Annotated in this window: 112 protein-coding genes, 1 tRNA gene and 1 pseudogene (1 of these 114 only partly in view); 52 read left to right on the forward strand and 62 right to left on the reverse strand. The window is 62.2% G+C overall.

The window, feature by feature from the left end:
• The 26 genes and pseudogenes from CRO18_RS13750 to CRO18_RS19240 all read right to left on the reverse strand — a co-directional run.
• Positions 1 to 1311 (reverse strand): annotated as a pseudogene (locus CRO18_RS13750) (hypothetical protein); the annotation flags it as partial.
• Positions 1312 to 1313: 2 nt separating this feature from the next.
• On the reverse strand, positions 1314 to 1733 hold the full coding sequence (locus tag CRO18_RS13755) for a DUF6950 family protein (RefSeq protein WP_097082564.1): 420 nt from the start codon (positions 1731 to 1733) through the stop codon (positions 1314 to 1316).
• On the reverse strand, positions 1718 to 2344 hold the full coding sequence (locus tag CRO18_RS13760) for a hypothetical protein (RefSeq protein WP_097082565.1): 627 nt from the start codon (positions 2342 to 2344) through the stop codon (positions 1718 to 1720). Before CRO18_RS13760 ends, CRO18_RS13755 begins: the two co-directional genes overlap by 16 nt.
• Position 2345: 1 nt before the next feature.
• Positions 2346 to 2975 (reverse strand): hypothetical protein, encoded by a 630-nt coding sequence (locus tag CRO18_RS13765; protein ID WP_097082566.1) that lies wholly within the window; start codon positions 2973 to 2975, stop codon positions 2346 to 2348.
• Positions 2975 to 5179 carry a phage tail tape measure protein gene (locus CRO18_RS13770; protein ID WP_143128651.1) on the reverse strand — a complete coding sequence of 735 codons (2205 nt, stop codon included), beginning with the start codon at positions 5177 to 5179 and terminating at the stop codon, positions 2975 to 2977. The genes CRO18_RS13765 and CRO18_RS13770 overlap by 1 nt, the downstream gene beginning before the upstream one ends.
• A gap of 5 nt (positions 5180 to 5184) precedes the next feature.
• Positions 5185 to 5535, reverse strand: a complete 351-nt coding sequence (locus tag CRO18_RS13775) for a hypothetical protein (protein WP_097082568.1) — start codon at positions 5533 to 5535, stop codon at positions 5185 to 5187.
• A gap of 35 nt (positions 5536 to 5570) precedes the next feature.
• On the reverse strand, positions 5571 to 5912 hold the full coding sequence (locus CRO18_RS13780; RefSeq protein WP_097082569.1) for a hypothetical protein: 342 nt from the start codon (positions 5910 to 5912) through the stop codon (positions 5571 to 5573).
• On the reverse strand, positions 5909 to 6331 hold the full coding sequence (locus CRO18_RS13785; protein WP_097082570.1) for a phage tail tube protein: 423 nt from the start codon (positions 6329 to 6331) through the stop codon (positions 5909 to 5911). Before CRO18_RS13785 ends, CRO18_RS13780 begins: the two co-directional genes overlap by 4 nt.
• A 38-nt stretch (positions 6332 to 6369) precedes the next feature.
• Complete coding sequence (locus CRO18_RS13790; RefSeq protein WP_097082571.1) at positions 6370 to 6783, reverse strand: hypothetical protein; 414 nt, start codon at positions 6781 to 6783, stop codon at positions 6370 to 6372.
• Entirely contained in the window at positions 6780 to 7103 is a 324-nt protein-coding gene (locus CRO18_RS13795; RefSeq protein ID WP_097082572.1) for a hypothetical protein, read from the reverse strand. The genes CRO18_RS13790 and CRO18_RS13795 overlap by 4 nt, the downstream gene beginning before the upstream one ends.
• The gene (locus CRO18_RS13800; protein WP_076484692.1) at positions 7103 to 7435 is read right to left on the reverse strand and encodes a DUF2190 family protein; all 333 of its coding nucleotides are present in this window, start codon (positions 7433 to 7435) and stop codon (positions 7103 to 7105) included. Before CRO18_RS13800 ends, CRO18_RS13795 begins: the two co-directional genes overlap by 1 nt.
• Positions 7436 to 7523: 88 nt before the next feature.
• Complete coding sequence (locus CRO18_RS13805) at positions 7524 to 9683, reverse strand: head maturation protease, ClpP-related (protein WP_097082573.1); 2160 nt, start codon at positions 9681 to 9683, stop codon at positions 7524 to 7526.
• A complete protein-coding gene (locus CRO18_RS13810) occupies positions 9664 to 11124 on the reverse strand; it encodes a phage portal protein (RefSeq protein WP_097082574.1) in 1461 nt (486 codons plus the stop codon). The genes CRO18_RS13805 and CRO18_RS13810 overlap by 20 nt, the downstream gene beginning before the upstream one ends.
• Positions 11124 to 11330 carry a phage head-tail joining protein gene (locus tag CRO18_RS13815; RefSeq protein ID WP_076484689.1) on the reverse strand — a complete coding sequence of 69 codons (207 nt, stop codon included), beginning with the start codon at positions 11328 to 11330 and terminating at the stop codon, positions 11124 to 11126. The genes CRO18_RS13810 and CRO18_RS13815 overlap by 1 nt, the downstream gene beginning before the upstream one ends.
• A 4-nt stretch (positions 11331 to 11334) precedes the next feature.
• A complete protein-coding gene (locus CRO18_RS13820) occupies positions 11335 to 13386 on the reverse strand; it encodes a phage terminase large subunit family protein (RefSeq protein WP_097082575.1) in 2052 nt (683 codons plus the stop codon).
• Complete coding sequence (locus CRO18_RS13825; protein WP_097082576.1) at positions 13386 to 14021, reverse strand: hypothetical protein; 636 nt, start codon at positions 14019 to 14021, stop codon at positions 13386 to 13388. Before CRO18_RS13825 ends, CRO18_RS13820 begins: the two co-directional genes overlap by 1 nt.
• A gap of 140 nt (positions 14022 to 14161) precedes the next feature.
• A complete protein-coding gene (locus tag CRO18_RS13830) occupies positions 14162 to 14863 on the reverse strand; it encodes a hypothetical protein (RefSeq protein WP_249276070.1) in 702 nt (233 codons plus the stop codon).
• Between the two features lie 108 nt (positions 14864 to 14971).
• A complete protein-coding gene (locus CRO18_RS13835) occupies positions 14972 to 15742 on the reverse strand; it encodes a hypothetical protein (protein WP_097082577.1) in 771 nt (256 codons plus the stop codon).
• Positions 15742 to 16326: a hypothetical protein gene (locus CRO18_RS13840; RefSeq protein WP_097082578.1), complete on the reverse strand. Its 585-nt coding sequence runs from the start codon at positions 16324 to 16326 to the stop codon at positions 15742 to 15744. The genes CRO18_RS13835 and CRO18_RS13840 overlap by 1 nt, the downstream gene beginning before the upstream one ends.
• Positions 16327 to 16505: 179 nt before the next feature.
• Positions 16506 to 17111: a hypothetical protein gene (locus CRO18_RS13845; protein ID WP_076484684.1), complete on the reverse strand. Its 606-nt coding sequence runs from the start codon at positions 17109 to 17111 to the stop codon at positions 16506 to 16508.
• Positions 17102 to 17581, reverse strand: coding sequence for a helix-turn-helix domain-containing protein (locus CRO18_RS13850; RefSeq protein ID WP_097082579.1), 480 nt, complete (start codon positions 17579 to 17581; stop codon positions 17102 to 17104). Before CRO18_RS13850 ends, CRO18_RS13845 begins: the two co-directional genes overlap by 10 nt.
• Positions 17578 to 18072 carry a DUF1937 family protein gene (locus CRO18_RS13855; protein ID WP_097082580.1) on the reverse strand — a complete coding sequence of 165 codons (495 nt, stop codon included), beginning with the start codon at positions 18070 to 18072 and terminating at the stop codon, positions 17578 to 17580. The genes CRO18_RS13850 and CRO18_RS13855 overlap by 4 nt, the downstream gene beginning before the upstream one ends.
• Before the next feature lie 12 nt (positions 18073 to 18084).
• Positions 18085 to 19215: a hypothetical protein gene (locus CRO18_RS13860; protein WP_097082581.1), complete on the reverse strand. Its 1131-nt coding sequence runs from the start codon at positions 19213 to 19215 to the stop codon at positions 18085 to 18087.
• Entirely contained in the window at positions 19215 to 19457 is a 243-nt protein-coding gene (locus CRO18_RS13865) for a hypothetical protein (protein WP_097082582.1), read from the reverse strand. Before CRO18_RS13865 ends, CRO18_RS13860 begins: the two co-directional genes overlap by 1 nt.
• Positions 19457 to 19930, reverse strand: coding sequence for a hypothetical protein (locus CRO18_RS13870; RefSeq protein WP_097082583.1), 474 nt, complete (start codon positions 19928 to 19930; stop codon positions 19457 to 19459). The genes CRO18_RS13865 and CRO18_RS13870 overlap by 1 nt, the downstream gene beginning before the upstream one ends.
• 98 nt (positions 19931 to 20028) lie before the next feature.
• A complete protein-coding gene (locus CRO18_RS19240) occupies positions 20029 to 20280 on the reverse strand; it encodes a helix-turn-helix transcriptional regulator (RefSeq protein ID WP_097082584.1) in 252 nt (83 codons plus the stop codon).
• 77 nt (positions 20281 to 20357) lie between these two features.
• On the opposite strand from CRO18_RS19240, the gene CRO18_RS13880 reads away from it, so the two are divergent.
• The 6 genes from CRO18_RS13880 to CRO18_RS13905 all read left to right on the forward strand — a co-directional run bounded on the left by CRO18_RS13880 (position 20358) and on the right by CRO18_RS13905 (position 23121).
• On the forward strand, positions 20358 to 20696 hold the full coding sequence (locus CRO18_RS13880) for a helix-turn-helix domain-containing protein (protein WP_097082585.1): 339 nt from the start codon (positions 20358 to 20360) through the stop codon (positions 20694 to 20696).
• A gap of 381 nt (positions 20697 to 21077) precedes the next feature.
• Positions 21078 to 21296, forward strand: a complete 219-nt coding sequence (locus CRO18_RS13885) for a hypothetical protein (protein ID WP_097082586.1) — start codon at positions 21078 to 21080, stop codon at positions 21294 to 21296.
• An 83-nt stretch (positions 21297 to 21379) separates the two neighbouring features.
• Positions 21380 to 21661, forward strand: coding sequence for a DUF2312 domain-containing protein (locus CRO18_RS13890; protein ID WP_249276071.1), 282 nt, complete (start codon positions 21380 to 21382; stop codon positions 21659 to 21661).
• Positions 21661 to 21861: a hypothetical protein gene (locus CRO18_RS13895; RefSeq protein WP_097082588.1), complete on the forward strand. Its 201-nt coding sequence runs from the start codon at positions 21661 to 21663 to the stop codon at positions 21859 to 21861. Before CRO18_RS13890 ends, CRO18_RS13895 begins: the two co-directional genes overlap by 1 nt.
• A 13-nt stretch (positions 21862 to 21874) precedes the next feature.
• Positions 21875 to 22087 carry a hypothetical protein gene (locus CRO18_RS13900; protein ID WP_097082589.1) on the forward strand — a complete coding sequence of 71 codons (213 nt, stop codon included), beginning with the start codon at positions 21875 to 21877 and terminating at the stop codon, positions 22085 to 22087.
• Entirely contained in the window at positions 22084 to 23121 is a 1038-nt protein-coding gene (locus CRO18_RS13905; RefSeq protein ID WP_097082590.1) for a tyrosine-type recombinase/integrase, read from the forward strand. The genes CRO18_RS13900 and CRO18_RS13905 overlap by 4 nt, the downstream gene beginning before the upstream one ends.
• A gap of 83 nt (positions 23122 to 23204) precedes the next feature.
• Here the strand turns inward: CRO18_RS13905 and CRO18_RS13910 are convergent.
• Positions 23205 to 23288: transfer RNA gene (locus CRO18_RS13910), tRNA-Leu, on the reverse strand.
• A 123-nt stretch (positions 23289 to 23411) separates the two neighbouring features.
• Here CRO18_RS13910 and CRO18_RS13915 point away from each other — a divergent pair.
• From CRO18_RS13915 to gluQRS, 6 genes are all read left to right on the forward strand, one after another.
• Positions 23412 to 23990 carry a YqaA family protein gene (locus tag CRO18_RS13915; protein WP_076484671.1) on the forward strand — a complete coding sequence of 193 codons (579 nt, stop codon included), beginning with the start codon at positions 23412 to 23414 and terminating at the stop codon, positions 23988 to 23990.
• The gene (locus CRO18_RS13920) at positions 23990 to 24472 is read left to right on the forward strand and encodes a disulfide bond formation protein B (RefSeq protein WP_097082591.1); all 483 of its coding nucleotides are present in this window, start codon (positions 23990 to 23992) and stop codon (positions 24470 to 24472) included. Before CRO18_RS13915 ends, CRO18_RS13920 begins: the two co-directional genes overlap by 1 nt.
• A 219-nt stretch (positions 24473 to 24691) precedes the next feature.
• The gene (gene gyrA, locus CRO18_RS13925; RefSeq protein ID WP_097082690.1) at positions 24692 to 27403 is read left to right on the forward strand and encodes a DNA gyrase subunit A; all 2712 of its coding nucleotides are present in this window, start codon (positions 24692 to 24694) and stop codon (positions 27401 to 27403) included.
• A gap of 111 nt (positions 27404 to 27514) precedes the next feature.
• Positions 27515 to 27865 (forward strand): DUF6614 family protein, encoded by a 351-nt coding sequence (locus CRO18_RS13930; RefSeq protein WP_076484669.1) that lies wholly within the window; start codon positions 27515 to 27517, stop codon positions 27863 to 27865.
• Positions 27866 to 27906: 41 nt separating this feature from the next.
• Positions 27907 to 29250 (forward strand): methylenetetrahydrofolate--tRNA-(uracil(54)-C(5))-methyltransferase (FADH(2)-oxidizing) TrmFO, encoded by a 1344-nt coding sequence (trmFO, locus tag CRO18_RS13935; RefSeq protein ID WP_097082592.1) that lies wholly within the window; start codon positions 27907 to 27909, stop codon positions 29248 to 29250.
• Positions 29247 to 30083 carry a tRNA glutamyl-Q(34) synthetase GluQRS gene (gene gluQRS / locus CRO18_RS13940; RefSeq protein WP_097082593.1) on the forward strand — a complete coding sequence of 279 codons (837 nt, stop codon included), beginning with the start codon at positions 29247 to 29249 and terminating at the stop codon, positions 30081 to 30083. Before trmFO ends, gluQRS begins: the two co-directional genes overlap by 4 nt.
• A gap of 78 nt (positions 30084 to 30161) precedes the next feature.
• Here the strand turns inward: gluQRS and hisI are convergent, their stop codons facing one another.
• Positions 30162 to 30518 carry a phosphoribosyl-AMP cyclohydrolase gene (gene hisI, locus CRO18_RS13945; RefSeq protein ID WP_097082594.1) on the reverse strand — a complete coding sequence of 119 codons (357 nt, stop codon included), beginning with the start codon at positions 30516 to 30518 and terminating at the stop codon, positions 30162 to 30164.
• A gap of 68 nt (positions 30519 to 30586) precedes the next feature.
• On the opposite strand from hisI, the gene CRO18_RS13950 reads away from it, so the two are divergent.
• Positions 30587 to 31018, forward strand: a complete 432-nt coding sequence (locus CRO18_RS13950) for an iron-sulfur cluster assembly scaffold protein (protein ID WP_097082595.1) — start codon at positions 30587 to 30589, stop codon at positions 31016 to 31018.
• A 62-nt stretch (positions 31019 to 31080) separates the two neighbouring features.
• The gene (locus tag CRO18_RS13955) at positions 31081 to 32490 is read left to right on the forward strand and encodes a methyl-accepting chemotaxis protein (protein ID WP_097082596.1); all 1410 of its coding nucleotides are present in this window, start codon (positions 31081 to 31083) and stop codon (positions 32488 to 32490) included.
• A 188-nt stretch (positions 32491 to 32678) separates the two neighbouring features.
• On the opposite strand, the gene CRO18_RS19170 is transcribed toward CRO18_RS13955, so the two are convergent.
• The 5 genes from CRO18_RS19170 to CRO18_RS13975 all read right to left on the reverse strand — a co-directional run bounded on the left by CRO18_RS19170 (position 32679) and on the right by CRO18_RS13975 (position 38263).
• Entirely contained in the window at positions 32679 to 32801 is a 123-nt protein-coding gene (locus CRO18_RS19170; RefSeq protein WP_258223571.1) for a hypothetical protein, read from the reverse strand.
• 72 nt (positions 32802 to 32873) lie between these two features.
• The gene (recG, locus tag CRO18_RS13960) at positions 32874 to 34967 is read right to left on the reverse strand and encodes an ATP-dependent DNA helicase RecG (RefSeq protein ID WP_097082691.1); all 2094 of its coding nucleotides are present in this window, start codon (positions 34965 to 34967) and stop codon (positions 32874 to 32876) included.
• Positions 34964 to 37087, reverse strand: a complete 2124-nt coding sequence (gene ligA, locus CRO18_RS13965; protein WP_097082597.1) for an NAD-dependent DNA ligase LigA — start codon at positions 37085 to 37087, stop codon at positions 34964 to 34966. Before ligA ends, recG begins: the two co-directional genes overlap by 4 nt.
• Before the next feature lie 88 nt (positions 37088 to 37175).
• Positions 37176 to 37889 carry a response regulator transcription factor CtrA gene (ctrA, locus tag CRO18_RS13970; RefSeq protein ID WP_076484662.1) on the reverse strand — a complete coding sequence of 238 codons (714 nt, stop codon included), beginning with the start codon at positions 37887 to 37889 and terminating at the stop codon, positions 37176 to 37178.
• Positions 37890 to 37984: 95 nt separating this feature from the next.
• Positions 37985 to 38263, reverse strand: a complete 279-nt coding sequence (locus CRO18_RS13975; RefSeq protein ID WP_076484661.1) for a DUF1153 domain-containing protein — start codon at positions 38261 to 38263, stop codon at positions 37985 to 37987.
• 128 nt (positions 38264 to 38391) lie between these two features.
• Here CRO18_RS13975 and mnmA point away from each other — a divergent pair, with 128 nt between their 5' ends.
• Both mnmA and CRO18_RS13985 read left to right on the forward strand, forming a co-directional pair.
• Positions 38392 to 39552 carry a tRNA 2-thiouridine(34) synthase MnmA gene (gene mnmA, locus CRO18_RS13980; RefSeq protein ID WP_097082598.1) on the forward strand — a complete coding sequence of 387 codons (1161 nt, stop codon included), beginning with the start codon at positions 38392 to 38394 and terminating at the stop codon, positions 39550 to 39552.
• Positions 39519 to 40091, forward strand: coding sequence for an SH3 domain-containing protein (locus tag CRO18_RS13985; RefSeq protein WP_143128653.1), 573 nt, complete (start codon positions 39519 to 39521; stop codon positions 40089 to 40091). Before mnmA ends, CRO18_RS13985 begins: the two co-directional genes overlap by 34 nt.
• Before the next feature lie 49 nt (positions 40092 to 40140).
• Here the strand turns inward: CRO18_RS13985 and CRO18_RS13990 are convergent, their stop codons facing one another.
• The gene (locus CRO18_RS13990; RefSeq protein ID WP_076484658.1) at positions 40141 to 40593 is read right to left on the reverse strand and encodes a DNA polymerase III subunit chi; all 453 of its coding nucleotides are present in this window, start codon (positions 40591 to 40593) and stop codon (positions 40141 to 40143) included.
• 1 nt (position 40594) lies between these two features.
• Positions 40595 to 42061, reverse strand: a complete 1467-nt coding sequence (locus CRO18_RS13995) for a leucyl aminopeptidase (RefSeq protein WP_076484657.1) — start codon at positions 42059 to 42061, stop codon at positions 40595 to 40597.
• 162 nt (positions 42062 to 42223) lie between these two features.
• Here CRO18_RS13995 and lptF point away from each other — a divergent pair, with 162 nt between their 5' ends.
• The 7 genes from lptF to CRO18_RS14030 are packed head-to-tail and all read left to right on the forward strand — an operon-like array spanning position 42224 to position 50485.
• Complete coding sequence (gene lptF / locus CRO18_RS14000) at positions 42224 to 43360, forward strand: LPS export ABC transporter permease LptF (RefSeq protein WP_076484803.1); 1137 nt, start codon at positions 42224 to 42226, stop codon at positions 43358 to 43360.
• A complete protein-coding gene (gene lptG, locus CRO18_RS14005) occupies positions 43357 to 44457 on the forward strand; it encodes an LPS export ABC transporter permease LptG (RefSeq protein ID WP_076484656.1) in 1101 nt (366 codons plus the stop codon). The genes lptF and lptG overlap by 4 nt, the downstream gene beginning before the upstream one ends.
• Positions 44457 to 46652, forward strand: a complete 2196-nt coding sequence (locus CRO18_RS14010; RefSeq protein WP_249276072.1) for an LPS-assembly protein LptD — start codon at positions 44457 to 44459, stop codon at positions 46650 to 46652. Before lptG ends, CRO18_RS14010 begins: the two co-directional genes overlap by 1 nt.
• A gap of 43 nt (positions 46653 to 46695) precedes the next feature.
• Positions 46696 to 47937 (forward strand): peptidylprolyl isomerase, encoded by a 1242-nt coding sequence (locus tag CRO18_RS14015; RefSeq protein ID WP_170952684.1) that lies wholly within the window; start codon positions 46696 to 46698, stop codon positions 47935 to 47937.
• A complete protein-coding gene (pdxA, locus tag CRO18_RS14020) occupies positions 47934 to 48932 on the forward strand; it encodes a 4-hydroxythreonine-4-phosphate dehydrogenase PdxA (protein ID WP_097082601.1) in 999 nt (332 codons plus the stop codon). Before CRO18_RS14015 ends, pdxA begins: the two co-directional genes overlap by 4 nt.
• A gap of 39 nt (positions 48933 to 48971) precedes the next feature.
• On the forward strand, positions 48972 to 49814 hold the full coding sequence (rsmA, locus tag CRO18_RS14025) for a 16S rRNA (adenine(1518)-N(6)/adenine(1519)-N(6))-dimethyltransferase RsmA (RefSeq protein ID WP_076484653.1): 843 nt from the start codon (positions 48972 to 48974) through the stop codon (positions 49812 to 49814).
• The gene (locus tag CRO18_RS14030; protein WP_097082602.1) at positions 49814 to 50485 is read left to right on the forward strand and encodes a glutathione S-transferase family protein; all 672 of its coding nucleotides are present in this window, start codon (positions 49814 to 49816) and stop codon (positions 50483 to 50485) included. Before rsmA ends, CRO18_RS14030 begins: the two co-directional genes overlap by 1 nt.
• A 54-nt stretch (positions 50486 to 50539) precedes the next feature.
• Here CRO18_RS14030 and CRO18_RS14035 read toward each other — a convergent pair whose 3' ends face one another.
• The 5 genes from CRO18_RS14035 to CRO18_RS14055 all read right to left on the reverse strand — a co-directional run bounded on the left by CRO18_RS14035 (position 50540) and on the right by CRO18_RS14055 (position 55847).
• Positions 50540 to 51367: a DUF4167 domain-containing protein gene (locus CRO18_RS14035; RefSeq protein WP_097082603.1), complete on the reverse strand. Its 828-nt coding sequence runs from the start codon at positions 51365 to 51367 to the stop codon at positions 50540 to 50542.
• 289 nt (positions 51368 to 51656) lie between these two features.
• Positions 51657 to 52487 carry a peptide chain release factor N(5)-glutamine methyltransferase gene (prmC, locus tag CRO18_RS14040; protein ID WP_170952685.1) on the reverse strand — a complete coding sequence of 277 codons (831 nt, stop codon included), beginning with the start codon at positions 52485 to 52487 and terminating at the stop codon, positions 51657 to 51659.
• Positions 52484 to 53539, reverse strand: coding sequence for a peptide chain release factor 1 (prfA, locus tag CRO18_RS14045; RefSeq protein WP_097082604.1), 1056 nt, complete (start codon positions 53537 to 53539; stop codon positions 52484 to 52486). The genes prmC and prfA overlap by 4 nt, the downstream gene beginning before the upstream one ends.
• A 90-nt stretch (positions 53540 to 53629) precedes the next feature.
• A complete protein-coding gene (locus CRO18_RS14050; protein ID WP_097082605.1) occupies positions 53630 to 55000 on the reverse strand; it encodes a hypothetical protein in 1371 nt (456 codons plus the stop codon).
• Between the two features lies 1 nt (position 55001).
• Positions 55002 to 55847, reverse strand: a complete 846-nt coding sequence (locus tag CRO18_RS14055) for a hypothetical protein (protein ID WP_097082606.1) — start codon at positions 55845 to 55847, stop codon at positions 55002 to 55004.
• A 149-nt stretch (positions 55848 to 55996) separates the two neighbouring features.
• Here CRO18_RS14055 and CRO18_RS14060 point away from each other — a divergent pair, with 149 nt between their 5' ends.
• From CRO18_RS14060 to CRO18_RS14075, 4 genes are all read left to right on the forward strand, one after another.
• Entirely contained in the window at positions 55997 to 58321 is a 2325-nt protein-coding gene (locus CRO18_RS14060; RefSeq protein WP_097082607.1) for a glycosyltransferase family 2 protein, read from the forward strand.
• A 14-nt stretch (positions 58322 to 58335) separates the two neighbouring features.
• Positions 58336 to 59397 carry a glycosyltransferase family 2 protein gene (locus tag CRO18_RS14065; RefSeq protein ID WP_097082608.1) on the forward strand — a complete coding sequence of 354 codons (1062 nt, stop codon included), beginning with the start codon at positions 58336 to 58338 and terminating at the stop codon, positions 59395 to 59397.
• 199 nt (positions 59398 to 59596) lie between these two features.
• Complete coding sequence (locus CRO18_RS14070; protein ID WP_076484800.1) at positions 59597 to 60532, forward strand: hypothetical protein; 936 nt, start codon at positions 59597 to 59599, stop codon at positions 60530 to 60532.
• Between the two features lie 126 nt (positions 60533 to 60658).
• Positions 60659 to 61522 (forward strand): hypothetical protein, encoded by an 864-nt coding sequence (locus CRO18_RS14075; RefSeq protein ID WP_097082609.1) that lies wholly within the window; start codon positions 60659 to 60661, stop codon positions 61520 to 61522.
• 70 nt (positions 61523 to 61592) lie between these two features.
• On the opposite strand, the gene CRO18_RS14080 is transcribed toward CRO18_RS14075, so the two are convergent.
• Entirely contained in the window at positions 61593 to 61997 is a 405-nt protein-coding gene (locus CRO18_RS14080; RefSeq protein WP_076484644.1) for a cell division protein ZapA, read from the reverse strand.
• Positions 61990 to 62607, reverse strand: a complete 618-nt coding sequence (locus CRO18_RS14085; protein ID WP_076484643.1) for a hypothetical protein — start codon at positions 62605 to 62607, stop codon at positions 61990 to 61992. The genes CRO18_RS14080 and CRO18_RS14085 overlap by 8 nt, the downstream gene beginning before the upstream one ends.
• Before the next feature lie 244 nt (positions 62608 to 62851).
• Here CRO18_RS14085 and tkt point away from each other — a divergent pair, with 244 nt between their 5' ends.
• Together tkt and CRO18_RS14100 are read left to right on the forward strand one after the other, a co-directional pair.
• Positions 62852 to 64870, forward strand: a complete 2019-nt coding sequence (gene tkt, locus CRO18_RS14095; RefSeq protein WP_097082610.1) for a transketolase — start codon at positions 62852 to 62854, stop codon at positions 64868 to 64870.
• An 89-nt stretch (positions 64871 to 64959) separates the two neighbouring features.
• Entirely contained in the window at positions 64960 to 65856 is an 897-nt protein-coding gene (locus tag CRO18_RS14100; protein WP_097082611.1) for a DMT family transporter, read from the forward strand.
• Here CRO18_RS14100 and CRO18_RS14105 read toward each other — a convergent pair.
• Positions 65837 to 66751, reverse strand: a complete 915-nt coding sequence (locus CRO18_RS14105; protein WP_249276073.1) for a thioredoxin family protein — start codon at positions 66749 to 66751, stop codon at positions 65837 to 65839. The genes CRO18_RS14100 and CRO18_RS14105 overlap by 20 nt on opposite strands.
• A 229-nt stretch (positions 66752 to 66980) precedes the next feature.
• Between CRO18_RS14105 and acnA the strand changes: the two genes are divergently transcribed.
• Positions 66981 to 69734: an aconitate hydratase AcnA gene (gene acnA / locus CRO18_RS14110; RefSeq protein ID WP_097082612.1), complete on the forward strand. Its 2754-nt coding sequence runs from the start codon at positions 66981 to 66983 to the stop codon at positions 69732 to 69734.
• A 114-nt stretch (positions 69735 to 69848) separates the two neighbouring features.
• Complete coding sequence (locus CRO18_RS14115) at positions 69849 to 70157, forward strand: TM2 domain-containing protein (protein ID WP_076484639.1); 309 nt, start codon at positions 69849 to 69851, stop codon at positions 70155 to 70157.
• Here CRO18_RS14115 and CRO18_RS14120 read toward each other — a convergent pair whose 3' ends face one another.
• The 3 genes from CRO18_RS14120 to CRO18_RS14130 all read right to left on the reverse strand — a co-directional run bounded on the left by CRO18_RS14120 (position 70158) and on the right by CRO18_RS14130 (position 73885).
• Positions 70158 to 70592, reverse strand: coding sequence for an EamA family transporter (locus tag CRO18_RS14120; RefSeq protein ID WP_097082613.1), 435 nt, complete (start codon positions 70590 to 70592; stop codon positions 70158 to 70160).
• Positions 70593 to 70618: 26 nt separating this feature from the next.
• A complete protein-coding gene (gene mprF / locus CRO18_RS14125) occupies positions 70619 to 73219 on the reverse strand; it encodes a bifunctional lysylphosphatidylglycerol flippase/synthetase MprF (RefSeq protein ID WP_097082614.1) in 2601 nt (866 codons plus the stop codon).
• A 249-nt stretch (positions 73220 to 73468) separates the two neighbouring features.
• Positions 73469 to 73885, reverse strand: coding sequence for a DUF6314 family protein (locus CRO18_RS14130; RefSeq protein WP_097082615.1), 417 nt, complete (start codon positions 73883 to 73885; stop codon positions 73469 to 73471).
• Between the two features lie 87 nt (positions 73886 to 73972).
• On the opposite strand from CRO18_RS14130, the gene purB reads away from it, so the two are divergent.
• The 5 genes from purB (at position 73973) to CRO18_RS18535 (ending at position 78403) form a co-directional block, all read left to right on the forward strand.
• Complete coding sequence (gene purB, locus CRO18_RS14135) at positions 73973 to 75277, forward strand: adenylosuccinate lyase (protein ID WP_097082616.1); 1305 nt, start codon at positions 73973 to 73975, stop codon at positions 75275 to 75277.
• A 315-nt stretch (positions 75278 to 75592) separates the two neighbouring features.
• Complete coding sequence (locus CRO18_RS14140; protein ID WP_076484634.1) at positions 75593 to 76648, forward strand: flagellar motor switch protein FliG; 1056 nt, start codon at positions 75593 to 75595, stop codon at positions 76646 to 76648.
• An 87-nt stretch (positions 76649 to 76735) separates the two neighbouring features.
• On the forward strand, positions 76736 to 76879 hold the full coding sequence (locus CRO18_RS18870) for a hypothetical protein (protein WP_170952686.1): 144 nt from the start codon (positions 76736 to 76738) through the stop codon (positions 76877 to 76879).
• A 145-nt stretch (positions 76880 to 77024) separates the two neighbouring features.
• Entirely contained in the window at positions 77025 to 78029 is a 1005-nt protein-coding gene (gap, locus tag CRO18_RS14145) for a type I glyceraldehyde-3-phosphate dehydrogenase (protein WP_076484797.1), read from the forward strand.
• A 209-nt stretch (positions 78030 to 78238) separates the two neighbouring features.
• Entirely contained in the window at positions 78239 to 78403 is a 165-nt protein-coding gene (locus CRO18_RS18535; protein WP_212710138.1) for a DUF1127 domain-containing protein, read from the forward strand.
• A 148-nt stretch (positions 78404 to 78551) separates the two neighbouring features.
• On the opposite strand, the gene CRO18_RS14150 is transcribed toward CRO18_RS18535, so the two are convergent.
• Positions 78552 to 79544 carry an SLAC1 anion channel family protein gene (locus tag CRO18_RS14150; protein ID WP_076484632.1) on the reverse strand — a complete coding sequence of 331 codons (993 nt, stop codon included), beginning with the start codon at positions 79542 to 79544 and terminating at the stop codon, positions 78552 to 78554.
• Positions 79545 to 79869: 325 nt separating this feature from the next.
• On the opposite strand from CRO18_RS14150, the gene CRO18_RS14155 reads away from it, so the two are divergent.
• Positions 79870 to 80391, forward strand: coding sequence for an Rrf2 family transcriptional regulator (locus CRO18_RS14155; RefSeq protein ID WP_076484631.1), 522 nt, complete (start codon positions 79870 to 79872; stop codon positions 80389 to 80391).
• A gap of 243 nt (positions 80392 to 80634) precedes the next feature.
• Positions 80635 to 80796, forward strand: coding sequence for a hypothetical protein (locus tag CRO18_RS18875; protein ID WP_170952687.1), 162 nt, complete (start codon positions 80635 to 80637; stop codon positions 80794 to 80796).
• A gap of 262 nt (positions 80797 to 81058) precedes the next feature.
• Here the strand turns inward: CRO18_RS18875 and ndk are convergent, their stop codons facing one another.
• On the reverse strand, positions 81059 to 81481 hold the full coding sequence (gene ndk, locus CRO18_RS14160; protein WP_076484630.1) for a nucleoside-diphosphate kinase: 423 nt from the start codon (positions 81479 to 81481) through the stop codon (positions 81059 to 81061).
• Positions 81482 to 81739: 258 nt separating this feature from the next.
• Here ndk and CRO18_RS14165 point away from each other — a divergent pair, with 258 nt between their 5' ends.
• Entirely contained in the window at positions 81740 to 83605 is a 1866-nt protein-coding gene (locus CRO18_RS14165; protein ID WP_097082694.1) for an ABC-F family ATP-binding cassette domain-containing protein, read from the forward strand.
• Between the two features lie 15 nt (positions 83606 to 83620).
• Here the strand turns inward: CRO18_RS14165 and CRO18_RS14170 are convergent, their stop codons facing one another.
• Positions 83621 to 84364, reverse strand: a complete 744-nt coding sequence (locus CRO18_RS14170) for a hypothetical protein (RefSeq protein WP_170952688.1) — start codon at positions 84362 to 84364, stop codon at positions 83621 to 83623.
• 228 nt (positions 84365 to 84592) lie between these two features.
• Between CRO18_RS14170 and CRO18_RS14175 the strand changes: the two genes are divergently transcribed.
• The 5 genes from CRO18_RS14175 to CRO18_RS14195 all read left to right on the forward strand — a co-directional run bounded on the left by CRO18_RS14175 (position 84593) and on the right by CRO18_RS14195 (position 89873).
• Positions 84593 to 85528 carry a nucleoside hydrolase gene (locus tag CRO18_RS14175; protein ID WP_097082618.1) on the forward strand — a complete coding sequence of 312 codons (936 nt, stop codon included), beginning with the start codon at positions 84593 to 84595 and terminating at the stop codon, positions 85526 to 85528.
• A gap of 36 nt (positions 85529 to 85564) precedes the next feature.
• Positions 85565 to 86986 (forward strand): YdiU family protein, encoded by a 1422-nt coding sequence (locus tag CRO18_RS14180; RefSeq protein ID WP_097082619.1) that lies wholly within the window; start codon positions 85565 to 85567, stop codon positions 86984 to 86986.
• A gap of 69 nt (positions 86987 to 87055) precedes the next feature.
• The gene (locus tag CRO18_RS14185; RefSeq protein WP_097082620.1) at positions 87056 to 87952 is read left to right on the forward strand and encodes a DMT family transporter; all 897 of its coding nucleotides are present in this window, start codon (positions 87056 to 87058) and stop codon (positions 87950 to 87952) included.
• A 108-nt stretch (positions 87953 to 88060) separates the two neighbouring features.
• Positions 88061 to 89335: a phosphopyruvate hydratase gene (gene eno, locus CRO18_RS14190; RefSeq protein ID WP_097082621.1), complete on the forward strand. Its 1275-nt coding sequence runs from the start codon at positions 88061 to 88063 to the stop codon at positions 89333 to 89335.
• A gap of 97 nt (positions 89336 to 89432) precedes the next feature.
• On the forward strand, positions 89433 to 89873 hold the full coding sequence (locus CRO18_RS14195) for a cupin domain-containing protein (protein ID WP_097082622.1): 441 nt from the start codon (positions 89433 to 89435) through the stop codon (positions 89871 to 89873).
• On the opposite strand, the gene CRO18_RS14200 is transcribed toward CRO18_RS14195, so the two are convergent.
• From CRO18_RS14200 to CRO18_RS14210, 3 genes are all read right to left on the reverse strand, one after another.
• Complete coding sequence (locus tag CRO18_RS14200) at positions 89874 to 90143, reverse strand: DUF2798 domain-containing protein (RefSeq protein ID WP_076484623.1); 270 nt, start codon at positions 90141 to 90143, stop codon at positions 89874 to 89876. It lies immediately after the preceding gene.
• A 105-nt stretch (positions 90144 to 90248) separates the two neighbouring features.
• The gene (locus CRO18_RS14205) at positions 90249 to 90710 is read right to left on the reverse strand and encodes a DUF4405 domain-containing protein (protein WP_076484622.1); all 462 of its coding nucleotides are present in this window, start codon (positions 90708 to 90710) and stop codon (positions 90249 to 90251) included.
• 51 nt (positions 90711 to 90761) lie between these two features.
• A complete protein-coding gene (locus CRO18_RS14210) occupies positions 90762 to 91889 on the reverse strand; it encodes an anhydro-N-acetylmuramic acid kinase (protein ID WP_097082623.1) in 1128 nt (375 codons plus the stop codon).
• A gap of 59 nt (positions 91890 to 91948) precedes the next feature.
• On the opposite strand from CRO18_RS14210, the gene tyrS reads away from it, so the two are divergent.
• The gene (gene tyrS / locus CRO18_RS14215) at positions 91949 to 93199 is read left to right on the forward strand and encodes a tyrosine--tRNA ligase (protein ID WP_097082624.1); all 1251 of its coding nucleotides are present in this window, start codon (positions 91949 to 91951) and stop codon (positions 93197 to 93199) included.
• A 145-nt stretch (positions 93200 to 93344) separates the two neighbouring features.
• Here the strand turns inward: tyrS and CRO18_RS14220 are convergent, their stop codons facing one another.
• The gene (locus CRO18_RS14220; protein WP_097082625.1) at positions 93345 to 93926 is read right to left on the reverse strand and encodes a peptidylprolyl isomerase; all 582 of its coding nucleotides are present in this window, start codon (positions 93924 to 93926) and stop codon (positions 93345 to 93347) included.
• A complete protein-coding gene (locus CRO18_RS14225; protein ID WP_076484618.1) occupies positions 93919 to 94425 on the reverse strand; it encodes a peptidylprolyl isomerase in 507 nt (168 codons plus the stop codon). Before CRO18_RS14225 ends, CRO18_RS14220 begins: the two co-directional genes overlap by 8 nt.
• A 197-nt stretch (positions 94426 to 94622) precedes the next feature.
• Between CRO18_RS14225 and CRO18_RS14230 the strand changes: the two genes are divergently transcribed.
• Positions 94623 to 95813, forward strand: coding sequence for a phosphoglycerate kinase (locus tag CRO18_RS14230; protein WP_097082626.1), 1191 nt, complete (start codon positions 94623 to 94625; stop codon positions 95811 to 95813).
• Between the two features lie 68 nt (positions 95814 to 95881).
• Here the strand turns inward: CRO18_RS14230 and CRO18_RS14235 are convergent, their stop codons facing one another.
• Together CRO18_RS14235 and CRO18_RS14240 are read right to left on the reverse strand one after the other, a co-directional pair.
• Entirely contained in the window at positions 95882 to 97633 is a 1752-nt protein-coding gene (locus CRO18_RS14235; RefSeq protein WP_097082627.1) for an alpha/beta hydrolase, read from the reverse strand.
• 104 nt (positions 97634 to 97737) lie between these two features.
• Positions 97738 to 98094 carry a phasin family protein gene (locus CRO18_RS14240; protein ID WP_170952689.1) on the reverse strand — a complete coding sequence of 119 codons (357 nt, stop codon included), beginning with the start codon at positions 98092 to 98094 and terminating at the stop codon, positions 97738 to 97740.
• A gap of 212 nt (positions 98095 to 98306) precedes the next feature.
• Between CRO18_RS14240 and CRO18_RS14245 the strand changes: the two genes are divergently transcribed.
• The 6 genes from CRO18_RS14245 to CRO18_RS14270 are packed head-to-tail and all read left to right on the forward strand — an operon-like array spanning position 98307 to position 107533.
• Positions 98307 to 101750, forward strand: a complete 3444-nt coding sequence (locus CRO18_RS14245; protein WP_097082629.1) for a DUF2126 domain-containing protein — start codon at positions 98307 to 98309, stop codon at positions 101748 to 101750.
• A gap of 18 nt (positions 101751 to 101768) precedes the next feature.
• Positions 101769 to 104180, forward strand: coding sequence for a circularly permuted type 2 ATP-grasp protein (locus CRO18_RS14250; protein ID WP_097082630.1), 2412 nt, complete (start codon positions 101769 to 101771; stop codon positions 104178 to 104180).
• A gap of 5 nt (positions 104181 to 104185) precedes the next feature.
• Complete coding sequence (locus CRO18_RS14255) at positions 104186 to 105067, forward strand: transglutaminase family protein (RefSeq protein ID WP_076484613.1); 882 nt, start codon at positions 104186 to 104188, stop codon at positions 105065 to 105067.
• Positions 105067 to 105789: an allophanate hydrolase subunit 1 gene (locus CRO18_RS14260; protein ID WP_097082631.1), complete on the forward strand. Its 723-nt coding sequence runs from the start codon at positions 105067 to 105069 to the stop codon at positions 105787 to 105789. Before CRO18_RS14255 ends, CRO18_RS14260 begins: the two co-directional genes overlap by 1 nt.
• A complete protein-coding gene (locus tag CRO18_RS14265) occupies positions 105786 to 106799 on the forward strand; it encodes a biotin-dependent carboxyltransferase family protein (protein ID WP_097082632.1) in 1014 nt (337 codons plus the stop codon). Before CRO18_RS14260 ends, CRO18_RS14265 begins: the two co-directional genes overlap by 4 nt.
• Positions 106796 to 107533 carry a LamB/YcsF family protein gene (locus CRO18_RS14270; protein WP_097082633.1) on the forward strand — a complete coding sequence of 246 codons (738 nt, stop codon included), beginning with the start codon at positions 106796 to 106798 and terminating at the stop codon, positions 107531 to 107533. The genes CRO18_RS14265 and CRO18_RS14270 overlap by 4 nt, the downstream gene beginning before the upstream one ends.
• Here CRO18_RS14270 and lpxB read toward each other — a convergent pair.
• The 6 genes from lpxB to bamA form a co-directional block, all read right to left on the reverse strand.
• Positions 107530 to 108678 carry a lipid-A-disaccharide synthase gene (gene lpxB, locus CRO18_RS14275; protein WP_097082634.1) on the reverse strand — a complete coding sequence of 383 codons (1149 nt, stop codon included), beginning with the start codon at positions 108676 to 108678 and terminating at the stop codon, positions 107530 to 107532. The genes CRO18_RS14270 and lpxB overlap by 4 nt on opposite strands.
• A complete protein-coding gene (locus CRO18_RS14280; protein WP_097082635.1) occupies positions 108675 to 109499 on the reverse strand; it encodes an LpxI family protein in 825 nt (274 codons plus the stop codon). Before CRO18_RS14280 ends, lpxB begins: the two co-directional genes overlap by 4 nt.
• The gene (gene lpxA / locus CRO18_RS14285) at positions 109496 to 110290 is read right to left on the reverse strand and encodes an acyl-ACP--UDP-N-acetylglucosamine O-acyltransferase (protein ID WP_097082636.1); all 795 of its coding nucleotides are present in this window, start codon (positions 110288 to 110290) and stop codon (positions 109496 to 109498) included. The genes CRO18_RS14280 and lpxA overlap by 4 nt, the downstream gene beginning before the upstream one ends.
• Before the next feature lie 2 nt (positions 110291 to 110292).
• Entirely contained in the window at positions 110293 to 110754 is a 462-nt protein-coding gene (gene fabZ / locus CRO18_RS14290; RefSeq protein ID WP_097082637.1) for a 3-hydroxyacyl-ACP dehydratase FabZ, read from the reverse strand.
• An 82-nt stretch (positions 110755 to 110836) separates the two neighbouring features.
• The gene (locus tag CRO18_RS14295) at positions 110837 to 111427 is read right to left on the reverse strand and encodes an OmpH family outer membrane protein (protein WP_212710140.1); all 591 of its coding nucleotides are present in this window, start codon (positions 111425 to 111427) and stop codon (positions 110837 to 110839) included.
• Positions 111428 to 111533: 106 nt separating this feature from the next.
• On the reverse strand, positions 111534 to 111951 hold the 3' end of the coding sequence (gene bamA, locus CRO18_RS14300) for an outer membrane protein assembly factor BamA (RefSeq protein ID WP_097082639.1). Its footprint extends 1979 nt past the window's final position; 418 of the gene's 2397 nt are visible here — the last part of the coding sequence; its start codon lies off the right edge, out of view; it ends in the stop codon at positions 111534 to 111536.

Below are 111951 nucleotides of genomic sequence, written 5' to 3' on the forward strand. Positions count from 1 at the left end.
GAAGGGGCGCGTGCTTTGCCCCGCGGTGATGACGATATCCTCATCCGTGATTGCCAAAATCGCCGCCCCGGGCAGATCGACCAAGGGCTTCAGCAGGCCGCCCACCTCGGCAAAGCGCATATTGGCCGCGCGCCCGATTTCCTCGAGCACCCCCAGCGGTTCCATATCGACCGTGATCTCGGCCCCAACCCGATAGGCAGGCTCGGTGCCGCCATCTTCGCGCGCCACCGCCGCATCGCAAGCCGCCATCGCCGCCGCCCATTCGGCAAAGGGCAGCCGCCAGGGCGCCAGATTGCGCCCGCCGAAGATCCATTCGGAACCGTAATAAATCCCGCGCGCGATGTTATAGGCGATCACCGCCGCATTGCTGGTGGGCGCATAGGTGGACCGATCCCCCCAGCGATGCGCGCCAGTTCCCCCCGCCGTGCTGTCAAGACGCGGGTCATAAAGCGGCAGCGGCGCAAGCTCCCACAAAAAGGCGGGGTAAGAGCCGCGGCTGTCATCGTCATAGCGCGTCACCACCACGGCATAAGATTTGCCCGTGCCAATGTGATCTTCGGTCCAAGGGTAATCCGGGTCAGATCCAAAGAGATGCACCAGGAACGGATCGGCCGCGCTTTGGGTGCCATCATAAAACCGCACACAAATCCGGTTGCCGGGCGCGTAAAAGCCAAATTCGCTCGTATACCCGTCATCGGCCGCGTTCGTGAGCCATCGGCCCACATAGATAAACTGCGCCGTGTCGGTATCGGGCGCGGGCCCCTCAGGCCCCGGCCCGCCCGCCAATTCTCCCACCGAGCCCGGATCGAGAGCGACCCAGGCCCCGTAAGTGACCGCGCCGGTCGAACTATTGGTGGTCTTGGACCGTTTGCGCACCGGCAGCCAGGCATGGCCGGTTTCCTCATCCCATGCGCCCACCTCATCATCGACCCAAAGCCCGGCCAAATCCTGCGGCAGGCAAGAGACCTCGATCACCTCGGCGATGAAGCGCGTGTCCTTGCCCCAGTTCGCGATATATTTGCGTTTGCCGCCGGTGGCATAATCGCCCAGCACAAAGCCAAGCGGCTTGTCATCGCCAAGCTGCACCTCGAAGGTGACATCGATCTCCTGGCGCGGGGTTTTCATCAGCGCCTTTTGCAGCGCACCCGCCAAGAGATTAAGCCCAAGCCCAACCGTGATCTGCGCCAAAGCCGCCGAGGCCGTAAACGCCCCAAACACATGGACCGCAAGCCAACCGGTCACCACATCCGCGCGTGCAGGACCGGCCCCGAACGCGATCAGCGCCGTGGAGAGAAAGAGGAGTTTCCGCATCTTCAGCCGACCCGATACGCCCGCGTGGCCGCCGCGCGCTCGCGCACGCCAAGCCCCGTTTCCGTCAACACCAGAAGCGTGCCGCCATTCACCACCGCCAGCGCGCCGATCGGGCCTTCCTCAATGAGGGCAATATCGCCCAGCTGCGCCGCGGAGGGATGGATTTCGGGCAGCAGATCGGCCACCGCATCGCCCAAGCAGGCATAACCCGCCCGGCGCAGCGCCAAAGCCGCCCCCGCCGCCGTGCGATAGCCGCCCCAATCGCCGCGCAGATCGACCCCGGTGATCGCCTCAACGACACCCGCAGCAAGCCCGAGCGCACAATCGCGCTGCCCCCAGGCAAAGGGCTCGGCGCGGTGGCGCTCGATCTCGGCCGACATCCGCGCGCGCCACCCGCGTGGCCGGGTCAGGTTTTGTACCATTGAATCGTCCTTGCCCCGATGAGCGCCGCCGCCTCGCAAAACCGATCCCGCGCCGCGCGCCGCTTTTGATGCGCATCCGAAGATTTTGCGGGCGAGCTCATGCCAAGCTGCGTCATGATTTCTGAGCGGATAGAGAGCGCGATCCCGCCCTCACCGCCCGCCGCCGGCGTCGAGATCGGGCCATCATCGACAATCCCCACCCATTGCAATTGCGGCGCCGAGGTAAAAGCCCCGCCCGTCATCGTCGTCGCGTGGATCTCGACATAGGCGAGCCGCAGATCGAGACCCTGCCCCGACCCGCACACAAGATCGCGCACCGGATCGGCAATGGCGCTCAGCGCCACCGAGACCGCATTATCGGTGAGATCGGCCACATAGCGCAGCCCCTCGACGGTGAGACCGCAGCCACCGATATAATCGCGCCGCTGCGCCGCCCCACCCGGATGGGCCACCTCGATCGAGATCTCTTCGGCCCCCGACCAAAGCCCGATCGGCACGGCCGCGCCGGTTTCACGATCGCGCCCGACGATCCAGACAAAATGCACCGGCGCAAGTCCGCCCTCAGGCGCCGCCGCAAGGCTCGCCGCAAAAGACGCATCGAGGAATTGCATCTCAGACCTTTTGCAAAAGCGTCAGGCTCGCGCTGCGCGCAAGCCGCCCGGGCGCCACGGTGAAGGGCGTGTAACTTTCGACCATCATCTTGAGATGCGGCACCGCCATCTCAACCGCGGCCCCCGGGCCCACGCCAAAAGGCACATAGGGATAGACCGCCAGAGGGGCGAGCGTTCCAGAGGCATCGGCCGCGCCCTCTTCGACAAAGCTCGCAAACCAGATCCGATCCGCGCCATGGGCCACAGAAAGACGATCCCCCACCGCCACCGGATAGCCAGGCGGCAGGCCTTGCAAAGCGATCGCGGTGCGATCTGCCGAGACCCCCGCCACCGTGACCGCGCCCCCGGGGACACCCCCAGAGGCCGGATGATAGGAGGGATCGGCCCAAAGAAAGCTTTTCGCCATCCCAGAAAGCGCATGGATCTTGGCATCGACCGCCCGCGCTTCAGGGGCAAGCCGAGTGACGAGCGGCACCGTCGCGGTCCAAAGCGGCGGGGCAAGCTGGCTGGACCACACCTGCCCGCGCGCCGTGCCCGAGGTTTCGTCAAAACGGCGCAGCGTGAGCGCGATCGGCCCCGCGCGCAGTTTTGCGCTCAGATCTTCAAGAGGATAAGGGACACTCAACGCCATCAGGACCGCTTTCTTGGATTGATCGAGATCGCCTGCACCCGGTCCGGCAAGCCTTTGTCATAAGCCGCAATCCCCGAAGCCGCCTCGCGCTGCGCCACTTGCTTGACGTAAAGATTGCCACTCTCATCAAAGCCCACAGTGACATGCATCTGCACATCCCCCCCACCGCCGCCGCCAAGCCCCTGCGCGGCGACCCCAAGCTTGCCATCAGAGCCGCGCACCAAGGGCATGATCGCCTCAGGCCCCGCCTCGCCCATCACCCCAAGGCCCGAGCGCAGCCCAAAGACCGTCGCGCGGTCAATCACCCCGCCGGTGGCGAACTTCTTCACCCCGCCCGCAAAGACCCCGCCCTTGGCATTTGCCGAAAGCCCCGAGCCAATCATCCCCAAAAGCCCGCCGCCCCAAGAGGTCATGCCCAAAAGCCCCATCATCCCCTTGGAGAATTGCACCTTGGCGATCTCCAGAAGGAGGTTCGCAAGCGCTGCCTTCGCCGCATCGGCACCCTCAAGGATCGCGCCAAAGAAGTCCGACATCGCGTCTTCGCCGCGCTTGGCGTTGCTTTGCATCGTCTTTAGTTCGTCATTGGCATCGACATAGGCCGCAACCAACGTGTTGATATGGGCCACCATCTCGGGCGTGACCTCGATGCCGGCCTTTTGCGCGGCGTTCAAGATTTTCTGGCGCTCCGCGATGATCTTCAATGCGCGGCCCAAATCGCGGCCCGCCCCGGTGATCTCTTCAATCGCCGCAATCTGCTGGCGCGCGGCATCGGTGCCGCCGATCAGACTATCGATTGCCGCCTCATAGGCATTCGCCCGCCCCTTGCTGCCGCCCCCTTTGGCTGCCCGCGCCGCCTCGGCCTCTTCCTTGCGCCAGGCAAGAAGCCGCTGGCGATATTCCTCAGTGGCCACCGCCGCGCCCACAAAGGCCCGCCGCTGCGCCTCGATCTGCGCGGTCACCTCGGGCGGGGCCTCGATCGGCAGGCCCGTCTCTTTGTCGATCGGCAGCTTGATGGTGGCATCGAACTGTTCGCGCGCTAGCGCCGCCGCGCCCCCCATCGGATCATCGCGGAAGTCGTAATTGATCTGCGCCTGGCGCAGGCTCGAGATCCCCTGCATCGCAAGGTTCATCGCATTGGTGACCGCGCGGCCAAGTTCATCGGCAAGCCGACGCGCTTCATTCGCCGCAGGCGCAATCGCGCCCGCAATATCCGCAGCCGCCGCGCGCAAAGCCGCGTCTTCGACATTCAAAAGCTGCTCGACAAGTTTTAGGGCCTCTTCATTGGCCCCATCCATATTGCCCAGCACCTCCGAGAGCCGATCGCGCAACGCGGCCGCAGCCGCCGCCTGATCGCGCGGGCCCTCGGCATCGCGCAGCCGCAGCATCGCGGCGATGAGCTGGCCCGCCGCCTCTTCGGTCGCGCCAAACATCTTTTGCACGGCGTTGAGATCGGCTTGATAGTTTTGCGAGCGTGCCATGAACTCATCGAGCGCCAGCGCACGAGCCTGCATCGCCTCGGTCATATTGCCCGACATTTCGGCCTTGGCGAGCGCCTCGATCTCGGCGCGCGCCGCGCGCAGCTGCACCCCGAAGGCTTCCCAGTCTTCCGCCGATTTGCCGGCCAAATCGCCAAGCTGCACCTTGCCGATCATATCGGCGGCCGCGGTTAGTTCGCGCGCGAGGTTCACCCGGGCAAGCTCGCGCTGGATCTCGAGCATCTGCCGCGCTTGGGCGACCTGTTCGGGGCCAAATTGCTCCATCAGATCAAAGCGCGATTGCTGCGCGGCTTTGGTGGCCGATTGCAATTCGTCGAGCGCTTTTGAGAGCTTTTTCATCTGCTCTTCAGCGGCTTTCGCATCCTCGGCCGCGCCCAAAAACGCCGCCCCAATGCCAATAAAGAGCGGCGCCAAAACCCCGGCCGCCACGCCCACCAGACCCAAGCCCCCCAGCAATTGCGGCAGCTGCATCGAGAGCGCGCGCGTCATGCTGGTGCCCCCCGAGACCTGGGTGATGATATCTTGTACCTGGAAGCCGACATTGGCGAGCGCGGCCTTGGTGCTGTTCGACATCGCCAACGCCGCACTGCCAGAGCTTCGAAACGATCCATTCAGATCATTGAGGCTGCCGCGCGAAGCCGTAACGCCCTTTTTGAACTCGCTCACATCAAGGCGCATTTTTGCTGTGAGGTCTTGTAGTTGCGCCACGTTCTTCACTCCAATTCTGCGATCCTAGGCGCCTCTGCCGGCGCCCCCATTTTGCCAAGCGCCTCAGCAAGGCTGATCTGTTCGATCTGCGCGCCCGCCCGCGCCAGGACGCCGCCCAAAGCCTCTTCGGGCAAGCGGGTCTCGGCCCCATGCACCGCCGCAACCCAGCTGCGATAATCCTCTTCGCCAAGAAGCGATCCGGCGCGCATGGCCTCGGCGTGGTGCAAAAGCACCTGCCGGCGGCGCTCTCGCGCCCCGCGCATCCAGCGCCGGTACGCGCGCAAGGTGAGGCGCCAAAACTGCGCCTCCTCAAAGCCTGCGGCGACAAACGCCACCGCCAGGCGCTCGATCGTCAAAGCCTTGCCCGGGCGCGCGGCCGCACCCGGGGCGGTTACTTTCCCCCGCCGCTCTGCTCCTCGCCCTCTTCCTCTTCGCCCGTTTCCGGCTCGGCCAGAAAGCTTGCAAGCGCCGCGCGGAAGGCGAGGCGCCCCGCCTTCACCATCTTGCCGGCCCCGCGCAGATCGATCTGCGGATGCTGATCGCGCAAGGCCGCCCAGAGAAAGGCGCGCTGCTCAACCGCCGTGAGCGGCACCTCACTGCTGCGATCGAGCCGCGCAAAGGCGTTTTCGCCGATCTGATCTTCAAAATCGGCCAAAGCATTGAAGTCGATGACCAAGCGATAGGCCGCGCCTTTGAAGGTGAAGCTGGCCTCGCCCTCCCCGCGCCGGCTCATGCCACGACCTCCGCCATCACCCGGATCGTGAGCTCGCCCTGCATCGGGCCTTTCACCGGCATCGAGCCCACCCATTTCTTGACATAACCCTGCCAGATCCGGGGCGTCGCCGCGCCTTTGGGGGTGATTTCCACCAAGATCAGCTCACCCCGCGCGCGGTAAAGATCGGTGAGCAGCACATCTTCGGCGTCTTCGGGCACATAGTCCTTGGTGAGCGTAAAATCGGCCGCCGGAAAGAGGCCGGGGATGTTTTCTTCGGTATTGCCGGGGCTATCATGGCCCGTCACATCCTCATCGGGCGGGGATTGATCGGGGTGGCTAAAATCCTTCAGCCCGCTCAATTGCGTCCAAGTAGGCGTGGCGCCCCGGCCAATACGCACCTTGGAGCCATGCCCCAGCTTCACGCCAGTGCTTGCCATCTCGTGTTCTCCTTATGGGTGGGGTGTCGCGGCCGGCGTTAAACGTCGGCCCAATAAGTGACGGTGAAGGTCAAAGTGAGCGTGCCGACGCGCTTGCCGCCATCGCCCTCTGCGCGGGTCTCTGTCTGGGCCAAAAGGCAGGAGCGGTTTTCCGCCGCGACGGCTGCAATCACCAAGGGCGCAATCAGATCCCCATGATCATCGAGCACATCCTCGATCTCCGCGCCGCCCAAGAGCTTCAGCACGACCACAAGCGTCGGATCGCATTGATCGAGATCGTGCCCGATCCGGTCTTGGCGCTCGATGGGCGTCGCCACCCCATAGGCGGGCAGGCTCTCGGCATCGACGCTTTGCACCCAGGCCGAGATCTGCGTCGCATCCGCAAGGCCAGGCGCCGCCGCGAGCGCCGCTTTTGCCGCCGCGCGGATCTCTTTGCGCTCTGCCCCGCTCATGAGACGGGCTCCAACTCGTAAAGCACAAAGGCGTCCGAGGCAGGTGAGCCTGTGCCGATTTGCGCGAGCACCTGAAAGACCCGCCCATCGGCGAGCGCGATCTGATCGCCGCGCTTCACGCCCGAGAGCAGATCGCGCGGCACGCGCCAGCTCGGTGCCTCGATCAGCACATCTTGGCCCTGCTCGCCGGTGATCGTGATCGGTTCCTCGCGGAAGATCGATTGCACCACCACCGCTGCGCCGGATTTGGGCTGATAGGTGACGGGAGCGCCAAAGACATCGCCCAGCATTCCCGCCACCCCGTCAAAAATCGAGCTCATCAGCGCGCAGCCCCATCGAGGAGCACCACGCCCGTGGCTGAAGGGTTTTCGGCGGCGGCAAGCGCCACGCCAATAAGCGTGTTGCTCGTCGCGGTCGAGGTCACAGCCCCCGTCGCCGTGTCGTGATAGAGCTTTTGCCCGACCGTCCAGGCCTGCGCCGAGACTTTGGGCAGCGTGAAGACACCGCGGCGCACCAGCACCACCTCTTCCCCGCTCGCCGCATCGCCTTGTGCCACCCCCACAAGCCCGCCGATTTTGACCAGGCTGCCCGAGGTCAGATTGGCCGCGGCCGTCACCGTCACATGCTCGCCCGGTTGAATGTAATTTTGCATCGTCTCTCTCCTAAAGGGTCCAAAACGACGAAGGGCGCCCCAAGGCGCCCTTTCGTCAGATCATCTCAGGTTTCGTCATTGGCCCAGATTACTGGCCCGCGTTTTTGTAAGCCCCGCGGAATTCAACCGCCGCCGCGCCGAAGATGTGGCGCGCATCCATCACCACCGCATCCGGGTTCATCCCCTCGCGGGTTTGCACCGTCGGCGCGTTATAGCCCTCAAGATAGGCGTGCTGGATCGGCGGCAGATCCGACGAGATCAGATACCAAGCCGTGTCCGAGCCCCCAGCCGAGGCGCCGAGGTTGCCCACGACAATCGGGTCCAGCGAGGCTTTGAACGGGTTCACCGAGCCATCGGCCGTGGGCGCGGTCGCCGCTTTGAACTGCAGCGCAACAAGCTCGAGGGCGGGCGGCACGAGCAGCCGGTTCGGTTCGATCTGCAAAAAGTCGTCTTTGTCGATCGAGCCAAAGGCGCGCTGTTCCCACATCGCCTTGCGCCCCGCCGCGATGCTGGTGACATTGATCGCCGCCGCCGCGCCGGCAAGGTTGCCGTGATCGGCATGGAAGAGCGCCTTGCCGTCGGATTTGAGTTTCGCATTGGTGCGGAAGAGCGACCACACCATCGAGGCTTCCATCGTGCGCGCCGCCATCGCAAATTCGCCCGGAATGCGCTGGAATGCCCCCATATCGTCATTCACAATCGCCTCAAAGGTGATGGTGATCGTGCGGCCGCGGCGTTCGACCTTCAGACCTTCGGCCTCATCCTTCAGCGTCGCGGCTTGGTATTCGCCGTTTTCCTGCACTTTCTTCAGCGAGAAGTCCCCGCCAAAGCGCGCCGCATGGATCTCGCGGAAGTCGCTCGCCGAGATCGGCGCGCCGCAGACGCTTTGCCAATTGGCCGCGCGGCGATTGTAAGCGGCCAGAAGCGAGCGGTTCATCACCTCGGTGGTGATATAGGCAAAATCCGAGATGCCATAAGCCCCGCCCATCATCGTCGTCGCCCGCATCCCCGCCCGGATCGCCTCGGCATCGTTATAGCCACGCTGCGGCCCCGCCAGATCCATCGCAAGGCGGCGCATCCGCAGCCCCGCATAGTCCCGCGCCGGCCCCTCGCTTTGCCCCATCAGCGCACCGATCATCCCTTCCATGCGGGTTTCGGTTTCATCACGGGTGATGCTGACGCTCGACCCCGCCCCGCCAGACCGCCCCGCAGGCTCGGCCGCCGCCATCACCGCCATAAAACGCGCGCCCGCCGCCTGCGCCGAGGTGCCATCATCAATCAGCGCATCGACCTCGGCTTGCGTGAGCCGCCCAGAAGCCACAAAAGGCGCGGCCATATCGCGAATGCCGCGCACCCGCGCGCGCTCTTGCGCAATCGCCTCCGCCGGGTTTGCCGCCATCACGGGCGGCGCGCCCGGATCGGCCTGCATCGCAGGCGGGCCCGCCACAGGGGTTGGCGTCGCGGCCGGGTTTGCCGCCGGGGTCTGGGCCGGGGCGGCCGGGGTGTCGTCTTCCATCTTCGTCTCCTTCATATCGGCCGCCTTGGCCAGGGTGCCGCGCGCGGCGGCGATTGCGGAACGGGGCTCAGAGCCCGGTTCCGGTTTTTGCGTCAATCTCATGCGCAGATGCTGACCCGCCGCGGCAAAGGCGGCTTTCGCCCCCGCCAGCGTGGCGATCATGCTTTGAGAGCCAGAGGGTTCTTCCTCAATCACCGCATCGGCAAAGCCCGCGGCCACCGCCTCTTCGGGCCCGTACCAGGTCTCGGTTTTCATAAGCGCGCGGGCCTCATCGGGGGTGATGCCGGCCGCCGCCGCGTAAACCGTGGCCACCACCGAGGCGAGCGCGCCCGTCGCATCGGCCTGCCGGCGCATGTCTTCCTCAGTGCCCCAGCACGAGCCTGAAGGATCATGGATCATCAGCATCGAGCCCGCCGACATCAGCCGCTCCGCCCCCGCCATGAACAAAAACGAGGCCGCAGAAGCCGCGATCCCCTCAACGATGATCCGACACCCGCCCGGATGCCCCGCCAGCATCGTGCGGATCTGCTCGCCCGCATACACATGCCCGCCCATCGAATTGAGCCGGATCGTCACACGGCCTTCGCCGAGTTCATTCAAGGCATCGCGCACCATGCGCGGGGTGAAGAACACGTCTTCATCAAACATGTAGACCGCCCATTCGTCGGAAAGCACATCCCCATTCAGGATGATCTCGCCTTGGACGATCAGATCACGGCCGGTCTTCGGCATTGTCTTTCTCCTCTTTTGTGCTGCCCGTCGCGCCTTGGGGGGATTTCGGCAGGATCGGCGCGAGATTGGCCGCGGCGTCTTTTTCTTGATCCTCCGCGCGCTCGGCGCGGATGCGATCGGGATCACGGCCCAATTCGCGCTGCGTGTTCTGGCGGCTGTTCAGCCCGGCCTCGATCTCCTCAATCATCGCCGGAACCTCTTTCGTCGGATCGATCAAGATGCGCCGCGGCGGCGTCCAATGCAGGCTAAAGGCGAGATGCCCAAGACCGATGAGCCGCAGCCCGTCGCGGAACCAGCGCTCCAGCCCCACCCCCAGCTGGCCAATCATCATGCTGCGCTGCCACATGCGGATCAGCCGATCCATCTCATTGCGGCCCATCCGCCCCGAGGAGAAGTTGACATTCTTCAAATCGCCCGCGAGCGATTCATAGGTCACCCCCAAGCCCACCGCGACCGCCTGCAAGCCGCGCCGCATGAACTCGTCATAGCCATCGACCACGGGCGGGTTCGTAAACTGCGCCTTTGCCCCTTCGGGCAGTTCCACCATTGCGCCTGGCGCCAGTTCCTCAAGCCCGGCCCCGGCCTGCGCCGGGCGCGTCACCCCATCGGGATATTCGATCACCGCCGCCATCAGCGCGGCCATCTTTTGTTTCAGGATCTGGCCTTCTTGGTAATCGCTGAGCTCGCCAAGCGTCATCATCACCGGCGCAAGCCAGGGCACCCCGCGCAGCTGGCCCGGGCGATCAAAGCGGCGCACATGGATGATATCGCTCCAATGCACCCGCGTCGTCGTGGGCGCTTTACGATTGCGCACAGCACCCGGGTGCTCGGAGAGGATGTGATAGGCCTCGATCGCGCCGGTGGGCCCGTATTCAATCCCCTCCTCAACCAGGTTCTGGCCCCAGCTTTGCACCGTCGTATCGAGCAAATCGACCTCGATGAGCTCGACCTGATAGGGCAGCGGAAGCCCGGCATTAAAGCGCGTGTTGCGCATGCGCCGGCGCAGCAGCACCTCGCCATCGCTAAAGACCGCCGACATCACGATCTGCTGCAGCTCGAGCAAATCATATTCCCCAAGCGCATCCATCGCGGGCGTCAAAAGATGCGCGCGCAAAATCTCCTCGATCTGCGCTTTCGCCCCCTCTTCAGCCACGATCGAGGGCATGATCCCCTCGCCCACCACATTCGCCACCACGACATCGCGCCCGCGCATCGCATAAGGCCGGTTGCGGATCATATCGCGGCTCAAATTGCGCAGCCGCGCCCGCGCTCCAAAAGCCGCCGCATCCGCCGCCGTGCCTGGGCTTTTCCAGCCATAGCTGCGCCGCCCGCGCGAGGCCGCGTCATAGTTCATCACCGTCGCCGTGCGCGCCCGCGCCATCACCCGGCGCGCCCCGGCCACCGGGTTGAAGTAGTTCACCACCGCATCGATCGGGTTCATCAAAGCCCCCGCGTGCTGCGCGGATAAGACACCCGCGCCACACCCGCCGCGAGGCCCGCAAGCTCCGCTTCCATGATCCGGATCCGCTTGAGCATGTCATTGCCGCTCGCAAAGCCGATCTCCTCGCCGCTTGCGAGCCGCAGCTTCAGCGCGCCCTTGGCGTAATTCGCCTTGGCTTTGTCGATGTCGGATTGCGTCCAAGCCATCGCCCTATCTCCTCAGATATTTGATCCCGCGCCCGCCAAGGCCCTTCGTCGGTCGATCCGCTTCCAAAGGCGGCGCCTGTTCGGCGGGCGCCGCAGCTTCGGTCGCAGCTGCCACCGCCTCTTCGGGCACCACCGCCACCGCGGCTGCGAACAAATCGCCCTGCGGTTCTTCGGCCGGGCTGCCGCGCTCGAGATCGAGCACATCCCAAGCCGCCTCGGGCATATAGGTCCATGTTTTGAACCGCGCGCCCGCCTCGGCATAAAGCATCGTATCGAGCGCCTCGTTGCGCCGCCCGGCCTCGGCAATGATCCACCGGCTCGTCATCGCGCCCGAGCTCGAACGTTTCAGAACCCGCACCTCAGAGGTCACCTGACGGTAATATTCATCGCCAAGACCCGCCGCGAAGGCGCAATGTCCGCGCTCAGCTGGATCGGTTTTCTCAAGCCAGCCATAAAAATCCGCCTTCAGCTGGCTCACCCCAACAATGAAGCCCTGCTTGCGCTTGCGCCGCGCCATCCGGTCCGAGCGCTTGTCAAACTCCATGCGCTTGAGCGCCGGGGCCACCCCGCTGGTCGCCCCCTTGATCACGATCACCCGCGTGTAAGGATGGCGCAACGCCCAGTCCCAGACATCTTCCGTATAAGCCCCGCCATCGATCGCCAGCACATCAAGCCCGATCCGCAGCCCCGCCGTGGTGCGCCAGCTGGCTTTGAGCAGTTGATCGAGCGCGCGCCGCCCCTCATCGGTGCTGATGTGATGCGGGATCACCTGGTAATCGATCACCCGGCGCCGGTAATTGCGCCCAAAGGCCACGATATGCACCTCGAGCCGGTCGCCCTGACAATCGACGCCCGCCGACAAGATCAGCCCCTCAGCGGGCAAGATGCCGCGCTGCAAGGGCGCCGCCTCCGCCTCGGCGCGCTCCACCCGGTCGCGCAGCTTTTCCCAATCGGGGCCCTTGCTTGCCTGTTCATAGGGCAGACCCAGCACATCGTTGAAGAAGGTCTGCTCGGTCTGGGCGTCAATCACGCCCTCGCCCATCTTCTCTTCGCCGTCGTGGCTCAGCTCCAGCCCGCCGGTCCAGCCCATCACCTGCGCATATTCGACCGCAATCGAGGCCCAATCGCGTTGCGGCACATAGGCCCGCCACAGATGGAACCCCGGATGATCGCCCGCGGGGTTATGCGCCACCCAATCCCCCGCCGCGACCATCGCGAGCTTGTCCTTATGCTCGATCCGGCACCCGCAGGCTTCGCAGACAAAATGCGCCGCGTGCAGCTGCTCCGGGTCGAGCTGCTTTTTGAAGTTCTCCCAAGTGAGTGGCGCGCGGTTTCCGCAATGCGGGCACGGCACATGGTAGTAATTCTGCGTCGAGCGCCCAAAGGCCCGGCTCACCCGGCAGGTGCCGAGGATCTGCGGCGTTGAGACCCGCACGATCTTGGCATCTTCAAAGCTCGACGCCCGGCTCACCGCCAGCATTTCCGGATCGCCCTTCGGCGTCATCTCGAATTTCGAGACATCGTCCATTAGGACCAATTTGCGCGTCGTGCCGGCCAAATCATCGGGCGAGCCCGCGCTCACCACCTTCAGCGTGCCATCGCGGCGCACCGTTTCTTGGTTGTGCAGCGTGTCGGTCTGCTCGCCCCGCCCATCGCCAAAGATCGAGACAAGCGAGGGCGCTTGGCGGCGCAGCGGCATCCATTTGGTGCGCACCCATTCGGTCGCGGCCGAGGTCGTCGGATGCACCACCAAACTGTCGAGCGGGCCATATTCATGCCAGGCCGCCACCGTCGGATTGACGATCGAGACCGTCTTGCCCCATTGCGCCGAGCCCCGGATCGTCACTTCCCGCGCCGGATGCTCGGGCGAGAGCACCTCATGGATCTTGCGCAAAAACGGAAACCGCTCGATCCGGAACGGCCCCGGAAAGGCCGAGCGCTCATCAAACTCGATATTCTCCTCGCACCAGCGCGTGATATCGGGCGGCGGCGGCGGCACCATCGCTTGGGCGATGCCCCGCAGGATCGCCGCTTGCGCCGAGCTTAAAAACCCCATCAGACGCTCGCGTCACGCTCGGCTTCGGTCATCGGCACGCCCTCGGCTTCCGCCGCAAGCGCCTCGGCGCGATCGCCGCGATGCCTGCGCCACTGGGTCAAGAGTAAGCGGCGCACCTCCCGGGCATCGAGGCTGAACGCATCGGCCAAAGCCCGCGCCGCATCGCGCAGCGCCACTTCAAACTGGCCCACCTCGCGCGCGAGAAGCCGCGCCGCCTCCCGCTCCGCCGCCTCCGCCAAAACCCATTTGCCCTCATCGCGTTCATTGTCGCGCCGCTTGCGCCGTGCATCTTGTTCGGCGCTTTCAATCTTCGCGAGCTCATAGCGGTCTGGATCATTTGGCGGCAAAACCCCGTCCCGCACCGGCCCCGCGGCTTTGCGTGGTGCGGGCGCATCAAAGTCGAGCTCGGCCTCAGGTTCTGCGCGCAGCGCTTTCTTCGTCGCCGCGCCATTGCCGAGCATCTGCCCCGGATCGAGACGCTGGCGCAGCGCGATCTTCGCCTTCGTCAGATCAAACCGCCGATCGCGCCCCGCGCCGGTAAAGCAACCATCGAGCTTGCCTTCCGAGACAAGCTGCGACACCCGCGCCCGCGACAGGCCAAGTTCGGCCGCAAGTTGCGCCCCGCTCAAATGCATCGCCACCCCTTCCGTTAAGCCCCCTTTCAGAGGTGTGTTAAGCCGCCCTTGTTAAGGCTTCCCCCGATGTTAAGCGGCACAAAACCATCGGGGTGCGAATTACCCGTGCGGCCCGGGCGCCCAGGAAGGACCCAAAACCCCTACCGGGCGGTCCGAACCGCCTCGGCAAGCCGCCGATCGAGATGCACCGGCAGCCGGTACCGCCAGATCTCCGCCACGCCCTCATAAAAGCCAAGCTGCGGCGTGTAACTCGGCAGCGCATCGAGGATATGCAGCACGCGATTGACCTCGCCATCCGCCTTGCGCCGATAGATGCCCCGGCCCTCCACGAAGTAGCTCGCCCGCGCCTTCGCCCGCTTCCCGGACGCCTTCGTCGTGTTCGCGGTCCTGTCGCGTTGCGCCGAAAGCGCAGAAAGCACTTGGTTGCGCTCACCGCTCGACCAGTTGCCATAGCTGTCCAGCCGCGCCTTCGCCGCCGGCACGACCGCCGCAATGATCCCATCATAGGCCAGATGCGTTTTCAAAAGCCCCTCGACGCCCGTGCTCGGGCGCTGCCCACCGGCCTCTTGCACCTTGAGATAGTGACGCCGCCCCATCGAGGGACGCTCTTTCACCTGTGCCTCAAGGTTTGACTTCTTCGCCCGCCAGACCATGAACGCGTTCTTGGTCCAGCGCGTCGGGCGATCAAACACCACCTCCATGCGGTCTTGCATGTGCTTGAGCGCATCCGCCGCCGTGTCATTGAGCGCCCGCGCCCCCGCAAAGGGCAGCTGTGCGCGCTCCAGATTGGTCAGCTGTCGAAACAGCGCCTGATCGTCGAGGGTGAACGCGTTCTTCGCCACCTGTCCCCCCAAACGCAAAGTGCCCCGGGTTTCCCCGAGGCACAGCTATAGATGATGCTAAGGACTGTGCATCCGGACGACTTAAGCGTCAAGCCCCTTTCTGCACCCTCATGCCATCCGGTCGAGTGCAGCACACAAGGCCTTGTGCAGAGCGCCCCGCGCGATGGGGCTTGCAGCCCACCTACGGGCTTGCAAACATTGAGAGATTGTCATCCCGCGCAGGGTCACCAGCTGCACCAGATCGAGGCAGGTAATCACCCGCCCCTTGGCCGAGGCACGCTTGGGTGCCAGCGCCACCCCTGCCCCAATCGCCCGTTCCATCGCCGCAATCACCCGCCCCTCGTGAATCACCGCATCGAGGTAGTCACCGCTGCCCGATCCCGCACCCGATCCGCCTCCCGATCCGGCCGCCAGCGCCTCAACCGAGGCACAGCGCATCCCCACCGCGCCATGCCGTTCCACCAGATCCGCATAGCGCCGCCCCGCCGCCACCTGCCGCGCGGTAAAAAGCGGGCGATACGCCTCGCCGCGCTTGCGCTTGGCTTGCCGTTCCATCACGTCAAACGCATCCGCCGCCCGCGCCGCATCGCGCCCCCGGTAGCCCACATGCGTGACCTCGAACCCCTCCGCCCCCTTGGGCGTCACCGCAATCGGCGCAAAGCGCACCGTTGCCCCACGTGCGGGCGCTGCGATGATCTCAGGCCCACAGCTTGCCGGCACCGCGGCCGCCGCCTTGCGCCGTGCCACCCGATCTTCATCCGTGGTGAAGGGCTCGGGCAGGCCAAAGATCCGCGCGAGCTGCGTGACCGTCGCCCGCTTTGCCGCCACCGCCCGCGCCACCGCCGCCTCAAATTCCACCCCATTCGTCTCGATCGCCATCACGCCGCCCCTTCATGGCGCGCCAAGGCGGCGATATCGCGGCACTTCGCCTCCGCCATCTTGCGCAACTCCCGCCAGCGCAGCGCCTCAGGCGGTTGCTCCCGCCCCGTCGCCATCCGCTCTTCCAAAATCGTCAGCCGCCGCAGTGCCTCCGCCCCGGCCTCGCGCAGCCCCTTCACCACAAAGGGCGTCGGCCAGCGCCGGTTCTTGCGCAGATCCGCCAACAGTTCCGGCCCCCAGCCCTCGGCAATCGCCCCAAGCCCCAAAGCATGCGAGAAGACCGCCCGCATCAAGGGCGAGGCACTGTCTTCGGGCGGCTGGATCTGTGCCGCCCATTCCAAGATCATATTCGCAATCGGCAGCCGGTCCTTGTCCTTGCCCGCTGGCGCCGCCGCCACCTGCTCTTCGAGCGCCGCCAAGCTTTGCGGGCTCATATAAGCCAGCCGCTCGCACAGATCCTCAACCATCGCCTCATATTGCGCCCGCGTCAGGCTCACAGGCTTTGCCAGCCCGCGCCGCTCAAGCGGCGCGATCAGCAATTCCTTCACACGGCGTGCCCCCGCCAACTGCTCTGCGCTATCCATTTTGCCTCCTTTCTCAGCATCCCACGGCACCGCTTGGCCCGCCCTGCGTCACGTAAGCGTCTGTCTTGTCTTATCTTCTCTTGTCTTCTCTACTCTGTGCAGAACTGTCACAAACTGTCCGTGACAGTCACAAACTGTCACGCGTGACACTCGCGGACAGTCACAGGACAGTCACAGCCTCAAAGCCAGCGCTCCTTCTTGGCATGCAGCAAAGCCGCCGCATAAGAATGCGCCGCCCGCCGCCCGCGCACATTGGCGAGCATCCAGGCATCCATCCGCTCGATCAGCAGATCATCCGACACCACCCCTTCTGTAAGACCCAGATCCATCAGCCCCTGGCGCAGCCGCTCGCGCCGCTTGCGCTCCGCCGCCGCCTCCCGCGAGAGCTCGCGCGCATCGCGCCGCGCCAGCGCATCGCGCACCTGTTCAAGCACCACCGGATGCATCAGCCGCACTTCATCGTCGCACAGGCACAGCTGCCAGCCCCGCAGCGGGCCAAATTCCTGCGTGCGCAGCTCCTGCACGCGCCGGCGATCCACCCGCAGCATCACCGCCAATTCGTCATCATCATTGGGCAATGTGCCAATCGGGCTTTCGGTCTGGCACATGTCAAAAAGCGCCCGCATCATGCCCTGCGCTTCCCAGCTGGCCAGCCGGAAGCTGCGCGAGGAAAGCCAGCGATGGTAATGCCACTTCACAAAAGCATGCGCATCCAGCCGCTCTTCCCGGCCAATCGGATAGTGCTCCAGCTGGACCTCTTTGCCCGCCACCGCCGTCAACCGCATCGCACCACCTCACGATCACCAGAGGGGCCCGTCAGATCCTGCGCGCCGCGCTGAAGAAGATGGCTCACCGTGCTGCGGTCGCGGCGCAAAAACCGCGCGATCCGCGCCACGTCATAGCCTGCCGCGCGCATGCGCCCCGCCACCTCGGCGCGGGCATCGACCAGCGCCGCGTCCCGGCACGTCCCCCAAAGCGCCTCAAGCGTCAGCCCGCGCCGCGTTGCCACCCGCAGCGCAATCGCGCGCATCGAGCCCGCGCCGCGCTCGGCATGGATAAACGTCACAATGGTGATCGGCGCCGGCCGCGCCCCCGTCATCGCAAGATAGCCCCCAAAGGCCTTAACCGCCTCACCCGCCGTGCAATCGCACGCCGACAAAGCCGCCTCCCAAAGCGCCACATCCTCCGCGCTGACAGGGCCACACATCGCCAAAAACGACTGGATCACCGCCCTCAGACCCGGATCTGGGCTCATGTCTTCCCCCCATAGATAAAGACAGGCATGTTGCGGCCTACCGCCTCCGCCACTTCGGCAAAGACGCCCTCGGACTCGTCCCAGCCCGGGATCGCCGGCACCACCACCAGGCGGGCCGCCGCAAACATCGGCCGGCACCACGCCGTCCAAAACACACGATCGAGCGGATTGACCTTCGGACCAGGCGCCCCCGCCTGTGCATGCAGCCCTTCCGCCGCCTGCACGATCGGCGAGACCGCTGTCACGCCAACCCGCGCCAAACGCAGCCCCTCGCGCGCGGCAAGCAGCGACAGCGTCACCGATTTATCGTAATTCCACCGCCCATTGAGCATCACCTTGCGCGTGTAGGGCGTTGCCAGATAGGCAAGCCCCGCCGCGTGCTGCGCCACCACCTCAGGCGTCGCGCGCAGATGCACCAAGGGCGAGAACGGCCCGTTCGGCGTCAAGATCTCGGCCCAATCAAGCGGAGGACGCGGGCAAGCGAGGTGCATGTCTACCCCGCCCTATTCCGCGCCGTCTTCGGCCCGCGCGCGCAGCACCTGCAAAAGCTGCGCTTGCATCTCCGGCGTGACGCGGCGGTTCCCCTTGCGGTCCACCGCATCGGGCGTCATGCCAATGAACCGCGCGCGGCAATCCTTCACCGCATGGCCGCATTGATCGGCGGTAAGCTCCGCCGGCTGACCCAGCGCAATGCCTTCAACGAGCGCGAGATCCTCTTCAGGCGTCCAGCCGCACTTCGGACCAGAGATCGCCGCCAGTTGATCCTCAAGTTCGCGCCACCAAAGCGGGCGCGGAGCGGCCTCGGCCGCGCGCACCGGCGCCACCTGCAACCGCCCGCCAGAGGGTTTGGAAAAATCCCCGGCCCCGCCCGCGTCCGGGGCCGGTTTGGACACCGCAGGCGCGGCATCCGGAGCAGCGTGTGGCACTCCTCCCTTGGGGCCATTTCTCGAGATCGGCGTCCCTTTGACCGACCCCGCGATCGCGGGCCCACTGGTATTTTGCTCTCGCGCGGCAAGCCGCGTCAACTTTTGTTTCGTCCCCCCAACCGGGCGATTGAGCGCGGTCGCGATCTTCTCAATCGTCCAGCCCTCGCGCCGCATCCGCAGCGCCCGCGCCTCTTCTTCTGAGGTCCAAAGCCCCACCTTCCCCCCGACCGGGGTCGCTTCGGGGGCAACCTCGGTCGGGGTCTGCGGCGGGTTCGGGAAGGGTTCCGCCGCAGCGGCCGCCACCGGGGACGTGGCGGCTGGGAGGTCCAGCGGCGCAGGCGGCGGGGCGGCCTGCGCGCCCCCGCCGCCCACTTCGGCCTTGGCCGGGGCCCCTGCCCCCGACTTGGCCGCATCATCCTTCAGCCCAACAAACCGCTCAAACGCGGCTTGATCTTCAATCTCAGAGAGAGGCGTGTCCGGATCGATGAGCTCGAAGTCCGGCACCTCTCCACAAACGCAGGCGAGCGGCGCGGTTGGCATGCGCCATTGCGTGGTGATCACCGCAACCTCGCCCGGCGTCAGGTCAAAGCGGATCACAAGCCCCTCGGCTTGCGTCATCGCCTCGAGCAGTTGCCCCGCCTTAGCCAACTGATCGAGCCGCGTCCGCAAGCCCACCAGGTCCGTCAAAGTCATATCGCTCAGATCCATCACGCTTCCCTCCGCGTTTGCGCCGCCTCAACCACATCAGCGAGCGCGCGCAGCTCGCCCGCCATCCGATCGGTGGCAAAATCATTCATCAGCGTGCCCAGCTCATCGGCGGGCCCGAACCGGCCCCAAATCACCTGCACCGCGCCTTCCGCCTCCAAGACCGAGGCCACGCAATCGCCCACCGGCAAATCGGTGCGCCGTGTCACGGCCAGCGGTGTTGCGCGTTTGCGTCCCTGCGCCATCACCGCGCCCCGCGATCAAGCGCGAGCGGCTCCAACAGCTCGATCAGCCGTGCAGCGATGGGGCGCATCTGCGCGGCCTCGCGATGATCCACATAGCCATCTGCCACAGCCATCGAGATCTGCGTCACCAACTCGCCAAGCGAGGCCACAACGCGCAAATGCTCCGGATCACCCGGGTTGACCTCGTGCGCCGCTTGGTTGCATGCCGCCAGAATATCGCTGGTGAAAGACGGCCCGAGCACAGAGCAGATCGACAGAAACGCATGCAGCGGCGGCGTCACCCCCTGCACGTAGCTTTCCAGTGTGCGCGTCGGGATGCGGGTGGCATCAGAGAGGGCATCAAAAGAGTAGCGCTTGCCCCGGCCGACACGAAGCCGCAGCGCATCCTCAAAGCGCCGCGCCGCATCATCCTTCGCGATCGTCGCAGGCCGATGCCCCGCATCATCTTGCGAAATCACTGCGCCGTTCTTCATCTCAATTTCCCCTCGGTAATGTCATGCTGCGGGACATGTCGATTTACCCGTGCCCACAATTCGCTTTGCCACCGCTGCGTCATCCGCCATGGCGCCCATCATGCAGCCCCCTCGATCCTGAAACCCGGAGTCGGGTCGGCGTTAGCAAGCGGAACCCACGAAGACGCAGGCACAGCTCCGCCGGTCAGCCGCTCAATGCGAACAGCCAATTCCAGCGAGGGGAGCCTCGCACCACTAATGAGGGCACTCATGTGACCGCGCGACACACCGATCGCTTCTGCGAATGCAGATTGAGGCAAACCAGCCTGCTTGAGATGTTCCGAAAGCTTGCACATGCCTTGAGTTTGCATATCGCAAACTTTTATTCAAGCCCGATGTTTGCTCTCGGCAATTAGTCAAAGCCGCGCCGAGGTGGCATCATGCAAACATGAGCACCGCGATGAAAAAGCTTCGGAACGACCGCGAATTGACGCTTGAGCAGCTGGCCGACATCACGGGGCTGTCTAAGGGGTTCTTGTCGCAGGTCGAAACCGGCAAGAGGCACGCCAGCCAGGCGACACTCCAGCTTATCGCCGACGCCCTTGGTTGCTCGATGTCCGCTCTAATTGCGGAGGAGTTGTCGGCTCAGGCTCTTCGGATATTCGAGGGTTTGTCTGAAGACGGCCGAAAGGAAGCTTTGCGTTATCTTCATTATATCTTAGCGCAAGAAGCCTCAACAGCATCAGAACCTTCCCCGCCGCATCAAGGCCGGCAAACCCATTCTTGAACTGTTCTTTCACGGTATCCCCCAAAGCAATGACGGGAACTTTACGAGAACATCCGCACAACGCAAGCCGCCAAATCTTGCGGTTAAGCGATCACTGAACCGCCAAGTTCAGGATGCCGCACCCATATATCGCCCGGAATCGCCGATCTACCAACGTGAGATCAGCGACCCATTACCCACGCTTTCACACCACTGACATCTTACGGAGCGCTCCGATTTCGGAGCCCGCAAAAGCAATACCCGAATAGCACCTGGCGAATCACAGCCCCAAGGTGTGTTTGCTTTGTGCTAACTTTTTTCTTGCCGAATTGTTTGCTGTGTGCAAATCATATTTAGGCGCGAACATGCGCAAACGAAAACCATCACTCACTGGAGGCGAAGATGCGGCGCGATGCTCCCCGATTTCTGCACTTACGCGACGGGCTCACCGCGCCGCATCAACGCCCACTGTCGGTTCCGGCCTTCATCGCACTGACCATCGTAACACTGGTGCTGGCCAACGCCGCCCTGCGCACCGCGCTGGAACTGCGCACGATGCTCGATCCGAAATTCTGCGCACCGGCCAATGCCGCCGCGCCCCTCTTTCCTGAGTGCCACTGAAACCCGGGCACGCTCACTGGCCCGGATGCGGCATCAATACCGCGTCCGGGTCTTTTTCAAAGGTCACCCCAATGCTTGATCAAATGCCGATGAAGGAAACCCAGGCTGACAAAGATGTGCGCGATCGCGTCTACAACGTCGCCGCCGAGGAACTGCGCCAGTTCATCGAACAATACGAACATCTGGACGCCGAGAAGAAAGACATCACCGAGCAGCAGAAAGACGTGATGGCCGAGGCCAAAGCGCGCGGCTACGACACCAAGGTGATGAAGAAGATCATCGCCTTGCGCAAACGCGACAAGAACGACGTCGCCGAAGAAGAGGCGATCATGGACATCTATAAAGCTGCGTTAGGGATGGTGTGATGCTGGACGCAGCCATTGGCATTGCCCTTGTCACGCTTGGCGCCCTCGGGCTCGCCTTCATCTTCCACTTCGCCGAAGCCGCCGAGGAAGAGGAAACCAACGGCCTCGGCATCGACATTGCCGCCACGATCCTGCCGATCCTCTACGCCTCAAGCGCGATCATCTGCGTTGGCGTGGCGCTGGCGTTCAACCTGATCTGAGGGGAGGCCACCCATGGGCAGGCATGATCTGCGAATCCTTTATGCCACAGACCGCACCGCGGCGAAGCTGCTGGACATGAAGCCGGCCGAGTTTCGGGATCTTGTTGAGGTGGGCGCGCTTCCGGCCCCACTTAGAATCGGCACGTTTGAGCGATGGTCGATCGAAGAGATCAATGCCATCGTGCAGGGCACCAAGCCAAAGCCAACCGAGGAATTTGAGCTTTGAAACGCTCCCAGAAACCTTACGTGCAAATCAAGACGGTCGGCGGCAAGACGCGCGCCTATTACCGCATGACTTGGCTTCAAGATGGCAAGCGCCGCGAGAAGTTCATCCCCCTCCCGTCGGACATTGATTCTGCCGAATTTGACCGGGCCTATTGGGCGATCCGTTCGGGCACGAGCCCCGCGTTGAAGAAGCCAGAGAAAGACACCTGGGCGGATCTGATCCGCGCCTATCGCACACATCCAAAGTTCACCCGGCTCGCCACATCAACCAAGCGCGCCTATGACCGCATCCTCAACGAGATCGCCGAGAAGAACGCCGACAAGCCGGTGCGCAGCCTCACCCGCGCCCAGGTGCGCGCGATCCATGCCAAATATGTGGACACCCCGCGCCGTGCGGATTGGATGGTGCAAATCATCAGCCTTCTTCTTAACTTCGCCCGACAGACACTTGATTGGAAAGTGGAAAACGTCGCCGAAGGAATTGAGCTTTACGGCAAGCAGCGCGAATTCGAGCCTTGGCCGGATTGGATGATCAGCAAGCTCGACACCGCGCCTGCGAACGTGCGCGCAGTAGCGGAATTGATCCTTGGAACCGGGCAACGCCCCAACGCCGCCATTAACATGCGTCACGATGATTTTCACGGCGAATGGATGGATGTGCTCGACGAAAAGACCGATACGCGGATCGAGGTCTACAGCCCGCCGAGCCTGCGCGCCTTCCTCGCCAGCCAGCCTAAGCGCGGCGCCCACATCCTCGCCAAGAATCTCACCGAACCGCTCGGCTATTCCGCTGTGGAAAAAGCCTTCCGCGCATGGCGCGCATCGCTGGGCGAGAAGGCGCGGCCTTTCACACTGCACGGGCTGCGCAAGCTGGCCATCATTCGATTGGCAGAGGCGGGCTGCACCGATGCGCAGATCCAATCGATTACGAACCAGACGCCGGAAATGATCGCTTATTACCGCGCACGCGCCAGCAGAAAACGGCTCTCAAAGGCCGCAATTACGCTCGTGGAACGGAACAAGTCCGAAACATGAACGTGGGAACTCGGGTTGGGAATTGGAAAAACCCGCTTGAAAGAACGATTCGACCGAGGCCATTTTATCGTTTAGTTTCAAGCTGGTGCCCGAGGCGAGACTCGAACTCGCACGCCTCTCGGCGGAGGATTTTGAATCCCCTGCGTCTACCATTCCACCACTCGGGCCAGCGATACGCATTTAGCGGGCTGTGGCGGCGCTTGCAAGAGGCAATGCACAGAAACCCGACGCGGCTGTGACTTGACGTGCTCCTCGCATCGGGCGAGACAACAAAAAACCGGGGGGCCGTGATGATCCGTAAGCTTTATGACTGGACGATGCGACAGGCCGAGGGCCGGTATGCCTATTGGGTTCTGGCCGTGGTGGCCTTTGTGGAAAGCTCGGTCTTTCCGATCCCGCCCGATGTGCTGATCATCCCTATGGTTTTGGCCGCGCGGCACCATGCATGGCGGATTGCGCTGGTCGCCACGGCGGCTTCGGTCGCGGGGGGGATGCTGGGCTATCTGATCGGCTACGGTTTTATGGATGCCATCGGCCAGCCGATTCTGGAATTTTACGGCAAGGCCGACAAATTCGATGAGCTCGCCACGCGGTTCAACGAGATGGGCGGCTGGGCCGTGCTGATCGCGGGGGTGACGCCCTTCCCTTACAAGGTCATCACGATCTTTTCAGGCGCCACGCATCTTGATCTGTGGCTTTTCGCTGGCGTGTCGGTTCTGGCGCGGGCATTGCGGTTCTTCGTGCTTGCCGCATTGTTGTGGAAATTTGGCGCACCGATCCGCGCCTTCATCGAACGCTGGCTTGGCCTGTTGTTCACCGCTTTCGTTGTGCTGCTGATTGGCGGCTTCTATGCGCTGAGGTTCCTGTGATGCCCCCTGCCCTTTCTCCGCGTGTGCTGGTTGCTTTGGCCACCCTTGGCTCGACCGGAATTTTGGCGGGAGCGCTGGTATTCCAAGCGATTGGCTATGCGCCGTGCGAATTGTGCATCTTGCAGCGCTGGCCGCATCTGGCGGCGGCAATCTTGGGGGCGGCGCTTTTGGCACTGCGGTTGCCACGGGTGCTGAACCTGCTTGGCATGGCGATCATGCTCGTCTCAACAAGCTTTGGCCTCTATCACTCCGGCGTGGAGCGCAAGATCTTTGCGGGGCCGGACAGCTGCACCTCGAACCCAATTGATGCGCTGTCGGCGGCGGATCTTTTGGCGCAAATCCAGCAAGCCCCGGTGGTGCGCTGCGATGAGATCGTTTGGGATCTGTTTGGCGTGACGATGCCAAACTTCAATGCGCTCTTCTCGCTCGCCTTTGCCGGGCTGTGGCTGATGGCCTTTCTCAGCGCGCGCAAGGCCCGCTAAGGGCGTATTTCGCGCGGATTTCCACAGAAAACGGCGGCAAGTCTTGCCTGCCGCGCGCTTGCCGATTGCACCCCAGCCTTGGGATGAGTTATAAAGCAGCACAACAAAATCTAGAAGAAGAAGACCCGCGTGACCGATACTCCCGACAGCTCGGATACCCTTGGCGAAACCCCGGAACGGCCCAGCCATTCGGGCCCCGTGGTCTCCATCGCCGAGGAGATGAAGACCGCCTATCTCGATTACGCGATGAGCGTGATCGTGTCGCGTGCGATCCCCGATCTGCGCGATGGGCTCAAGCCTGTGCACCGGCGCATCCTTTATGCGATGCATGAAACCGGCAACACGCATGACAAGCCCTATCGCAAATCGGCCCGCCCCGTTGGCGATGTGATGGGGAAATACCACCCGCATGGTGACGCGGCGATTTATGACGCGCTTGTGCGGATGGCGCAGGACTTCTCGATGAGCCTGCCGCTCTTGGATGGGCAGGGCAACTTCGGCTCGATGGATGGCGATAGCGCTGCGGCCATGCGCTACACCGAGGTGCGGATGGACAAACCCTCCGCCTTCTTGCTGAGCGATATCGAAAAAGACACGGTCGATTTCCAAGACAACTATGACGGCAAAGACCGCGAACCGACGGTGCTGCCCGCGCGGTTTCCGAACATGCTCGTCAATGGCGCGGGGGGGATTGCCGTTGGCATGGCCACCAACATCCCGCCGCACAATTTGGGCGAAGTGGTGGATGCCACGCTGGCGCTGATCGACACCCCCGATATGTCCACCGAGGCGCTGATGGACATCGTCCCCGGCCCCGACTTCCCGACTGGCGCGCAGATCATGGGGCGCGGTGGCGCCCGCAAAGCCTACCTCGAGGGGCGCGGCTCGGTAATCATCCGCGCGAAAACGCGCGTCGAGGAAATCCGCAAGGATCGCTACGCCATTGTCGTGGATGAAATCCCCTATCAGGTGAACAAGGCCGCGATGATCGAGAAGATCGCTGACCTTGTGCGCGAAAAGCGGCTTGAGGGGATTTCGGGCATCGCGGACGAGAGCGACCGCGTTGGCGTGCGGGTGGTGATTGAGCTCAAGCGTGACGCCACCCCCGATGTGGTGCTGAACCAGCTTTACCGTTTCACGCAGTTGCAAACCTCGTTTGGTTGCAACATGCTGGCGCTGAACGGTGGCCGGCCTGAGCAACTCACGCTGCGCGATTTCCTCACGCATTTCATCAGCTTCCGCGAAGAAGTTGTGGCGCGACGCACGGCTTACGAGCTGCGCAAAGCGCGTGAACGCAGCCACATTCTGTGCGGTCTGGCCGTTGCGGTTTCGAACGTCGATGAGGTTGTCGCCACGATCCGCGCCTCGAAAGACCCGGCAGAGGCGCGCGAAAAGCTGATGACACGGCGCTGGCCCGCGCATGATATTTTGGAATACCTCAAGCTGATCGACGATCCGCTGCATCCTGTGAATGACGACGGCACCTATAACCTGTCGGAAATTCAGGCCCGCGCGATCTTGGATCTGCGTCTGCAACGGCTCACCGCGATGGGCGTGCAAGAGGTCACAGACGAACTCGCCGAACTCGCCGGAAAAATCCGCGAATATCTGGCCATCTTAGCGTCGCGCGAGCGGATCATGAGCATCATCTCGGAAGAGCTGCGCGAGGTGAAAGCGCAATTCGCCGTGCCACGCCGCACCGAGATTGTGGATTGGGCGGGCGATCTGGACGATGAAGACCTGATCGAACGCGAAGATATGGTGGTGACCATCACCTCCGGCGGCTACATCAAACGCACGCCTTTGGCCGAATTCCGCGCGCAGCGCCGCGGCGGCAAGGGTCTGTCGTCGATGGCCACCAAAGAAGATGACGTGGTGACCACGCTGTTTGTGGCCAACACCCATACCCAGCTTTTGTTCTTCACCACCGATGGCATGGTCTATTCGCTCAAATGCTGGCGCTTGCCGCTGGCAGGCCGGACCTCCAAGGGCAAGGCGATCATCAACATCTTGCCGATCCCGCAGGGTGTTTCGATCGCCTCGCTGATGCCGGTCGATGCGCCGGAAGAAGAATGGGACAATTACCAAGTCTTCTTCGCCACCTCTGAAGGCGATGTGCGCCGCAACGCGCTGAGCGATTTCGCCAAGGTGATGCGCAACGGCAAACGCGCGATGGAACTGCCCGAAGGTGTGACGCTGGTCGATACCCGCATGTGCACCGAGGACGACGACATCATGCTGGTGATGGCGGGCGGGCGGGCGATCCGCTTCCCGGTCACCGAAGTGCGCGTGTTCAAGGGCCGGTCTTCCACTGGGGTGCGCGGCGTGCGTTTGGCCTCGGGCGATAAGGTCGTTTCGATGTCGGTCATTCGCCACTTTGAAGCCGAGCCGTGGGAGCGCGAAGCCTTTGTCAAACGCTTCCGTGCTGAGCTTGGCAGCGAGGGCGAGGAAGAGACCGAGGTCGAAACCGATGAAGACACGGTTGAAGCCGAAGGCACCCTGCCCGATGCGCGCTATGCCGAGATGCTCGAAGCGCAGAACCTTATTTTGACCATCACCGCCAAAGGCTTGGGCAAAATCTCATCGAGCCACAGCTACCCGGTGCGCGGGCGTGGCGGCCAAGGTGTCACGGCGTTTGAGAAATCCATGCGCGGCGGCCCGCTTGTGGCGTCGTTCCCGGTGGAACCGAGCGACCAGATCATGCTCGCCACCTCGACCGGGCAATCCATCCGTTGCCCGGTGGCGGGGATTTCTTTCCGCTCGCGTTCGGCCGGTGGGGTGAAGGTCTTCAACACCGGCAAGGATGAAGAGGTCGTTTCGGTCGCGCGTGTGGCTGACACCGGCGAGGATGAGGCTGTGGAAGCGGCAGAAACCGCCGAGGCCACCAGCGCTGCGCCGGAAGCCCCGCAAACGCCCGAAACCGAGGCTTAAAAGCGGGCGTAAGCTTTTCGGGCGGGGGCCACGGCCCCTGCCCATTTTCTTTGCAATTAAGGCTTTCTCAAAGCCTTTGTGCTTTCGTGCTGTTACCTACGGGAGGACAGCATGAACCTTTACCACTGCATGATCGAACTCAAGAGTGACGCGAAGGCCCTCGCCTTTGCCGCTTCGGTCGAACAATGGATGGGGGAGCTGAAGGCGCTCAACCTGATTGGTGGCTGGCGTCTGATGCGGCGCAAGCTGGGGCTCGCCAGCACGATGCATGAAGCGTTTTTGCTGGAGATCGAGGTCGAAGACCTTGCCGCGCTTGAGCGGGCCTTTCAGGCGGTTGCGGGCCTCGATGAAACCGAGATGCGCCATTACGAACTGATGCACGGCATGATCGCCTCTTACACGGTGGGCGTTTACCGCCCCTTCCCGGACCCGGAACGCCGCGAACGTGTCGCGCTGATCTGAGCGGGCTTTCCTTTTGGGGCGCGGCGCCCTAAATCGGCGCCATGACACAGACACTTCATATCATCGGTGCGGGCCTTGCGGGCTCAGAGGCGGCGTGGCAAGCGGCTCAGGCGGGCGTGCCCGTGGTGCTGCATGAGATGCGCCCGAAAGTGGGAACCTTTGCGCATCGCTCGGGCGATTGCGCGGAGATGGTTTGCTCCAACTCCTTCCGCTCAGATGATGATGAGCGCAATGCCGTGGGGCTTTTGCATTGGGAAATGCGCGCCGCGGGCGGGCTGATCATGCAAACGGCGGATCGTCACGCCCTGCCCGCAGGTGGGGCTTTGGCGGTGGATCGCGACGCATTTTCGGGCGCGGTCACCGCTGCTTTGCGCGCGCATCCGCTGATTTCCTTTTCCGAAGAAGAAGTGATCGAGCTGCCCCAAGACGGGCATTGGATTGTGGCGACCGGGCCGCTGACCTCGGGCAATTTGGCCGAAAGCATCCGCACGGTAACGGGCGCGGAAAGCCTCGCCTTTTTCGATGCCATCGCACCGATCGTTCATGCCGAAACGATTGATATGGACATTGCCTGGCGGCAAAGCCGCTACGACAAGGGCGAAACCGAGGAAGAGCAAAAGGCCTATATCAACTGCCCGATGAACCGGGAGGAATATGAGGCCTTCATCGACGCGCTTTTGGCCGCCGAGAAGACCGAGTTTCATGAGGGCGAGACGGCGGGCTATTTTGATGGTTGCTTGCCGATTGAGGTGATGGCGGAACGCGGGCGCGAAACGCTGCGCCACGGGCCGATGAAGCCGGTGGGGCTGACCAATCCGCATGACCCGGCCACCAAATCCTATGCGGTGGTGCAACTGCGCCGCGACAATGCTTTGGGCACGCTTTACAACATCGTCGGCTTCCAAACAAAGATGAAGTATGGCGCGCAAACCACTGTTTTTAAAATGATCCCCGGATTGCAAAACGCATCGTTCGCGCGACTTGGGGGCATTCACCGCAACACCTTCCTCAATTCGCCAACGCTGCTCGATGACCAGATGCGGTTGCGCCAACGCCCGAACCTGCGCTTTGCGGGCCAAGTGACGGGCGTTGAAGGCTATGTCGAAAGCGCGGCGATGGGGCTTTTGGCGGGCCGGATGGCCGCCGCCGAGATCAAAGGCCAAACCCTGCCGCCGCCCAGCTATGAAACGGCGATGGGCGCACTTGTGAACCACATCACGGGCGGGGCCGAGGCAAAGACCTTCCAGCCGATGAATGTGAACTTTGGCCTCTTCCCGCCGCTTGATGCCGCGCGCGGGGGCCGCAAAGGCCGCAAAGACCGCTACAAGGGCTATACCGACCGCGCTAAGGAGCAATTCACGGCGTGGCTTGCCGCGCAGGCATGATCACCCGCTTCGCGCCCTCGCCCACCGGTCCGCTGCATCTGGGCCATGCCTATGCTGCGCTTGTGGCGCATGACATGGCGCGGGCGGCGGGTGGTGCGTTTTTGCTGCGGATCGAAGATATTGACCGGGCGCGGTCCAAACCCGAATGGGAAGCGCAGATTTATGAGGATCTGCACTGGCTTGGGATCAGCTGGGACGGCGAGGTGATGCGCCAATCCGACCGCCTGCCCGCCTATCGCGCCACGCTTGAAAAGCTTTGGGCGGACGGCCTTCTTTACGCCTGCAATTGCACAAGGCGCGATATTGAGGCCGCCGTTACCGCCCCGCAAGAAGGCGCGCCGCTTGGCCCCGATGGGATCATCTATCCCGGTACATGCAGGCTAAAAGGCGCGCCCAAACCCGGTGAGCCCTTGCCCAAGGCCGCGCTGCGTCTGCGCATGGATTTGGCGGCATGTACTTGTTCTTTTGAAGAAACCGGCCCCGCGCATCGCGGCACGCATCCCATCACCCCCGCGCAGATGACGAACACTGTGGGCGATGTGGTGCTGGCGCGGCGCGAGATGGGCACCTCTTACCACCTTGCCGTGGTGCTCGATGATGCTGCCCAAGGCATCACTCATGTGACCCGCGGCGAAGATCTGTTTGAGGCAACCCAGATCCATGTCACGCTGCAAAAGTTGCTTGGCCTGCCGGTGCCGATCTACCACCACCACGGGCTGATCCGCGATGAGGCTGGCAAGCGTTTGGCCAAACGCGATGACGCCCGCGCGCTTTCCAAATACCGCGCGGAAGGCGCATCCCCCGCCGATATCCGTCGCCTCGTGGGTCTTTAAACCATCGAAGCGCTTATCCTTCGACTTGGCTTAAATATCCCGGGGGTCTGGGGGCAGCGCCCCCAGCCTTGGTCAATCTTACATCGGGTCCATGATCTCAACCTCTTCGCCCTCTCGCACCGCCGTGTAAAAGCACGAGCGGCGGTTGGTGTGGCAGGCGGGGCCGATCTGGTCGACCAGCATCAAAAGGCAATCCCGGTCACAATCGACGCGCAATTCGACCAGCTTTTGCACATGGCCCGAGCTTTCGCCCTTGGCCCAAAAGCTTTGCCGCGAGCGGCTCCAATAGGTCACCTGACCGCTCGCCAGCGTGCGCGCAAGGCTTTCGGCATTCATCCACGCCATCATCAGCACCTCGCCCGTCGCGTGATCTTGCGCAATCGCCGGGATCAGCCCGTTCGCGTCGTATTTCAGGCTGGCTGTGTCGAAACCCATGCTTTCCTCCCACTCGGTTGCGCTCTATCTACCGCTCTGAGACGTCAAGGAAAAGCCCGGGGGCCGCGATGAGCGAGAGCGATCTTTTTAAACTCTATGCTGACCGAGTGCTGGCCTTGGCTGCCGATATTCCGCTCACCGATCCGATTGATGCGCCCAGCCATGAGGCGACCGCGCGCGCGCCGCTGTGCGGTTCCAACATCGCGGTGGCGCTGCGGCAGGAGGATGGCAAAATCACCGCCTTTAGCCAAAGGGTGCATGCCTGCGCGCTCGGCCAAGCCTCGGCTTCGATTTTTGCCGCCCAAGTGATTGGCTGCACCGAGGCGGAGGTGCAGGCCCTGCGCGATGCTTTGGCCGCAATGCTGCAAGGCGGCCCGGTGCCCGCTGCGCCTTTTGCGGACTATGAGGTTTTGCAAGCCGCGCGCGATTATCCCAACCGCCACGCCTCGATTTTGCTCGCCCCGGATGCCACGTTAAAAGCCCTGCGCGGGGCTGGCTAAACGGCCTTAACACTTGTGCAAGGCCCCCATGCGATTGTGGCGAGACCTTGCGCGAGCCTTCAATGACACAGAGCCTAAATCCCCGAACCGACGACGCCCAAACAGCGGCGCGGATCAACCGCATTGCGGCAGATGCTGTCTTGCTTGGCCGCGATGTGGCCGAGGTGGCAGGCGCGCTGGATGCTTTAGAACAGCATATTGACGCGCAGATGAGCCTCTTGCAGACCGCGCGCTCCGCCGCCGAAACGGTGCAAGATGCCAATACCCGCGTGCTGGATGGCGCAGACCGCGTCAGCCGCTCGGCCGATGTGACGCTGGATCTGGTCGAGGGCACGGTGGCGCAATTGCGCGAAACCGGGGCGCATGCGCAAACCATTGCCGCTTGGGTGCGCGCCGCGATTGCGCGGATGGAAGAAATCAACACCACGCTGATCAAGGTGCAATCGGAAAACGCCGAGATTAAATCTGTTGCAAAACAGGTCAACATCTTGGCGATCAACGCAAAAATCGAGGCGGCGCGGGCAGGCGATTCCGGCAAGGGCTTTGCCGTTGTGGCCGAGGCGATCAACGAACTTTCGCGCAAAACGGCTGCTGCTGCCGATGGGATTGGCACCGCCGTTGGTGGGTTAAGCAGCTCCGTTGGGGCGCTCCATGATGAAGCAGGCGCAATCTCGCAAGATGCCAATGCGGTGCTGACAGGTGCTGCGGGCACAGATACCGCGCTTGGCCGGATGGTCGAAGGGCTCAAACAAACCCGCGAAGCGGTGAGTGAAATCACCGCCCGCGCGGGCGAGGTGAACGCCGCCAATGGCCGCTTTGCCCCCGCCTTTCGCGATATGGCGGATGGCATGACCAGCACCTCCGCCGAGGTGCATCAGGCCGCGCAAAAAACGCAGGCGCTGATTCTTGCGGGGGAAACCATCGTGCAAGAAGCGGTGGAACTGGGCGGCGCCACCACCGACGATGCCTTTATTCGTGCGGCGCAAGGCGCGGCGGCAGAGATTGGCCAAATCTTCGAATCGGCGATCCAACGCGGGCAGATCGCCGCCTCGTCTTTGTTTGACAGCCGCTACACGGCCATTCCCGGCACCGATCCGGCGCAGGTTATGGCACCTTTCACCAGTTTTACGGATTCTGTTTTGCCCGAGGTTCAGGAACGGATGCTCAGCCTGTCGCAGGATGTCGTGTTCTGCGCGGCGGTGGATCGCAACGGCTATCTGCCGACCCACAACCTGAAATTCTCGCAACCGCAAAGCGTGGACCCGGTCTGGAACGCGGCCAATTGCCGGAACCGGCGGATTTTCAACGACCGTGTTGGCCTGCGCGCCGGGCAATCCACCGCGCCGTTCTTGCTGCAAATCTACCGTCGCGACATGGGCGGCGGAGAATTTGTGCTGATGAAAGACCTTTCTGCGCCGATCTTTGTGAATGGCAAACATTGGGGCGGGCTGCGGCTGGCCTATCGGATGTAAGCACCCTGCCCTAACGCACCGAACCCAAACAAAAAAAACGCCGCCATCAGGGATGGCGGCGCAGGTATGCGCTTTTGGGTAAAACCTTGGGACAGGCAGCCGCGAAGCTTGGGACAGTCGGCGGCAAAAGCGCGAGGCAGTGAACGGTTGGCCGAAACATCCGACCGAAGAGGCAAACTTACAAAAGCTTAGAACAGCCCGGGCAGAAACAGCACCGCGCCAAAGGTGATGCACAGTGACAGCGCACCCAAAGTATCTTGCACGATCTCGGTGGTTTTACGGTCGGCGAAGGCGTTCAGGGCGTGGCGCATGTGTCTCTCCTTTCGTGTTGCCCATTTGTTCTCACGTTCTCACCGTATCGTCAAGAACATTTTGAGAACATTCTACCCAACCTCAATCAGACGGATCGCCCGGTCCTGCTCAGTCAGCCACAAAAGCGCCCGCGCCGCTTGGCCGCGTGGGCTTTCTAGACAAGGATCTTTTTCCAGCAACAACCGCGCATCTTGCTGTGCCAGTGCCATCAACCCGGCCTGGTGTTCCAGATCGGCAATGCGGAAGCGCGGCAGGCCAGATTGCGCCGTGCCGATCACATCGCCCGCGCCACGAATGGCCAAATCTTCCTCGGCGATGCGAAACCCGTCTTCGCTGTCGCGCAAAATCGCCAACCGCCGCTCGCCGCCCTCTGATAGCGGCGCTTGATAAAGCATCAGGCAGGTGGATTTTGCCGCCCCGCGCCCCACGCGCCCGCGCAATTGGTGCAACTGTGCAAGGCCAAAGGTCTCGGCCCGCTCAATCACCATGATCGAGGCATTGGGCACGTTCACCCCCACCTCGATCACCGTGGTCGCCACCAACACCCGCGTGCGGCCCGCGACAAAATCCGCCATCGCGGCATCTTTATCGCTGGGCGGGAGTTGGCCATGCACCAGCCCCACCACGCCTTCACCCAAAGCGGCCCGCAACGCGATGAAGCGTTCCTGCGCCGAGGCAAGGTCCACCCGCTCGCTTTCCTCCACCAAGGGGCAGACCCAATAGGCCTGCCGCCCCTCGGTCACAGCCTTTTTCAGATGCTCCACCACCTCAGAAATCCGCGAAGTCGAGACCAACGCGGTTTGCACCGGCTGGCGACCGGGCGGTTTTTCATCGAGCAAGCTCACATCCATATCGCCATATTGCGCCAGCGCGAGCGAACGCGGGATCGGCGTTGCCGTCATCACCAGCACATCGGCCATATCGCCCTTGGCCCCCAATTCTTGGCGTTGGTTCACCCCAAAGCGGTGCTGTTCATCAATGATGACCAGTCGAAGGTCTTGAAAGAAAACATCCTTTTGAAAAACCGCATGGGTGCCGAGCAAGATCTGAATCCGCCCCTCCACAAGGTCGGCCAGCTTCTTGGCGCGCTCGGCTCCCTTGTCGCGGCCCGTCAACACCGCCATTTGCACGCCCGCAGCCGCGGCCAAATCGGCCAAGCCCTCATAATGCTGGCGCGCCAAAATTTCGGTGGGCGCCATCAACACGCCCTGCCCGCCGGCCTCAACGGCATTCATCAACGCCAAGAACGCCACCAGCGTTTTGCCCGCGCCCACATCGCCTTGCAAAAGCCGGTTCATCCGGCGCGGCTCGGCCATATCGGCGGCAATCTCTTGGCTGGCCCGAAGCTGCGCGCCCGTGGGCTTAAAAGGAAGCGATGCCAGAACCTTACGCGCCAAAGCTCCATTACCTTTGGTGACGCGTCCCTTGGGGTGGCGGGCTTCGCGCCGTGCAAGTGCGAGCGTCATTTGATGCGCGAAAAGCTCATCATAGGCGAGCCGCAAGCGCGCGGGCGCCATTGGCACGGTATCGGCCTGCGTTTCGGGGCGGTGCGCGGCACGCAAAGCCGCAGCCCAATCGGGCCATTTCTCGCGCGCTTTCAAAGCCGGGTCGATCCATTCCTCATGCTCTGGCAAACGCGCCAGCGCCCCTTCCGACGCTTTCGCCATCACCTTTTGCGTGATCCCTGCGGTGAGCGGGTAGACCGGCTCAAACCGCGGCAGTTGATCTGCCTCATCGAGCGGTAAAATATGATCCGGGTGGACCATTTGCGCTGTGTTGTCAAAGAGTTCGAGCTTTCCCGAAACAAGACGACACTCCCCCACGGGCAGGATTTTTTGCAAATAATCCCCGCGCGCATGAAAGAAGACGAGCGCGAAATCCACCCCCTCGCCATCGCGCACCAGCACCCGCGTTGGGCCAGAGCGATTGCGCGAGGGGTGATGCGAAATCACCTCCACCTTGAGCGTACAAATAAGCGGCGGCACCACTTCGCGCAGGCTGGCAACGGGGCGGCGATCCACCAGCGCTTGCGGCAGCGTAAAAAGCACATCGCGCGGGCGCGTGATGCCAAGGTTTTCAAGGTTTTTCGCGGTTTTCGCGCCAATACCGGGCAGGGTTTCCACCTCGGCAAAAAGCGGGAACAGCGCGGCGGGGCGGCCCGTCATGTTGCGCCAATCATCGAAAGCCAAGTGTCTTCGTCGATCACCTTCACCCCCAGATCGGCGGCTTTCTTGGCTTTGGAGCCAGCGCCCGGCCCCGCCACCAAGATATTGGTTTTGGCCGAAACCGAGCCCGCGACCTTGGCCCCCAAAGCCTCTGCCCGTGCCTTCGCCTCGGCCCGCGTCATACGCTCCAACGTGCCGGTGAAGACGACGGTGAGGCCCGAAACCGGGCTTTCAGATGAAGGCGGGGTGGCATCTTGCACAGTCAGATGCGCCGCGAGCCGCAAAATCGCGTCACGTTCGGGCCCATCGTGGAAGGCAGACACGACCGAACGCCCCAAGGTTTCCCCCACCCCGTCAATGCTCAAAAGCTCGTCCCATTCCGCGCCTTCACAGGGGCCTGCGGTGGTCATGGCGTCCACAAACCGATCCCAGCTGAGGTAATGCGTGGCTAGAAGCTGAGCCGAACTTTCCCCCACATGGCGGATCCCAAGCGCAAAGATCAGCTTGGCAAGCGGAATGGCGCGCTTTTCCGCGATCGCGTCAAAAAGGTTTTGTGCGGATTTCTCGCCCCAACCATCACGGTTTTTAAGCTGTTGCAGGCCAGACCCGAAGCGTTCTTGCAGGGTGAAGATGTCGGCGGGTTCTTTCACCCAGCCGTCTTTGTAAAACGCCTCAACCTGCTTGGCGCCCAAGCCTTCAATGTCAAACGCGGCACGAGAGACGAAATGCTTGAGCTTCTCCACCGCCTGCGCGGGGCAAATGAGGCCGCCGGTGCAGCGGCGCACGGCATCGCCCTCTTCTCGAATCGCTTCAGAGCCGCATTCGGGGCAAAGATGCGGGAAGGTGTAAGGTTCCGCCCCCGGATCACGGCGCGCCAAGTCCACATCCGCCACCTTCGGGATCACATCGCCCGCGCGGTAGACCTGCACCCAATCGCCCTCGCGAATGTCTTTGCCGCCGCGAATTTCTTCGCCCTTGGAATCGCGCCCGGCGATGTAATCTTCGTTGTGCAGCGTCGCGTTCGAGACAACAACGCCGCCCACGGTGACGGGCGTCAGACGCGCCACGGGCGACAGCGCGCCCGTGCGGCCCACCTGAATTTCGATCTTCTCCAGCCGGGTCCAAGCGAGCTCGGCGGGGAATTTATGCGCCAAGGCCCAGCGGGGCGTGGTGGAGCGGAAGCCAAGCCGCGCTTGCAGCGCAAGGTCATTGGCTTTGTAAACCACCCCGTCGATATCATAGCCAAGCGTCGCCCGTTGCGCCTCAATAGCGCGGTAATGGGCGAGCATTTCGGGCAGGCTTTCGCAAAGCTTCGTGAGTGGATTTGTTTGAAACCCCAGTGCCTTAAGGCGCTTAATTGAGCCAAATTGCGTCGCAGCCAAAGGCTCAGACAACACGCCCCAAGCATAGGCAAAAAAGCGCAAAGGCCGCGCGGCGGTGATGCGGGCATCCAACTGGCGCAAAGACCCGGCGGCAGCATTGCGCGGGTTGGCAAAGGGTTTGTCGCCCTTTTCCAACTGACGCGCATTCAACGCCGCGAAATCTTCGTGGCTCATGTAAACCTCGCCACGCACTTCGAGCACGTCGGGCGCGCCAGTCAGCTTTTGCGGGATATCGGCAATGGTGCGCGCGTTTTCGGTGACGTTTTCACCCACCGCGCCATCGCCGCGCGTGGCCGCCTGCACCAAAACCCCGTTTTCATACCGCAACGAGAGCGAAAGCCCGTCGATCTTGGGTTCTGCCGTGCAGGGCAAAGGAGCCTCCGCCGCCAAGCCCAAGTAGCTGCGCATTCGCTCAACAAAATCGGCGATATTTTCATCGGAAAAACCATTGCCAAGGCTGAGCATCCGCACCGCATGATTAACCCGCTCGAACCTCTCGTTTGGGCGGGCTCCCAGCATGAATTCTGGGCTAAACAGCTCTTTGAGCTCAGGATACTTCTTCTCGATATCGAACGCGCGACGTTTTAAAGCATCGAATTCTGCGTCCGTCAAAAAAGGCTCATCATCAAGATGATACGCCTTGTTGGCGCGCTCGAGAATTGCTTCGAGCTCGTGCAGTTCTTTTTTGGCCGTCTCTTTGCCGAGCGCTTCAACTGGACGCGAGAATTGTTCTATCATCCGATATCCCCTAGAGCTGCCCCTGATTTAGGGGCAGCCGCGGGACGCGTCCAGCGAAAGGCGGAGAATTACGAACGCGGTCGGGCGATCAGGCGCTGGCCGCGATGCGGCGGTCCATATCGCCCTGATCAGGGTCCCGCAGGACATAGCCCCGGCCCCAAACGGTTTCGATATAGTTCTCACCACCGGTGACTTCGGCAAGCTTTTTGCGCAGCTTACAGATGAAGACGTCGATGATCTTCAGTTCCGGCTCATCCATGCCCCCGTAGAGGTGGTTGAGGAACATTTCCTTGGTCAGCGTCGTGCCTTTGCGCAGGCTCAGAAGCTCAAGCATCTGATATTCTTTGCCCGTCAGGTGCACCGGCTTGCCCGCCACTTCGACCGTTTTCGCATCGAGGTTCACCGAGATTTTCCCGGTGCGAATGATCGATTGCGAGTGGCCTTTCGAGCGACGGATGATCGCATGAATACGGGCCACCAGCTCTTCACGATGGAAGGGCTTGGTCATGTAATCATCAGCCCCGAACCCGAAGCCTTTGATTTTGTTCTCGGTGTCATCCGCCCCGGTCAGAATCAGGATCGGCGTGTCAACCCGCGCCAGACGCAGCTGCCGCAGAACCTCCAGCCCGTTCATATCGGGCAGGTTCAGGTCCAGCAGAATCAGGTCATAGTCATATAGCTTCGCAAGATCGATGCCTTCCTCCCCAAGGTCTGTGCAATAGACATTGAGGTTGGCATGAGTCAGCATCAGTTCAATGCTGCGCGACGTGGTTGGATCGTCTTCGACCAACAAAATCCGCATCCTGGGTTCTCCGCATTAATCCCTCGATCACTTTTGACCTTGGCAGCAAATGGTTAACGCCCAGTTACTCTCACATATTTTATCCAGAATGCAACCTAAAGTTGTCTATATTTCTGGATTGCCGTAACCTTGAGACCCGCAATTCCGTGTTTTTTCACGGCATCGGTCCAAATGTCGAACTCTTCATCCGACAGACCATACCGCTCTAACACTTCAGAGCGCGTAATCAACCCAAAGGTGACCGCTTGCACGATCGTTGCTTTACGCGACGCCACCCAACGGCGCGTTTCTTTCGGCGGCAGGTCAGCGCGGGTCAAAATTGTGCCATCGGGCAGAGTGACCGCGCGCGGACCGTCGACTTTTTTCAGATACATGGGCTCACCCCCAACTTCCTTGATGCGCTGCAGTCTGCGCGGGCGGGGCTTAACGCTGGGTTTAGGTCGGGCTTGAGAAAGGATCGCATTTTCCTATATTTCGTCAGTCTGGTTAAAGGACTGTTTGCATGCCGAAAGATCTGGAACTGAATTCGCTGGGCCTGCCCAAGGCTCCGGCTGATACCCGCGTCGTGGTGGCGATGTCGGGGGGCGTCGATAGTTCGGTCGTGGCCGCGATGCTCAAAGACGAGGGCTATGACGTGGTCGGCGTCACGCTCCAGCTTTATGATCATGGGGCTGCCCTTGCCAAGAAGGGGGCCTGCTGTGCGGGACAAGATATTCATGACGCGCGCCGGGTGGCGGAAGCGATGAGTTTCCCCCACTATGTCCTTGATTATGAAAACACTTTCCGCGAAGCGGTGATCGAGGAATTTGCCGATGCTTACTTGGCTGGCGCAACGCCCGTGCCCTGCATTCGCTGCAATGAGCGGGTGAAATTCAAAGATCTTTTGGAAACCGCGCGCGATCTGGATGCCGATTGCATGGCGACGGGCCATTACATTCAGCGCAAGATCGGCGCGAACGGGGCCGAGCTTCACGCCGCCGCAGATGCCGCGCGCGACCAAAGTTATTTCCTGTTTTCAACCACGCAAGAGCAGCTCGACTTCTTAAGATTCCCGCTCGGCCATCTGCCCTCGAAGGCAGAAACCCGTAAACTTGCAGCGAAATACGGTTTGGTTGTCGCCGACAAACCCGACAGCCAAGACATTTGTTTCGTGCCTTCGGGCAATTATGCCTCTGTCATCGAGAAGTTGCGCCCCGGCGCGGCAGAGCCCGGAGAGATTGTCGACCTTGAAGGCAAGGTGCTTGGCACGCATCGCGGGGTGATTCACTACACGATCGGGCAACGCCGGGGCTTGGGCATTGGCGGGCTCGGCGACAACCCGCTTTATGTCGTGCGGCTGGAGCCCGATACGCATCGGGTGATCGTGGGGCCGAAATCGGCGCTCTCGACCGCGGTGGTGCCGGTGCGCGAAATCAACTGGCTGGGCGACACACCTTTTGACAGCCAACCCGAATGGCATGTGGCGGTGCGAATCCGCTCGACCCGGGCGCCGCGCCCGGCCATCATTCGTCCGATCAGCGCGACCGAGGCCGAGGTGGAATTGATGGAACCCGAAGAAGGGGTTTCCCCCGGTCAGGCTTGCGTCTTTTATGATCCAGACAGCAGCCGCATTTTCGGGGGAGGATGGATATGGAAAGGTTCGTCGGAGCAGCCCTTGCGCTAAGCCTTTGGGCGAGCGCTGCCGCAGCGGGGCCACTACATGTATGTAGCCTCAACGCGTGGACGACCGACCCGGACCCGGCGGGGCTGAATGTGCGCACGGGGCCGGGCACGCAATATCCAATCATTGCAGTGCTGCCCCCGGTGCAACGCTATGGGCGTCAGATGACGCTTGGCACCGAAGTGAGCATCACCGGCGCGAAAGATGGCTGGATGCGAATCGAGGCAGCTTGGTTTGACGATTACGGCATGGGCGGCGATGATCACGCGCCGGTGCAACAGTTGTTTTCCGGCGAGGGCTGGGTCTCGGGGCGGCTGGTGAGCCTGTTGCTCAACCGCGACCGACTATTTGCCGAACCCTCCCGCGCGGCCCCGGTGGTGGCGCTCTTTGATGAGATCGGGATGGGCCCCGATGCAGTCGAGGTCACGCGACTGCGCGATTGCTTGGGCGATTTCGTGAAGATCGAAGGCAATTACGCGGGGCAAAAAGTGGCGGGCTGGGCCGATTGGACCTGCGCCAATCAGGTGACCACCTGCCCGTGAGGATCTGAGCCCCAACGGGCGTGGGCGGCGCGCTCAGACCGAAAGGCGCCTACTTCTCGGCCTTCTTCTGCCAGCGCCCGTCTTCTTCGGCCCAATATTGTGCTTGCACGCCTGCGCCCGTGAGCGCGCGCCATTGATCGCGCGCCACCTGCACGGCGGGTTCGCTTCGCCCATCAAACAAAATCCAAACGCGTTCAAGCGCGGCGACCTCCTCGGGGGTGACAGGCGCACCTTCCAGCGTCATCACCGCTTGGCGGCCTTGGCTTTGCGGCGCGGTGGTCAGCAAAACGGGCTGCAAATCATCATGCGGCCCGCCAGCCATGCCATGTGGGAGAAAGTCTTCCTCGGCCCCGAGCCAGAGCTTTTGGTCAAACCAATCCATCCGCGCCGGGTCTTGACCGCGCAATTCCACCCGCCACCCCTGCCCCAAAGCGCGGGTCAAAAGGTTGGTCACAACCACCTCAATCGGCGATTGCGTGACATGGTAGAAAAGCGCGGGCATCTTAGCTTTCGTATTTGTTGCGGATCAGCCGGTCGAGCGTCATCACGCCCCAACCCGTCGCGCCTTTGGGCGCGAGTGTGGTTTCACCGGGCGGCAACGCGACACCGGCAATATCAATATGGCACCACGGCACATCGTCTTGCACGAAGCGCTTGAGGAAGGCGGCGGCGGTGATCGAGCCGCCCCAACGCCCGCCGGTGTTTTTGATATCGGCCAACCGCGATTTGATCAGCGGATCATAGGCGGGCGTCAGCGGCATCGGCCAGACCCCCTCGCCCACTTGCTTGGCAGCCTCAAGCACATTGCCCGAAAGCTTTTCATCATTGGTGAAAAGCCCAGCATGTTCATGGCCCAAAGCGACGATGATCGCGCCCGTCAGCGTGGCAAGGTCGATCACTGCCGCCGGTTGGAACCGATCTTGCGCATACCAAAGCGCATCGGCCAGCACCATCCGCCCCTCGGCATCGGTGTTGATCACCTCGATCGTGTCGCCCTTGAGGCTTTTGACAATATCGCCGGGGCGCTGCGCGCGGCCATCGGGCATGTTTTCGACAAGCCCGACAATGCCGACCACATTGGCGCGGGCCTTGCGCAGCGCGAGCGTGCGCATCACGCCCGAAACCACAGCCGCCCCGCCCATATCCATCGTCATCTCTTCCATGCCCGCCGCGGGCTTGATCGAGATGCCGCCCGTGTCAAAGCACACACCTTTGCCCACAAGGGCAAGCGGCGCGGCATCGGCCTCCCCACCATTCCAGCGCATCACCACGACTTTAGACGGGCTTTCCGAGCCCTGCCCCACGGCCAAAAGCGCGCGGAAGCCAAGCTGCTCAAGCTCGTCTTCATCAAGGATTTCCACCTCGAGGCCCAACTCATGCATCGCCGCCAGACGCGCAGCAAAGTCATCGGTGGTGAGGATATTGGCCGGTTCATTGACCAGATCGCGGGTAAAAAAGACCCCCTCGGCCAAAGCCGCATGCGGGGCAGCTTCCGCCGCAACCGCTTCGGGGTTCGTGACCATCAGCGTAACCGGGCCGAAAGGTTTCTTTTCTTCGCTATGATAGTCAAACCGATAGGCACGCAGCGCCAAACCAAACGCAATCGCGGCTGCGCGCGGATGGTTTTCCGCCACGATCAGCGCGCCCTTTTCAGTCAGGCGCTTGGCAACGCAAGCCCCCGCCTTTTGCGCATCGGCCTCGGCCGCTTTTTTGTCGAGCTTGATGAGCGCAAGCGACTCGCAGGCCAGCCCGCCCGGAAAGCCCAGATCAAGCGCATCCCCCGCGCCCAGCTTTTCCCAGCTTTCCGACGCCAAGGCCCGGCCCACGGCGCCACGCGTCAAACGATCAAGCTTGCGCCCCATCGGGCCAAGTTTACCCTCGGCAGGGACGATCAGCGCAAGCCGACCTTCGCGGGCGGCCAGAGCATCGGCATCGGGAGCTTCGAAACGGAGGGCGACGGGGTGGATCATGGCATTCCCTGCATCAATCTTCGGTTTGCGCTAAAGCCTAGAGCCTGAAACGCCGCTTGTATAGCGCTCGCCCCAAGTTTGGCCGAATGCGCCCACAGCCGGGGCTTTCCCCGGCCCGCATCCCGCGCTAGAGAGAGTGAAACATCCGGGGGGATGAAGGATTTGAAACGACTGGACCGATATCTTCTGTCCCAGCTCATGGCGCTCTTTGGCTTTTTTGCGCTGGTGCTGGTGTCGGTCTATTGGATCAACCGTGCGGTGCTGCTGTTTGACAAGCTGATTGCCGACGGACAGACCGCTTGGGTCGTGCTCGAATTCACGGCACTCACCCTGCCAAACGCGATCCGTCTTGTGCTGCCGGTCGCGGCTTTCGCCGCCACGCTTTACGCGATCAACCGGCTTTCAGGCGAATCTGAGCTTGTGGTGATGCAATCTGCGGGCGCCAGCCCGTGGCGGCTCGCCCGCCCGGTGGCGATGTTTGGGCTGATCGTGGCGCTGATGATGCTCGTTTTGGTGCATGTGCTCGTGCCCGCGTCGAAATCGCGCCTTGATGCGCGCCAAGCGCAGGTTTCGCAGGATCTGACGGCAAAATTCCTGACCGAGGGCAGCTTTGAAAGCCCCGCACCGGGGCTGACGCTGTATATTCGGCAAATCTCTGAGCTTGGCGAATTGCTGGATCTGTTCCTTTATGATGCCCGCTCGCCGGGGCTCGAAACGATCTATACGGCAGAAAAGGCGCTGATCGTGCCCGCCGAGGCGGGGCCGAAACTTGTCATGTTTGATGGCGTGGCACAGACGCTGCGCAAGCGCGATATGTCGCTTGCCCAGACCCGTTTTGCCAATTTCACCTATGATCTGGCCTCCGCGCTGGGGCCAAATCGCGGCTTCACGCCTAATCTGGATACGGTGCCCAGTTGGAACCTGATCGCGCCGACGCCCGCGCTTTTGTCCGTGACCGGATCGACGGAAGCTGAAGCCCGGCTGGAGCTTCACGACCGTTTGGCGCAGCCGTTGATGGCCCCTGTCGCCGCGCTTCTTGCTGCGGCGGCGATGTTCTTGGGTGGGTTTTCGCGCTTTGGGCTTTGGCCGCAAATCGCAGGCGCCTTGGTCGGCCTGATCGGGTTGCAGACGCTTGTCAATGTCGCCACGTCGGCGACCCGCGCCAATCCAGAGCTTTGGGCGCTCGTTTATGTGCCGCCGCTGATTGGGCTTGTGGCGGGATGTGCGCTTTTGTGGTGGGCCGGGCGCCCGCATCCGCACCGCTCTCGCCGCGCCCCCCAAGCGGAGAGCACGGCATGACGCTTTCGCTTTACATCGCGCAGCGCTTTTTGCGCGCACTTGGGATTGTTGCGGGCGCCTTTGCTGGCGTGCTGTTTTTGATCGAGATCGTCGAGAAAATCCGCTCGATCAGTGCCGAGCAAGGCGGGCTGGCCGATGCCGCCACGCTTGCCGCACTGAGCCTGCCGAAAACGCTCTATTCGATCTTTCCGCTGATCACTGTTCTGGCCGCGGTGGTGCTGTTCTTGGGGCTTGCGCGTTCGTCAGAGCTGGTTGTGATCCGCGCAGCGGGCCGTTCGGCGCTCCGCATGCTGATGGCCCCGGTGATGGTGGCGCTTTTGCTGGGCGTGGTTTTGGTGATGGTCGGCAATCCGATCGTTTCGGCAACAACGCAGCGCGCCGAAGAAATTGAAGGCCAGATGCGGGCCGAAGGAACGCAGACGATCTCTGTCAGCCGTGAAGGGATCTGGATGCGCCAAGGCACCGCCGATGGCGGGCAGGCGGTCATTCATGCGCTGCGCGGCAACACCGATGCCACCGCGCTTTATGATGTGACTTTCCTTGTTTTTGATGCGGAGCGCGGCCCGATCCGCCGGCTTGATGCGGCTTCGGCACAGCTTGGCCCCGGCGCTTGGGATTTGCGCGACGCGAAAGACTGGCCCTTGGGCACCTCCACCAACCCGGAGCGCGACGCGACGCATCACGACCAGCTTTTGCTGCCCTCGACCCTGACCGCGAAAAGCATTGCCGATAGTTTCGATGCCCCCTCGGCCGTGCCGATCTGGGAATTGCCTAGCTTCATTTCGGCCTTGGAAGAGGCGGGCTTTTCCGCAAGGCGCCATTTGGTCTGGTTGCAGGCAGAACTGTCGCAACCGCTGATGATGGCGGCGATGGTGCTTCTTGCGGCGGGGTTCACCATGCGCCATGCGCGCTTTGGTGGCACCGGCGGGCGCGTTTTGATGGCGCTTTTGGCGGGGCTTTCGGTTTTCTTCTTGCGCAATATGGCGCAGGTTCTGGGCGATAACGGGCAGATTCCCCCGGCCTTGGCCGGATGGGCTCCGCCCGCAATCGCCGCGATGCTGGCGCTGGCTTGGCTCTTGCAACAGGAGGAAGGATGATGGCCCGCGTGCCCTCTTGGACCCGGACCACCGCAGCGCTTGCGCTGATCGGGATGACCGCCTCTTTCGCGCCACTGCATGCGCAAGATTTGCCCGCCATTCCACCTGCAACGGCGCCGGTTTCCGATGCCGCCACGCTTCTGGCCGACCGCATTCGTCTTAATGCCTCGAACGAGATCATCGCAGAAGGCAATGTGGAGGTTTACTGGCACGAGCATCGCCTGTCCGCGACGCGCCTTGTCTATGACCAAGCCAAAGACCTTCTGACCATTGAAGGCCCCATTCGCATGGTCGAACCGGGCGCAACCGGATCGGTGATCGTGGCCGACCAAGCCGAACTGAGCCGGGATCTGCAAAACGGGGTGATGCTTGGCGCGCGTATGGTGCTGTCGCGCGAGTTACAACTCGCCGCCAATAGCCTAGAGCGCCAAGATGGCAACCGCACCATTTTGCGCCAAGTGGTGGCCTCCTCGTGCCGCATTTGCGCCAATGACCCCACACCGCTTTGGGAAATCCGCGCCCGCACGATCACTCATGAACAAGCGCAGCAAAAGCTGATCTTTGACCAAGCGCAGTTCCGCGCCATGGGCGTGCCGCTTTTGTGGCTGCCAAAACTGCGCATGCCCGACCCGACGGTGGAGCGGATGAGCGGCTTCTTGCAGCCCGAATTCCGCACCACCTCGCTACTCGGACCCGGGTTGAAGGTGCCCTATTTCATCACCCTTGGCCCCTCGGCGGACCTGACCGTTACGCCCTATTTTGCAAGCGGCCACACCAGCACGCTGGGGCTGCGCTACCGCCGCGCGCTCGATTGGGGGGCCTACCAGATCGAAGGCGCAGTGAGCCGAGATTCGATCCGCCCCGGCGAAACGCGCGGCTATTTGTTTGCCGATGGCCAATTTGCGCTGCGCAATGATTTCAAGCTGAGCTTCCAACTGCGCACGGTGTCGGACCAATCCTATCTGCTCAATTACGACGTATCCGATGATGACCGGCTTTGGTCTGGCCTGACGCTGCAACGCGTGCGCGCCGATGAGGTGGTCTGGGCGCGCGTCGGCAACACCTACAGTTTGCGCGACGGCGAGAGCAACACGACCGAGCCGATGCTGTCAGGCGATGCAAGCTGGACCAAAGTGTTTCACCCGAACACGATTGGTGGCGAGTTGACCTTTACCACAGGGCTGCACGCGCATCTGCGCGGTTCAAGCGAGGAGCTTGATCTCGACGGCGATGGCATGGCCGATGGCCGCGATATGCTGCGGCTTTCGGCTGTGGCGGACTGGCGGCGCAATTGGCTGTTGGGCGGGGGGCTTATCGGTGCGGTTGAAGGGCAACTGGCCTTTGACAGCGTCGCCGTGCAAGAAGATGATCAGTTCAGCGGCAATCATCTGCGCAGCCTGCCCTCCATCGGTGTGGAATTGCGCTGGCCGTGGGTGGCCAGTTCCGGCCGCGCCGCACAGGTCATCGAGCCGGTGGTGCAACTGATCTGGGCGGGCAAAAACGTCAAAGACCTGCCCAATGAAGACAGCTGGCTCACCGAATATGACGAGGGTAATTTGTTCTCGCTCTCGCGTTACCCCGGCGCCGATCTGCGCGAGCAAGGCGCGCGCGCAAACCTTGGCCTGAGCTGGACCCGGCACGATGCCTCCGGCTGGTCTTTGGGGCTTACCGCGGGGCGGATTTATCGGCTGGATGACCTCGGCCAATTCCCTGCGGGTTCTGGCCTTTCGGGCAAGCGTTCGGACTGGTTGCTTGCCACGCATCTGAGCACGGCAGGCGGCTTGCTGCTTTCGAACCGCGCGCTTTTTGACGAAGATTTCGACTTCGCACGCGATGAATTGCGCATGGCGTACTTTGGGGACAGCACACAATTCGCGGCGGGCTATCTGTGGATGGAAGCCACGCCCGCCAATGTCAAAACCTCGGAATTGCTGCTGGAATCCGGGTGGGATTGGACCCCCGGCTGGCGCTCCACCTTCTCGACGCGCTACGATCTGACGGTGGACCGCGCCGCGCGCGCCGCATTCGGGCTGCAATATGCCAACGAATGCGTCACCGTCGATCTTTCTCTCTCGCGTCGGTTCACTTCCTCCACTAGTGTGGAGCCCGAAACCGACTTCGGCCTTTCGGTGCAGCTTGCGGGCTTTGGCGCGCAAAGCAGAACCGATGGGCCGACACGGGTCTGCAGACGCTAAATGCGCCGCGGCCACCACGCATGACGAATGGAAGACGGAACGGATGAAACGGCATTTCTCCTTGCTTCTCGCACCCCTGCTGGCCCTTTCGCTGGTGACGGGCGCGGCCCCGATGGCACAGGCGCAATCTTCGCAATTCGCCCCAGTGATCCGCGTCAATAACCTTGGCATCACCGGCTATGAAATCGCGCAACGCACGCGCTTCATGGAGCTGTTGGGCGCCAAAGGCGATATCCGCAAACAAGCCGAAGATGCGCTGATTGAAGACCGTCTGCGGATGTGGAAAGCCCGCGCCGATGGGATCTCGCTGGCACCGGGTGCGGTGCAACAGGGCATGAGCGAATTTGCCGCCCGCGCAAACCTCACGGCGGAAGAATTCGTCAAGGCGTTGGGCCAAGCCGGGGTGGATGCCCAGACCTATCGCGATTTTGTGGCTGCCGGGATGATTTGGCGCGAAGTGGTGAAAGCGCATTTCGCGGGCCGCATTCAAGCGACCGATGCCGATGTGGCGCGCGCGCTGGCGCTTGAGACGCCAAAACCGGAAATGACGCAAGTGCTGCTCTCGGAAGTGATCGTCCGCGTGGGTGGTGGCGGTGAAGCCGAAGCCATGGCAAAAGCCCGCCGCGCCTCGGCCGCTCGCACGGAAGCAGAATTTGCCGAGGTGGCGCGGGAGATTTCTTCTTCGACCAGCTCGCGAAAAGGTGGTCAGCTTGACTGGATGCCGATCGAGGGGCTGCCCGCCGAAGTGCGCGGGGCGGTGATGAACCTGCGTCCGGGCCGCACCACCGCGCCGCTGTCGATGCCGAATGCTGTCGCGGTGTTCTTTATGCGTGGGATTGATGAAGGTGGTGATGTTGCGCCCGGAGAGCAAGCCGTGGGCTATGCGACGCTGCTTTTGGGTGCCACCGGCACGGAAGAAACTGCAAGCCTCGCCGCCAAAGTCGCGGCGGATGCCAATACCTGCGATGATCTTTATTCCGTCGCGCGCGACCTGCCCGCAGAACGTTTGGAACGTGTTGAGGGCGCGCGTCGGGGCGAATTGCCCGCCGATGTTGCCGCGGCCGTGTCTCGGCTCGATGCCGGGGAAACCAAGGTGCTGCGCCGTGGCCCGAATGATGTGCTGGTGATGCTGTGCGACCGTGGCCGCGCCATCAACACCGCTTTGGGCGAAACCGGACCGTCGACCGATGCCGTTCGCAACCAGATCGTGAACCAACGCGTCGCCGTGATGGCGGATGCGCTGCTTGACGAGTTGAAAGCCGAAGCCGTGATCGTGCGGCCATGAGCAGATCAACCGCCGAAGCCCCGGTGATCTTGAGTTGTGGCGACCCGGCAGGCGTTGGCCCAGAACTCGCCGTGAAAGCATGGGAAGCGCTTGGCGCCGCCCTGCCCTTTGTTTGGATTGGCGATCCCGCGCATTTGCCCCGTGGCACAAAACTGCGCGAAATCGACCATCCTGCAGAGGCGATGACCCAAGCGGGCAACGGGCTTTGCGTGCTGCCTCATGCCTTCCCCAGCGCGGCGCTGCCGGGCGAGCCCAACTTGGAAAACGCGCAAGCCGTGATTGATGTGATCGCGCGTGGGGTGGCCTTGGTGATGCGTGGCGAGGGGTTGGCGCTGACCACCGCACCGATCAACAAACGCGTGCTCAAAGACGGGGCCGGGTTTAGCTTCCCCGGCCATACCGAATACCTCGCGCATCTCGCTGGCGGCGCAAAAGTGGTGATGATGCTCGCCTCTGAACGCGTCACCCCGCCGTGCCGCGTGGTGCCCGCCACCATTCATATTGCGCTGCGCGATGTGCCCACAGCCTTCACCCCCGATCTTCTGCGCGAGACGGTGCGGATCACCTCTGAGGGATTGCGCCGCGATTTCGGTTTGGAAAATCCACGCCTTGCGGTGGCAGGCCTCAACCCCCATGCGGGCGAAGGCGGCGCGATGGGCCGCGAGGAAATGGAGTGGATCGGCGCCGTGGTCGAAAGCCTACGCAAAGAAGGCTATGCCGTCACAGGCCCGCTGCCGCCCGATACGATGTTCCATCCCGCCGCACGGGCGCGCTATGACGGGGCGATCTGCTCCTATCACGACCAAGCGCTGATCCCAATCAAGACGCTCGATTTTGATGGTGGTGTGAATGTGACCTTGGGGCTGCCGTTCGTGCGCACCTCGCCCGATCATGGCACGGCCTATGATATTGCGGGCACCGGCAAGGCCAGCCCCGCCAGCTTGATTTCAGCGCTGAAGATGGCGCAGAAAATGGGCGCGGCGCGGCGCGGTTAAGGCCCGCGCGACGGAAAGCAGAAGAAAAGGAACCGGCTGATGGCGGCGATTGACGGGCTACCGCCCCTGCGCGAGGTGATTGCCACGCATGAGTTGGTGGCGAAGAAATCGCTCGGCCAGAACTTTTTGCTCGATCTCAACCTCACCGCGAAAATCGCGCGCTGTGCGGGCGATCTGTCGGGCTGCGATGTGCTGGAGGTTGGCCCCGGCCCCGGCGGGCTGACGCGAGGCCTTTTGGCCGAGGGCGCGCGCAAGGTGCTGGCGGTGGAAAAAGACAGCCGCTGCCTGCCCGCGCTGGCCGAGATTGCCGCGCATTACCCCGACCGGCTTGAGGTGCTGCAAGGCGATGCCTTGGCGGTGGATGTGACCGCCCATCTGCGCACGCCTTACAAGATTGCCGCGAACCTTCCCTATAATGTGGGGACCGAGCTTTTGGTGCGCTGGCTCACGCCGCCCACATGGCCCCCCGCATGGGACAGCCTGACGCTGATGTTCCAAAAAGAAGTCGCGCAGCGCATCACCGCCAAGGTGGGCGACAATCATTACGGGCGGCTGGCGATTTTGGCGCAGTGGCGCACCGATGCAAAAATCGTCATGCATCTGCCACCCGAGGCGTTTCAACCCGCGCCCAAGGTCCATTCGGCGGTGGTGCATCTCAAAGCCCTGCCCGCGCCCCGGTTTGAGGCCGATGCCAAAGTGCTGGAGCGTGTGGTCGCTGCGGGCTTCAACCAACGTCGCAAGATGCTTCGTGCCTCGCTCAAAGGCGTGCACCCGCGTATTGAGGCAATGCTGGAAGAGGCAGGCATCGCCCCCACCGAGCGCGCCGAACGGGTGAGCCTTGAAAAATTCTGCACCCTCGCCCGGCTTTTGGCGCGCGGCTGATGCTGGTGCTGCATTACGCCCCCGACAATGCCAGCCTGATCGTGCGCCTTGCACTCGAGGAGGCAGGGCTGGGCTACACCACCGCGCTTGTCGACCGATCCACCCATGCGCAGCAAAGTGCCGCCTACCGCGCGCTCAACCCGGCCGGGCGGATCCCGGTACTCGTCACCCCCGAGGGGCCGCTGGCCGAGACCGGGGCGATCTTGCTATGGCTCAGCGAACAGGCGCCGCAGCTTGCGCCTGCGGTGCCGCGCGGGCTGTTCTTGCAATGGCTGTTTTTCCTGTCGAACACCGCCCATCCGGAAATGCGGGCGCTGTTCTACCCCCATCTTTACGCCGACGAGGCGGGCCGGGCGACCCATCTTGCCCATACCCGCACGCGCTTTACCGCCGCGCTGCGGCTGATCGAGGCCGCCTGCGCCGAGCGGCCGGCGCTTTTTGCCCCGCCCTCGGTGCTGGGCGCCTATGTGGCGGCGTTTCTGCGCTGGTCGGTGCTTTACGCGCGTCCCGAGGGCTGGTTTGCGCTCGCCGATTACCCCGCCCTCGCGGCGATGGCGCGGGACTGGGAGGGGCGCAACTCGGTGGCGGCGCTGTGCCGGGCCGAGGGCATGGCCCCCGCCCCTTTCACCGCGCCCGCGCCGCCCGACCCGCCCGAGGGCGTGGCGCTTTGAACTGAAAACCGCGCCCAAATCGGGCGCGGCGCGGTTATTACTGAAAAGCTTGGCTTATTCTGCCGCAGGTGCCTCTGGCGGGGCGTCGGGCGCGGTTTTCTTCGCGCGCGGCGCACGCGGCTTGGGCGCGGCGCCTTCGGACTTCGGTTTGCGCGGTGCACGCGGACGCGACGTCTTGGCCGGTTTGGCCTCAGCCGTCTCATTTTCGCTTGCCTCGGCGCTTTCAGCCGGCGCTTCGGGCGCGGCAGGAGCCTCAGCACCCGTTTCAACCGGGGCGGCCTCAGGGGCCACACGACGGTTGCGCGGTGCGGAGCGCGGCGCTTCAGGCGCAGCCGATTGGCGCGCCTCGGGCGTTTCCACGAGACCCGAGCCTTCTTCGGTCACGCTTTCCGGCGCGGCAAAGAAATCGGGCATCATCACCGGAGCGCCGTCATAACGCGGCTGCTCGCCCGTGCCTTGCGCGGCGACTTGATCGCGCTCGCCACGGTCACGGTTGCCCTGTTGGCCGCCTTGACCACCCTCGTTTTGGTTGCGCGGGTTGCCGTTCTGGCCATTGTTTTGGCCGTTATTCTGGCCACCGTTTTGACCGTTGTTATTTTGGAAGTTGCGCTGCCGCTCTTCCTGTTCACGGGCCAATTCGCGCTGCGCTTCACCCAGCATGCGCGTGTAATGCTCGGCATGCTGCAAGAAGTTTTGCTCGGCCACGCGGTCGTTGCCCAACTGCGCGTCACGGGCCAGCGCCAGATATTTCTCAATGATCTGCTGCGGCGTGCCGCGCACCTTGCCTTCGGGGCCGGAGCTGTCGAAGACACGGTTGATGACATTGCCGATGCTGCGCTGACGGTTCGACTTGTTGCGCGAACGGGACTTGGAGGATCTCATGAGCCTGCGTCTGTTGGGCCCTTTAGGGCGGTGGTCTGGGCCGGGAACCTTGGAACGGGAGCCCGCCATCGGAGCAAGCCGCAGCCTGCGCTGCATTGACCGGATCCGAGGTGTAAGCTGAAGTCGTGCGGTGCGCGAAAGCGCCCCGGGCACAGCGCTGAGTAAACACTTCACGACAAAGCGTGCAAGACGGAAATTGCGTAAAACGGTTAAAAGGCGGCTGATTTATACTTTTAGGCGAGTTCCGGCCGACCCTAAACGCGTTTTGATCGGCGCGGAACTGCGCATTTTAGGGGCGGTGCGCCAAAACGACGCGGTCCCGATAGCCCAGATCAGGGCGCACTTCGCGCACTTCAAAGCCCTGCGCGGTCAGCATCGCACTGACCGCCGCCGCCTGGGTTGGGCCAATTTCGAGCGCCAACCGCCCGCCAGGGTTGAGCCGGGCAAAGGCCCCAAAAGCAATGGCACGGTAAGCCCCCAGCCCGTCGCCGCCGGGCGTGAGCGCTTGATGCGGCTCCCAATCGCGCACTTCGGGCGCAAGATGGGTCATTTCCTCTTCGGTGATATAGGGCGGGTTCGAAACGATCAGATCAAACCGCCCCTCGACCCCATGAAACCAATCGCCATGCACGAAGGCGGCGCGATCCATCAGGCTCAGCCGGGCCGCATTTTCTTTGGCCACGGTCAACGCCGCTTCCGAAATATCGGTGCCCACGCCTTTGGCCTCGGGGCTATCCGCAAGCAGGCTTAGCAAAACACAGCCGGTGCCCGTGCCAAGGTCAAGCACGCGCGCAAAGGGCTCTTCCAGCGCGACTTCCACCAAAAGCTCGGTTTCGGGGCGCGGATCGAGCGTGTCGCGGGTGACGCGAAACTCATGCTTCCAAAAGGCGCGATGCCCGGTGATTTGCGCCACCGGCTGGCGCGCTTCGCGCATCGCGAGATATTTCAGATAGTCTTTGTGGGTCTCTTCTGGCAACTCTTGATGGACAGAGAGATAAAGCCGCTCCGCAGGCACGGACATCGCATGCGCGAGAAGGCGGCGCGCATCGGTGGAGGCGCCTTCGATCCCTGCGCCTTCCAGCTGGCGCGTCCCCAGCATAAGCGCGATCTGTACCATCATCCGTCCATCTCCGAGAGTTTTTCAGCTTGGTCATGCGCCACGAGCGCGTCGATCACCTCGCCCAAATCGCCCGCCATAATCTGCGGCAATGCGTAGAGGGTAAGATTGATGCGGTGGTCCGTCATCCGCCCTTGCGGGAAGTTGTAGGTGCGGATGCGTTCAGAGCGGTCACCCGAGCCCACTTGCGCGCGGCGGCTATCGGCGCGTTCCGTGGCAAGGCGTTCGCGTTCCATCTCGTAAAGCCGCGCGCGCAGCACCGCCATGGCGATGGCGCGGTTTTGGTGTTGGCTTTTCTCGGATGAGGTCACCACGATGCCGCTTGGCAAATGCGTGATGCGCACCGCGGAGTCCGTGGTGTTGACGTGCTGCCCCCCCGCACCAGAGGATCGCATCGTATCAATGCGGATGTCGGTGGCGGGAATATCAATATCGACCTCTTCCGCCTCCGGCAGCACCGCGACCGTCGCCGCCGAGGTGTGAATGCGCCCGCCCGCTTCGGTTTCCGGCACACGCTGCACGCGGTGCACACCGGATTCGTATTTCAGCCGGGCAAAAACGCCCTCGCCTTCAATCCGGGCCATGCCTTCTTTCAACCCGCCAAGTTCGGTGGGCGTGAACTCCAGCCGCTCAAACCGCCAACCCATCTTTTCGCTATGGCGTTCATACATGCGCCAAAGGTCATGGGCAAAAAGCGCGGCTTCCTCGCCGCCCGTGCCGGGACGAATTTCCAAGATCGCGGGCCGCGCATCGGCGGCATCTTTGGGCAGCAGCGCAATGCGCAGCGCCTGTTCCATTTCGGGAATGCGTGCTTTGAGGCGCGGCAGTTCTTCCTCGGCCAAATCGCGCATCTCGGGATCGGCGAGCCAGCCTTCGGCCTCGGCCAGATCATCAAGCGCGGTGCGATAGGCCGAAATCTCCTCTACCACGGGGCGCAAATCGGAATATTCACGCGACAGCGCCGCGATCTCGCCGGGGGCAAGCGCGGAATTGAGTTTTGCCTCAAGAAATTCAAAGCGCGCCGTGATCTGCGCAAGTTTATCGAGCGGAACCATGCCTTCATCTGACCGAGTGAAGCGCCCCGGTCAAGGGCGGGGCGGAACACGGCTTTGGGAAATGGACGAATTGACGAGCACTCACCGCGCTCATGACCGCAACTGCATCATCGCCAACCGGATCGGGCGATTGTCGCCGCGCGCAAGCACCCATTCTCCCAAGCGGCGCGCAAGATCCTCATGGCCGCGTTTCAGCGCACGTTGGAACAATTCCCGCTGATAGCGCGGGAAATCGTGGCGCGCGCGCAAACGCCGATAGAAATCGACCTTGGTCAATGTCCCATCCAAAGCGCCCAGAATGACCGGGCTTAAAATCCCCATCTGGTTGAGGGTCGAGCCCAAGCGGTGCCCCATCAAGGGGGCGCGCAGTTTCATGACATTCGGGGCCTCGAAACGCGCCGCATGGGCCGCATCAAGCGGCTCATAGGGATCATAGAAAATAACCACCCGCCGCGCCGCCTGCGAAACGATCGCCGCATCGCCGTATTTGCCCGAGAAATCTGCGTCCCAAACGACTTTGTAGCGGGTTTCAAACGGGACGACCGAGCGGTCCACAGTTGATTGCGGCGAGATTGCCACCACATCCGCCCCCGGACAGGCGGCAGAAAAAGCGGCTGCCGCATAGCCCCCCATCGAGGCGCCATAAAAGACAACATGGTCAAATTGCGCGAAGAACCCCTCCGCCGCGAGCCGATCGAACTCCTCGCTCACCCACGGGTCGCGATACCACGTCCAGCCGCCCGCCATCACGCCCAGCATCGACCAGCCTTGCTTTTCGATGAACTCAAACCCCCAAGGGCGGCGGGTTTCACGCCGGACCATCGCAATATCAAGGTTGTCGAACGTGACCACCAACGTGCGCCCGCGCGGGATATAGAGAAAGCTATGCGCGCCATTTGCGGTGAAAAAACCGTCGCTTCCGGCAAGGTCTTGCGCAATTTCGGCCCACATGGAATCCGACGTGGGGGGGGGTGGCTCTGGGGTATAGCGCACCCGCATCACCGCTTTGCCCGCGCGCTCCCCCAGTTCGGCCAAAATTTCGGTTTCGCCGCTTTCCTTCAGAAACGGAAAGCTGCCGGAGCCTTTGCGAATATCGATCAACATCCGGCTTTCGGCATGCAGGGCACGCTCCAACACCGGGGCAAGATGCTTGACCTTGTGGCAATCGCCCCAGCCCTTCAGGTTCAAGAGCAAATCTACCGGGCGCAGATCACGCGCCCGATGCACCACACGGACCCGATCCGCTGGAATTTCAGCCGCCTCAAGTGCCGCCAAATACTCGTCCACCCAGGCCGAAGGCTGCGCGGGCCAATCGCCGTTTTCGGCCATGTCGATAAGGGTAATGTCACAATCCCAAAGCGCCTGCGCGGCGATCACCTCGGCCTGCGCACCGCCGCCCAAATCCGCAAGGCTTTCGACACGAGAAAGCCCAGCCTCATTCGCAATCTCTGAAGCGCGCATGTTAGTCTTCCGTGCTAGCAGCAGGACGGCGCAGCGGTGCGGCAGCCATGTCGATGCCATGCTTCTTGATCAATTGCCCGATCAACGAGCGGGGCCGCGCCACACCGTCAAACTTTTCGATCAACCGCGAACGCATCCTCCGCCCGTAAAAGTGGATCGAATAGGTATCGGGCTTGATATGGGTTTTCCAATCATACCCCGGACGCAGCATCAAAGCGCGGTCCGAATATTCAAACGGGTAAAGCGTCCAGATCGGCATCGCATGACGCACCTCCCCGGTTTCTTTCAGGAAATGCGTGATCGCATGTGGCCCCCAAACGCCCCACGGCATATCGCCAGCGTGGACGGGAGTTCCGGCGGCTTTCTTCTCTTCCAACTCGCGTTCATAGCGTTCGCCATACCAGCTTGGGATCGCATATTCGTCAGTGGTGAACTCCAAAAGCCGATGCAGGGTCTCGCTGTCTTGCGGCAAACCCAGCACACCGCCATTGATCCCCTCGGCACTTTCCCAAGCGTAAAAATGCCCGGTCTCGGTTTCAAAGGGTTTCACGCAATAAGCGTCGGTATCGGCCCAGATCGTGCGATCATTTTTTGCCAGCAGGTGATAGCGGAACAAGTCCGAATGAAGCGCGGGGCTATTGGTGCGCCCATGCCGCAAGAAATTGTCTTGCGAAAGCACCTCATTGGCATCCGCCATTTCGATCCCGTCGGGGGCATTGTCGATCGGCTCGTAGGAGTAGAGCTTCACGTGATGGCCCGCGTCGATGAAAGACTTCAGGCACAACTGCTCAAGATAGCTGAGTGACCCACCAATCCACAGAGCCGCGATCTGATACTCATGTGCCATGCGCGCCCTCACCCCATCTGTTTTCGCAAATCCCTCTAATTGCTGCATCTATTCACAAAGCGGAAAGCCCCGCAAATGCCTTTTCATCGCCCGCGCACATTTGCCTCGTGGCGGGGCTATGCTAGGAAGAACAAAACAAGGGGGCAGGAATGGCACAGCCAAAAGGGCAAATCTTGGCGCAGGAGATGGCGGGCGATGCATCCGTAGCGCCGCGCTTGCTGGAGGCTGTGGCTTGGCCGGAAACGCATGAGGGGCGGCCGGTGCGTGCGCTGCGGCTCTTTTTTGCGAACCCTTCGCGGGCGGGTCATGTGCCCACACAACCTGCAGGCTGTATCACCGTTTTGGAGCGGCGCGAGGTTTCGGGCGGGTTGATGGTGGTGGCCCGCGCCGAAGGAAACGGCCCGCTGCAGGTTGCGATTTGTGCCGAGCCCGAGGGCCCGGTGGAAATCGTGCCCGTTCACCCGGCGGCCCCCAGCCAAGACCTGTTTGCCGGGCTCAACTGCCTTTTGGCGCAACGGCTAGAAGAAAGCGCCGAGACGGTGGTGGATTGGCTCTCGTGGCATCATGATTACCACGGCGCGCAGGCGGCACTGGTGATTGATCGCTCGCCCCCAGACACGGCGGCACCCCGCGGGGAGGCTTTCGCCAAAGCAATCCGCAAAGGGTTGGCGGCGCGCGAGCTTGACATGGTGGTGGTGGTGCAAACCGCCCCCCTGCCCCTTGGCAAACCCGACACCGGCCCCGAAAGCCATCCGTTTCTGGCGCCCGATGCGCCGGGCAAGGACCGGATGGACCTGCCCGCCCATGACCCTTGGCGCGCGCCTTTGGGGCAAGGTCTTGTTTATGAGGCGGCCAAATGGCGCTATCTTGCACGCGCCCGTGCAGTGCTGACGCTTGATGTGACCGACCTGTTGGCGCCGCGCCCGAATGGCAAGCCCTCGGCCTTTGATGCCTGCACCACCGCGCGCTCTGGCGTGGTGCTTTTGGTCGGGCGGCGCATCTATCCGTGGCGCGTGCGCACCGGCCATCCTGAGAAATTCTCGGACCATATCTGCCGCCAGTTCGATGCGCGGCGCGGCATTGCGCGTTGGGGCGTGGCGCCGGAAAAGGCGGGGCTGGAGGCCACATGGCGCGCGGTGCGGGTGTCTTATGCCAAGCCCGACCCGAACACGATCTATCCGTTTTGGCGCGCCATGGGTCTACGCGTGCCGGGGCGTGCGGCCTCTGAACTTGCGCCCAAAACCTCGCTGATTGAAGACCCGCAACTTCTGGACTTGGCGACACAAGTCTGGGGCGCGAAGCCCATTCGCCCGCCGATCTCCGCCCCCAAAGCCGCGCCCAAAGCCGCGGTGGATGCGGGGCGCACTTGCATCGTGACAACGATGAAAAACGAGGGCCCGTTTATCCTCGAATGGATCGCCTATCACCGCGCCATCGGCGTGGATGATTTTCTGATCTACACCAATGATTGCAGCGACGGCACCGATACAATGCTCGACATGCTGGAGCGCAAGGGCATTTGCCAACACCGCGAAAACCCGTTCCGCACGATGGATCTCAAGCCGCAACATGCCGCGCTGCAAGCGGCGGAAAGCGAACCGCTCATTCAAAATGCGGGCTGGTCGATTTGCATGGATGTGGATGAGTTCATCGACATCAAAATCGGCGATGGCACTTTGCGCGCTCTTTACGAGGCGATGGGCGAGGCGAATATGATCTCGCTCACGTGGCGGCTGTTTGGAAATGGCGATGTGCATGAATATGAAGACAAATTCCTGCTCGAGCAATTCACCCGTTGCGCGCCCGAAATTGTCCGCAAGCCGCATCAGGCTTGGGGGTTCAAAACGCTTTTCCGCAATATCGACATTTATAAAAAGCTCGGCGTGCACCGCCCCAAGGGGCTGATCCCGGATCTGTGGGACCAAGTGAAATGGCTCAACGGGTCGGGCAAGCCGATGCCGAAAGAGATGTTCCGCAACGGCTGGCGCTCGACGCTGGAAACCTATGGCTATGATTGGGTGCAACTCAACCACTACGCCGTGCGCTCTGCCGAAAGCTTTTTGGTCAAGCGCGACCGGGGCCGGGTGAACCATGTCGATCGCGACCAAGGGCTGAACTACTGGTTTCGGATGAACCATAATACGGTCGAGGACCACTCGATCCAGCGGATGCTCCCGAAGCTGCAAGCGGAATGGGATCGGCTGATGGCAGACCCAGAGATCAAGGTCGCGCATGACTATTCGGTTGCCGCGCACCGGGCCAAAATCACCGAGCTGCGCGCGACCGAGAACTATGAGCGGTTCTATGGTGAGCTGTGTTCTGAGCGGTTCGAAAAGCTCTCGCGCCTGCTGCATCATTTTGGCTCAGCGGTCTTCAATGCGGGGCCGGGTGTCGTGCCTGAAGACCTGCATCTGCGCGATCTGCCGCCCAATTTCTTCTTCACCGTCGAACATAGCGGGGAGGCAGAACATTGACCCCCAAGCCGCCAATGCGGGCGCTGGCCATTTTGACGGTGAAGAACGAGGCAGCCTTTTTGCTCGAATGGCTGGCCCATCATCGCGCTGTGGGGTTTACGGATTTTCTGATCTTTTCCAATGATTGCACCGATGGCACCGATGCGTTGTTGGAGCGGTTGCAGGCGCTGGGCCTGATCACCCATGTGCCGAACCCCGGCCCTTGGGCCGAGGGGCCGCAATGGGCCGCGCTTAAGGCGGCCGACAAGCACCCGTTAAAAGCGCAGGCCGATTGGATGCTGTTTTGTGACATTGACGAATTCGTCAATATCCAAGTGGGCGATGGCACGCTTTCGGCACTTCTGAATGCCCTGCCCGAGGCGACAGCGATTGCACTGACTTGGCGGATGTTTGGCAATTGCGGCGTCGTGGATTACGCGGACCGTTTGGTGACCGAACAATTCCCCCGCGCCGCGCCTGCGGGCATGATTTGGCCTTGGCGCGCAGGGCTGATGAAAACGCTGTTTCGCAATGATGGCACCTATCGCAAGCTGGGCGTGCATCGTCCGCGCGCGCCAGATGAGAGCAAACTCCCCAAAGCGCGGTGGTTTGATGGCGCGGGCCGCGAATTGCCCGAGCTTTACCGCAAATCGCGCCTGTTCACGCCCTTGGGCGAAAACCCCTATGGGCTGGTGCAACTCAATCATTACGCCTTGGGCGCGATGCAATCTTACGTGCTCAAATGCGACCGAGGCCGGGCCAATCGCGAGGCCTCAACCTTCGATATAAGCTACTGGGTGGAGCGCAATTTCTGCACCGAGGAAGACCGCTCCATCGCCCGCTATACCCCCGCTGTGACCGAGAGGCTGGCCGAACTGCGCACCGACGCCGAATTGGACCGCTTGCACCGCGCGGGCGTGGCATGGCGGCAGGCGCGGTTTATGGAATTGATGGCCGAAGAACCCTATCGCGCGCTTTTCGGGCGGCTGATGCTGACCCCGCCTTCACGCCCCCTGCCCCCCCCTTTGGCGGCGCGCATGCGGGCCTTAGGGCTGGCGGCGGCACAGGCGCAAAGCGACTCTGCGCCGAAAAGCTGACGCAGCGGAAGCGCCAATTCGGAAACAATCGCTCCGCTTTGGCGCGACCGATGCTAAAACACTGACAATGCGCTGCATTTCCTTGTAAAACCCGCATTTCCGCCGCCAACACGTAGTGCTAGATTAACCTTATGAGGCCAAGGCTCGCTTTCAGCAGCAGGAGGCCCAATTGGACGGCGCACAAACGGAACATAAACCCATGCGGGATCTCGATGACAGCGGCTGGCTGGACCGGATCGAAGATCTGGGCGAGCTTGAAGGATATTTTGAGCCGCTCGGGCAATCGCATGCGGCGCTGTTTGCGGATCGCGGCCCGGTCCTGCTTGTGAGTTTTGAAACTCGTGCCACGATCCGTGCGCGCACCGATGATCAATTGCCGCTGGGCTTTGCCTTGGCCGAGGCCGCGGATCATTCGAGCCTCACGCTGATTGCCACCGAAGAAAGCTGGTTTCGCGACCCGGCGGTCTACGCTTATTTCGACCGGCTGGTGGATGAAGCCTTCTTTGAAGATTTCGACCGCGTGGTGTTTTACGGCGCGGGCAGCTGTGGCTACGCCGCCGCCGCCTATTCGGTCGCGGCACCGGGTGCGACAGTGGTGACGCTGGCCCCGCAAGCCACGCTTGATGCCCGTCTGGCAGGCTGGGATGACCGTTTCAGCCGCAAGCGTCGGCTCGATTTCGTGTCGCGCTATGGCTATGCGCCCGACATGCTGGATGGCGCCGGGCAAGGCTATGTGATCTTCGATCCGCGCCAATCGCTTGATGCGATGCATGCAGCGCTGATGGCGCGCCCGCAGATCACGCTTTTGCCCTGCCGGGGGCTTGGCGCACGGGTCGAAACCGCGCTTTATGAAATGGACGTGCTGGAACCGCTTATAACCCATGCCTGCGCGGGCAGCCTTGATGAGGCGACGTTCTGGCGGCTTTACCGCGCGCGCCGCAATGCGCTGCGCTATTTGCGTGGGCTGACCAATACGCTGGCGCAAATGCACCGCACCTTTCTTGAGGCGCTGGCCTGCCGCAATGTGGTGGCGCGTCTGGGCGGGCCGCGGTTCCGCAACCGGCTCACCGTTTTGGAAGCCGAGTTGGAAGCGCAAGGCCAACCACTGCCAAAAGCGCTGCACGAGCGCGTCTGAGCCTATTCGAGGCCCCCAAAGCCCCAAATCCCCAGAAAACATTGACAGGGCGCCGCACTGTGGCACCCTGAACCTATGTGAATTGCCTGCCAATCCGTTTCGCGCCCGCAGACCATGGAGGACCCCATGCGTTACCGTGCCAAACTTCGCAGCCTGCTGATTGTGGCAAGCCTTGCGCTCTGCGCCCCGGCGCTGGCCCAGACAGACCCAACACCTCCGACCAGCGCCCCGGCAGTGGCGATAGAGACCGCCGCACCAGAAACACCCGCACCTGCGGCAAGCCCGGTTCCGGCAGCCGAGCTTGATACCGCTGCGCTGGCCGCAGAACTTGCCCGTGTCCTTGCCTTGGTGATTTTGATCGAGAGCGCGATGGCGGCGCTGTTCCGCTGGCGCGCCTATCGCATCTTGTTCAATGGCCGCGCGCTCAAAACGCCGATCATGTTTGCCGTGGGTTGGTTGGTGGTCACGCGCTTTGATTACGACATCGTCGCGCGGATGCTGGAAATTGCCTATCCTGGCTCAGAAACGCTCCGCTCCAGCAGTCTTTCGCAAATACTTTCGGCGATGGTCATTGCGGGCGGCTCCAGCGGGATTGCGGATATTTTCCACCGCATGGGGCTACGCACCCCAATTGCCGAGGAAACCCGCGCCAAGGTGAAAAGCGAAACCGAGGCTTGGCTCGCCATCTTAATCGACCGCAAAGAGGCCGTAGGCGATATTCAGGTGGGGCTGCGCAAGCTCACCACCATGCAACAGGTTCCGATTGCGGGCACCGTAGGCGAGCGGAGCTTTGGCGAGCGGTTCCGCAATGCCTTCGGCCTGATCCGGCTGCGGTTCCCACGCGAGGAAGGCCAAATTGTCAGCGCGAATATCGATTACGAAATCACGCTGCATTACGCGACAACGCTTGGCGGGCCACTGAGCGAAACCAAATCCATGAAAGCCGCTTTTGCGCCCGGTGCGCTGGTCGATTTGCGGCTCACCGCCTGAAACGCAACAGGCCGCAACGCGAGGCTGCGGCCTGAGCGCGCCCCGATACAAGGGGCAAAATGCAAATGGCTTAGCCCTCGGCTTCTGCCGGAACCTCGGTCGCCGTTTCTTCGACCTTATCGGCCAAAGCCTCGGCCCGCGCGGCAATTTCGGCCAAAGTATCGGTCACCGTGGCCGGGATCACCGGCACTTCAACGCGCTGCGGGTTCGCTTTCGCCGCCGCTAGGGCCGCCTCAAGCTCCGCCACCCGCTCGCGCAATTGGCGCATCGTATCTTCGGTGCCTGCGGCCTTATCGGCGAGCATCAGCCCAGCCATAAGCAGCATCCGCGCCTCGGGGATGCGCCCCAATTGGCCTGCCAGAACAGAAGCCTCCGCATCCAGCATCGCGGCAGCGGCTTGCAGAAAGTGCTCCTCGCCCTCTTGGCAAGACACGTCAAAATCGCGACCGCCGATGGTTACACGCAAATCAGCCATGTTCGGCACCCTCCGGCTGTTTGGTTCCTGCAGGCGCCTTGGCATGGGCGGCGACGATCGGTTCCAGCCCGGCCAAAATCTCGGCGAGTTCCGCCATTTCCCACGCCCGCGCTGCGCGCAACGCCTCAAGCTCGGCCTGCATCGCGCGGTTGACGGTTTGGGCATTCACCTGCCCGCCCGCATTCACCATCGCACGGTTCACATCGGTCAGTTCCGCATTGGCGCGTTTGAGCCGGTTCGCCTCGGCCTGCACGGCCTCAAGCGCTTTGGTGGCTTGCGCCAAGCGGCGCTCCAGCGCAGCCAAGGTGGTTTCTTGCTTTTCCCGGATTGCCCGGACCCGCTCGGTCAATTGAATATTGGCGGCGCGTTCCGCCTCAAGCGCGGCCTTTTCGGCGGCCAGCGCCGTGCGCTCCACCGCCAATTCCGCCTCCAAAGCCTCGATCCGGGTGGTGTCTTCGATCACCACGGGTTCTGGCGGCGGGGGTGGTTCTTGCACCACCGGCGGCGCAGCCAAAGCGGCAGCGCGCTGATCCGACAGCACTTCTACCCCGCGGCCGATCCGCTCGAGCGCATAGGAAATGCGGCGCTCATATTCTGCCAGTTCGGTCATTCTCTGCCTCGCCTCTTACCCTTGTCGTCTTGGACGCACCGCTTTTTCAGCCTGCGGTTTGCCCGACGGCACAGTTTGCAACCGCGGCGAATCGCGATTGCCCCTGTTTCATCCATCAGTTTATCCGCTGCGACAATCTTCTCCCACCCTTTTACCTCAAGCACTTGGGGCCCGCGCTTGATCTTGCCCCGATCCCTGCTATCACGGAGGCCAACCATCCCGTTCCAGCAAAAGGACGCCCCTCATGGATATCGCCGCGCTGCGTGCCGCCAACCCCGAGCACTGGAAGCTTGCCACAGCCATCCGCACCCTTGCCATTGATGCGGTGCAAGCGGCGAATTCGGGCCACCCCGGCATGCCGATGGGCATGGCCGACGTGGCCACGGTGCTCTATCGCAACCACCTGAAATTTGACGCCAAAGCCCCGAACTGGGCGGACCGTGACCGGTTCGTGCTCTCGGCGGGCCACGGCTCGATGCTGCTTTACGCGCTGCTTTACCTCACCGGCTATGAGCAAGCGACGCTGGAAGAAGTGAAGAACTTCCGCCAATGGGGCGCACGCATGGCGGGCCACCCGGAATATGGCCACCTTGAAGGTGTGGAAACCACCACCGGCCCGCTCGGCCAAGGCATCTCCACCGCTGTTGGCATGGCGATTGCCGAAAAATCCATGAAAGCGCGCTTTGGCAAAAGCGTCGTCGATCACAAAATCTGGGTGATCGCGGGCGATGGCTGCTTGATGGAGGGCATCAGCCAAGAGGCGATCGGTCTGGCGGGCAAGCAAGAGCTCGACAACCTGATCGTGCTTTGGGACAACAACAACATCACCATTGATGGCCGCGTCACCGTGTCGGACAAAACCGATCAGCGCGCGCGCTTTGCGGCTTCGGGCTGGGAAGTGCTGAGCTGCGACGGCCATGACCCGGCCGATATCGACCGCGCTTTGACCGAAGCGAAAAAAGCCAAAGGCCCGGTTCTGGTCGATTGCAAAACCATCATCGGGTTTGGCTCGCCCAACAAAGCCGACAGCTATTCTGTCCACGGCGCGCCGCTTGGCGCCGATGAAATCGCCGCGACCCGCGAAGTTTACGGCTGGAACTATGGCCCGTTTGAAATTCCTGCCGATGTGAAAGCGGACTGGGAAGCGATTGGCGCCAAAGGCGCTGCCGAGCACGCCGAATGGGCCGCCCGGCTCGATGCGCTTTCGGCCAGCAAAAAAGCCGAGTTTGAGCGGCAAATGTCGCGCGGCGTGCCGAAAAAGCTCGCCTCCGCGATCCGCGCTTTCAAGAAAGCCCAATCGGAAGCCGCGCCGAAAGTCGCGACCCGGAAAGCCAGCGAAATGGTGCTGGGTGCGATCAACCCGGTGGTGCCCGAAACCATTGGCGGCTCGGCTGACCTCACCGGCTCGAACCTAACCAAAACCAGCGATATTTCGGACTTCATGCCCGATAACCGCAAGGGCCGTTACATGCGCTACGGCATTCGCGAACATGCGATGGCGGCGGCGATGAACGGCATGTATCTGCATGGTGGCGTGCGCCCCTATGGCGGCACCTTCTTCTGCTTCACCGACTATGCGCGCGGTGCGATGCGGCTTTCGTCGCTGATGGGGGTTCCGGCGGTTTACGTCATGACCCACGACTCCATTGGCTTGGGCGAAGACGGTCCGACCCACCAGCCGGTCGAGCATCTTGCGATCTGCCGCGCGACGCCCAACACTTGGACCTTCCGCCCGGCGGATGTGATCGAAACTGCGGAAGCTTGGGAATTGGCGCTGTCGTCGGAAAGCACGCCGTCGGTTCTGGCGCTCAGCCGTCAAAACCTGCCCACCCTGCGCACCACGCACAGCCAGAAAAACCTTTCGGCCCAAGGCGCTTATGTGATCGCCGAGGCTGAGGGCAAACGCCAAGCCATCATCATGGCGACGGGGTCTGAGGTGGAAATCGCACTCAAAGCCCGCGACATCTTGCAAGGCGAAGCGATTGGCACCCGTGTTGTTTCGATGCCCTGCATGGAACTGTTTGCGGCCCAGCCCGAAGCGTATCGCCGCAAAATCCTGCCGCCCGGTGCGGTGCGTGTCGCCGTGGAAGCGGCGATCCGTCAACCGTGGGATCGTTGGCTTTTGGGCGAGCGCGGCACCGAGAAGAAAGCCGCCTTTGTCGGCATGGAAGGCTTTGGCGCCTCCGCCCCGGCCGATCGTCTTTACAGCGAATTTGGCATCACCGCCGAAGCCGTCGCCGAAAAGGTGAAAGCGCTGCTGTGAGCGACAGGGACGAACTGAGGAAGACTGATACCGGGGGGCCGAACGCGGCCCCCCATTCTATTGCGCCCGCCGATCTGGCGGGGGCTGACATGCCTGCCCCACCCCTGCCAGAACCCGAAAAATCGTTGATTAGCAAAGGGATCGGGCTTCTTCTTATAGCGCTTTTGTTCTTCACTTTGATGGATGTGGCGGCGAAGAAGCTCGGCCAAAGCTATGCGCCCGCGATGGTGATCTGGGCGCGGTTCGCAGTGAACCTCGCACTGGTTTCACTGATCTTTCGCGGGTCATTTCTCAAACATGCGCGCTCGCGCCAGCCGGGGCTACAGCTTTTGCGCGGCGCGTTTCAGATGGCGACGGTGGCGCTGTTCTTCCTCGCCATCCGCTCGATTGGGCTGGCCGAGGCCGCAGCTCTTACAGACCTGAACCCCGTTCTCATCACCCTTGGGGCGGCGCTGTTCTTGGGCGAGAAAATCGGGCCGCGCCGGGTGGCGGGGATTTTTGTCTCCTTCCTTGGCGCGCTGATTATCTTGCGCCCTGGCGCGGGGGTGATGGATCCGGCCGCGCTTTTTGCGCTGGCAGCGGCTTTCACCTATGCAGGCGGCGCGCTGATGACCCGCGTGGTGCGCCATGACAGCACCGCCACGTCGGTCATCTGGTCGGCGGGCGTGGGCACGGCGCTGTCATCGCTCGCCCTGCCCTTTTTCTGGCAAGAGGTGGCCCCCGTTGATCTGCCGCTTTTCATTGCGGTGGGCGCGCTTGGGGCGGCGGGGCAAGCGGCACTGATCGTCGCCTTTCGCCATGCGCCTGCGGGGGTTTTGGCGCCTTACGGTTACCTTGGGCTCGTGCTGTCGTCGCTTTGGGGCTGGATCTTTTTCGCGCAACTGCCCGACCTCTACACCGTCGCAGGGGCTGCGGTGATTGTGCTCGCGGGCATTTGGGTTTGGAATGCGGAGCGCCGCGCAGCGCTTAACGCAGCCGCGCGGTAGACAAGATCGGCCCCGGCAACGGCGCGGCTTTGCCCGGCAGCGCCGTTTGCACGATCACCACCGCAGGCTCGGTCCCCTCGATCTGCGCATTAAGCCGCAACGGCGCGCGGCCATCCCATTCGGCGACCGCATGCCATGCCGTCACCACATTGGCGAAATCAAGCACCTTGCCCGCGTTTTCGCCGCGCAGAATTTCCACCTGCGCTTGCGGCACATAGCGCACGATCTGCACCACGCTCGGGCGATCGAGCGCGCGGCCAACGGGCGCAAGATCAATCACATATTGGCCGGGGGCTTCCCCTTCTGCCACCGCCAATGCAAGGCGCGGCGGCTCGGCGGCCTCAGCGGAGATCATCCGCTCCAACGTACCAGCGGCGGGCGCGGTCAGTGATTGCTCGCCCCCCACGATCACTTGCGGCGTATAGAGCGTGCGCTCGCCCGCAGCGCGCACATACCCCTTTTGCCGCGCGGTAAAGGCGGGCTGGGCAAAGGGGTCTTCCCAACCCAGATAATCCCAGTAATCGACATGCAGAGACAGCGCGACCACATCGGGCCGGTTCGCCACTTGCGCCAAAAGCTGATCCGCCGGCGGGCACGCCGAACAGCCTTGCGAGGTGAAAAGCTCCACCACCACCGGCGCGGGCTTGAGCTTGGCCGAAGGCGCGATCAACGTATTGACCACAGCAGGCTGCGCCCCTTGCGGACCAATCGCGCGATCCAGCGCACGGTTCAGACTCTCGATTAAAGACTGTCCGGGCATCGCCCCGGGGGCCGGACGCGCACCAAGACCTTGCGGGCCGCCCGCAGCGCCCTCTTGCGCCTGCACCGGCGCGGCAGCCATAAGGCCAAGAAGGATCGCTCCTCCGAGCGTGGCGCCAAGTTTCGCCCGTGCCATGTTGCCTCGTTTCGTTTCGTCCGTTTGTCCTAAAAGCAACGCGCCGCAAAAGCCAATCAAGGTTTTGCGATGTGCGCTGCAAATGTCGCACCCCAGTGCGTGGCTCGGTCGCGCTGCGACATTTCAGTGTGCAACGGTATACAAAAAATGCGCGCGCCCCCTTGATCGACTCCGCGCCTTGGGGCACATACCGATCAAGACATAGTTTACAGCCACGGGAGGCCCCCAGATGACCGTTGTCACCGGCAAGGATACCGCCAAGACCCGCCGCCAGCTTAGCGTCGGCGATGCGAGCTACGCCTATTACTCGATCCCCGCCGCGCAAGAAGCCGGTCTGGGCGACTTCTCCAAGCTGCCCGCCGCGCTGAAAGTCGTGCTCGAAAACCTGCTGCGCTTTGAAGATGGCGGCTTCTCGGTCTCGGTCGAGGATATCAAAGCTTTTGGCGATTGGGCGAAGATGGGCGGCAAAAATCCGCGCGAAATCGCTTACCGCCCGGCGCGCGTGTTGATGCAAGACTTCACCGGCGTGCCCGCCGTGGTCGACCTCGCCGCGATGCGCGATGGCATTAAAGCCCTTGGTGGCGATGCGAAAAAGATCAACCCGCTGGTTCCGGTCGATCTGGTCATCGACCACTCGGTGATGATCGACGAATTCGGCACCCCGCGCGCGTTCCAGCGCAACGTGGAGCTGGAATATCAGCGCAACATGGAGCGCTATCAGTTCCTCAAATGGGGCCAAGGCGCGTTTGAAAACTTCCGCGTTGTGCCGCCGGGCACCGGTATCTGCCACCAAGTGAACGTGGAATACCTCGCCCAAACCGTTTGGACCGACAAAGACCAAAACGGCGAAATGGTCGCCTACCCGGATACGCTCGTGGGCACCGACAGCCACACCACCATGGTCAACGGCATGGCCGTTCTGGGCTGGGGCGTGGGCGGGATTGAAGCCGAAGCCGCGATGCTGGGCCAGCCCGTTTCGATGCTGATCCCGGAAGTGGTTGGCTTCAAACTGACCGGCGCGCTGCGTGAAGGCTGCACCGGCACCGACCTCGTGCTCAAAGTCGTGCAAATGCTGCGTAAACATGGCGTGGTTGGCAAATTCGTCGAGTTCTATGGCGAGGGCCTTGATAAACTGCCGCTCGCGCAGCGCTCGACCATTGCCAACATGGCGCCCGAATATGGCGCGACTTGTGGCTTCTTCCCGATCGACGATGAAACCCTGCGCTATCTGAGCCAAACTGGCCGTTCGGAAGAACGTATCGCGCTGGTCGAAGCTTACGCGAAAGAGAACGGTTTCTGGCGCGATGCCGATTACGCGCCGATCTACTCCTCGACGCTCGAACTCGACATGTCGAGCATCGTTCCGGCGATCTCTGGCCCGAAACGCCCGCAAGATTATCTGCCGCTGACCGATGCAAAATCGACCTTCGCGAAGATCGTGGCCGATTACCGTGGCGTCGACATGACCTCGGAAGGCAAGGAAATGGCCGCCGAGGGTGGCTTGGCGGTGGCGCCGAAAACCGGGCTGAAATCGGTTCCGGTCGAAGGCAAAGACTACGAAGTGGGCGATGGTTCCGTGGTGATCGCCTCGATCACCTCGTGCACCAACACCTCCAACCCCTATGTGCTGATTGGGGCGGGCCTTGTGGCGCGCAAAGCCCGCGCGCTTGGCCTGTCGCCGAAGCCTTGGGTGAAAACCTCGCTCGCGCCTGGGTCGCAGGTCGTTGAAGAATATCTCAAAGCCGCCGGTCTTCAGGAAGATCTGGATGCGATGGGCTTCAACATTGTGGGCTTCGGCTGCACCACCTGCATCGGCAACTCCGGCCCGCTCGGCACGCCGGAAATCTCCAAAGCGATCAACGACAATGACCTTGTTGCCGCCTCGGTGCTGTCGGGGAACCGCAACTTCGAAGGCCGGATCAGCCCGGATGTGCGCGCGAACTTCCTTGCCTCGCCGCCGCTCGTCGTTGCCTATTCGCTCGCGGGTTCGATGAATGTTGATCTGTCGTCTGAGCCGCTGGGCGAAACGCCCGATGGCAAGCCGGTCTATCTCAAAGACATCTGGCCGACCGATGCGGAAATTGCTGATCTGGTGGAGAAATGCGTCACCCGTGAAGCCTTCATCGCGAAATACGCCGATGTGTTCAAAGGCGATGCGAACTGGCAAGGCGTGAAAACCACCGAGGGCGAAACCTACGATTGGCCCGCCGCCTCGACCTACATTCAAAACCCGCCCTATTTCCAAGGCATGGCCAAGGAACCGGGCACGATCTCGAATGTGGTGGATGCGCGCGTGCTGGCGGTTCTGGGTGATATGATCACCACCGACCACATCTCCCCGGCGGGTTCGTTCAAACCCTCCACCCCGGCAGGCAAATACCTGACCGAGCGCCAAGTGCAGCCGAAAGACTTCAACAGCTACGGTTCGCGCCGCGGCAACCACGAAGTCATGATGCGCGGCACCTTCGCCAACATCCGTATCAAAAACGAGATGCTGGATGGCGTTGAAGGCGGCTTCACCAAAGGCCCGGATGGCGCGCAAACCACGATCTACGACGCGTCGATGGATTTCCAAGCCGCGGGCACCCCGCTCGTGATCTTTGGCGGCATCGAATATGGCGCGGGCTCCAGCCGTGACTGGGCGGCCAAAGGCACCAACCTGCTCGGCGTCAAAGCCGTGGTGGCCGAAAGCTTTGAACGGATCCACCGTTCGAACCTGATCGGCATGGGCGTCATCCCGTTTGAGTTCACCGAAGGTGCGAGCCGCAAATCGCTGGGTCTGACCGGCGATGAGGTGGTGACGATCGAAGGTCTGGAAGGCGATATCAAACCGCTCTCGCTCGTGCCCTGCACGATCAAACGCGCCGACGGCACCGAGACCAAGATCATGCTGAAAAGCCGGATCGATACCGAGGTCGAGATCGAATATCTCAAAAACGGCGGCGTGCTGCATTACGTGCTGCGCAACCTCGCGAAAAGCTAAGGCAAATCCACAGAACACCAAAGGCCCCGCACTGCGGGGCCTTTTTCATTTGGGTGTGGCTCTTGTAAGGCGCTGCCCGCCACCCCATCTCATCTCCATGTAAAGGAGGTTTACATGACCGACCGCGCCCTTTGGATTGAACAACGCATTGCCAATGATGGCCCCTCGACCCTTGTCGCCTATTTGCTGTGGTTCTTCCTTGGCTTCTTTGGCGTGCACCGGTTCTATTTGGGACGCTGGTTTTCGGGGCTGATGCAGCTTGTACTGTTTGGCATCGGCTCTGCGCTCACCTTCATTTTGGTGGGCTATATTCCGCTTGCGCTCGTGGGGCTGTGGTGGGCGCTCGATGCGCTGCTGATCCCCGGCATGATCGCCACAGACCGCGCGGTGATGCGCTATCGGTTGATGAACGGTTGGGACTGATCAGCCAAGCGCCACAAGCGCCGCGCCAAGCCCAATGAGCGCCACGCCCGCCCAAGCAAGGGGGGAAAGCATCTCCCCCAAAAACGCGGCAGCAAAGACCGCGACCAACACGACCGAAAGTTTATCCACCGGGGCAACCCGCGCCGCATCACCCAAAGACAGCGCGCGGAAGTAGCATAGCCACGAGGCCCCTGTGGCGAGCCCCGACAAGATAAGAAACAGCGCCGCGCGGCCGGGAATATCAGTTAGGCCGCGCAGTTTGCCCGCAAGCGCCACCAACGCGCCCAAGACGACAGCCACCACCAAAGTGCGCAGCCATGTGGCGAGGTCGCTATCCACCTGTGCCACGCCTGCTTTCGCAAAAACGGCTGTCAGCGCCGCAAACACCGCAGAGAGCAGCGCCCAGAAAAGCCAGCTTGAAACAATCGCCTGCATCACGCCTCCTTCGGGCGCGCACGCCCTTATTTGCGTTTCAAAAGCCCACGCGGCCCGCCCGAGATCAACATGGTGACATCGGCCATCGCCACCATCGGCGACACGCCGACCGGCAGCGCAATGTAGCGCGGGCGCCATTCCGGGTTGAACTTTGCCTTGAAGGCGCGCAACCCCTCAAAATTGTAAAACGCGCCCCCATGCCGGAACATCAGCGCACCAAACCGGCTCCAAAGCCGTGCGGTGCGCCGGGCGCTAAGCCCCGCCAGAGGGGCCATGCCAAGGCTAAACTCCTGCGCGCCCTGCGCTTGATAATGCGCGATGAGCGAGAGGAACAAAAACTCGATCATGCCCGAAGCATCCTCGGGGCGGTAGCGCATCAAATCCACCGCCACGCGCTGGCCGCTGCCCGGTGCCATGATCGAGGCAAAGGCGATGGCCTTACCCGCGCGGCGCACCACGGCAATCGGGAAATGGCGCAGATAGATCGGATCAAACCGCCCCACCGAGAAGCTTTTCTCATGGCCGACTTTATCGCCTAGCCATGCATCAGAGATTGGGCGCAACTCCTCGATCAACTCCGGCGCATGGGGCGGTTGCAACACCTCTACGTCCAGCCCCTCGCGTTGCGCTTTGTTAAACGCCGCGCGCATGGATTTGAACCGCGCGCCAGAGAGCGTGAAGGTCGAAAGGTTCACCACCGCTTCTTCGCCCACTTTATGCGCGGCAAGGCCCATCTCGATCATCCGCGGCAATTGCCGTTCTGAGATTTCGTAAAACACCGGGCGGCAATTGGCCTGCTGCGCGGCTTCGACAAAATCCCAGCCCAGATCATCGAAATAGCGCAAATCGCCCACCGGGTCGCCCATCGCGATCCAGCTTTTGCGGCGGCGTGCAAACATCAAGAAAGCCGAACCATCGCCCGAGAAGGTCAGCTCTTTATCCCCCGCAAGCGCAAGGCAGGCGGTGGGATCGGATTGCGCGTCGATCACTTTGCGGGCCATCTGCAACGCCTCTCCGGGCGTGCGCGGGCTGCGCTTGGCGAGCGGTTGCAGCGCCAGATAAGTGGTGAAGATCACCAAAATCGCCGAGCCCACCAGCCCCGCCCGCAACGAACGCGGGGTATTGGCGTTTTGCGCGAAATCGACCCAAAGGCTGTGCGAATAGGGCGTGGCGGCGTGGACAAAGATGAAAAAGAGGGCGACCGCGATGATCACGGCGGTGACCATGGCGATCCACGCGGGGCCCAGCACGCCTTCGGTGATTTTCGCTTCGCGGTAAAACTCGCGCCGGAACGGCCACATCAAAAGCGCGCCAGCGGCGAGAAGGGTCGCGCTTTCAATATCAAAGTTGTTGAGCAGAACGGCAACAATGCCGCCGCCAATCGCCGCGATGGTGAGCCAAAACGCCCCCGCAACGCGCCGGATCAACCCATGCGAGAGGATGAGCAAAACCGCCCCGGCGACCGAGGAGACAAGCGTGCCACCCTCCAGCAAGATCGCACCGACAAGGTCATCGCTGTCATGAAGTGTCGGCACCGAGGGCCAAAGCGCCAGCGCCAAAAGATAGGCGCCCAAGCCAAAGGCCCATGCCCCCGAAAGCCAAGGCACCATCCCCGCCACGGCGTTGAAGGCCGGGCGCATCGGGTCCGAAATTTCACCAAAGAGCCGGACCGCCCAGCCCCCCGCCAAGCGCGCCTCGTTGAGCGAGACGATCACAAAGGCGAGCGCAAAGGGGATGAGGTAATAGATCAGGCGGAACATCAAAAGCGCCGCAGCAACATCACCCACCGCCGTACCTGCGGGCATCGCCGCCATCACCACGGTTTCAAACACGCCAACCCCGCCCGGCACATGGCTCATCACGCCGACCATCGTGGCGGTGGCATAGATCGCGAGGAAGGTGACAAAATCCGGCGCGCCTTGAGGCAAGAGCACATAAAGGGTGAGCGCCGCCATCGTGCTGTCGAACAGCGCAACGACCATTTGCCCGGTCAAAATATGCGGGCGCGGCATCGAGATTTCATATTTGCCAAGCCGCAGCACCTTGCCCGAGATGCCTAAACCAAAGAGCAAAGCCACCGTCGCCAGCCCGCCAGAGAGCGCCAAAAGCCGCACCATCTCTTCGGAAAGCGGCAAGAGCCCGGTCAGCGCGGCGGGATGCAGCGCCAGCGCGAAAACACCCACAAGCGAAAGCCCCGTGCCCATGGCAATCGCGATATAAGAGGCCAGCGCCGCGACCTCAAAGGCGTTGAGCCCAAAGGCAGAATAGATCCGGTAGCGCACGGCACCGCCCGATAGCACCGAAATTCCGATTGTGTTGCCAAAGGCATAGCCCAAAAATCCGCCCAAGGCGACAACCCGCAGCGGCAGCTTTTTCTCAAGATATTTCAGCGCCCAGAAGTCATACCCAATCAGCGCGGTATAGCCCAAAGCCGTCGCGCCAAGGGCAATCGCAAAGATATGGTTCGGGGTGGCATTGATCTGCGCGATGATCTCATCAGCGCTGACCTCTTTGAGCAGATGTTGCAGCGCCCAAATGCCTAAACCGAACAGAGAAAAGCCCAGCAATACCGGACCGAGATGGCGCAGCTTACCCGGGCTTGCCGCACCGGCCTCGCGCTTGCTCATCGCGTTTCTCCCTGCCTTCGGTCTTCCTTGACCCTGAGTTACCGATTTTGGCCCAAGATACAACCTCCCTGCCCCGCTGCAGCGGCACAAGCGCGCTGCGGCAATGCAGCATCTGGGAGTTTGTGAGGAGGTCTGTAGCTTTGGACACGCTGCACCCCCAGAGCTATCGGGTACGAGAGCTAAGTCGCCATCCCTCGATCCGACCGGAGGCGCTCCGGGGGTGCCTCTGCCGGGCGGCAAAGAGCGGTGTCACGCGCGAGTGTAGCGCGAGATCATTTCATAATCCTTGAGCGGGCCTTTCACCCGCCAGATGGCCTGCCATTGCGGCCAATCTTTGAACTCATACTGGGCCCGGTAATCATCGGGGTCACACCAATGGGCCGCCGTATCCGCCCCCGAAGGGTCAAAACTGTGAAACGGCCGCCCGTCTTCAAAGAACACCTCAATCTGCGGCGGCGCCGGGCGCCAATAGTAAATCCGCGTGGCTTTGATCGGGGCATCCTCTCCTAATGTCAGATAGCCACTCTCTTCCCATTTCCAAGACCCATCTTGGCAAGGAATTAACGTGGCCTGACCCGCGAAGGTGGCTTTTTGCCCACCGAAGCGGTCATCAATGCTGCGGCTGATCTGCCAAGAGCCCTCAAAATCGGTAATTGCACGCGTCATTCTTGCCTCGTCTTGCCGCATCCCTTGCCCAAAAGGCTGGCCCGGTCTATCAACCGCCCAACTCCGTCACAAGCAAGAGGCCTGTCCATGATCCCGCGCTATGCCCGCAAAGAGATGGTCGACATCTGGGAACCTGCCACCAAGTTCAAAATCTGGTATGAGATCGAGGCCCATGCCTGCGACGCGCAAGCCGCCCTTGGCGTGATCCCGAAAGCCAATGCCGAGGCCGTTTGGAAGGCCAAGGATGTTGAGTTTGATGTCGCCCGGATCGACGAGATCGAAGCCGTCACCAAACATGACGTGATCGCGTTCCTGACGCATTTGGCCGAGCATATCGGTTCGGAAGATGCGCGCTTCGTGCACCAAGGCATGACGTCGTCGGATGTGCTCGATACCACGCTCAACATCCAACTGGTGCGCGCAGCGGATATTCTGCTTGCCGATATGGACCGTGTGCTGGCGGCGCTGAAAAAGCGCGCGCTCGAACACAAAGACACCGTCCGCATTGGCCGCAGCCACGGCATTCACGCGGAACCCACGACGATGGGCCTCACCTTCGCGCGCTTCTATGCCGAGATGGACCGCAACCGCGCCCGCCTTGCCAATGCGCGTGAGGAAGTGGCCACCGGTGCGATTTCGGGCGCCGTCGGCACTTTCGCCAACATCGACCCGAGCGTCGAAGAACATGTCTGCGCGCAATTGGGTCTGAAGCCCGAGCCGATCTCGACCCAAGTCATCCCGCGTGACCGTCATGCGATGTTCTTTGCGACGCTGGGCGTGATCGCCTCGAGCATCGAAAACGTCGCCATTGAGATCCGCCACATGCAACGCACCGAGGTGCTGGAGGCCGAAGAGTTCTTCTCGAAGGGCCAAAAAGGCTCCTCGGCGATGCCGCACAAACGCAACCCGGTGCTCACCGAGAACCTGACCGGCCTTGCCCGCCTTGTGCGCATGTGCGTGGTGCCGGCGATGGAAAACGTCGCGCTGTGGCATGAGCGCGATATCTCGCACAGCTCGGTCGAGCGCGGCATTGGCCCCGATGCGACGATCACCCTTGATTTCGCCCTCAACCGCTTGGCCGGTGTGATCGAAAATCTGGTGATCTACCCCGAGAACATGCTGCGCAACATGAACAAGTTCAAAGGCTTGGTCATGTCGCAACGGGTGCTTTTGGCGCTGACGCAAGCGGGCGTCAGCCGCGAAGATGCCTACCGCCTCGTGCAACGCAATGCGATGAAGGTCTGGGAACAAAGCGCGGACTTCAAAGAAGAACTCCTGAAAGACGCCGAAGTGACCGCCGCGCTGAGCCCGGCGGAAATTGAAGAGAAATTCGACCTTGGCTATCACACCAAACATGTCGACACGATCTTCAAACGGGTGTTTGGCGCCTAAGCCCACCCCTTAAGATGTGATTTGGCGTCGCGAGGCGAATCGGGTGACGCTTTCCCTTTGCAAGGGAGAGAAAGATGACACCGAAACACCTCGCGGCGCTTTTGCTTTTTCCCGCGTTGATTGTGGCGCCCCTAGCCGCCTCTGCGCAGGATTGTGCGGACCGTGCCAAGTTGACCTGTCCAGAAGGACAGCATTGGGATGAAAAGACAAAAAGCTGCGTAATTCCCTCAAGTTGAGAAGAAATGCCAAAGCACCGATAACCGCCGCTTAACGGCTGACTGCGAGAGTGACCCGGAACAGAATTCGGAGTCGCGCGTGAACGCCATCGCCCCCCAATCGGCCCTCGGCCCGCTCACCCGCCCCGGTGCCTCGCGCCCGGTGCTGTCTCGTCGTCAAAAAGCGGCGGTCGTGGTGCAATTGCTGGCCACCGAAGGGCTGAAACTGCCGCTCGAAGAACTGACCGATGATCAGCAAACGCAACTGGCCGAAACGATTGCAGAATTGCGCTTGATCGACCGCGAAACGATGGTCGAGGTGATCGAAGAATTCTGCACCGAGTTGGAAGCTGTCGGCATCGCCTTCCCCGGCGGCATTGATGGCGCGTTGAAACTGCTTGAGGGGCAGCTTTCGGCTTCGGCGGCAACCCGTTTGCGCCGGATGGCCTCGGGCACCTCGCGCGCCGATCCGTGGGAACGGATCACCGGGCTTTCGACCGATCTTTTGCTGCCAGTGCTGCAAGAAGAAAGCATCGAAGTTGGCGCGGTGATGCTGTCGAAGCTGACCGTCGCGCGCTCGGCCGAATTGCTATCCAAAGTGGCCTCTGAAAAGGCGCGCAAGCTGGCCTATGCGGTCTCGCTCACCGGCAATGTGGCCCCCGAAACCGTGCACCGGATCGGCACCGCGCTTGCCAGCCAACTCGACGCACAACCCGCCAAGGCCTTTGAAACCGGGCCTGTGGAGCGCGTCGGCGCGATCTTGAACTATTCGCCCGCAGCCACGCGCAATTCGGTCCTGGAAGGGCTGGACGAAGAAGACAAGATCTTTGCCGATCAAGTGCGCAAAGCGATCTTCACCTTCACCAATATCCCGAGCCGGATCGAAACCCGCGACATTCCCAAAATCCTGCGCGCGGTCGATCAGGCCAAGCTTATTGTCGCGCTGGCGGGTGCCAAAGGCGAAAACGAGAAATCGGCTGAGTTCATCTTGTCGAACATGTCACAACGCATGGCGCAAAACCTGCGCGACGAGATCGCGAACCTCAAGAAACCGAAAGAAAAAGACATCGAAGAGGCGATGAACGAGATCGTCGGCGCCATTCGCGAACTCGAAGCCAATGGCGAGATCTTCCTAGTGGCCGAGGATGGCGAATAAGGCGCCGCCGCGCGCCTTTCCCCTGCCCCTCGCTTCGTCTATCGTCACCGCGCGCCGCCACGGCGCAGGGGGCTACGGGGGAGCTTTATGACCAACCAAATCGCTATCGGGCTTGCGGTGCTGGTGGTGCTGTTCTTTGGCGTGGATGCGATGATGCTGCATGGTAGCGCCAGCTTATTTCTGGCCAAAGAGATGATGAAATTGACCGAATGGATGGCCTTCTGGCGTTGACGCTGCAGGCCAGTTTTGCATGCCCCCCTCAACTTCATGGAATCGCCTCTGAAAGCGCCTCAAAGCGCAGTCTTCTGTTGACCTTTTGCCCGTCATGTCGAAGGGTGCCCGCGGCCCTCAGAGATAGAGTCAAAAGGAGATGAAGATGGCGGTTAAGGTAGCGATCAACGGATTCGGTCGTATCGGGCGCAACGTGTTGCGGGCGATCATCGAATCGGGACGGACCGATATTGAAGTGGTTGCGATCAACGACCTCGGCCCGGTGGAAACCAACGCCCATCTGCTGCAATTTGATAGCGTGCATGGCAAATTCCCGGCCACTGTGACGACTGGCGAAGACTGGATCGACGTCGGCCGTGGCAAAATCAAAGTCACCGCGATCCGCAACCCGGCGGACCTGCCTTGGGGCGATGTTGATATCGCGATGGAATGCACGGGGATTTTCACCTCGAAAGAGAAATGCCAAGCCCACCTGCAAAGCGGCGTGAAGCGTGTGCTGATCTCGGCCCCCGGCGACGGCGCGGATAAAACCATCGTCTTCGGTGTGAACCACGAAACGCTGACCGCCGATGACATCGTCGTGTCGAACGCCTCGTGCACCACCAACTGCCTCAGCCCGGTGGCGAAAGTCCTCAACGATGCGATCGGCATCGAAAAAGGCTTCATGACCACGATCCACAGCTACACCGGCGACCAGCCGACGCTCGACACGATGCACAAAGACCTGTATCGCGCCCGCGCCGCCGCGCTGAGCATGATCCCGACCTCGACCGGGGCTGCCAAAGCCGTGGGTCTCGTGCTGCCGGAACTCAAAGGCAAACTCGATGGCGTTGCGATCCGCGTGCCGACCCCGAACGTCTCGGTTGTGGACCTTGTGTTTGAAGCCAAACGCGACACCACGGTCGAAGAAGTGAACGCCGCGATTGAAGCTGCCGCCGATGGCCCGCTCAAAGGCGTGCTGGGCTACACCAAGCTCAAAAACGTCTCGACAGACTTCAACCATGACCCCCATTCCTCGGTGTTCCACATGGATCAAACCAAGGTCATGGAAGGCAAAATGGTCCGCATCCTGTCGTGGTACGACAACGAATGGGGCTTCTCGAACCGCATGGCCGACACCGCCGTGGCGATGGGCAAGCTGATCAAATAATCTATGGGGCCATACGCCCCGGCAGATGACCGAACCAAAGAGGGGCAGCTTCCGGGCTGCCCCTTTTGCATGGCGGGCTTGCGGTTGGGGCAACCATTGCAGGCGCCGCATCGCGGCAATGCCGGATCATCGGTTGTTGTGCCGGCCAAGAAAGCGCATCTTCCGGTCAGAAAAAGTGACCACATAAGCCAGTGCCGAAAGCCGAACCGATGTCCGCCCTCTTCTCTCGCATGTTCTCTGCCGTCGAAAAACGCGCCCGCTACGCGCATACGCTGAATGAGATTGCCCGGCTCTCGCCGCGGCTGTGCTGCGACCTTGGCATCTGCCCGGAAGAGGCGCCGCAACTCGCGCGTCGCGCGGTCTATGGCCACTGAGTTTTCGTTTCTCCACCACGCACGATAATAATCCCTGAACCACTCTCGACACCACCTGGGGGCCTGCGGGCCCCCTTTGTCGTTTCGGATAATGAAAAAGGCCCCCGCGCAAGTGGGGGCCTTTCCTGTGACAGCAGCAGAAGCGCGCTTATTCCGGCTTGCAAATTTCGCCGCGGACAATGCCCAAAAGCGTGCGCACAACTAGCCCGGCGATCAGCACGACCAACAGCCCCAAGAACCCCGTGCCCATATATTGGTGCACCATCGAATGGCTGAGTTCGGCGTAAAGCAGCGTCGCAATGGTCAGCGCCGCGACGGGGAAGCTGAGCGCCCAGAACGACATCGCAAAGGGCAGCCGCAGAATGCGCGGCAGTTGCACCGCCACCAGCGCAGCAAAGACATAGGCGAGCGAGAGCATGATATGCCCCATCGCATCGACCTCTGCCCCTTCGCCCATCGTCAAGCGCACCCAAGAGATAAAGGCCACCGCAGGCGGCGCGATCATGATCACCAGCGTCGGCTGCAACCGCCCCGGCAGCGGATCGTGGAACACCAGACGGTTGAAGACGAGAGTGAGCAAGATCACCCAAAACATCATGCCCGCCGAGAAGAAGAGCCACGAGATTTCGGTAAAGCCGAGCTGCGCGCCGGCGACCGGCACGATCACGTTCCCAACCGCCGGGATGAACCATGCGGGGTTAAGGTGACCGTGTTGGAATGAGCGGGTGCCGATCCAGTTCGTCACCACTGCAATCGTCAAAATACCCTGAAGCGTGGTGCCCACGCCCCAAAGCGCAAGCGCCGCAGGTTGCGATACGGTCATCAAGCCGATGGAGAGCAGCAGCATCGAAACCGAAATCGTCGGAAAGAACGACAGCCGGATCGGGTGATGCCATTCGGCATAAACCTCTTTCCAATGCGTCAGCGCCTTAGCGAGGTAGAACAGCGAAATCAGCACGAAAGCTGTCGCCGTAACACCCAACATCACTTGGTAAGGCAGCGGCCCGAGCCCAAGCGGCTTTGCCGCCGCGCGCAGCGCCAGCGTCAGCCCGCCAAAGCCCATGGTGGTGGCGTAAAAGGTGATCGGAAAATGCGCCAACCGGCTTTCGGTATGCGGCGCGGCGGTGGGGGATGCTGTCATGCGAAGTCCTCGATGCCGTCAGCTGCGGGTCAACGTGTCAGGAAGTGGCAAGCCCGTCACGGGGCCCAAAATGGGGTGAACAGATGCAGCCGCGCAATCCCGCCTCCTGCCGCAGTGGGCTGTTCTGCCCCCGGGCGCAGAGCGCGGAAATCCGCCGCATCGCAGCGCCGTTATAACATTGCAATTCCTGCATACAAGAAAAGAAGCATCGTTCAGACATATTGACGCAAGGACAGTGTTTCACTGTCTTTTGCCAATAACTCATGACATATCTCAATAAAGTATCTGCGACATGCCTTAAACCCCTCGGGAAATCGGAGCCAGCATGCGACTGACGACTCGGACCAACCTGGCGATGCGCACCCTGATGTTCTGTGCCGTGAACAGTGACAGGATCGTTCGCAAACATGAAATCGCCGAAGCCTGCAACGCCTCGGAAAACCACCTTGCGCAAGTTGTGAACACCTTGGCCCAACGTGGCTTTGTGGAAACGCAACGCGGGCGCTCAGGCGGGTTACGATTGGCGCGCGAAATGGACAGCATCGGTGTCGGCGAAGTGCTGCGCACCTTTGAGGCGTCCCTGCCCTTCGTCGAATGCTTTGACGCAGATACCAACTCTTGTCCGCTGGCAAATGCCTGCCGTTTCCGCGATGCGCTCGAGGCTGGGGTTGAGGCATTCTACAGCGCGATGGACCGTCACACTTTGGGCGATATGGTGCGCGACAACGGCGCGCTGGAGCATCTTCTGCACATGTCCGGGCAGCCCCGTGTCTCGCTATGTGGCAGCCCCGCACGCAAGCGCAGCGATGAGTCGTCTGCGCAACCAGCGACCACGCCCGCCGAATAAGGCCGCTTCGGCCTGATTGCGTTAAACCTTCAATTTGGTTAAACTTTTTAACCGCCCCCGCTGATTTTGCGGGGGTTTTTCATGCCGATCCGTGACTTTTGCGCATCCCTCACAGGGTGTCACACGGCTGTCATTCATCGTGAATTGACCATGCTGTCAGTTCAGGCTAGCTGCGTCATAGTGTCGCCACAATCCAGGCGCCCCGTGAGGGGGTAACGGCGACCAAGTTGACGAGGCAATGATATGCAAAACACGGTGCAAATGGGGATGAGCGCGGCCAGCCAGCAGCAGGAAGGCGTGCAAGTCCAGCAATCGGCGAAATCCACTTCGGTGCAGCAGCAAGGCTCTGCCACGAAGCCCACGCAACCGGGCATGACCCGGATCACCGACTGGGCCTCGATCTAAGTTTTGCGCAATGTGGTGCTGCGAGCCGCATTGGCCCGCGCGACGGCCCTGCGCACCCCCTGCCCTGTTCTCGCCCCTCAGTGAGAGCGGATTTGCCGAAGCGGTCTTGAAAGACCCGGCAGACCAAACTCTTCTATGACCGCCATCTTATGGCCCACCGCTCCGACCCTGTCGGCGCGGTTTTTCTTTGCCTTGCAAAGGGCGCAAAAGAAAAGGGCCACCCATAGGGGCAGCCCTTAAACTTTCAGCATCGAAGATCGGATTAGCCGACCAGTTCGAGGCCCGAGAAGAAGAAGGCGATTTCCACCGCAGCGGTTTCCGGCGCATCCGAGCCGTGGACCGAGTTTTCGCCAACCGAAAGGGCGAATTCTTTGCGGATGGTGCCGTCATCGGCGTTCGCCGGGTTGGTCGCGCCCATCACTTCACGGTTTTTGGCAATCGCGCCTTCGCCTTCGAGCACTTGCACAACAACCGGCTCGGACGCCATGAATTCGCACAGTTCGCCGTAGAAGGGGCGTTCTTTGTGGACTTCATAGAATTTGCCAGCTTGCTCGAGGCTCAGCTTGATGCGTTTTTGCGCGACGATGCGCAGACCGGCTTCCTCGAATTTGGCATTGATTTTGCCGGTGAGGTTGCGACGGGTGGCATCGGGTTTGATGATCGACAGCGTGCGTTCGATGGCCATGAGGGGAAGCCTCTCAGGTTGGGGACCGGGGTATTGATCCCACGGTCAGGAAAATCTCTGGCGCCTGCTAGCATGGGGCAACGAAGTTGAAAAGCCCCGCATGACTGCCGTTTTGGTCAAACCATGCGACAATTGCGCGAAAAAGATGCAATGCGGCAGCAACAAATGACCCTAACCCGGTTTTCCCCTTTGCGCCAAGCGACACAAGAGCCCACACCCGGCATTGACGCGCGCGCACACCTCAGGCACAGCGCTTGCATGCTCACACTTGACGCCATCACCTATGCCATCGAAGGCCGCCCGCTGTTTGAAGGCGCCTCTGCCCGTATTCCCACCGGCCATAAAGTCGGCCTTGTCGGTGCCAACGGCGCCGGGAAGACCACGCTCTTTCGGCTGATCCGGGGCGAGATCGCACTGGAATCGGGCGAGATCGCCCTGCCCGTCCGCGCTCGCATCGGCGGCGTCGCGCAAGAGGTGCCCTCGTCCTCCACCAGCCTACTTGATACGGTGCTGGAGGCTGATACCGAACGCGCCAGCCTTTTGGCCGAGGCAGAAACCGCAACGGACCCGGCCCGCATTGCCGAGGTGCAAACGCGGCTTGCCGATATTGATGCGTGGTCGGCCGAAGCCCGCGCCAGTGCCATTTTGCGCGGCCTTGGCTTTGATGCCGAAGCGCAGCAACGCCCCTGTTCCGATTTCTCGGGCGGTTGGCGGATGCGGGTGGCTTTGGCGGGCGTGCTCTTTGCCCAGCCCGATCTGCTTCTGCTCGACGAGCCGACGAACTATCTCGACCTTGAGGGTGCGCTTTGGCTGGAGCAGTACCTCACGCGCTACCCGCATACGGTGATTATTATCTCCCACGACCGCGGGCTTTTGAACCGCGCCGTGGGCTCGATCCTGCATCTGGAAAACCGCAAGCTGACGCTGTGGAATGGGCCTTACGACCAATTCGCGCGCCAACGCGCGGCGGCGCGGGCCAACCTTGCGGCAGCGGCGAAAAAACAAGAGGCGCGGCGCGCGCATCTGCAAAGCTTCGTGGACCGCTTCAAAGCCAAGGCCACCAAGGCCGCACAGGCGCAGGCGCGCGTGAAGATGCTCGAAAAGATGGAGCCGATCACCGCGCCCGAAGAGGCCGCGAAACAGGTCTTCACCTTCCCCACGCCCGAGCAACTTTCGCCCCCGATCATCACGCTTGATGGCGCGGCGGTGGGCTATGGCGGCAAGCCGATCCTGCGCCGCCTCAATCTGCGCATCGACCAAGATGACAGGATCGCGCTTTTGGGCCGCAACGGGGAGGGGAAATCGACGCTCTCCAAACTGCTTGCGGGCAAGCTGGAGGCCTGCGAGGGCCGGATTGCGCGGTCTTCCAAGCTGCGGATCGGCTATTTCGCGCAGCATCAGGTGGATGAGTTGGACCTTGGCGCGACGCCTTTGCTGCATCTGCAACGGCTGCGCCCCGAAGAACACCCCTCCAAATTGCGCGCGCGGCTGGCGGGCTTTGGGCTTTTGGCCGATCAAGCGGAAACCGAAGTGGGCAAGCTGTCGGGCGGGCAAAAGGCGCGGCTCTCGCTGCTTTTGGCCACGCTTGATGCGCCGCATCTGCTCATTCTCGACGAACCGACGAACCACCTTGATATCGAAAGCCGCGAGGCGCTGGTAGAAGCACTCACCGCCTATTCCGGCGCGGTGATCTTGGTCAGCCACGACATGCACCTTTTGGGCCTTGTGGCGGACCGGCTTTGGCTGGTGAAGGGCGGGGCAGTTGCGCCCTATGCGGCGGATTTGGAAGCCTATCGCGCCGAACTTCTGGCCGTTGACCCGGACGACAAACCCGCCAAAGCCACCGAAAAAGCGACCAAGGAAAAACCCGCCCAACCCTCACGCGAGAAAATCTTGGCGCTGCGGGCCGAGGCGCGCAAATGCGAAGAGCGGGTAGAAAAGCTCACCGAAATGCTGGCCAAGCTGGATGAAAAGCTCGCCGATCCTGAGCTTTATGACGCTTCCCGCGCGGCAGAGCGGGACAAGTGGCTTTTGAAACACGCCGAGGCGCGCGAAGCGATGGGCAGGGCCGAAGAGTTGTGGATGGAAGCGCTTGAGGCGCTTGAGGTGGCGATGGCGGGCTAAGCCCGCCTGCCCCTTTTATTGCGCCGCGCTCGCAAGATCGAGCCCATCAAGGCCGATCCGCACATGCGGCATGGCCGCGAGACGCTCCATCTCGGTTGCGAAATGGCGGCGCATCTCAGCGCGATCCTCGGGCGCAAATTGCGCCAAAGGCGCGGGTTGCGGCGCATGTTGGTGTTGCTCAATCATCCGCATCACTTGTTTGGGCGGAACCTCGACCCCTTGACGATAGAGCCGTTGCAACATCGCAATGGCCGTATCCGGGATCACGTTTGACACCGGCTCAATCGCCGCCAGACCGGCATCGGGGACAAGCGCCGACAGCACCTGCGCGCTTGACACAGGCGCATGCAGAACCACCACCTCTTCGGGCGCGAAGGCGGCGATCAGATCTTCGACCACCTCGGCCCAACCGCGCTTGAAGCGACAAAATTTCGGGCCGAGCCCATCAAAATCGGGCATCACCCGACGGATTGCCTGTTGGCGCCACAGCATCGGGTAAGCTTGATCAAGCGCCATCACTGGCACCACGATGCGCCCCACCGGGCCATCGAGCATTTCCGCCATCGCCCGCGCCCGCGCGCCCGCCAGCGGAAAGAAGCCCTTCAGCCCCGCGCCCGCACGCCCAAAGATCGCCTGATCGACGATCACGCCTGCACCCTCCACGGGCCCCAGTGCCGCCATGCCGTATCCCGCCGCGACCAAGTGCCCCTGCCCCTGTGCCAAAGAGCGCGCCACCGCGCTGCCCAGTGTATCAAACATCGGGGGGATCAGAAAAAGATGTTGCGTCTGCATTAGGTTAGCCTGCCTGCCGCCGGCTTTGCACCGGCCTAATGAGGGTTTCCGGGAACACAAGAAGACACTGGAACGCGGCGCCTGCTCTGCGCCATTGAGAATTTGTTAACCATCAAATGTGGCACGTTTTGGGCGTGTTCATGGAATATGGACTTCTGCGGCGCAGCACTACATTTTGTGCCCAAAGGAGTACCCATGACGCGAAAGATCATTATCGACACCGATCCCGGACAAGACGATGCCGTGGCCATTTTGTTGGCGCTGGCGAGCCCCGAGCTTGAGATTTTGGGGATCACCTGTGTGGCGGGGAACGTGCCGCTGGATCTGACCGCGCGCAATGCCCGGATCGTGTGCGAATTGGCCGGGCGCACCGAGATCAAGGTCTTTGCGGGCTGCGATAAGCCGATGGAGCGCGCGCTTGTCACCGCAGAATATGTGCATGGCAAAACCGGGCTGGATGGGATTTCGCTGCCGCTGCCCAAGATGAAATTGCAAGAGCAACACGCGGTCGATTTCATCATTGAAACCCTGCGCAATGAGCCCCCCGGCACAGTGACGCTCTGCCCGCTTGGCCCGCTGACGAACATTGCGACGGCCTTCACTCAAGCGCCCGATATTGTCGAGCGTGTGGATGAGATCGTGCTGATGGGCGGCGGCTTCTTTGAGGGTGGCAACGTGACCCCCGCAGCCGAGTTCAATATTTACGTTGACCCGCAAGCAGCTGATATCGTGTTCAAATCGGGCATCTCTATTGTCGTGATGCCGCTTGATGTCACCCATAAAGTGCTCACCACCCGCGCCCGGATCGAGGCGTTTCGCAACCTTGGCACGCCGGTTGGCCATGCCGTCGCCAGCTGGACCGATTTCTTTGAGCGCTTCGATATGGCGAAATATGGCGCCGATGGCGCGCCGCTGCATGACCCTTGCGTGATCGCCTATTTGATCGAGCCCGACCTGTTCACCGGGCGCCATATCAACGTGGCGATTGAGACGCAGTCCGAACTGACGATGGGGATGACCGTGGCCGATTGGTGGCGGGTAAGCCCGCGCAAACCGAATGCGATGTTCATGGGCGATGTCGATGCCAAAGGGTTTTACACGCTGCTGACGGAACGTCTTGCACGGCTTTGACCTTGAAAGCGCGCGGCCTTGCATCAGCTAAGGTCGATGCGCCTTCCATTTGACAATACCTACGCCCGCCTGCCCGAAAAATTCTATGCCGCGCTGCCGCCCAGCCCGGTGGCAGCACCCAGCCCCGTTGCCTTGAACCAAGCCTTGGCCGCACGGCTGGGGCTGGATCTCGACGCTTTGCAAAGCGCCGAGGGCACGGCGATGTTCGCGGGCAATCTGATGCCTGAAGGCGCAACACCGATTGCCCAAGCCTATGCGGGGCATCAATTTGGCGGCTTCGTGCCACAACTGGGCGATGGGCGCGCGATTTTGCTGGGCGAACTTGTCGCCCCCGATGGCGCGCGATTTGACCTGACGCTGAAAGGTGCGGGCCGCACGCCGTTTTCGCGCGGCGGCGATGGCCGGGCGTGGCTTGGCCCGGTCTTGCGCGAATATGTGCTGAGCGAGGCAATGGCCGCGCTTGGCCTGCCCACCACCCGTGCACTTGCCGCCGTCACCACCGGGCAAAACGTGTTTCGCGATGGGTTTCCGCGCCCCGGCGCTGTGATCGCACGCGTCGCCGCAAGCCATATCCGTGTCGGCACCTTTGAATATTTCGCCGCGCGTGGTGACGAAGAAGCACTTGCAACCCTTTGCCAGTACACACTTTCGCGCCATTACCCCGATGGTAAAACCGCGCGCGACCTGCTAGCCGCCGTCACCCAAGCGCAGGCAAAGCTCGTAGCGGGGTGGATGTCTTTCGGCTTCATCCATGGTGTGATGAACACTGACAATTGCGCGCTCTCGGGCGAGACGATCGACTATGGCCCCTGCGCCTTCTTGGATGAATACCACCCGAAAAAGGTGTTTTCCTCAATCGACGTGCGGGGCCGCTATGCCTATGCCAACCAGCCACAAATCGCGCTTTGGAACCTCGCGCAGCTTGGCTCGTGCCTGTTGCCGCTCATGGGCAAGGGCGATGCAGCGGTGGAGCAAGCGCAAGCAGTGCTTGATGATTTCGCGCCCATCTATCAGGCCGAATGGCTCGCCCGCATGGGCCGCAAAATCGGGCTAGCCAGTGCCACGCAAGACGACCTGCCCTTGATCGAAAGCCTGCTGAACCGCATGGCGACCGAGGTGGCCGATTTCACCCGCACCTTCCGGGGGCTGAGCACCGGCACCGCACGGGAAGAATTTACTGAACCCCAAACCTTTGACACATGGGAACCGGACTGGCGCGCGCGGCTGGAACGCGAGCCCGACCCGGCAACGGTGATGGCCGCGGCCAACCCCGTGCGCATCCCCCGCAACCACCGGGTGGAGGAAATGATCGCCGCCGCCGTGGAGGGTGATTTTGCGCCCTTCCACCGGCTCAACGCGGCCTTGGCCGCGCCCTTCACGCCCGACGACAGCTTTGCCGATTTGGAAGCCGCACCAAGCCATGATGAGCGTGTCACCCGCACCTTCTGCGGCACCTAACCGCGCGATCTTGTGGCGGATACAATCGCGCGCTTTACGCCGCCCGCACGCTTTGGCAAAGCCCGGCGCATGAGCAATGGTGTCGAAAACTTCCGGGGTAGTCTTTTGATGGTGGCGGCAATGGCCGGTTTCGCCATGGAAGATTTGTTCGTCAAACGTCTGAGCCAGCATATGCCGGTCGGCGAGGTGCTGATGCTGATGGGCGTCGGCGGCACTTTGATCTTTGCCGCGCTGGCCTTGCGCAAGGGCGACCGGCTGTTTTCACGCGATCTGCTGGCACCCGCAGTTATTGGCCGCAATTTCGGCGAATTGGTGGGCACGCTCGCCTTTGTCTGCGCCATCGCCTTCACGCCATTGGCCGAGGCTTCGGCGATTTTGCAAGCCACACCGCTGGCCGTCACGCTGGGTGCGGCGCTGTTTTTGGGCGAACAAGTTGGCTGGCGGCGCTGGTCGGCGATTATGGTCGGTTTTCTGGGCGTGCTGGTGGTGATCCGCCCCGGCACCGAGGGGTTCTCGATCCTTTCCCTTTTCGCCGTTGTCGCCGTCGTGGGCTTGGCCGCGCGCGATGTGATTACCCGCCGCGTGCCGCGTTCGATCACCTCGATGCAGCTTGCCACCTATGGCTTTGCCACCTGCATTCCGGCAGGCGCGCTGCTGTTGCAATTCCAAGGCGCCTTCCTTGCGCCCAGCCTCACCGATTATGCCCAGCTTTGTGCCGCGCTGGTTTTTGGCACGGCGGGCTATTACGCGCTCATTGCTGCGATGCGGCTTGGCGAGGTCGCGGTGATCACCCCCTTCCGCTACACGCGGCTGATTTTTGCGCTGATCATCGGCTGGACCGTCTTTGCCGAAAAGCCCGATTTATTGACGCTTGTCGGCGGTCTGATCATTGTTGGCTCGGGCCTTTATACGCTCGCGCGGGAACGTGCGCGCGCCCGCGCAGCGGCCGCCGCCGGAACCGTCTGAAAAACGCGTCACCTCGGGCGCTAACAGGTGAGTTATCGCTAACAACACCCTTTTCGCAGCGGCAGCATAGGTCTATAGAGGAGGCGATTTTTCAATCGGAGCACTCCTATGAGCACGATCATTGACATCCACGCGCGCGAAATCCTCGACAGCCGCGGCAACCCCACCGTTGAGGTTGACGTGACCCTCGAAGACGGCACGATGGGCCGCGCGGCGGTTCCCTCGGGCGCCTCGACCGGCGCGCATGAAGCGGTGGAGCGCCGCGACGGCGACAAATCGCGCTACATGGGCAAAGGCGTTCTGGAAGCCGTGATGGCGGTGAACGGTGAGCTGGCCGAGAACCTTGTGGGTGAAGACGTCACCGATCAAGAAGCCATCGACAAGCTGATGATCGAACTGGACGGCACGCCGAACAAAGGCCGCCTTGGCGCGAACGCGATCTTGGGTGTGTCGCTCGCCTGTGCGAAAGCCGCTGCCGATTTCACCGCGCAACCGCTTTATCGTTACGTCGGCGGCACTTCGGCGCGCATCCTGCCGGTGCCGATGATGAACATCATCAACGGCGGCGAACATGCCGACAACCCGATCGACATTCAAGAATTCATGATCATGCCGGTTTCGGCGGGCAACATCCGCGACGCGGTGCGCATGGGCTCGGAAGTCTTCCATACCCTGAAAAAAGAGCTGTCGGCGGCGGGTCTTTCGACCGGTCTGGGCGATGAAGGCGGCTTTGCGCCGATGCTCGCCTCGACCTGCGATGCGCTCGATTTCATTCTGAAATCCATCGAAAAAGCTGGCTACAAACCGGGCGATGACATCTATCTGGCGATGGATTGCGCGTCGACCGAATATTACAAAGACGGCAAGTATGAGATGAAGGGCGAAGGCCTGAGCCTGACCTCGGAAGAAAACGTTGCCTATCTTGAAAAACTCTGCGGCGACTATCCGATCATCTCGATCGAAGATGGCTGCGCGGAAGATGACTGGGCGGGCTGGAAACTGCTGACCGACACGCTTGGCGGCAAAGTGCAGCTTGTGGGCGACGACCTCTTTGTGACCAACCCCGAGCGTCTCGCCCGCGGCATCAAAGAAGGCGTGGCCAACTCGATGCTGGTGAAAGTGAACCAAATCGGCTCGCTGTCGGAAACGCTCAAAGCCGTCGATATGGCGCATCGCGCGCGCTACACCAACGTCATGAGCCACCGTTCGGGCGAAACCGAAGATGCGACGATTGCGGACCTCGCCGTGGCGACGAACTGCGGCCAGATCAAAACCGGCTCGCTCGCGCGCTCGGACCGGCTCGCGAAATACAACCAGCTGATCCGTATCGAAGAAATGCTGGGTGAAACCGCTGAATACATGGGCCGTGGCATCCTGAAATAAGGGCCACTGCAAACCGATTTGAAAACCCCGCCGGGCCTGCGCCTTGGCGGGGTTTTCTTTTGCACATGGACCGCTACTCTGGCGCAAAGGGGGGACCATGACCGAAGCCGATCAGATCATCCAAAAACTCAATCTTGCGCCCCATCCGGAGGGCGGCTGGTATCGCCAGACATGGATCGCTGAAGCGACCGGGGGCACCCGCCCGGCGGGCACCGCGATCTTGTTCTTGCTCAAGGCCGGGGAAAGTAGCCATTGGCACCGCGTCGATGCCGCTGAGATTTGGCACTATCATGCAGGCGCGCCGCTTGAGTTGCGCTTGGCCGAGACCGAGGCAGGCCCCGCAACCGCGCTTCGCCTTGGCCCCGATGTGCTGGCAGGCGACACCGTGCAAGGCATCGTGCCGCCGCATCATTGGCAAGCCGCGCGCACGCTGGGGGCGTGGACGCTCGTAAGCTGCACCGTCTCCCCCGCCTTCCGGTTTGAAGGATTCGAGTTGGCGACGCCGGGGTTTGATATCCCCGGTGAGGTTGTTCGGTGATCAGCCTTCGTTCAAACGACGCGGGTGCAGCAGCCAAAACGACAGTTTGAACGCCAGCGGCCCCACGCCAAGCGACAGGATAAAGGCCACCGGCCAAGCCGTGAGCCAATCGCGCAGCCAAATCCAGCCCCAACCGGGCGCGAAATGGGTGCGCAGTGCCTCGGGCAGCACGGCAAAGAAAAAGGTCATCAACAGCGCCATCAGGCAGGAAATGAACACCTGTGCGACAATGATCGTGAGCTTTTCACGTTTCGGGTCCGGTTTTTGCATCTGTCTCCCTCGAATGCAGCGCCGTGGGTTCGAGATCGACTAACTCCCGCGTGGTGCGGTGACCGGGATAACCTGACCGGTCTTACGTTTTTCGGCTTGGGCCGTTTACGGGCGACGGTGGCCTTGGTCAAGGGGCGGCAGATCCCCCCAGAAGCTGCGTTTGAAATAGTCTGACGTGTCGGTGAGCCAATTGGCGGGCGGCAGATCGGCAATGGCCAAAGCGCTCAACGCGCCCACCAAAACCAGCGCCAGCCCCACCTCACGGCGGTGGCAAATTACGCGCGCACGGGCCGACCACAGCAGATTGGTGATCACCGACCAATGCAGCCAGATGTGCCAGCCTGCGGCGAGCAGAAAGAACATCCCCAGCGTCAGATGCAGGCTCTCCCATTGCGCGCGGCTCAGCCCCAAAAGCGTCCAATGCAGTTGTGTCGCCAGCCTGCCCGCCGGGGCCAGGGCAATGGCCAGGCCCGACAGCGCCAGCCCAAGGAAGGTAAAGCCCGCCAGAAACACAGCGGTTGCACGGTTGGAAAACGGCGGGCGCGGGGTGGAAGCAGAAGTCGTCATGGCATCCTCCTGTCATTCACTTATGGAACGAAAGGGTGCGCCGTTTCCGTCTTATATTCCCTGCGGTTTGGAGACGCGGCCCCCGCCCACAAGCGCCGCAACGCCCGTGGTTGAGGGGCCAGAGGTTGGCAAGCCACGCGCCACCCGCACCGCCAAATAGGCGAAGGCCTGTGCCTCCAGCATATCGCCATCCAGCCCAAGGTCTTCGACCGGGGCCACGGCGCAGGGCAGCCGCCGCGCAAGCTCCGCCATCAAGGCCGCATTCAGCCGCCCGCCACCTGCCACGTAAACCGCCGCTGGCGCGCTTGGGAAATGCTCAAACCCGCGTGCGACAGCGGCAGCCGCGCAAGCGGTGAGCGTGGCCACGGCATCAGCGTCAGACAGGGTCTCTACACCCTCAAGGGCTTGAGCAAAATCATTTCGGTCCAAAGACTTCGGCGGTACTTTTAAGAAGTAGGCATGGCCCAGAAACCGTTCCACAAAGGTCTCATCCACCCGGCCCGCTCGCGCCAGTGCGCCGCCTTCGTCATAGCCCTTCCCAAGCCGCGCCTGCATCAAATCATTGATCGGCGCATTGGCGGGCCCGGTGTCAAAGGCCAAACAGGCGCCCGCCACCTCTGGCCCCGTCGCGCGCGGGTCCACAAAGGTGACATTGCCGACACCGCCCAAATTTAAAAACACCACCGGCGCAGAAAGCCCCGCCCATGTCGCGCAGGCAAAATGGAAAAACGGCGCCAAAGGCGCACCCTGCCCGCCCAGTTCCACATCAGAGGTGCGGAAATCCCACACCACAGTGCGGCCCAACACTTCGGCCAGCAAATCGCCATCGCCCGCCTGATGCGTGCGCGGCGCGCCTGTGAGGCCCAAAGGATCATGCGCCAGCGTTTGACCGTGAAAGCCCACCAGTTCCGCCTCGGGGCAGCGCGCCAGCAAATCGCTTAGCACCTCGGCATGGGCGGTTTCCACCACCTCGGCGGCAGCCTCTACCCCCGGCGCACCGGGCCAAGCGCCCAAGGCCGTGTGAATCACCGCACGTTCCGCCGCGCTATAGGCCCGGTAAAGGGCGGGCCCAAAGTCGAGAATTTCCACCCCATCGGTGCGCAGCGCAGCCACATCCACCCCGTCAAGCGAGGTTCCCGACATTGCGCCAAGCGCCCAGACCGGCTGCGCCTTTAACATGGCTTCCCCTTTGGAGTTTCGGCCGATATACGCATGGCCAAGCCAAAGGAACAAGCACGATGACCTATCACCCGAAATCGGAATTCCTGCGCGTGATTATCGAGCGCGGATTCCTCGCCGATTGCACCGATTTGCAAGAACTCGACGCAGCGCTTTCGCGCGGCATGGTGACAGCCTATATCGGCTATGATGCCACCGCCGCGAGCTTGCATGTGGGGCATTTGCTCAACATCATGCTGCTGCGTTGGTTCCAAAAAACCGGCAACCGCCCGATCACCTTGATGGGCGGCGGCACCACGAAAGTGGGCGATCCGAGCTTCCGCTCCGAAGAGCGCCCGCTGCTGACGCCCGAAAAGATCGACGAAAACATCGCGGGCATGCAGCGCGTCTTTGCGCGGTATTTGGACTATAGCGACAGCGGCAATGGCGCAATGATGCGCAACAATGCCGAATGGCTCGACGGGCTGAACTACCTTGAGTTTCTGCGTGATATCGGGCGGCATTTCTCAGTCAACCGGATGCTCAGCTTTGAATCGGTGAAGTCGCGGCTTGATCGCGAGCAATCGCTCAGCTTCCTCGAATTCAACTACATGATTTTGCAAGCCTATGACTTCCTTGAACTCAACCGGCGCTATGAGTGCCTGTTGCAGATGGGCGGCTCGGATCAATGGGGCAATATCGTCAACGGGATCGACCTCACGCGCCGCGTCTGCGACCGCGAGATTTACGGGCTGACGACGCCGCTTTTGACCACTTCGGATGGTCGCAAGATGGGCAAGAGCCAAGGCGGTGCGGTCTGGCTTTCGGGCGAGATGCTTTCGCCTTACGAATTTTGGCAGTTCTGGCGCAACACGACCGATGCCGATGTGGGCCGCTTCCTCAAGCTCTACACCGATCTGCCGGTGGAAGAATGCGAGCGCTTGGGCAAGCTCGAAGGGTCTGAGATCAACGGCGCGAAGATCATCCTCGCCAATGAGGTGACCACGCTCCTGCACGGGGCAGAGGCCGCAGTAGCCGCCGAGGCCACCGCGCGCGAAGTGTTTGAAAAGGGCGGCGTGGGCGATGACCTGCCGACGCTGAACCTGCCCGCGGCTGAATTGGGCGAGGGCATCAGCTTGGCGCAGCTTGTGGTGCGCTCGGGCTTGGCGAAGACCGGCAAAGACGGCAAGCGGCTGATTGCCGAGGGCGGGCTGAAAGTGAATGACGAGACCTGCACCGATGCGGGGCGCATGTTCACCCCCGCCGATCTGGCAGAGCCGGTAAAACTGAGCGCGGGCAAAAAACGCCATGCGCTGGTGCAACTGGGCTAAAAACGACTGGGTAAGTGCGACGGGGGCGCTGCCCCCGCAACCCCGGGATATTTCGGGCAAGATGAAATGCAAAAGGGCGCTCCAATATGGGCGCCCTTTCTTTTTGGTTCAGGCCAAGAGGGGCCAAGCCCCCTTGCCGCCCGGTTTATTCGACCGTCGCAGTCACGATGTAATCGGGGTCTTCCACCAGCCCGTTGAGCTGCGGCGGGCCTTTCTTGATCGTATCAACGACCTCCATCCCCTCGATCACATGACCGACGATGGTGTATTGGCCATCCAGATGCGGCGCCGGTTCGAACATGATGAAGAACTGGCTGTTGGCGGAATTGGGGTCCGCCGAGCGCGCCATGCCGACCATGCCACGGGTGAACGACCGGTTAGAGAATTCCTCCGGAAGATCGCCGTATTTCGATCCACCCATGCCCGCCATTTGAATATCGCCGCCGCGCTTGCCAAACTGGACATCGCCGGTTTGCGCCATGAAGCCGCCGATCACGCGGTGAAACACCACGTCGTCATAGGCGTGTTCATTGGCCAATTGGGTGATCCGCTCCACATGCTGGGGCGCGACATCGGGCAGCAGGTCAATGACCACGCGGCCCGAGGTTTCGCCCCCGATTTCGAGCACGAGGTTCGGCCCCGGCCCATCGGGCGCGGTGGTGCCATCTTGCGCGAAAGCAGTGCTGGCCGCAAAAGCCAGCACACCAGCTGCGAGAAGCTTACGCATCCGCCGCCACCTTCACCGAGATCATCCGGTCCGGGCTTGCCGGCGGCTCGCCACGGGCGATTTTGTCGACATGTTCCATGCCCTCAATCACGCGGCCATAGACGGTGTATTGGCCGTTGAGGAAATGGTTGTCGGAGAAGTTGATGAAGAACTGGCTGTTGGCCGAGTTCGGGTTCATCGAACGTGCCGCCCCAAGGGTGCCGCGATCATGCGGCAGTTTGGAGAATTCGGCTTTCAGATCAGGGTATTGCGACCCGCCCGTACCGGCGCGACGCGGGTTGTAGTCTTTTTCCATATTGGCGTGTTCAACATCGCCAGTTTGCGCCATGAACCCTTCGATCACGCGGTGGAAAGCGACGTTGTCATAGGCACCGTCGCGGGCAAGCTGTTTCATCCGCTCGCAATGGCCGGGCGCCACGTCGCTGAGCAGCTCAATCACCACGGGGCCATCTTTGAGGGTGATGATGATGGTGTTCTCGGGGTCTTTGATATCGGCCATGGGGCTCTCCTGATTGGTCTGGGCGCAACTTAAGCACTGTGCGCGCGGCTGAAAAGGGCAAAGCGTGGGTCGAATTTCACGACCGCGCGGGGCAAAAGGCTTAACGCGGGGCGTTGACGGGGGCTGCGCATCGGGGCAAGTTTGCGCCAGCCGCGGGTGGACGGCCCCCGCCACGCGCAGACATCAGGAGAATGACTATGGCTTGGAAAACGCTCGACGAGGTGGAACTGGCGGGCAAGGTCGCGCTGGTGCGCGTCGACATCAACGTGCCGGTGGAAAACGGCGTGGTGACCGATGCGACGCGGATCCTCAAGATCGTGCCGACGGTGAAAGACATCCTCGCCAAGGGCGGCAAACCCGTGCTGCTCGCGCACTTTGGCCGCCCGAAAGGCCAAGTGGTGCCGGAAATGAGCCTGCGCCCCTTGGTGCCGGAACTGGAAAAGGCGCTGGGTGCGCCGGTGAAATTTGCCGAAGACTGCATCGGTGGCCCGGCGAAAACCGCTGTGGCGGCGCTTGAAGCGGGCGAAGTGCTGCTTTTGGAAAACACCCGTTTCCATGCGGGCGAAGAGAAAAACGACCCGGAACTGAGCGCGGCGATGGCGGCACTCGGTGAGGTCTATGTGAACGATGCTTTCTCGGCGGCGCACCGCGCGCATAGCTCGACCGAAGGCGTGGCGCACATCCTGCCCTCGGCTGCGGGCCGTTTGATGGAAGCCGAACTCAAGGCGCTTGAAGCCGCGCTAGGTGCCCCGGTGCGCCCGGTCTGTGCCGTTGTGGGCGGCGCGAAAGTGTCGACCAAGCTCGACCTTCTGGGCAACCTTGTGAGCAAGGTCGATCACCTCATCATCGGCGGCGGCATGGCGAACACCTTCTTGGTGGCGCAAGGCATCGACGTGGGCAAATCCTTGGCCGAACGTGAAATGGCCGAGACCGCGCGCGATATCTTGGAAAAAGCAAAAACCGCCGGCTGCGCGATCCACCTGCCGGTCGATGTGGTGGTGGCGCGCGAGTTCAAAGCCAATGCCGAAAACGAAACCGTGCCGAACACCGACTGCCCGAGCGATGCGATGATCTTGGACGCGGGTCCGAAATCGGTCGAAGAAATCGCCACTGTGTTCGAAGCCTCGAAAACGCTGATCTGGAACGGCCCACTCGGGGCCTTTGAGATTGCACCTTTCGATGCGGCCACGAATGCGGCGGCGCAAAAGGCAGCGGAACTCACCCAAGACGGCAAGCTGACCTCGGTTGCGGGCGGCGGCGACACGGTCGCGGCGCTCAATAAAGCCGGTGCCGCGGAAGATTTCAGCTACATCTCCACCGCGGGCGGCGCCTTCCTTGAATGGATGGAAGGCAAAGAACTACCCGGCGTGGCTGCGCTGATGAAATAAGTTTGGCATCATGGCCAAACAGAAGGGCGGCCCCACGGGACCGCCCTTTTTTTGTCTGCGATGGCGCCTTAGCGGCCGAGCACATAGCGCCCCGGGGCCGCGCCAAGGCTTTTGCCAAGCGCGGGGGGCGTGATTTCTTCGCCACCGCCTTTGGCGCGCAGCCATTCGCCCCAAGCGCCCCACCACGAGCCTGCGACTTTTTCCACCGCACCGGCCCAATCTTCGGGGCCCGGATGCGGCTGGCCATGCACATGGGTGAGCAGCCGATATTTGGCGCGCGGGCTGCCGGGCGGCGCGACGATGCCGGTGTTATGCCCGCCCGAAACCAGCGCGAAGCTCACCTCGCCCCCCATCAGCCATGTCAGTTTGAAGACCGAATGCCATGGCGCGATATGGTCGTTTTCGGTGGCCACGGCAAAAACCGGGCAGCGCACGTCGCGCAACATCACATGCGCGCCGCCCGCCTCCATCCGACCGTCAGCCAGATCATTGTTCAAGAACAGATGGCGCAGATATTCCGAATGCATCTTATAGGGCATCCGCGTCGCATCTTGCGACCAAGCCCCGAGCGCCGAGGCGGCATCGCGCTCGCCCAGCATGTAATCATGCACCATCTTGGACCACACTAGGTCTTTCGATTTCAGCATCGAGAAGGTGCCCGCCATCGCGGATTTGTCCAAGAACCCCTCTTGCCACATCATATCTTCCAGAAGGGCAAGCTGATCTTCATTGGTGAAGAGACTCAATTCCCCCGCTTCGGTGAAATCCACCTGCGCGGCGAGCATGGTGAGCGAGGCAAGCCGATCATCACCATCTCGCGCCATCGCAGCGGCGGCCACCGACAAAAGCGTGCCGCCCAAGCAATAGCCAAGCCCATGCACCTTTGGCGCGCCGGTGATTTTGCCAATCGCATCGAGCGCCGCCATCACGCCCAATTCGCGGTAATCGTCAAACCCAAGATCTCGGTCGTTTTCTTCGGGATTTTTCCAGCTGATGCAGAAGACCGTAAAGCCCTGCTCCACGAGCCAGCCAATCAGGCTTTCGGGCGGCGTCAGATCAAGGATATAGTATTTCATGATCCACGCCGGCACGATCATCAGCGGCACCGGATGCACCTTATCGGTGACCGGGGTGTATTGGATCAGCTCAATCAACCGATTGCGGAACACCACCTTGCCGTCAGTCACGGCGACATTCTCGCCGGGGGTAAAGGCGGGGGCCTCTTCGTCATGGAAAAGCGCATGGCGCATGTCTTCGGCCATATGTTTCCAGCCGCGCACAAGGTTCTGCCCACCCTCTTCTTGGGTGCGGGCGATCAGTGCGGGGTTGGTGGCCAAAAAGTTCGAAGGCGACAGCATGTCGAGCATTTGCCGCCCGTAAAACTCCACCAATTGCTCGTGCTTTTTCTCAACGCCCGAAAGCCCGGTCGCGGTCTCTTGCCACCAAGCTTGCGTGGCCAAAAAGCCTTGGGCGTAAAGGGAATAGGGAAAGGTCAGCCAATCGGGGCTCGCAAAGCGGCGATCAGATTTGATCGGCTCCACACAAGCCTCGCCATCAAGCCGCCCGCCTTTCAACTGGCATTGCACCTCTGCCGCCAGTTTTTGCGCGCGCACCATGGCGTTAAAGCCGACCTCGGCCTGTTTGCCCGGGCTCATCGCCATGTGCGAGGCCCAATCTGCCCAAGCCAGCCACAGAGAGACTGGTGAAAGCCCCCCCTCTGCCTTGCCCATCAGAGCGTGAACCATACGGTCGAAACGACGGAAACCGGCTTCATCCAGTGCCGGTTCCGCCTCGGGGCGGATCTTTGCAGGGGCAGTCATGTCTTCCTCGTGAAACGGGCGGGCACGCCCGATATTTCGGGGGGCGGCGAACCGCCCGCCCCTTTCCTTTGCAAGACGTGAGAGCCCCTGTGGGGGAGCTTAGCTCAAGCCTTTTTGGCGACCATCGTCATGAGCGCCGCGCCCTCCTCGGTGGCGCTGCGCAAGGCCGTCTCGGCAATCTCTCCGGCATGCGAAGCCAGCTTAGTCGTTTCCACCGAATAATCGGTGAACAACCGGCTCCAAAAATCTTGCCAAAGCTTTGCCGCTTCGATCGGATCGGACGCCTCGGCCAATTCGCCAAGCATCGCCTTGTCCCGCTCGAACCGGGTTTTGATGAAATCGAGCATTTCGATATTTTGCCCGATCATCGCCTCGGCCATACGCGCTTGTGGTGCGAACATCATCGACCACGCATCCATCACCGAAGCTGTCGTCTCAGTCTTAGTGGGTGCCTTAACCATCGCAATTCCTCCCCTGGTGCGATGCCTTACGCTAGCACGTTTTTGCATTTGCAGCATCGCTTTTTACGTGTGCTCCGGCAAAAATGCTGCACTGCAGCGTTCAATTTTTAGGCACCTGCCCGAAATTCCACAGCCTAAAGATGAAAAGTGACGCTTTGACATGGCACCGACGCGTAGCCCGCCTAAAGTCGGGCCAAGGACAGGGGACTTTCATGGCGATCCACGCATCCATTCATCACCTTACACATTACACTTATGACCGCCCGGTGACATTGGGCCCGCAAATCATCCGGCTGCGCCCGGCACCGCATTCGCGCACGCGGGTGATTTCGCACAGCCTGAAGGTGAGCCCCGGCGGGCATTTTGTGAACCACCAGCAAGACCCCTATGGCAACTGGCTGGCGCGATTTGTGTTCCCCGAGCCGGTGACGGAATTCAAGATCGAGGTCGATCTGGTCGCTGATATGACGGTCTATAACCCGTTTGACTTCTTCTTGGAGGAAAGCGCAGAGCTTTGGCCCTTTGACTACCCGGAGGAGCTACGCGAAGACCAGAGCATCTACCGCACGCCCGAACCTGAGGGCCCGCGGCTCGCGCAATTCATTGGCACGGTGGATTTCACCCAGGCCCGCACGGTGGATTTTCTGGTCGCGCTGAATGCGCGCATTTCAAACGAGGTGAATTACACGATCCGCATGGAGCCGGGCGTGCAAACGCCCGATGAAACGCTGGAAAAAGCCTCTGGCTCGTGCCGTGATTCCTCTTGGCTTTTGGTGCAGGTGCTGCGCCACTTGGGCTTTGCGGCGCGCTTTGTCTCGGGCTATCTGATCCAACTCGCCCCTGATGTGAAAGCGCTCGATGGCCCCTCGGGGACCGAGGTGGATTTCACCGATCTGCATGCTTGGGTTGAAGTGTTCCTGCCCGGGGCGGGCTGGGTGGGGCTGGACCCGACCTCGGGTTTGCTGGCGGGCGAAAGCCATATTCCGCTGGCCGCCACGCCGCACTACCGCAATGCCGCGCCGATTGCGGGGGGCTTTTCCTCGGCGGGCGCGCCGGAGGTCGGCTTTGAGTTTGACATGCAGGTCAAACGCGTGGCCGAACACCCACGCATCACCAAGCCGTTTTCCGATGAGGCATGGGATCGGCTCAACACGCTTGGCCGCAAAGTCGATGAAACGCTTGCTGCAGGCGATGTGCGGCTCACGATGGGGGGCGAGCCCACCTTCGTCTCGGTGGATGATTTCCAATCGGCGGAATGGAACACAGAAGCGGTCGGGCCGCAAAAACGCGGCCTCGCCGATGACCTGATCCGCCGCTTGCGGCATCGCTTCGCGCCGGGCGGCTTTTTGCATTACGGCCAAGGCAAATGGTATCCGGGCGAGAGCCTGCCGCGTTGGACCTTTTCGCTTTACTGGCGCCGTGATGGCCAGCCGGTTTGGCGCAACCCCGATTTGGTCGCGCGCGAGGCCGCGCCGAAACCCTTGGGGGCGAAAGAGGCCGGTCAATTCATGGCCACCTTTGCCGAGAAATTGGGCCTAGACCCGGCCTTTGCCCAACCTGCCTATGAAGATCCCGGCGAGTGGATCTTGAAAGAAGCGAACCTGCCGCCGAATGTCTCGCCGCAGAACTCAAAGCTGAAAAACCCAGAAGATCGCGCGCGTTACGCGAAGGTCTTCAACCGTGGCCTCACCGAACCCTCTGGCTATGTGTTGCCCATTCAGCCGATGTGGCAAGCCGCCGACAAGCCTGCGCGCTGGCGCTCGGAGCTGTGGAAACCCCGGCGCGGGCATATCTTCCTCATTCCCGGCGATAGCCCGGTGGGCTTCCGGCTGCCTTTGGGCGCGCTGCCCTATATTCCACCCGCCGCCTACCCCTATGCTTACCCGGCGGACCCGACGGTGGAGCTGGCCCCCCTACCCGATTTCCACGCCGCCGTGGCCGAGCGCCGCCGCGCGGTGCAAGCCGAAATTGACCGTTTGGCGCAAGAGGAAGCCGAGCGGGAGGCAATGCTGCCCCCCGTCACGCCCGGCCATGCGCAAGGGTCGATCCCCGGTGCGCCAGAGGCCGAACGCCAAGCAATGCAGCCGCAAGACACGCATCTGGGCGCGGGCACAGACCCATCGGGCGGCGCGGTGCGCACGGCGCTGACGCTGGAGCCGCGCGACGGGAAACTTTGCCTCTTCATGCCGCCTTGCGACACGCTGGAAGATTATCTGGATCTGATCGCCAGCGCCGAAGCCACCGCGGAAGAGTTGAACCTGCCCATTCATATCGAGGGCTACGCGCCGCCGCATGACCCGCGCCTCAACGTGATCCGCGTCGCCCCCGACCCCGGCGTGATTGAGGTGAACATCCACCCCGCCCATAGCTGGGAGGATTGCGTCGCCACCACCGAGGCGATTTATGAAGAGGCGCGCAATTCCCGCCTTGGCGCCGATAAATTCATGATTGATGGCCGCCATACTGGCACGGGCGGCGGCAACCATGTGGTTGTGGGGGGCGCAACGCCGAATGATAGCCCGTTCCTGCGCCGCCCGGATGTGCTCAAATCGCTCATTCTGATTTGGCAGCGCCATCCCTGCCTAAGCTATCTGTTCTCGGGCCTGTTCATCGGCCCGACCTCCCAAGCCCCGCGCATTGATGAAGCGCGCCACGACACGCTTTATGAGCTGGAAATCGCGCTGTCGCAGATTGGCGATCCGGTCGATGGTGGCCCGCTGCCGCCGCCGTGGCTGGTGGACCGTTTGTTGCGCAACATGCTGATTGATGTGACCGGAAACACCCACCGCGCCGAGATTTGCATCGACAAGCTTTACTCCCCCGATGGCCCCACCGGGCGGCTCGGGCTCGTGGAGTTCCGTGGCTTTGAAATGCCGCCGCATCCGCGCATGAGCCTTGCACAACAACTGCTTCTCCGCGCCCTCATTGCGCGCTGCTGGAATGCGCCCGTGAAGGGCCGCCCGGTGCGTTGGGGCACGATGCTGCATGACCGTTTCATGCTGCCGCACTACCTGTGGGAAGACCTGCTGAGCCTGCTTGCCGATCTGCGCCAGCATGGCTTTGACTTCGACCCGGTCTGGTTTGAAGCGCAATCCGAATTCCGCTTCCCCTTCTGCGGGCAGGTCGAGGCCGAAGGCGTGCATCTGGAACTGCGCCAAGCGCTCGAACCGTGGCATGTGCTGGGCGAAACCGGCGCGATTGGCGGCACGGTGCGCTACACCGATAGCTCGGTTGAGCGGTTGCAGGTGAAGCTGACCTCCCTGCACCAAGACCGCTACACGGTGATGTGCAACCAACGCCCGGTGCCGCTCGCGCGCACGCAAACCTCGGGCACTTCGGTCGCGGGGGTGCGGTTCAAGGCATGGCAACCGCCCGCGGCTTTGCATCCGGTGCTGCCGGTCAACACGCCCTTGGTTTTTGACATCTACGATACATGGACCGGGCGCGCTTTGGCGGGCTGCACCTATCACGTCGCGCATCCCGGCGGGCGCAATTATGACACCTTCCCCGTCAATGCCTATGAGGCTGAGGCACGGCGCTTGGCGCGGTTTGAACCCTATGGCCATAGCGGTGGCAGTTATACCCCAGCCCCCGAGGTGCCGCATCCGGAGTTTCCGTTGACGCTTGACCTGCGCCGCCCCATCGGGCTTGAGTGAGGCAAAAAGATGTGAGCCATGACCGCCAACCCCACCCCCAATCTGTTTGAGGCCTATCACCTTCGTCCGGGGGTGGCGGATGAGCTGTTTGATGCCGAGGGTGAAATGCGCCCCGTGTGGCGCCGCTTTGTGGATCGTTTCGCACGGCTCTCCCCGACCGAGGTCACGGCGAGGTTTGAACGCGCCGATCAATATCTGCGCGATGCCGGGGTGTTCTTTCGCCACTATTCGAACGAGCCGCTGAGCGAGCGCGCTTGGCCGCTCTCGCATATCCCGGTCATCTTGCATGAAAAGGAATGGGACACGATCTGCGCCGGGCTCACGCAACGCGCGGATTTGCTGGAAGCGGTAGTGGCCGATCTTTACGGCCCGGGCAAATTGGTCAGTGACGGCCATTTGCCCGCCGAACTGATTGCCGGCTCCAAACAATGGCTGCGCCCGATGGTGGGGGCGACCCCGCGCGGCGGGCATTACCTGCATGTGATCGCCTTTGAAATTGGCCGCTCGCCCGATGGCGGCTGGTTCGTCCTCGGCGATCGCACCAATGCGCCCTCTGGCGCGGGCTTCGCGCTGGAAAACCGCATGGCCACGGGCCGGATTTTCCCCGAACGGTTTCCCCGCGCCCATATCCACCGCCTTGCGGGCTATTTCGGCGCCTTTCGTGCAGCGCTCGAACAAGTGGCCCAAGGCAGCGGCGGGCGCGAACGGGCGACGGCGATCCTGACCCCCGGCCCCTCGAACGACACCTACTACGAACATACCTATATCGCGCGCTATCTGGGCTTGCCGCTTTTGGAAGGCGAAGATCTTTTGGTGCAAGACGCGCAAGCAATGGTGCGCACCATCGAAGGCCCGCAGCCCTTGGGCGTTTTGTGGCGCCGCATTGACGCGACCTTCGCCGATCCGGTGGAGCTTGACGCCACCTCACGCATCGGCACGCCGGGGCTGGTAGAGGCAGTGCGCGCGGGCAATCTGGCGATGGTCAATGCGCTGGGTTCGGGTGTGCTTGAGATGCGCGCCATGCTCGCCTTCATGCCGCGCATTTGTCAGGTACTGACCGGCGGGCCGCTCAAGCTGCCCAATATCGCGACTTGGTGGTGCGGTGGCGGGTCCGAGCGCGCCTATGTGCGCGACAATGCCGAAAACATGATGATTGGCTCGGCCTATGCCTGTGATCTGCCCTTTGATCTGGGCGCCACCACCGCGCTTGGCGGTGCGTTTCGCGGCTCGGCCCGCGCCTCGATTGCCGAATGGCTGGAGGCAGAAGGCAACATGCTAGTGGGCCAAGAGGCGGTGACGCTGTCGACCACGCCCGCTTGGGTGGATACGGGCGAAGGCCAACACCGGATTGAGCCGCGCCCGATGACGGTACGGGTCTTTGCCGCGCGCGATGCCAATGGCCGTTGGACCTTTATGAAGGGCGGCTATGCCCGGATTGGCCGCTCGGGCGACACGACGGCGCTGGCCATGCAGCGCGGCGGCGCAGTGGCCGATGTCTGGGTGGTGGGCGACCGCCCGGTGCGCCAAGACACGCTGTTGCCGCGCCCCTCGCGCGGGGTGCGCCGCGCCTCGCCCGGTATTTTGCCCGCCCGTGCGGCGGATAACCTTTTCTGGCTCGGGCGCTATGTGGAACGCACCGAAGATGCGATCCGGCTGATCCGCGCCTATCATTTGCGCCTTGCCGCCACCGACAACACCGAAGATGCGCGACTGCGGCTCTTGCGGCACTTCCTTGAAGGCTATGGGATCGACCTGAAAGAGCCGGTGCCAAGCGCCTTGATTGACCGGCTGGAGGCCGCGCGGGCCTGCGCCTCTAAGGTGCGCGACCGTTTCTCGACCGATGGTTGGTCGGCGCTTGGAGATTTGGCGAAAACCGCGCGGCAAATGCACCAAACCGCGCAGCCGGGCGATGATTCCGCCCGCGCCATGTCGGTGCTGTTGCGCAAGATCACCGGGTTTTCCGGCCTTGTGCATGAAAATATGTATCGCTTCTCGGGGTGGACTTTCCTCAGCTTTGGTCGCGCGCTCGAACGTGCCGATGCGCTTTCCGCGGTGCTTGCCACCTTTGCCGACCCCGGCGCGCCAACCGGGGCGCTGGATATCGCTATAGAAGTGGGCGACAGCGTGATCACCCATCAGCGCCGCTACCGAATGGAGCGGTCGCGCGACACGGTGGTGGATTTGCTTGCCCTGGATGGCGACAACCCGCGCTCGCTTCTGTTCCAAGTGGGGCGGCTGCGCACTTTGGCCGCCGATCTGCCCTATGCGCGCGAAAAGGGGCGCTTGGCGGCACTATCGCGGGCCATCGTGCCGGTCGAAAGCCTGCTTTCGGTGGCAAGCCCCGATGATATCACCACGGAACGGCTGATTGAGATGCGCGGCGAATTGGCCGATGTCTCAAACCTCGTTTCGCAACGCTATCTGCGGTGAGCCCCATGCGCTATGATATCCGCCTGAGCATTGATTACGCCTATGCCGCTCCCTCGGACCATTTGCGCAACCTGCTGCGGCTGTTGCCAGCCGAAATACCGGGGCGCCAGCGGGTCTGGACCCGGCGGCTCACCGTAACCCCTACCCCCGAAGAACGCCGTGACCTCCCAGATTTCTTTGGCAATTGGATGACCTCGGTGGCGTGGCATCACCCGGTGGCCGAGGCGCAATTTGAACTTAGCGCACGGGTGGACCGCTTGGCCGCGCCCGAACCACTGGATCTTTCGCCGCCACTGCATGACCTGCAAGCCGAGATCACCGCCGAGATGACGCTTTCGCCTGCGGCCCCGCATCACTTTCTGGGCGCCTCGCCGCGCGTGACCCCCTGTTCCGAAATCACCGCCTTTGCCCGCGCCGCCTGCCCGCGCAATGCCACGGCGGCCTCTGCCGTTGCCGCAATTGGCCACGCGCTTTACCACCGCATGACCTTTGATGCCGAGGCCACAACCGTTGACACGCCAATGCGCGAGGCTTTCGTGAACCGGCGCGGCGTGTGCCAAGATTTTACCCATGTGATGATTGCGGCTTTGCGCGGCATCGGCATTCCGGCGGGCTATGTTTCTGGCTTTTTGCGCACCTTCCCGCCGCCGGGCGAGCCCCGGCTCGAAGGCGCGGATGCGATGCATGCGTGGGTGCGCGCTTGGGCGGGCCGCGAGATGGGTTGGATCGAATATGACCCGACGAATGACCAACCGGCAGGCGAAGATTACATCACCGTCGCGGTGGGGCGCGATTATGATGATGTGGCCCCGGTGCGTGGGGCGTTGCGCTCGGCGGGGGGGGCCGATACCAGCCAATCGGTCGATGTGCTGCCGCTGGAAGATTGATGCCTGACACCCCCGAAATTCTGCCCCTCGGTCTCGATGGGGTGCTGGTGCGCTTTACGACCCAGTTTTCCGACGATGCAAACCTTGCCGCACAAGCTTTGGCGGCCGCACTTGAGGCCGATCCGCTGCCCGGACAATGCGAGGTTGCGCCGGGGCTTGGCTCTGTTTTGCTGCGTTTTCTGCGCAGCGAAACCGCGCGGGCGGACCTTGTGAGCGCGCTGCAAGAACGTCTCGCCGCCCCCGCGCCCAACCTGCCCGCGCCGCGGCATTTTCTGGTACCCGCCTGCTTTGGCGGCACTGCTGGCCCGCAACTCACCGAGGTCGCGCAACGGGCCGGGCGCAGCGAAACAGACATCATTTCAGAGCTTTGCAGCACAGAGTTGCGTGTGCTCGCCTTGGGCTTCGCCCCCGGCCAGCCCTATCTTGGGATGCTCCCGGCGCATTGGGACATGCCGCGCATGCCGGACCTCAGCCCCCAAGTTGCGCCGGGCACGATCACCACTGCGCTCCGCCAGATCGTGCTTTTTGCCAAAACCTCTCCAACAGGCTGGCGCGCGCTTGGCCGCTGCGCGTTGCGGCCCTTTGCACCGGGCGCCGAAGACCCGTTCCTGCTGCGCCCCGGCGACCGGCTGCGCTTCGTGCAGGCAACTGAGGCGGAAATCGGCGCGCTTGAGGCAACGGGTGACCCGATGGGCGGCGCCATTCGGAGTTTTCCGAAATGACGAATGCGCTCGAAGTGCTTGCGGTCACGTCACAAATCACCGTCCAAGACCTCGGGCGGCCCGGTTTCACGGCCCTTGGCCTTTCTACCGGCGGGGCCGCAGATCGCCGCGCTTTATGGGAGGCGGCAGCGCTTTTGGGCCAGACCACCCCGCAAGCCTGTTTGGAAATGCCGCTCACCGGCGGACGGTTTCGCGCGACTTGCCCCACCCGCATCGCGCTGACCGGCGCGCCGATGCGGGCAAGCCTAGCGGGCCGCGCGCTGCTTTGGAACGCGAACCACACGTTAGCGCCGGGCGAGGTGCTCGAAATCGGCCCCGCTGAGGCCGGAATTTATGGCTACCTGTCTTTTGCAGGAGGCATTGCCACGCCGCCGCAATTGGGGGCACGCGCGACGCTGGCGAGCGCCGGGCTTGGCACGGTGGTGAACGCGGGCATGTGCCTCCCCCTCGGTCCCGACCCTGCGCCCGATACCCCTGCGCAGCGCCTGCCGCTTGAACCGCGTTTTGCAGGCGGCGTTTTGCGCGTGATGCCGGGGCCGCAGACAGAGTTGTTTGACACGGCGACCCGCACGCGCGCCTTCGCCACCCCGTTTCGCGCAGGCGCTGGCAGCCGTCAGGGCGTGGCGCTGACGCATGAGGGCGCGCCCTTTGCCAGCCAAACGGCGGGGCTTTTGTCGGATTTCATCACGCCGGGCGATGTGCAAACCACCGGCTCCGGCCAACCCACGATCTTGCTCGCGGAGTGTCAGAGCATTGGCGGCTATCCGCGTTTGGGCACGGTGATCCCCGCCGATCTGCCGATTGCCGCGCAGGCCCGCCCCGGCACGGCGCTGCGGCTTGCCCCGGTCACGCTCTACGAGGCCGAGGCGCTTTCGCCCGAAGAACCCGCCCTCCTCGCTCAGCTTCGCAAAGCGCTGCAACCGCTGATCCGTGACCCCCATGACATTGCCGATCTGCTCAGTTACCAACTGATTTCGGGCGTGGTGCGCGGCGATGAGGAGGATCTATGAACACCGATCTGAATGCCGATATGGGCGAAGGCGCGGGGTCAGACGATGCGCTTTGCGATGTGGTGACCTCGGCCAATATTTGCGCGGGGCTGCATGCAGGCGGGCCGCTTGAGATGGCGCGGGTGCTGCGGATGGCTGCGGGCAAAGGCGTCGGGCTGGGCGCGCATCCGGGCTTTGACGACCGGGCAAATTTTGGCCGCACGCGGATGGTGCTGAGCGTAGACGAAATCACTGACCTCATCACCTATCAAACCGGGGCGATGCAAGCGGTGGCGCAGGCCAGCGGCCTAAGGCTCAATCATTTCAAGCTGCACGGGGCGTTGGCCAATATGGCCTCCGAAGATGCCACGCTGGCGCGGGCCTGCTACGAAGCCGCGCTCGGCGTGGTGCCGGACTTGAAAATCATGGTGCTCGCCGCCACCGCTCAAGAAGCCGCCGTCCGGGAGATGAAGGCCGCTTGGGTGGGCGAGATTTTCGCCGACCGCACCTATAATGATGATGCGACGCTCATGGACCGCGCCCTGCCCGGCGCGGTACTGCATGATGCCAGCGCCGCCGCAGAGCGGATTTTGACGATGCTGCGCGCGGGCGCAATCATCGCCAAAAGTGGCCATCAAATCCCGACCAAAATCGACACGATCTGCCTGCATGGAGATACTGCCGAAGCGCTGGAAATGGCGCGGGCTTTGCGCGCGCAGTTGCAAGCGGCGGGTGTGACGCTCGCGCGGTTCTAACGGTTCAAAAACGCCAAAACAGAGCGTGCCGCGCGCAGCCCCGGTGCCTCGCCCCCCGCGCCAAGGCGCTGCATCGTGCGCTCCATCGCGTCGAGCTGCGCTTTGCGTTTGGTGGGGTTTTCGAGCAGTTCCAAAAGCGCGCCCGACATCGCGCCGGGCTTGCAGGCGGGGCCAAGGAATTCGGGCACGGCGCGGGTCTCAGACACAAGGTTGACCAGCGTCACCGTATCCACCCGCAAGAGGCGCGAGATAACGTGCCACGACAGAAAATTGGCGTCATAGCCAATCACCATCGGCGTGCGGCTCGCGGCCAATTCAAGGCTGACGGTGCCAGAAGCCGCGAGCGCCAGATCCGCCGCAGCAAAGGCGGCGCGTTTGTCGGCCGTGGCCTCCACCACGATCGGCGCAACGGGCCAGCGCGCCGTCATATCGCGCACCAGTTTCGCCACGCCTTTGACCGTGGGCACGACGACGCGCAGCCCCGGTTCACGGTCACGCAGCCGCATCAGCGCCTCGTCAAAACGCGGACCAAGGCGTTTGACCTCCCCCGCGCGCGAACCCGGCAGGCACAAAGCCAAGGGCTGATCGGGGCCGATCATGAAGGTCTCGCGAAACTCGGCCGCCTCGGCCTCAGTGGCGCGGGGTTCGGCCACCACCGGATGGCCGACAAAATCGCAACTCATCCCGGCCGCGGTCATATAGGGCGGCTCAAACGGCAAAAGGGCGAGCACATGGTCGATCACCTTGGCCATTTTAACGGCGCGCTTTGGCCGCCACGCCCAGACCGAGGGCGCCACATAATGCACGGTTTTCTGCGCGGGGTTGGCCGCTTTCACCAAATGCGCGACGCGCAGGCAAAAATCGGGGCTGTCGATGGTGATCAGCGCATCGGGGGCAAAGGCACTGACCGCCTGTGCGGTTTCGGCAATGCGGCGTTTCAGGGCGCGGTATTTGGGCAGCACTTCGGCCAGCCCCATCACCGAAAGCTCGTGCATCGGGAACAGGCTTGTTAGCCCCTCCGCCTCCATCTCCGGCCCACCGATCCCGGCAAATTCCACGCCCGGCGCGAGGTCTTTCATCGCCGCCATCAGCGCGGCACCAAGCTTGTCCCCCGAGGCTTCACCGGCGAGGAGGAACAGCTTCATGCGCTGCGGCCCCAGAGGAAAACGCCCGCCGCTTCGGCGGCTTGCACGGTGGCATCGCGGTCGATCAAGAGCACGCCGCCCGCTTCAAAGACGATGCCCGCCAAACCTGCGGCGGCGGCTTTGGCCACGGTGTTGGGGCCAATCGCGGGCAGGTCAATACGGCGGTCCTGGCCGGGTTTAGGCGCTTTGAAAAACACCCCGGTCTTGGCGCCCGGCGCCAGCGCGCGATGCGCGGCGACAAAATCGAGCATCGCATCGGTGCCCGGAAGCGCTTCAACCGCCAAACACAGGCCCCGCGCCACCACCGCGCCTTGGCCGACATCCACCGCGCCAAGGGCGGAAACGATCTCAGCCGCGCGTTCGGCATCGGCTTTGTCTTCCTCGGTCAGGGTGCCGCAAATCAGCCCCTCAACCGGAACCAGATCAGGGCAGATCTCATCCGCGCCAATCACCTCAAAGCCGAACTCTTCAAAAAGCCCGATCACTGCGCGAAGCGTGGCGTCATCCCCCGCCTGCATCGCGCCGACAAGGCGTGGCACCAAGGAGGCGGTGCGGGCGTCAAACATCTCCGGCTCAAGCTTGGGGCGCTGCATCGCGCCCGCCAAGCACACCCGCGTGATGCCACGCTCGGCCAAAGCGTCAAACAACGGCACAAGCCGCTCGACCCGGAAATGCAACACGCCGATACCCTTCACCGGCGCGGGCGCCCCTTCAGGCACACAAACGAGCATTTCGGGCGCGGCGACCACAAGCCGGGCCGGCAGGCTGCCCTGCCCCGCAATCAGCGCGGTTTCCGCACCAATGGTCCCCGCCCCGCTCATTGCGGCGTCAGGAAGCTGCGGTCCGACGGACCAAGGATGAAATCGAGCACTTCGCGCACCATTTCGCTCTCGCTACCTTCGTCCGAAAGCTTGCGGGCTTGGTCGCGGAAATTGCCCGCGCCCAGTTCGGTGAACATCGCGCGCAGGGCGCTAATGTCGCTGCGCGCCACGCCGCGCCGTTTCAGCCCCACAAGGTTCAAGCCTTCTAGCGCGGCGCGTGGCCCAGCCACCAACCCATGCGGGATCACATCGGCCGTCACCATCGACAAAGCGCCGATGATCGCCCCATGCCCAATGCGCACCCATTGGTGCACGCCCGACAGCCCGCCGATGATCACATCATCTTCAATGACACAATGGCCCGCCACGGCGACGGAGTTCACCAAAATCACCCGATCGCCAATTTGGACATCATGCGCCACATGACTGTTCGCCATGAAAAGCCCGTCATCGCCCACTTTGGTGAGCCCGCCGCCGCCTTCGGTGCCGCAGTTCATCGTGACATATTCGCGGATGCGGTTGCGCGCGCCAATTTCCAGCCGCGTTTCCTCGCCGCGATATTTCAGATCTTGCGGGATTTGACCAAGCGAAGCGAAAGGAAAGACCACCGTTCCCTCGCCCACCGTAGTATTGCCCGCAATCACCACATGCGATTTCAGCTCAACATTCGCCGCAAGCTTCACCTGCGCGCCAATATGGCAAAACGGGCCAATTTTACAGCCCGGGCCGATGCTGGCACCTTCCTCGATCACCGCCGAGGGGTGAATATTTGCCTGCGCGTCGCTGTTCATACTCAGCCTTTCAGATCCATCATCGCGGTGAATTCGGCGCTTGCGGCCAATTCACCCTCAACGAAGGATTCGCCCAAGAACTTCCAGACTTTGCCGCCACCGCGTTTCACTGTGACTTTCATTTCCAGCACATCGCCCGGCACCACCTTACGGCGGAATTTGCACGCATCAATCGCCATGAAATAGGTGCCCAAGGGTTTGTCGATCACATTCATCGAAATGCCAACAACCACGGCCGCGGTTTGCGCCATCGCTTCAACGATCATCACACCGGGCATCACCGGCTCTTCCGGGAAGTGGCCGGTGAATTGCGGTTCGTTGTTGGTGATGCACTTGATCCCGACCGCGCTTTCAAAGGGGACGATGTCGCGCACTTTATCGACCATCAAGAACGGGTAGCGATGCGGGATAATCCGCTTGATCAGGCTCAGATCGGCAGAGGTATAGGGTGCGGGGTCGCTCATCTTCGGTCCTTCCTGAAACGGGTCAGCCTTTTGGCTTTGCTAGCCTTGCCGGGCGCGGTTTTCAAGGCGCGCCGTCGCCACGTCAATTCCCAGAGGGGCGCGTGGTGTCGGGTAAGCTTGGGGTTTGCGGCATCGGCGCAGGCAGCTCACCCAATGGGGCGGGTGTGTCTGGCAGGGACTGCGTCAAGCCGTCGCCCATGCGCGCATTGACCATATCGACCAGTTCATCGGTGATATCAGCCGCCTCAAGCCCGCGGATGATCGCCCGCCGATCAAGCAGCACCACAGCCCCACGCGAGGCCAAAAACTCATCCATCAAAGGCGCGACGCTGGTGTAAAAAGCCTGCCGCTGGTTTTCAAAGCTTTGGCTCAACGCCTGAGATTTCGCACGTTGCGCATTGCGGATCCCGGTCGCGCGTTCGTCAAAAGCATCGGCCTCAGCGCGAAAGGCCCCCGGCGCAAGCGAGGCACGACGATCCGTCAGCGATTTTTCCTCGGCGATCAGATCATCGGCGATACGGTTGTTTTCCGCAGTGAGCGCCGCAGATTCAGCCGCAAGTTCGGACATGATGCGTTTGCCCCAGAGCGTGCGCTCAAAAAGCCCTTCCACATCCATGGTCAGCACCGGAAGCGGCGCCTGCGCCCCTGCTCCGTCTTGTGCGGATACGGGCACAGCAACGGGAAGCAACAGCGCGACACCCAAAAGGCTCGCGCGCAAAAGGCCGGGGAGCCCCCCCGGCCTTGCAAAGATATGCGGACAAATGCCTCGCATGCGCCGCTCAGAACTTCGTCGAGATCGTCAGATCGAAGCTTTGCTCAAGGTCATAGTCTTCTTTCTGAAGCGCTTTCGAGAAGTTCAACCGCAGCGGGCCAAGCGCCGAATCCCAGAACACCGAGAAGCCGACCGCCGTGCGCAGATTGAAACCGTCTTCAATCTCATTACCGCCTGTGGCCCCACCACCGGTGTTATCAAGCCCCCAGACCGAGCCCGCATCGAAGAAGAGGCCGCCATGAATGCCGTATTCCTCGGGAAGCCCCACAGGGAATTCGCTTTCAAGGCGCAGCGCAGCGAAATACTTGCCGCCCATCGCATCTTCGTTGTTGGCGGCATTATCACGCGGGCCATAGCCATAGCTTTCGAAGCCGCGAATTTTGCCATTGCCCGAGAAGCGATCCAAGATCGTGAGCGCGGTGCCG

It is taken from the genome of Rhodobacter sp. JA431, assembly GCF_900217725.1.
GTDB classification, from domain to species: domain Bacteria; phylum Pseudomonadota; class Alphaproteobacteria; order Rhodobacterales; family Rhodobacteraceae; genus Rhodobacter; species Rhodobacter aestuarii.

Bases quoted from the DNA above. Each gene is read 5' to 3' on its own strand.
- CRO18_RS13755 (WP_097082564.1), bottom strand. From the start codon at position 1,733: ATGGTACAAAACCTGACCCGGCCACGCGGGTGGCGCGCGCGGATGTCG.
- CRO18_RS13760 (WP_097082565.1), bottom strand. From the start codon at position 2,344: ATGCAATTCCTCGATGCGTCTTTTGCGGCGAGCCTTGCGGCGGCGCCT.
- CRO18_RS13765 (WP_097082566.1), bottom strand. From the start codon at position 2,975: ATGGCGTTGAGTGTCCCTTATCCTCTTGAAGATCTGAGCGCAAAACTG.
- CRO18_RS13780 (WP_097082569.1), bottom strand. From the start codon at position 5,912: ATGAGCCGGCGCGGGGAGGGCGAGGCCAGCTTCACCTTCAAAGGCGCG.
- CRO18_RS13785 (WP_097082570.1), bottom strand. From the start codon at position 6,331: ATGGCAAGCACTGGCGTGAAGCTGGGGCATGGCTCCAAGGTGCGTATT.
- CRO18_RS13790 (WP_097082571.1), bottom strand. From the start codon at position 6,783: ATGAGCGGGGCAGAGCGCAAAGAGATCCGCGCGGCGGCAAAAGCGGCG.
- CRO18_RS13795 (WP_097082572.1), bottom strand. From the start codon at position 7,103: ATGAGCTCGATTTTTGACGGGGTGGCGGGAATGCTGGGCGATGTCTTT.
- CRO18_RS13800 (WP_076484692.1), bottom strand. From the start codon at position 7,435: ATGCAAAATTACATTCAACCGGGCGAGCATGTGACGGTGACGGCCGCG.
- CRO18_RS13805 (WP_097082573.1), bottom strand. From the start codon at position 9,683: ATGCCGAAGACCGGCCGTGATCTGATCGTCCAAGGCGAGATCATCCTG.
- CRO18_RS13810 (WP_097082574.1), bottom strand. From the start codon at position 11,124: ATGAACCCGATCGATGCGGTGGTGAACTACTTCAACCCGGTGGCCGGG.
- CRO18_RS13815 (WP_076484689.1), bottom strand. From the start codon at position 11,330: ATGGCTTGGACGCAATCCGACATCGACAAAGCCAAGGCGAATTACGCC.
- CRO18_RS13820 (WP_097082575.1), bottom strand. From the start codon at position 13,386: ATGGGGTTTTTAAGCTCGGCGCAAGCGGCGATCCTGCGGGGCATCGCC.
- CRO18_RS13825 (WP_097082576.1), bottom strand. From the start codon at position 14,021: ATGCATTTGAGCGGGGCGCAACTTGCGGCCGAACTTGGCCTGTCGCGG.
- CRO18_RS13835 (WP_097082577.1), bottom strand. From the start codon at position 15,742: ATGGCGATCGAGACGAATGGGGTGGAATTTGAGGCGGCGGTGGCGCGG.
- CRO18_RS13840 (WP_097082578.1), bottom strand. From the start codon at position 16,326: ATGGATAGCGCAGAGCAGTTGGCGGGGGCACGCCGTGTGAAGGAATTG.
- CRO18_RS13845 (WP_076484684.1), bottom strand. From the start codon at position 17,111: ATGCGGTTGACGGCGGTGGCGGGCAAAGAGGTCCAGCTGGAGCACTAT.
- CRO18_RS13850 (WP_097082579.1), bottom strand. From the start codon at position 17,581: ATGAGCCCAGATCCGGGTCTGAGGGCGGTGATCCAGTCGTTTTTGGCG.
- CRO18_RS13855 (WP_097082580.1), bottom strand. From the start codon at position 18,072: ATGCACCTCGCTTGCCCGCGTCCTCCGCTTGATTGGGCCGAGATCTTG.
- CRO18_RS13860 (WP_097082581.1), bottom strand. From the start codon at position 19,215: ATGGATCTGAGCGATATGACTTTGACGGACCTGGTGGGCTTGCGGACG.
- CRO18_RS13865 (WP_097082582.1), bottom strand. From the start codon at position 19,457: ATGGCGCAGGGACGCAAACGCGCAACACCGCTGGCCGTGACACGGCGC.
- CRO18_RS13870 (WP_097082583.1), bottom strand. From the start codon at position 19,930: ATGAAGAACGGCGCAGTGATTTCGCAAGATGATGCGGGGCATCGGCCT.
- CRO18_RS19240 (WP_097082584.1), bottom strand. From the start codon at position 20,280: ATGCAAACTCAAGGCATGTGCAAGCTTTCGGAACATCTCAAGCAGGCT.
- CRO18_RS13880 (WP_097082585.1), top strand. From the start codon at position 20,358: ATGAGCACCGCGATGAAAAAGCTTCGGAACGACCGCGAATTGACGCTT.
- CRO18_RS13885 (WP_097082586.1), top strand. From the start codon at position 21,078: ATGCGGCGCGATGCTCCCCGATTTCTGCACTTACGCGACGGGCTCACC.
- CRO18_RS13890 (WP_249276071.1), top strand. From the start codon at position 21,380: ATGCCGATGAAGGAAACCCAGGCTGACAAAGATGTGCGCGATCGCGTC.
- CRO18_RS13895 (WP_097082588.1), top strand. From the start codon at position 21,661: ATGCTGGACGCAGCCATTGGCATTGCCCTTGTCACGCTTGGCGCCCTC.
- CRO18_RS13900 (WP_097082589.1), top strand. From the start codon at position 21,875: ATGGGCAGGCATGATCTGCGAATCCTTTATGCCACAGACCGCACCGCG.
- CRO18_RS13915 (WP_076484671.1), top strand. From the start codon at position 23,412: ATGATCCGTAAGCTTTATGACTGGACGATGCGACAGGCCGAGGGCCGG.
- CRO18_RS13920 (WP_097082591.1), top strand. From the start codon at position 23,990: ATGCCCCCTGCCCTTTCTCCGCGTGTGCTGGTTGCTTTGGCCACCCTT.
- gyrA (WP_097082690.1), top strand. From the start codon at position 24,692: ATGAAGACCGCCTATCTCGATTACGCGATGAGCGTGATCGTGTCGCGT.
- CRO18_RS13930 (WP_076484669.1), top strand. From the start codon at position 27,515: ATGAACCTTTACCACTGCATGATCGAACTCAAGAGTGACGCGAAGGCC.
- trmFO (WP_097082592.1), top strand. From the start codon at position 27,907: ATGACACAGACACTTCATATCATCGGTGCGGGCCTTGCGGGCTCAGAG.
- gluQRS (WP_097082593.1), top strand. From the start codon at position 29,247: ATGATCACCCGCTTCGCGCCCTCGCCCACCGGTCCGCTGCATCTGGGC.
- hisI (WP_097082594.1), bottom strand. From the start codon at position 30,518: ATGGGTTTCGACACAGCCAGCCTGAAATACGACGCGAACGGGCTGATC.
- CRO18_RS13950 (WP_097082595.1), top strand. From the start codon at position 30,587: ATGAGCGAGAGCGATCTTTTTAAACTCTATGCTGACCGAGTGCTGGCC.
- CRO18_RS13955 (WP_097082596.1), top strand. From the start codon at position 31,081: ATGACACAGAGCCTAAATCCCCGAACCGACGACGCCCAAACAGCGGCG.
- CRO18_RS19170 (WP_258223571.1), bottom strand. From the start codon at position 32,801: ATGCGCCACGCCCTGAACGCCTTCGCCGACCGTAAAACCACCGAGATC.
- recG (WP_097082691.1), bottom strand. From the start codon at position 34,967: ATGACGGGCCGCCCCGCCGCGCTGTTCCCGCTTTTTGCCGAGGTGGAA.
- ligA (WP_097082597.1), bottom strand. From the start codon at position 37,087: ATGATAGAACAATTCTCGCGTCCAGTTGAAGCGCTCGGCAAAGAGACG.
- ctrA (WP_076484662.1), bottom strand. From the start codon at position 37,889: ATGCGGATTTTGTTGGTCGAAGACGATCCAACCACGTCGCGCAGCATT.
- CRO18_RS13975 (WP_076484661.1), bottom strand. From the start codon at position 38,263: ATGTATCTGAAAAAAGTCGACGGTCCGCGCGCGGTCACTCTGCCCGAT.
- mnmA (WP_097082598.1), top strand. From the start codon at position 38,392: ATGCCGAAAGATCTGGAACTGAATTCGCTGGGCCTGCCCAAGGCTCCG.
- CRO18_RS13985 (WP_143128653.1), top strand. From the start codon at position 39,519: ATGGAAAGGTTCGTCGGAGCAGCCCTTGCGCTAAGCCTTTGGGCGAGC.
- CRO18_RS13990 (WP_076484658.1), bottom strand. From the start codon at position 40,593: ATGCCCGCGCTTTTCTACCATGTCACGCAATCGCCGATTGAGGTGGTT.
- CRO18_RS13995 (WP_076484657.1), bottom strand. From the start codon at position 42,061: ATGATCCACCCCGTCGCCCTCCGTTTCGAAGCTCCCGATGCCGATGCT.
- lptG (WP_076484656.1), top strand. From the start codon at position 43,357: ATGACGCTTTCGCTTTACATCGCGCAGCGCTTTTTGCGCGCACTTGGG.
- CRO18_RS14010 (WP_249276072.1), top strand. From the start codon at position 44,457: ATGGCCCGCGTGCCCTCTTGGACCCGGACCACCGCAGCGCTTGCGCTG.
- CRO18_RS14015 (WP_170952684.1), top strand. From the start codon at position 46,696: ATGAAACGGCATTTCTCCTTGCTTCTCGCACCCCTGCTGGCCCTTTCG.
- pdxA (WP_097082601.1), top strand. From the start codon at position 47,934: ATGAGCAGATCAACCGCCGAAGCCCCGGTGATCTTGAGTTGTGGCGAC.
- rsmA (WP_076484653.1), top strand. From the start codon at position 48,972: ATGGCGGCGATTGACGGGCTACCGCCCCTGCGCGAGGTGATTGCCACG.
- CRO18_RS14030 (WP_097082602.1), top strand. From the start codon at position 49,814: ATGCTGGTGCTGCATTACGCCCCCGACAATGCCAGCCTGATCGTGCGC.
- CRO18_RS14035 (WP_097082603.1), bottom strand. From the start codon at position 51,367: ATGAGATCCTCCAAGTCCCGTTCGCGCAACAAGTCGAACCGTCAGCGC.
- prmC (WP_170952685.1), bottom strand. From the start codon at position 52,487: ATGATGGTACAGATCGCGCTTATGCTGGGGACGCGCCAGCTGGAAGGC.
- prfA (WP_097082604.1), bottom strand. From the start codon at position 53,539: ATGGTTCCGCTCGATAAACTTGCGCAGATCACGGCGCGCTTTGAATTT.
- CRO18_RS14050 (WP_097082605.1), bottom strand. From the start codon at position 55,000: ATGCGCGCTTCAGAGATTGCGAATGAGGCTGGGCTTTCTCGTGTCGAA.
- CRO18_RS14055 (WP_097082606.1), bottom strand. From the start codon at position 55,847: ATGGCACATGAGTATCAGATCGCGGCTCTGTGGATTGGTGGGTCACTC.
- CRO18_RS14060 (WP_097082607.1), top strand. From the start codon at position 55,997: ATGGCACAGCCAAAAGGGCAAATCTTGGCGCAGGAGATGGCGGGCGAT.
- CRO18_RS14065 (WP_097082608.1), top strand. From the start codon at position 58,336: ATGCGGGCGCTGGCCATTTTGACGGTGAAGAACGAGGCAGCCTTTTTG.
- CRO18_RS14070 (WP_076484800.1), top strand. From the start codon at position 59,597: ATGCGGGATCTCGATGACAGCGGCTGGCTGGACCGGATCGAAGATCTG.
- CRO18_RS14075 (WP_097082609.1), top strand. From the start codon at position 60,659: ATGCGTTACCGTGCCAAACTTCGCAGCCTGCTGATTGTGGCAAGCCTT.
- CRO18_RS14080 (WP_076484644.1), bottom strand. From the start codon at position 61,997: ATGGCTGATTTGCGTGTAACCATCGGCGGTCGCGATTTTGACGTGTCT.
- CRO18_RS14085 (WP_076484643.1), bottom strand. From the start codon at position 62,607: ATGACCGAACTGGCAGAATATGAGCGCCGCATTTCCTATGCGCTCGAG.
- tkt (WP_097082610.1), top strand. From the start codon at position 62,852: ATGGATATCGCCGCGCTGCGTGCCGCCAACCCCGAGCACTGGAAGCTT.
- CRO18_RS14100 (WP_097082611.1), top strand. From the start codon at position 64,960: ATGCCTGCCCCACCCCTGCCAGAACCCGAAAAATCGTTGATTAGCAAA.
- CRO18_RS14105 (WP_249276073.1), bottom strand. From the start codon at position 66,751: ATGGCACGGGCGAAACTTGGCGCCACGCTCGGAGGAGCGATCCTTCTT.
- acnA (WP_097082612.1), top strand. From the start codon at position 66,981: ATGACCGTTGTCACCGGCAAGGATACCGCCAAGACCCGCCGCCAGCTT.
- CRO18_RS14115 (WP_076484639.1), top strand. From the start codon at position 69,849: ATGACCGACCGCGCCCTTTGGATTGAACAACGCATTGCCAATGATGGC.
- CRO18_RS14120 (WP_097082613.1), bottom strand. From the start codon at position 70,592: ATGCAGGCGATTGTTTCAAGCTGGCTTTTCTGGGCGCTGCTCTCTGCG.
- mprF (WP_097082614.1), bottom strand. From the start codon at position 73,219: ATGAGCAAGCGCGAGGCCGGTGCGGCAAGCCCGGGTAAGCTGCGCCAT.
- CRO18_RS14130 (WP_097082615.1), bottom strand. From the start codon at position 73,885: ATGACGCGTGCAATTACCGATTTTGAGGGCTCTTGGCAGATCAGCCGC.
- purB (WP_097082616.1), top strand. From the start codon at position 73,973: ATGATCCCGCGCTATGCCCGCAAAGAGATGGTCGACATCTGGGAACCT.
- CRO18_RS18870 (WP_170952686.1), top strand. From the start codon at position 76,736: ATGACCAACCAAATCGCTATCGGGCTTGCGGTGCTGGTGGTGCTGTTC.
- gap (WP_076484797.1), top strand. From the start codon at position 77,025: ATGGCGGTTAAGGTAGCGATCAACGGATTCGGTCGTATCGGGCGCAAC.
- CRO18_RS18535 (WP_212710138.1), top strand. From the start codon at position 78,239: ATGTCCGCCCTCTTCTCTCGCATGTTCTCTGCCGTCGAAAAACGCGCC.
- CRO18_RS14150 (WP_076484632.1), bottom strand. From the start codon at position 79,544: ATGACAGCATCCCCCACCGCCGCGCCGCATACCGAAAGCCGGTTGGCG.
- CRO18_RS14155 (WP_076484631.1), top strand. From the start codon at position 79,870: ATGCGACTGACGACTCGGACCAACCTGGCGATGCGCACCCTGATGTTC.
- CRO18_RS18875 (WP_170952687.1), top strand. From the start codon at position 80,635: ATGCAAAACACGGTGCAAATGGGGATGAGCGCGGCCAGCCAGCAGCAG.
- ndk (WP_076484630.1), bottom strand. From the start codon at position 81,481: ATGGCCATCGAACGCACGCTGTCGATCATCAAACCCGATGCCACCCGT.
- CRO18_RS14165 (WP_097082694.1), top strand. From the start codon at position 81,740: ATGCTCACACTTGACGCCATCACCTATGCCATCGAAGGCCGCCCGCTG.
- CRO18_RS14170 (WP_170952688.1), bottom strand. From the start codon at position 84,364: ATGTTTGATACACTGGGCAGCGCGGTGGCGCGCTCTTTGGCACAGGGG.
- CRO18_RS14175 (WP_097082618.1), top strand. From the start codon at position 84,593: ATGACGCGAAAGATCATTATCGACACCGATCCCGGACAAGACGATGCC.
- CRO18_RS14180 (WP_097082619.1), top strand. From the start codon at position 85,565: ATGCGCCTTCCATTTGACAATACCTACGCCCGCCTGCCCGAAAAATTC.
- CRO18_RS14185 (WP_097082620.1), top strand. From the start codon at position 87,056: ATGAGCAATGGTGTCGAAAACTTCCGGGGTAGTCTTTTGATGGTGGCG.
- eno (WP_097082621.1), top strand. From the start codon at position 88,061: ATGAGCACGATCATTGACATCCACGCGCGCGAAATCCTCGACAGCCGC.
- CRO18_RS14195 (WP_097082622.1), top strand. From the start codon at position 89,433: ATGACCGAAGCCGATCAGATCATCCAAAAACTCAATCTTGCGCCCCAT.
- CRO18_RS14200 (WP_076484623.1), bottom strand. From the start codon at position 90,143: ATGCAAAAACCGGACCCGAAACGTGAAAAGCTCACGATCATTGTCGCA.
- CRO18_RS14205 (WP_076484622.1), bottom strand. From the start codon at position 90,710: ATGACGACTTCTGCTTCCACCCCGCGCCCGCCGTTTTCCAACCGTGCA.
- CRO18_RS14210 (WP_097082623.1), bottom strand. From the start codon at position 91,889: ATGTTAAAGGCGCAGCCGGTCTGGGCGCTTGGCGCAATGTCGGGAACC.
- tyrS (WP_097082624.1), top strand. From the start codon at position 91,949: ATGACCTATCACCCGAAATCGGAATTCCTGCGCGTGATTATCGAGCGC.
- CRO18_RS14220 (WP_097082625.1), bottom strand. From the start codon at position 93,926: ATGCGTAAGCTTCTCGCAGCTGGTGTGCTGGCTTTTGCGGCCAGCACT.
- CRO18_RS14225 (WP_076484618.1), bottom strand. From the start codon at position 94,425: ATGGCCGATATCAAAGACCCCGAGAACACCATCATCATCACCCTCAAA.
- CRO18_RS14230 (WP_097082626.1), top strand. From the start codon at position 94,623: ATGGCTTGGAAAACGCTCGACGAGGTGGAACTGGCGGGCAAGGTCGCG.
- CRO18_RS14235 (WP_097082627.1), bottom strand. From the start codon at position 97,633: ATGACTGCCCCTGCAAAGATCCGCCCCGAGGCGGAACCGGCACTGGAT.
- CRO18_RS14240 (WP_170952689.1), bottom strand. From the start codon at position 98,094: ATGGTTAAGGCACCCACTAAGACTGAGACGACAGCTTCGGTGATGGAT.
- CRO18_RS14245 (WP_097082629.1), top strand. From the start codon at position 98,307: ATGGCGATCCACGCATCCATTCATCACCTTACACATTACACTTATGAC.
- CRO18_RS14250 (WP_097082630.1), top strand. From the start codon at position 101,769: ATGACCGCCAACCCCACCCCCAATCTGTTTGAGGCCTATCACCTTCGT.
- CRO18_RS14255 (WP_076484613.1), top strand. From the start codon at position 104,186: ATGCGCTATGATATCCGCCTGAGCATTGATTACGCCTATGCCGCTCCC.
- CRO18_RS14260 (WP_097082631.1), top strand. From the start codon at position 105,067: ATGCCTGACACCCCCGAAATTCTGCCCCTCGGTCTCGATGGGGTGCTG.
- CRO18_RS14265 (WP_097082632.1), top strand. From the start codon at position 105,786: ATGACGAATGCGCTCGAAGTGCTTGCGGTCACGTCACAAATCACCGTC.
- CRO18_RS14270 (WP_097082633.1), top strand. From the start codon at position 106,796: ATGAACACCGATCTGAATGCCGATATGGGCGAAGGCGCGGGGTCAGAC.
- lpxB (WP_097082634.1), bottom strand. From the start codon at position 108,678: ATGAAGCTGTTCCTCCTCGCCGGTGAAGCCTCGGGGGACAAGCTTGGT.
- CRO18_RS14280 (WP_097082635.1), bottom strand. From the start codon at position 109,499: ATGAGCGGGGCGGGGACCATTGGTGCGGAAACCGCGCTGATTGCGGGG.
- lpxA (WP_097082636.1), bottom strand. From the start codon at position 110,290: ATGAACAGCGACGCGCAGGCAAATATTCACCCCTCGGCGGTGATCGAG.
- fabZ (WP_097082637.1), bottom strand. From the start codon at position 110,754: ATGAGCGACCCCGCACCCTATACCTCTGCCGATCTGAGCCTGATCAAG.